This is a genomic window from Bradyrhizobium sp. UFLA05-108 (assembly GCF_059803455.1).
On record NZ_JBANAZ010000017.1, the window covers coordinates 1 to 115,343 of the forward strand.

General features: G+C 63.1%; 97 protein-coding genes, 2 tRNA genes and 2 pseudogenes (1 of these 101 running past the window's edge). 66 read left to right on the forward strand and 35 right to left on the reverse strand.

The features are described from left to right. Positions 1-167: 167 nt before the first annotated feature. Genes SO140_RS14720 through glgC form a run of 3 tightly spaced genes read right to left on the reverse strand, consistent with a single transcriptional unit; the run spans position 168 to position 3,197 of the window. Positions 168-428 carry a SemiSWEET transporter gene (locus SO140_RS14720; RefSeq protein WP_449384641.1) on the reverse strand — a complete coding sequence of 87 codons (261 nt, stop codon included), beginning with the start codon at positions 426-428 and terminating at the stop codon, positions 168-170. A gap of 55 nt (positions 429-483) precedes the next feature. Beyond that, positions 484-1,938: a glycogen synthase GlgA gene (gene glgA / locus SO140_RS14725; protein ID WP_449384642.1), complete on the reverse strand. Its 1,455-nt coding sequence runs from the start codon at positions 1,936-1,938 to the stop codon at positions 484-486. Then, positions 1,929-3,197 (reverse strand): glucose-1-phosphate adenylyltransferase, encoded by a 1,269-nt coding sequence (glgC, locus tag SO140_RS14730; RefSeq protein ID WP_449384643.1) that lies wholly within the window; start codon positions 3,195-3,197, stop codon positions 1,929-1,931. The genes glgA and glgC overlap by 10 nt, the downstream gene beginning before the upstream one ends. 245 nt (positions 3,198-3,442) lie before the next feature. Here glgC and SO140_RS14735 point away from each other — a divergent pair, with 245 nt between their 5' ends. Further along, positions 3,443-3,889, forward strand: coding sequence for a hypothetical protein (locus tag SO140_RS14735; protein WP_449384644.1), 447 nt, complete (start codon positions 3,443-3,445; stop codon positions 3,887-3,889). A gap of 228 nt (positions 3,890-4,117) precedes the next feature. Then, positions 4,118-4,573 (forward strand): hypothetical protein, encoded by a 456-nt coding sequence (locus SO140_RS14740; protein ID WP_498540807.1) that lies wholly within the window; start codon positions 4,118-4,120, stop codon positions 4,571-4,573. 95 nt (positions 4,574-4,668) lie between these two features. Here the strand turns inward: SO140_RS14740 and SO140_RS14745 are convergent, their stop codons facing one another. After that, the gene (locus SO140_RS14745) at positions 4,669-4,830 is read right to left on the reverse strand and encodes a hypothetical protein (protein ID WP_449379004.1); all 162 of its coding nucleotides are present in this window, start codon (positions 4,828-4,830) and stop codon (positions 4,669-4,671) included. Between the two features lie 193 nt (positions 4,831-5,023). Between SO140_RS14745 and SO140_RS14750 the strand changes: the two genes are divergently transcribed. Then, the gene (locus tag SO140_RS14750) at positions 5,024-8,107 is read left to right on the forward strand and encodes an ATP-binding protein (protein WP_474799165.1); all 3,084 of its coding nucleotides are present in this window, start codon (positions 5,024-5,026) and stop codon (positions 8,105-8,107) included. Here the strand turns inward: SO140_RS14750 and SO140_RS14755 are convergent. The 3 genes from SO140_RS14755 to SO140_RS14765 form a co-directional block, all read right to left on the reverse strand. After that, positions 8,088-9,179: a catalase family protein gene (locus SO140_RS14755; RefSeq protein ID WP_449379002.1), complete on the reverse strand. Its 1,092-nt coding sequence runs from the start codon at positions 9,177-9,179 to the stop codon at positions 8,088-8,090. The genes SO140_RS14750 and SO140_RS14755 overlap by 20 nt on opposite strands. 154 nt (positions 9,180-9,333) lie before the next feature. Next, positions 9,334-9,720 carry a hypothetical protein gene (locus SO140_RS14760; RefSeq protein WP_449379001.1) on the reverse strand — a complete coding sequence of 129 codons (387 nt, stop codon included), beginning with the start codon at positions 9,718-9,720 and terminating at the stop codon, positions 9,334-9,336. A gap of 264 nt (positions 9,721-9,984) precedes the next feature. Then, positions 9,985-10,971, reverse strand: a complete 987-nt coding sequence (locus SO140_RS14765) for an ABC transporter substrate-binding protein (RefSeq protein WP_449379000.1) — start codon at positions 10,969-10,971, stop codon at positions 9,985-9,987. Positions 10,972-11,459: 488 nt separating this feature from the next. Between SO140_RS14765 and SO140_RS14770 the strand changes: the two genes are divergently transcribed. The 9 genes from SO140_RS14770 (at position 11,460) to SO140_RS14810 (ending at position 20,385) form a co-directional block, all read left to right on the forward strand. After that, positions 11,460-12,563, forward strand: coding sequence for an ABC transporter substrate-binding protein (locus SO140_RS14770; RefSeq protein ID WP_449378999.1), 1,104 nt, complete (start codon positions 11,460-11,462; stop codon positions 12,561-12,563). Continuing rightward, positions 12,541-13,554, forward strand: coding sequence for an ABC transporter permease (locus SO140_RS14775; RefSeq protein ID WP_449378998.1), 1,014 nt, complete (start codon positions 12,541-12,543; stop codon positions 13,552-13,554). Before SO140_RS14770 ends, SO140_RS14775 begins: the two co-directional genes overlap by 23 nt. Next, positions 13,548-14,339: an ABC transporter ATP-binding protein gene (locus SO140_RS14780; RefSeq protein WP_449378997.1), complete on the forward strand. Its 792-nt coding sequence runs from the start codon at positions 13,548-13,550 to the stop codon at positions 14,337-14,339. Before SO140_RS14775 ends, SO140_RS14780 begins: the two co-directional genes overlap by 7 nt. After that, the gene (locus SO140_RS14785; RefSeq protein ID WP_449378996.1) at positions 14,333-15,517 is read left to right on the forward strand and encodes an acyl-CoA dehydrogenase family protein; all 1,185 of its coding nucleotides are present in this window, start codon (positions 14,333-14,335) and stop codon (positions 15,515-15,517) included. The genes SO140_RS14780 and SO140_RS14785 overlap by 7 nt, the downstream gene beginning before the upstream one ends. Before the next feature lie 23 nt (positions 15,518-15,540). Continuing rightward, the gene (locus tag SO140_RS14790; RefSeq protein ID WP_449378995.1) at positions 15,541-16,641 is read left to right on the forward strand and encodes an LLM class flavin-dependent oxidoreductase; all 1,101 of its coding nucleotides are present in this window, start codon (positions 15,541-15,543) and stop codon (positions 16,639-16,641) included. After that, the gene (locus SO140_RS14795; protein WP_449378994.1) at positions 16,638-17,576 is read left to right on the forward strand and encodes an ABC transporter substrate-binding protein; all 939 of its coding nucleotides are present in this window, start codon (positions 16,638-16,640) and stop codon (positions 17,574-17,576) included. Before SO140_RS14790 ends, SO140_RS14795 begins: the two co-directional genes overlap by 4 nt. A gap of 327 nt (positions 17,577-17,903) precedes the next feature. Next, complete coding sequence (locus SO140_RS14800; protein ID WP_449378993.1) at positions 17,904-18,749, forward strand: CmcJ/NvfI family oxidoreductase; 846 nt, start codon at positions 17,904-17,906, stop codon at positions 18,747-18,749. A gap of 104 nt (positions 18,750-18,853) precedes the next feature. Continuing rightward, positions 18,854-19,153 (forward strand): septal ring lytic transglycosylase RlpA family protein, encoded by a 300-nt coding sequence (locus SO140_RS14805; RefSeq protein ID WP_449378992.1) that lies wholly within the window; start codon positions 18,854-18,856, stop codon positions 19,151-19,153. A 62-nt stretch (positions 19,154-19,215) separates the two neighbouring features. After that, entirely contained in the window at positions 19,216-20,385 is a 1,170-nt protein-coding gene (locus SO140_RS14810; RefSeq protein ID WP_449378991.1) for a Gfo/Idh/MocA family protein, read from the forward strand. Between the two features lie 175 nt (positions 20,386-20,560). On the opposite strand, the gene SO140_RS14815 is transcribed toward SO140_RS14810, so the two are convergent. Next, positions 20,561-21,874: an ABC transporter substrate-binding protein gene (locus SO140_RS14815; protein WP_449378990.1), complete on the reverse strand. Its 1,314-nt coding sequence runs from the start codon at positions 21,872-21,874 to the stop codon at positions 20,561-20,563. A gap of 167 nt (positions 21,875-22,041) precedes the next feature. On the opposite strand from SO140_RS14815, the gene SO140_RS14820 reads away from it, so the two are divergent. The 5 genes from SO140_RS14820 to SO140_RS14840 all read left to right on the forward strand — a co-directional run bounded on the left by SO140_RS14820 (position 22,042) and on the right by SO140_RS14840 (position 27,773). Further along, positions 22,042-22,626 carry a LysE family translocator gene (locus SO140_RS14820; protein WP_449378989.1) on the forward strand — a complete coding sequence of 195 codons (585 nt, stop codon included), beginning with the start codon at positions 22,042-22,044 and terminating at the stop codon, positions 22,624-22,626. Between the two features lie 342 nt (positions 22,627-22,968). Further along, positions 22,969-24,099 carry a sugar ABC transporter substrate-binding protein gene (locus tag SO140_RS14825; RefSeq protein ID WP_474799159.1) on the forward strand — a complete coding sequence of 377 codons (1,131 nt, stop codon included), beginning with the start codon at positions 22,969-22,971 and terminating at the stop codon, positions 24,097-24,099. A 65-nt stretch (positions 24,100-24,164) separates the two neighbouring features. Next, a complete protein-coding gene (locus tag SO140_RS14830; RefSeq protein WP_449378987.1) occupies positions 24,165-25,712 on the forward strand; it encodes a sugar ABC transporter ATP-binding protein in 1,548 nt (515 codons plus the stop codon). After that, positions 25,705-26,817: an ABC transporter permease gene (locus SO140_RS14835; protein WP_449378986.1), complete on the forward strand. Its 1,113-nt coding sequence runs from the start codon at positions 25,705-25,707 to the stop codon at positions 26,815-26,817. Before SO140_RS14830 ends, SO140_RS14835 begins: the two co-directional genes overlap by 8 nt. After that, positions 26,814-27,773: an ABC transporter permease gene (locus SO140_RS14840; RefSeq protein WP_449378985.1), complete on the forward strand. Its 960-nt coding sequence runs from the start codon at positions 26,814-26,816 to the stop codon at positions 27,771-27,773. The genes SO140_RS14835 and SO140_RS14840 overlap by 4 nt, the downstream gene beginning before the upstream one ends. Positions 27,774-27,780: 7 nt before the next feature. On the opposite strand, the gene SO140_RS14845 is transcribed toward SO140_RS14840, so the two are convergent. After that, a complete protein-coding gene (locus SO140_RS14845; RefSeq protein WP_449378984.1) occupies positions 27,781-29,172 on the reverse strand; it encodes an aminotransferase-like domain-containing protein in 1,392 nt (463 codons plus the stop codon). Positions 29,173-29,505: 333 nt separating this feature from the next. On the opposite strand from SO140_RS14845, the gene SO140_RS14850 reads away from it, so the two are divergent. Genes SO140_RS14850 through SO140_RS14885 form a run of 8 tightly spaced genes read left to right on the forward strand, consistent with a single transcriptional unit; the run spans position 29,506 to position 36,431 of the window. Continuing rightward, the gene (locus tag SO140_RS14850) at positions 29,506-29,988 is read left to right on the forward strand and encodes an MSMEG_0572/Sll0783 family nitrogen starvation response protein (RefSeq protein ID WP_449378983.1); all 483 of its coding nucleotides are present in this window, start codon (positions 29,506-29,508) and stop codon (positions 29,986-29,988) included. Positions 29,989-30,027: 39 nt separating this feature from the next. Further along, entirely contained in the window at positions 30,028-31,083 is a 1,056-nt protein-coding gene (locus SO140_RS14855) for a Nit6803 family nitrilase (RefSeq protein WP_449378982.1), read from the forward strand. After that, entirely contained in the window at positions 30,998-32,128 is a 1,131-nt protein-coding gene (locus SO140_RS14860) for an MSMEG_0568 family radical SAM protein (protein WP_449378981.1), read from the forward strand. The genes SO140_RS14855 and SO140_RS14860 overlap by 86 nt, the downstream gene beginning before the upstream one ends. Then, entirely contained in the window at positions 32,125-32,673 is a 549-nt protein-coding gene (locus SO140_RS14865) for an MSMEG_0567/Sll0786 family nitrogen starvation N-acetyltransferase (protein WP_474799153.1), read from the forward strand. Before SO140_RS14860 ends, SO140_RS14865 begins: the two co-directional genes overlap by 4 nt. Before the next feature lie 2 nt (positions 32,674-32,675). Then, complete coding sequence (locus SO140_RS14870; RefSeq protein WP_449378979.1) at positions 32,676-33,671, forward strand: sll0787 family AIR synthase-like protein; 996 nt, start codon at positions 32,676-32,678, stop codon at positions 33,669-33,671. Next, positions 33,668-34,834, forward strand: a complete 1,167-nt coding sequence (locus tag SO140_RS14875; protein ID WP_474799151.1) for an MSMEG_0565 family glycosyltransferase — start codon at positions 33,668-33,670, stop codon at positions 34,832-34,834. The genes SO140_RS14870 and SO140_RS14875 overlap by 4 nt, the downstream gene beginning before the upstream one ends. Next, a complete protein-coding gene (locus tag SO140_RS14880; RefSeq protein ID WP_449378977.1) occupies positions 34,827-35,114 on the forward strand; it encodes an MSMEG_0570 family nitrogen starvation response protein in 288 nt (95 codons plus the stop codon). The genes SO140_RS14875 and SO140_RS14880 overlap by 8 nt, the downstream gene beginning before the upstream one ends. Positions 35,115-35,126: 12 nt before the next feature. After that, positions 35,127-36,431, forward strand: coding sequence for an MSMEG_0569 family flavin-dependent oxidoreductase (locus SO140_RS14885; RefSeq protein ID WP_449378976.1), 1,305 nt, complete (start codon positions 35,127-35,129; stop codon positions 36,429-36,431). A gap of 250 nt (positions 36,432-36,681) precedes the next feature. On the opposite strand, the gene SO140_RS14890 is transcribed toward SO140_RS14885, so the two are convergent. The 6 genes from SO140_RS14890 to SO140_RS14915 form a co-directional block, all read right to left on the reverse strand. Continuing rightward, positions 36,682-37,584, reverse strand: coding sequence for an SMP-30/gluconolactonase/LRE family protein (locus tag SO140_RS14890; protein WP_449378975.1), 903 nt, complete (start codon positions 37,582-37,584; stop codon positions 36,682-36,684). 225 nt (positions 37,585-37,809) lie between these two features. Next, positions 37,810-39,051, reverse strand: coding sequence for an ABC transporter substrate-binding protein (locus SO140_RS14895; protein WP_449378974.1), 1,242 nt, complete (start codon positions 39,049-39,051; stop codon positions 37,810-37,812). 37 nt (positions 39,052-39,088) lie between these two features. Further along, a complete protein-coding gene (locus SO140_RS14900) occupies positions 39,089-40,570 on the reverse strand; it encodes an ATP-binding cassette domain-containing protein (protein WP_449378973.1) in 1,482 nt (493 codons plus the stop codon). Then, positions 40,570-41,496 (reverse strand): branched-chain amino acid ABC transporter permease, encoded by a 927-nt coding sequence (locus tag SO140_RS14905; RefSeq protein ID WP_449378972.1) that lies wholly within the window; start codon positions 41,494-41,496, stop codon positions 40,570-40,572. Before SO140_RS14905 ends, SO140_RS14900 begins: the two co-directional genes overlap by 1 nt. Before the next feature lies 1 nt (position 41,497). Continuing rightward, a complete protein-coding gene (locus tag SO140_RS14910; protein ID WP_449378971.1) occupies positions 41,498-42,373 on the reverse strand; it encodes a branched-chain amino acid ABC transporter permease in 876 nt (291 codons plus the stop codon). 112 nt (positions 42,374-42,485) lie between these two features. Next, entirely contained in the window at positions 42,486-43,670 is a 1,185-nt protein-coding gene (locus SO140_RS14915; protein WP_449379010.1) for an ABC transporter substrate-binding protein, read from the reverse strand. A gap of 360 nt (positions 43,671-44,030) precedes the next feature. Between SO140_RS14915 and SO140_RS14920 the strand changes: the two genes are divergently transcribed. Beyond that, positions 44,031-45,032, forward strand: coding sequence for a ribonuclease Z (locus SO140_RS14920; RefSeq protein WP_449378970.1), 1,002 nt, complete (start codon positions 44,031-44,033; stop codon positions 45,030-45,032). Between the two features lie 11 nt (positions 45,033-45,043). Here the strand turns inward: SO140_RS14920 and SO140_RS14925 are convergent, their stop codons facing one another. Then, entirely contained in the window at positions 45,044-46,144 is a 1,101-nt protein-coding gene (locus SO140_RS14925) for an NAD(P)/FAD-dependent oxidoreductase (RefSeq protein ID WP_449378969.1), read from the reverse strand. A gap of 104 nt (positions 46,145-46,248) precedes the next feature. Next, complete coding sequence (locus SO140_RS14930) at positions 46,249-47,484, reverse strand: SMP-30/gluconolactonase/LRE family protein (RefSeq protein ID WP_449378968.1); 1,236 nt, start codon at positions 47,482-47,484, stop codon at positions 46,249-46,251. Positions 47,485-47,911: 427 nt separating this feature from the next. On the opposite strand from SO140_RS14930, the gene SO140_RS14935 reads away from it, so the two are divergent. From SO140_RS14935 to SO140_RS14945, 3 genes are all read left to right on the forward strand, one after another. Beyond that, on the forward strand, positions 47,912-48,937 hold the full coding sequence (locus SO140_RS14935) for an ABC transporter substrate-binding protein (protein WP_474799144.1): 1,026 nt from the start codon (positions 47,912-47,914) through the stop codon (positions 48,935-48,937). A gap of 7 nt (positions 48,938-48,944) precedes the next feature. Then, entirely contained in the window at positions 48,945-50,750 is a 1,806-nt protein-coding gene (locus tag SO140_RS14940; RefSeq protein ID WP_449378966.1) for an adenylate/guanylate cyclase domain-containing protein, read from the forward strand. Positions 50,751-51,021: 271 nt separating this feature from the next. After that, on the forward strand, positions 51,022-52,047 hold the full coding sequence (locus tag SO140_RS14945) for an aldo/keto reductase (RefSeq protein ID WP_449378965.1): 1,026 nt from the start codon (positions 51,022-51,024) through the stop codon (positions 52,045-52,047). 15 nt (positions 52,048-52,062) lie between these two features. On the opposite strand, the gene SO140_RS14950 is transcribed toward SO140_RS14945, so the two are convergent. The 7 genes from SO140_RS14950 to SO140_RS14980 all read right to left on the reverse strand — a co-directional run bounded on the left by SO140_RS14950 (position 52,063) and on the right by SO140_RS14980 (position 60,808). After that, positions 52,063-52,923 (reverse strand): carbohydrate ABC transporter permease, encoded by an 861-nt coding sequence (locus tag SO140_RS14950; RefSeq protein ID WP_449379009.1) that lies wholly within the window; start codon positions 52,921-52,923, stop codon positions 52,063-52,065. Between the two features lie 186 nt (positions 52,924-53,109). Then, positions 53,110-54,225: a carbohydrate ABC transporter permease gene (locus SO140_RS14955; RefSeq protein ID WP_449379008.1), complete on the reverse strand. Its 1,116-nt coding sequence runs from the start codon at positions 54,223-54,225 to the stop codon at positions 53,110-53,112. A 98-nt stretch (positions 54,226-54,323) separates the two neighbouring features. After that, positions 54,324-55,982 (reverse strand): type 2 periplasmic-binding domain-containing protein, encoded by a 1,659-nt coding sequence (locus tag SO140_RS14960; protein ID WP_474799141.1) that lies wholly within the window; start codon positions 55,980-55,982, stop codon positions 54,324-54,326. A gap of 297 nt (positions 55,983-56,279) precedes the next feature. Beyond that, entirely contained in the window at positions 56,280-56,732 is a 453-nt protein-coding gene (locus tag SO140_RS14965; RefSeq protein ID WP_449378963.1) for an RbsD/FucU family protein, read from the reverse strand. Positions 56,733-56,878: 146 nt separating this feature from the next. Then, the gene (locus SO140_RS14970; RefSeq protein WP_449379007.1) at positions 56,879-57,802 is read right to left on the reverse strand and encodes a substrate-binding domain-containing protein; all 924 of its coding nucleotides are present in this window, start codon (positions 57,800-57,802) and stop codon (positions 56,879-56,881) included. 37 nt (positions 57,803-57,839) lie between these two features. Next, positions 57,840-59,177 (reverse strand): ABC transporter permease, encoded by a 1,338-nt coding sequence (locus SO140_RS14975; protein WP_449378962.1) that lies wholly within the window; start codon positions 59,175-59,177, stop codon positions 57,840-57,842. Then, positions 59,174-60,808: a sugar ABC transporter ATP-binding protein gene (locus SO140_RS14980; RefSeq protein ID WP_449378961.1), complete on the reverse strand. Its 1,635-nt coding sequence runs from the start codon at positions 60,806-60,808 to the stop codon at positions 59,174-59,176. Before SO140_RS14980 ends, SO140_RS14975 begins: the two co-directional genes overlap by 4 nt. A gap of 172 nt (positions 60,809-60,980) precedes the next feature. On the opposite strand from SO140_RS14980, the gene SO140_RS14985 reads away from it, so the two are divergent. From SO140_RS14985 to SO140_RS15015, 7 genes are all read left to right on the forward strand, one after another. Next, a complete protein-coding gene (locus tag SO140_RS14985) occupies positions 60,981-61,697 on the forward strand; it encodes a GntR family transcriptional regulator (RefSeq protein WP_449378960.1) in 717 nt (238 codons plus the stop codon). Between the two features lie 38 nt (positions 61,698-61,735). Continuing rightward, entirely contained in the window at positions 61,736-63,181 is a 1,446-nt protein-coding gene (gene xylB, locus SO140_RS14990) for a xylulokinase (RefSeq protein ID WP_449378959.1), read from the forward strand. 140 nt (positions 63,182-63,321) lie between these two features. After that, the gene (locus SO140_RS14995) at positions 63,322-64,845 is read left to right on the forward strand and encodes a sugar ABC transporter ATP-binding protein (RefSeq protein ID WP_449378958.1); all 1,524 of its coding nucleotides are present in this window, start codon (positions 63,322-63,324) and stop codon (positions 64,843-64,845) included. Then, entirely contained in the window at positions 64,838-65,878 is a 1,041-nt protein-coding gene (locus SO140_RS15000) for an ABC transporter permease subunit (protein ID WP_449378957.1), read from the forward strand. Before SO140_RS14995 ends, SO140_RS15000 begins: the two co-directional genes overlap by 8 nt. A 98-nt stretch (positions 65,879-65,976) precedes the next feature. Then, positions 65,977-66,924, forward strand: coding sequence for an ABC transporter substrate-binding protein (locus tag SO140_RS15005; RefSeq protein ID WP_449378956.1), 948 nt, complete (start codon positions 65,977-65,979; stop codon positions 66,922-66,924). 118 nt (positions 66,925-67,042) lie between these two features. Then, the gene (locus SO140_RS15010; protein WP_449379006.1) at positions 67,043-67,879 is read left to right on the forward strand and encodes an SDR family oxidoreductase; all 837 of its coding nucleotides are present in this window, start codon (positions 67,043-67,045) and stop codon (positions 67,877-67,879) included. Between the two features lie 82 nt (positions 67,880-67,961). Further along, the gene (locus SO140_RS15015; RefSeq protein WP_449378955.1) at positions 67,962-69,275 is read left to right on the forward strand and encodes a solute carrier family 23 protein; all 1,314 of its coding nucleotides are present in this window, start codon (positions 67,962-67,964) and stop codon (positions 69,273-69,275) included. A 29-nt stretch (positions 69,276-69,304) separates the two neighbouring features. Here the strand turns inward: SO140_RS15015 and SO140_RS15020 are convergent, their stop codons facing one another. Next, positions 69,305-69,544, reverse strand: a complete 240-nt coding sequence (locus SO140_RS15020; RefSeq protein ID WP_449378954.1) for a hypothetical protein — start codon at positions 69,542-69,544, stop codon at positions 69,305-69,307. Positions 69,545-69,742: 198 nt separating this feature from the next. On the opposite strand from SO140_RS15020, the gene SO140_RS15025 reads away from it, so the two are divergent. The 5 genes from SO140_RS15025 to SO140_RS15045 all read left to right on the forward strand — a co-directional run bounded on the left by SO140_RS15025 (position 69,743) and on the right by SO140_RS15045 (position 75,114). Next, positions 69,743-70,834 carry a hypothetical protein gene (locus SO140_RS15025; protein WP_449378953.1) on the forward strand — a complete coding sequence of 364 codons (1,092 nt, stop codon included), beginning with the start codon at positions 69,743-69,745 and terminating at the stop codon, positions 70,832-70,834. A 445-nt stretch (positions 70,835-71,279) separates the two neighbouring features. Further along, a complete protein-coding gene (locus SO140_RS15030; RefSeq protein WP_449378952.1) occupies positions 71,280-72,842 on the forward strand; it encodes a 2-isopropylmalate synthase in 1,563 nt (520 codons plus the stop codon). A gap of 213 nt (positions 72,843-73,055) precedes the next feature. Next, a complete protein-coding gene (locus SO140_RS15035) occupies positions 73,056-74,057 on the forward strand; it encodes a TRAP transporter substrate-binding protein (RefSeq protein ID WP_449378951.1) in 1,002 nt (333 codons plus the stop codon). A gap of 233 nt (positions 74,058-74,290) precedes the next feature. After that, the gene (locus SO140_RS15040) at positions 74,291-74,872 is read left to right on the forward strand and encodes a Spy/CpxP family protein refolding chaperone (protein WP_449378950.1); all 582 of its coding nucleotides are present in this window, start codon (positions 74,291-74,293) and stop codon (positions 74,870-74,872) included. 166 nt (positions 74,873-75,038) lie between these two features. Then, a tRNA-Lys gene (locus tag SO140_RS15045) sits at positions 75,039-75,114 on the forward strand. A gap of 271 nt (positions 75,115-75,385) precedes the next feature. Here the strand turns inward: SO140_RS15045 and SO140_RS15050 are convergent. Then, positions 75,386-75,617: pseudogene (locus tag SO140_RS15050) on the reverse strand (IS5/IS1182 family transposase); the annotation flags it as partial. Between the two features lie 31 nt (positions 75,618-75,648). Continuing rightward, positions 75,649-76,458 carry a hypothetical protein gene (locus SO140_RS15055; RefSeq protein WP_474799136.1) on the reverse strand — a complete coding sequence of 270 codons (810 nt, stop codon included), beginning with the start codon at positions 76,456-76,458 and terminating at the stop codon, positions 75,649-75,651. Between the two features lie 198 nt (positions 76,459-76,656). Between SO140_RS15055 and SO140_RS15060 the strand changes: the two genes are divergently transcribed. Beyond that, a tRNA-Lys gene (locus tag SO140_RS15060) sits at positions 76,657-76,807 on the forward strand. 600 nt (positions 76,808-77,407) lie between these two features. Here the strand turns inward: SO140_RS15060 and SO140_RS15065 are convergent. Then, positions 77,408-78,286, reverse strand: a complete 879-nt coding sequence (locus SO140_RS15065; RefSeq protein ID WP_449378948.1) for a GNAT family N-acetyltransferase — start codon at positions 78,284-78,286, stop codon at positions 77,408-77,410. A 325-nt stretch (positions 78,287-78,611) separates the two neighbouring features. On the opposite strand from SO140_RS15065, the gene SO140_RS15070 reads away from it, so the two are divergent. The 3 genes from SO140_RS15070 to SO140_RS15080 all read left to right on the forward strand — a co-directional run bounded on the left by SO140_RS15070 (position 78,612) and on the right by SO140_RS15080 (position 81,569). Then, positions 78,612-79,535, forward strand: coding sequence for a 2-hydroxyacid dehydrogenase (locus SO140_RS15070; protein WP_474799134.1), 924 nt, complete (start codon positions 78,612-78,614; stop codon positions 79,533-79,535). Positions 79,536-79,547: 12 nt separating this feature from the next. Then, on the forward strand, positions 79,548-79,904 hold the full coding sequence (locus SO140_RS15075) for a cupin domain-containing protein (RefSeq protein ID WP_449378946.1): 357 nt from the start codon (positions 79,548-79,550) through the stop codon (positions 79,902-79,904). 207 nt (positions 79,905-80,111) lie between these two features. Then, complete coding sequence (locus tag SO140_RS15080; protein WP_449378945.1) at positions 80,112-81,569, forward strand: NAD-dependent succinate-semialdehyde dehydrogenase; 1,458 nt, start codon at positions 80,112-80,114, stop codon at positions 81,567-81,569. A gap of 132 nt (positions 81,570-81,701) precedes the next feature. Here the strand turns inward: SO140_RS15080 and SO140_RS15085 are convergent, their stop codons facing one another. Then, complete coding sequence (locus SO140_RS15085; protein ID WP_449378944.1) at positions 81,702-82,391, reverse strand: haloacid dehalogenase type II; 690 nt, start codon at positions 82,389-82,391, stop codon at positions 81,702-81,704. A 343-nt stretch (positions 82,392-82,734) separates the two neighbouring features. Between SO140_RS15085 and SO140_RS15090 the strand changes: the two genes are divergently transcribed. After that, a complete protein-coding gene (locus tag SO140_RS15090) occupies positions 82,735-84,111 on the forward strand; it encodes an aspartate aminotransferase family protein (RefSeq protein WP_449378943.1) in 1,377 nt (458 codons plus the stop codon). Positions 84,112-84,127: 16 nt separating this feature from the next. Here the strand turns inward: SO140_RS15090 and SO140_RS15095 are convergent, their stop codons facing one another. Next, positions 84,128-84,604 carry an Lrp/AsnC family transcriptional regulator gene (locus SO140_RS15095; protein WP_449378942.1) on the reverse strand — a complete coding sequence of 159 codons (477 nt, stop codon included), beginning with the start codon at positions 84,602-84,604 and terminating at the stop codon, positions 84,128-84,130. Positions 84,605-84,718: 114 nt separating this feature from the next. Next, positions 84,719-86,044, reverse strand: a complete 1,326-nt coding sequence (locus tag SO140_RS15100) for an NAD(P)/FAD-dependent oxidoreductase (protein WP_449378941.1) — start codon at positions 86,042-86,044, stop codon at positions 84,719-84,721. 646 nt (positions 86,045-86,690) lie between these two features. Here SO140_RS15100 and SO140_RS15105 point away from each other — a divergent pair. The 9 genes from SO140_RS15105 (at position 86,691) to SO140_RS15145 (ending at position 98,646) form a co-directional block, all read left to right on the forward strand. Continuing rightward, complete coding sequence (locus tag SO140_RS15105; protein ID WP_449378940.1) at positions 86,691-88,382, forward strand: ABC transporter ATP-binding protein; 1,692 nt, start codon at positions 86,691-86,693, stop codon at positions 88,380-88,382. After that, complete coding sequence (locus tag SO140_RS15110; RefSeq protein WP_449378939.1) at positions 88,379-90,049, forward strand: peptide ABC transporter substrate-binding protein; 1,671 nt, start codon at positions 88,379-88,381, stop codon at positions 90,047-90,049. The genes SO140_RS15105 and SO140_RS15110 overlap by 4 nt, the downstream gene beginning before the upstream one ends. A gap of 73 nt (positions 90,050-90,122) precedes the next feature. Then, on the forward strand, positions 90,123-91,073 hold the full coding sequence (locus SO140_RS15115) for an ABC transporter permease (RefSeq protein WP_220001813.1): 951 nt from the start codon (positions 90,123-90,125) through the stop codon (positions 91,071-91,073). 38 nt (positions 91,074-91,111) lie between these two features. Beyond that, positions 91,112-91,990, forward strand: coding sequence for an ABC transporter permease (locus SO140_RS15120; protein ID WP_449378938.1), 879 nt, complete (start codon positions 91,112-91,114; stop codon positions 91,988-91,990). A gap of 44 nt (positions 91,991-92,034) precedes the next feature. Further along, on the forward strand, positions 92,035-93,345 hold the full coding sequence (locus SO140_RS15125) for an NAD(P)/FAD-dependent oxidoreductase (protein ID WP_449378937.1): 1,311 nt from the start codon (positions 92,035-92,037) through the stop codon (positions 93,343-93,345). A 170-nt stretch (positions 93,346-93,515) separates the two neighbouring features. Beyond that, entirely contained in the window at positions 93,516-94,388 is an 873-nt protein-coding gene (locus SO140_RS15130) for a GNAT family N-acetyltransferase (RefSeq protein ID WP_449378936.1), read from the forward strand. A gap of 26 nt (positions 94,389-94,414) precedes the next feature. After that, complete coding sequence (locus SO140_RS15135) at positions 94,415-95,593, forward strand: alanine racemase (RefSeq protein ID WP_449378935.1); 1,179 nt, start codon at positions 94,415-94,417, stop codon at positions 95,591-95,593. 77 nt (positions 95,594-95,670) lie between these two features. Then, positions 95,671-97,134, forward strand: a complete 1,464-nt coding sequence (locus SO140_RS15140; protein WP_449378934.1) for an aldehyde dehydrogenase family protein — start codon at positions 95,671-95,673, stop codon at positions 97,132-97,134. Positions 97,135-97,323: 189 nt separating this feature from the next. After that, entirely contained in the window at positions 97,324-98,646 is a 1,323-nt protein-coding gene (locus SO140_RS15145) for an NAD(P)/FAD-dependent oxidoreductase (protein ID WP_449378933.1), read from the forward strand. 95 nt (positions 98,647-98,741) lie between these two features. Here the strand turns inward: SO140_RS15145 and SO140_RS15150 are convergent, their stop codons facing one another. Beyond that, the gene (locus SO140_RS15150) at positions 98,742-100,181 is read right to left on the reverse strand and encodes an FAD-binding oxidoreductase (protein ID WP_449378932.1); all 1,440 of its coding nucleotides are present in this window, start codon (positions 100,179-100,181) and stop codon (positions 98,742-98,744) included. Positions 100,182-100,732: 551 nt separating this feature from the next. Here SO140_RS15150 and SO140_RS15155 point away from each other — a divergent pair. The 11 genes from SO140_RS15155 to SO140_RS15205 all read left to right on the forward strand — a co-directional run bounded on the left by SO140_RS15155 (position 100,733) and on the right by SO140_RS15205 (position 113,147). Beyond that, the gene (locus tag SO140_RS15155) at positions 100,733-101,917 is read left to right on the forward strand and encodes an ABC transporter substrate-binding protein (RefSeq protein ID WP_449378931.1); all 1,185 of its coding nucleotides are present in this window, start codon (positions 100,733-100,735) and stop codon (positions 101,915-101,917) included. A 23-nt stretch (positions 101,918-101,940) separates the two neighbouring features. After that, positions 101,941-102,813 (forward strand): branched-chain amino acid ABC transporter permease, encoded by an 873-nt coding sequence (locus tag SO140_RS15160; RefSeq protein WP_449378930.1) that lies wholly within the window; start codon positions 101,941-101,943, stop codon positions 102,811-102,813. Between the two features lie 42 nt (positions 102,814-102,855). Then, positions 102,856-103,842, forward strand: a complete 987-nt coding sequence (locus tag SO140_RS15165) for a branched-chain amino acid ABC transporter permease (protein ID WP_474799126.1) — start codon at positions 102,856-102,858, stop codon at positions 103,840-103,842. Beyond that, a complete protein-coding gene (locus tag SO140_RS15170; RefSeq protein ID WP_449378928.1) occupies positions 103,839-104,609 on the forward strand; it encodes an ABC transporter ATP-binding protein in 771 nt (256 codons plus the stop codon). The genes SO140_RS15165 and SO140_RS15170 overlap by 4 nt, the downstream gene beginning before the upstream one ends. Next, positions 104,602-105,342 (forward strand): branched-chain amino acid ABC transporter ATP-binding protein, encoded by a 741-nt coding sequence (locus SO140_RS15175; RefSeq protein ID WP_449378927.1) that lies wholly within the window; start codon positions 104,602-104,604, stop codon positions 105,340-105,342. The genes SO140_RS15170 and SO140_RS15175 overlap by 8 nt, the downstream gene beginning before the upstream one ends. Positions 105,343-105,371: 29 nt before the next feature. After that, positions 105,372-106,580: an aspartate transaminase gene (locus SO140_RS15180; protein WP_449378926.1), complete on the forward strand. Its 1,209-nt coding sequence runs from the start codon at positions 105,372-105,374 to the stop codon at positions 106,578-106,580. Positions 106,581-106,675: 95 nt separating this feature from the next. Next, positions 106,676-107,614, forward strand: a complete 939-nt coding sequence (nac, locus tag SO140_RS15185) for a nitrogen assimilation transcriptional regulator NAC (protein WP_449378925.1) — start codon at positions 106,676-106,678, stop codon at positions 107,612-107,614. A 244-nt stretch (positions 107,615-107,858) separates the two neighbouring features. Next, positions 107,859-109,925, forward strand: a complete 2,067-nt coding sequence (locus tag SO140_RS15190) for a hydantoinase/oxoprolinase family protein (protein WP_449378924.1) — start codon at positions 107,859-107,861, stop codon at positions 109,923-109,925. Between the two features lie 12 nt (positions 109,926-109,937). Next, positions 109,938-111,620 carry a hydantoinase B/oxoprolinase family protein gene (locus tag SO140_RS15195; RefSeq protein WP_449378923.1) on the forward strand — a complete coding sequence of 561 codons (1,683 nt, stop codon included), beginning with the start codon at positions 109,938-109,940 and terminating at the stop codon, positions 111,618-111,620. Between the two features lie 9 nt (positions 111,621-111,629). Next, a complete protein-coding gene (locus SO140_RS15200) occupies positions 111,630-112,433 on the forward strand; it encodes an SDR family NAD(P)-dependent oxidoreductase (RefSeq protein ID WP_449378922.1) in 804 nt (267 codons plus the stop codon). 12 nt (positions 112,434-112,445) lie between these two features. Further along, positions 112,446-113,147, forward strand: a complete 702-nt coding sequence (locus tag SO140_RS15205; protein ID WP_449378921.1) for an HpcH/HpaI aldolase family protein — start codon at positions 112,446-112,448, stop codon at positions 113,145-113,147. 137 nt (positions 113,148-113,284) lie between these two features. On the opposite strand, the gene SO140_RS15210 is transcribed toward SO140_RS15205, so the two are convergent. The 3 genes and pseudogenes from SO140_RS15210 to SO140_RS15220 form a co-directional block, all read right to left on the reverse strand. Further along, positions 113,285-113,785 (reverse strand): hypothetical protein, encoded by a 501-nt coding sequence (locus SO140_RS15210; RefSeq protein WP_449378920.1) that lies wholly within the window; start codon positions 113,783-113,785, stop codon positions 113,285-113,287. A 26-nt stretch (positions 113,786-113,811) separates the two neighbouring features. Further along, positions 113,812-114,423 carry a LutC/YkgG family protein gene (locus SO140_RS15215; protein WP_449378919.1) on the reverse strand — a complete coding sequence of 204 codons (612 nt, stop codon included), beginning with the start codon at positions 114,421-114,423 and terminating at the stop codon, positions 113,812-113,814. Next, positions 114,420-115,343, reverse strand: a pseudogene (locus SO140_RS15220) (lactate utilization protein B); it runs 590 nt beyond the window's last position. The gene SO140_RS15215 and the pseudogene SO140_RS15220 overlap by 4 nt, the downstream one beginning before the upstream one ends.

A 115,343-nucleotide genomic window follows, 5' to 3' on the forward strand; every position in this document is an offset into this window, starting at 1 on the left:
CTGCGACGATGTCCGTGCTGTACTGCTCTCATCCAAAGACGTACCGTGCGGATGATTTTATGACACAGTAAGATTAGGGCGGATTAGCTTAGCGTAATCCGCCATCAGGCCGCGACAAAGCTGGCGGGTTACGCTGCGCTAACTCGCCCTACGGATGCGCGTAACCTTCACCCATATTTCAGCTTCATGACGAGTATGCCGCCGGCGAGCACCATGGTGATCGCGTTGGCGGCGACCAGCGGCGCGTCGCCGGAGAGCAGGCCGTAGATCAGCCAGAGTGCAAGCCCGAGCAGCATCGCGAGGAACATGCCGAGCGAGATGTCCTCGGTCGAGCGGGTCTTCCAGACCTTGATGAATTGCGGTGTGTAGGCGAGGGTCGTGCAGGTTGCCGCAGCGAACCCGAGCAGCTTAACGATGAGCGGTTCCATGGTGGCCGCCCTATAGCACGGATTCGTTGATGGAAATGCGTCTGTTGACCCATCATTACCGGCGGGCTGCCATGATCGTGCGATAGAGCGCCGCATAGTCGCCCGCCCGGTTGCGCCAGGAGACGTCGGTCGTCATGCCGCTCAGTTGCAGCCTGCGCCAGGTCAAACGGTCATGGAAGGCGAGGTTCGCCTTGCGCAGCGCGGCGGCGAGCCCCTCCGCCGTCACCGGCCCGAACTTGAATCCGGTCGCGTCGTGGCCGCTGCTATCGGCCTCGCCGATGTCGACCACCGTGTCCGCAAGCCCGCCGACGCGCGAGACGACCGGCACGGCGCCATAACGAAGCGCACAGAGCTGGGTGAGACCGCACGGCTCGAACCGCGACGGCACGAGGAGCGCGTCGGAGCCCGCCTGGATGAGGTGGGCAAGGATCTCATCATAGCCGATCACGACGCCGATGCGCCCGGGATGGGCGCGTGCCGCGGCCAGATAGCGGTCCTGGAGGTCCGCATCGCCGCTGCCGAGCAGCGCGAGCTGCATGCCTTCGCCAAGAATCGTCGGAATGATTTCGAGCAGGAGATCGAGACCCTTCTGCCAGGACAGCCGGCTGATCACGCCGAGCAGAAGCGCATTCGCCGACGGCGTGAGATTGAACTGCTTCTGCAGCGCTGCCTTGTTGGCGGTCCGAACTTGCAGCTCCTTGGCGCCAAAGCGATGGGCGATGTGCGGGTCGGTCTCGGGATTCCAGACGTCGATATCGATGCCGTTCAAGATCCCGCTGAGCACGCCGGAGCGTTCGCGCAAGAGGCCGCCGAGTCCCATGCCGCCCTCGTCACCCTGAATCTCCCGTGCGTAGGTCGGCGACACCGTTGTGATGCGGTCAGCGAACTGCAAGCCGGCCTTCAGGAAGCTGATCCCGCCAAAATATTCGACGCCGCTGAGGCTGAAGGAGTCCGGCGGCAGGCCGAACGAAGCAAGCATCTCGTAGGCGAACTTGCCTTGATAGGCCATGTTGTGAATGGTCATCACGGTCCCCGGGCGGGGACCGCCGGCATAGTGCAGATAGGCTGGTAGCAATCCCGCCTGCCAGTCGTGCGCATGCACGACGTCAGGTACGAACGAAGGGACGAGGCCGAGGCCGATATCGGCGGCGACGCGCGACAGCGCCGCAAAGCGCACGCCGTTGTCGGGCCAGTCGGTCCCCTCCGCGGTGACGTAAGGGTTGCCCGGCCGCTCGTAGAGATGTGGTGCGTCGAGCACGAAGAGGTCGAGCTCGTCATGTGTACCCGCGAGCAGGCGCGCAGGCCCACCGAAATAATCCGGCCAGCGCCGGATTTCCTCCGTCTTCGGCAAGGCCCGCAAGACGGCCGGATAACCCGGCAGCAGCGTCCGCATCTCGACGTCATGGGCTTTCAATGCGACCGGCAGCGCGCCGGCGACATCGGCAAGGCCGCCGGTCTTGATGATCGGATAGATTTCCGATGCGACCGCGAGAACGCGCGTCAACGCCATGCGTTCAGCCTGTCGATCATCGGCTGGGTAATGAGCGAGACGCCCTGTTCGGTGGTGCGGAACCGTTTTTCGTCGAGCTCCGGATCCTCACCGACGATGAGTCCTTCCGGAATCTCGACGCCACGGTCGATCACGACGTTGCGCAGCTGCGCACCGCGGCCGACATTCACGTAAGGCATGATCACGGCATTCTCGACATTGGCATAGGAGTTGATGCGCACGCCCGTGAACAGCAGCGACCGCCGCAGCGAGGCGCCGGAGATGATGCATCCGCCCGATACGAGCGAGCTCACCGCCTGTCCGCGCCGGCTCTCCTCGTCGTGCACGAACTTGGCGGGAGGCGTGATCTCCGCATAGGACCAGATCGGCCATGAGCGGTCGAACAGATCGAGCTCCGGCACCACGTCGGTGAGATCGATGTTGGCGGCCCAGTAGGCGTCGACGGTGCCGACGTCTCGCCAATAGGCGCGCGGGTCGTCGCCGGACCGGACGCACGAGCTCGAGAACTGGTGCGCCACCGCGCGGCCGTTCTTGACGATATAGGGAATGATGTCCTTGCCGAAATCATGGTTCGAGTTCGGGTCGGCGGCGTCACGCTTCAGCTCCTCGTACAGGAACTTGGCGTCGAAGACGTAGATGCCCATGCTGGCGAGCGACATGTCGGGCTTGCCGGGCATCGGCGGCGGGTCTTTCGGCTTCTCGAGGAAGGACTGGATGATGCCGTTTTCGTCGATATGCATGATGCCGAAGCCGCTGGATTCCGCGCGTGGCATTTCGAGGCAGCCGACGGTGACGTCGGCGCGACTGTCGACGTGCTGCCGCAGCATCACCTCGTAATCCATCTTGTAGATGTGATCGCCGGCGAGCACCACGATGAAGCGTGCGCCGTGCGACTCGATGATGTCGATGTTCTGGTAGACGGCATCGGCCGTGCCGACATACCACATCGTCTCCGAGACGCGCTGGCTCGCCGGCAGGATGTCGAAGCTCTCGTTGCGCTCGGGCCGGAAGAAGTTCCAGCCCATCTGAAGATGCCGGATCAGGCTGTGGGCCTTGTATTGGGTGGCGACCGCGATGCGGCGGATGCCGGAGTTCACGGCGTTCGACAGCGCGAAGTCGATGATGCGGGATTTGCCGCCGAAATAGACCGCCGGCTTGGCACGCCGGTCGGTCAGTTCGAGAAGACGGCTTCCTCGTCCGCCGGCGAGAACGAAGGCCAGGGCCTGGCGCGCGAGTGGCTCATTTCCAACACGGTTCATTCTGTCCTCCCGGGGGCCCCGTTTTTATCGCCCCGAAATTTCCCTCGCGGGAAGCCGGTGGCGCCTGCATCGAAGCAGAATTCTAGCGGCACGGATAACAATTCGGAAAGTGCCCTGTTGGTTGCCATAGGTCGTGGCCGCCCTGCGGCTCGGCTTTTTCGCTTGCCAAGTCTTCCCGATCGACCCGAAAGGGTGGTAGGTTGCGGGGTATTTCAGATCGCTTTCATATTTTTTGGATTTATACGATGCCCTGCGCCAACGAGATGTTTGGCCTGCTGCGACTGCTTTCAGTTGGGCTGGCTTACCTGACCGGCACCCCGGATCACCCCGTACAGCAACGCGATCTCGCCGAGGCCTGGCAGGTCCTCTCGCCCTGCGCGGAGACCGCCTCCTTCGACGGGGCGTGGGCCCTGTCATTGAAGGAGAACGGCACCGCCATCGCCAGGAGCGATCGCCATGCGCAGCTGCTGCAGGGCCGCTGGGAGATCGTCGATGCGGGGACGCACAGCTATCGCATCGACGTGCTCGCCTTCGGCAATGATTTCGTCGTGGTCCCGACGGCGGCTGGCTGCCTGCTCGGCTCGGGCACGCTCAGAAACGTCGATCTGCACCAGAGCTGGTTTACGCATGGCAGCCGCGAGGCGGGCGATCTCGTGGCATCGGCGACCGATCCGGGCGTGAGGACGAAGTAGCCGCTTCGAGCGCGCTTGCCGGCGTTGGTCCTGCGGCATTTCAGCGCTCGATGCAGAGCTGGGACGATCCGTGCCGGCTTTCTGGGATTTGAGGCGGTCGGGATCGACGACGCGCCGGGATGCCTTGTGCGGTGCACGCAAACGGATGCTTTGATTCAGCGCAAAGATGCCGGATCATGCGGCGTGCGACCCTTTTGCCAAACGAAATGTCAGACAGGGAGCAAGGTGATGAGTATCTGGAAAACGGCAATAGCCTGTTCGCTCGCCGGTGCTGTCATGGCCGGCCAGGTGCAGCAGGCCACGGCAGCGCCAATGCCAACCAATGTGGCGACGATGAAGGCCATGGTCTCCGACGACGTCACGCAAGTGTACTGGCGCGGCGGATGGGGCTGGCGCGGCGGCGGCGGATGGGGTTGGGGCTTGGGAGGGCTTGCTGCCGGCGCAATCATCGGCGGCGCCATCGCAAGCAGCGCGCCTTACGGCTACTATGGCGATCCGTATTACGGCAGCCCCTATGGCTACGGCGGTGGCTACGCGCCAGCCTATTACGGTGGCTACGCCTATTCGCCCTACTATTCCTATCCCCGCTACTACCGCCCGTATCGACCGTATTACGGCAACAGCTATGGCTACTACCGGCCCTACCGCGCCTGGCACCGCCCCTACTATCGCGGATATTGGTGATCGCGAGAGGGCAGCTCCGACGGGGCGGCCCGACCGAGGCTCGGCGCTCGGGCTGTCTCGCGCGAGCGGGTAACGGCGGCGCTATCCGTCGCTGATCATGGCAGACGCGCGATGATCGCAAGGCCGGCGTCGATGACGATCGGCTCCGACGACGAGAAATAGACGGCGGCAAGCACGCAGACGATCGCGTAGACGAATACGAACCAGCCTTCGCAATTGCGGGTTGAAAAAATACCTCTGCGGTATGGAAGTGGCATGGTCAACTCCCTGCCAAAATATGGGCATCGACTGCCCTGATCGAAAAAGACAGCGTGATGAAATGCTTTCTGGTGATGTCCACGACATCGCCAGGCGCGACGCTAAGGCGAAGAACCGCCTGGAGTCCTTAAGCTGTCCTTACATTTGACTGAGCTTTCTCTTAAGCTCGGACAACATCCGGAGGTCGCGGCCGTGCGGACAGACGAGCTCGCCTTTGGTCAGTTTCGGCTCGACCGCGCCAATGCGCTGCTGTGGCGCGGACCGGAGCGCGTCGTGCTGGCGCCGAAGCCCTTCGAGGTCCTGTGCTGCCTCATCGACCGTCCGGGCGAGCTCGTCACGAAGGAAGAGCTGCTCGACGCGGTCTGGTCGGATCTGCATGTCAGCGAGTCGAGTCTCGCGGTCGCCATGAATGCGCTGCGTGCGGCTCTTGGTGACGACAGGCAGTCGCCCAGCTACATCGAGACGGTCACGCGACGCGGCTACCGCTTCATCGCCCCCGTCACCACCACGGCATCGTCGGCCGCCGAGCCGGAGGAGCCGTCCGAGGACGTCATCGACCGCAGGCGGCAATGGCGTGTCGGACGCACGACGGCGCTCGAGACACTCGACACCGCGCTACAGAAGGTTCGCGCCGGGCAGCGTCAGGTCGTATTCATCACCGGCGAAGCCGGAATAGGCAAGACGACGCTCGTTCAGATGGCTCTCGATCGCATGGCGGGCGAGAGACCCGGTGTGCTGCATTGCGGTTGCAACGAATTGTTCGGCACCCATGAGGCTTTCCTGCCGCTGATTGAAGCCCTCAACGAGCGATGCCGCGGCGAGGGAGACGCCGCAATGCTCGCCGCCATTCGCGAGCACGCGCCGACGTGGCTCGCCCAGATGCCGGGTTTCTTGGGTGAAGGCGATCGCGTCGCCTTCCAGCAGGAGGTTTTTGGCGCGACGCGGGAACGCATGCTGCGCGAGTTCGCCGATCTTTTGGAGAGCATCGCCGCGAAGCGGCCCTGGATCATCATCCTGGAAGACCTGCACTGGAGCGACTTTGCCACCGTGGATGTTCTGTCGCGCCTGGCGCGGCGGGACCGGAAGGCTGCGATCCTCGTTCTCGCCACCTACCGGCCAATGGAAGTCGCCGTCGGCGGACATCCGGTCAAGACCGTCCACCAGGATCTCCAGATCCACGGACATGCAACCGAGCTCGCGCTCGATCGGCTGTCGGGCAGCGACGTCGAGCGCTACCTCGCCCTGCGCTTCAACTCGGCCGAACTCGCCGGCGAGCTGGTTGAGCGCATCTTCGCGCGGACCGAGGGGCAGCCCTTGTTCGTGACATCGCTCCTCGATCATCTCGTTGCCCAGGGCGTGCTCGTCGAGAATAGCGACGGATGGCGACTGGAGCGTGAGGAGGCGGCCTCGCATGACAGCATGCCGCGCGATTTGCAGGGCATGATCGCGCGGCAGATCGACCATCTCACGGCCGAGGAGCGCAGCCTGCTCGAGGTCGCGAGCGCGGCAGGGGCCGAGTTCTCGGCGCTGCACATTGCGGGCGCGCTCGATCGAAGCGTGCTGGACGTGGAGCAGATGTGCGAAGAGCTGGCGCGTGCCGGCCGCATCATCCTCGTGGCCGGCTCGATTGAATGGCCGAGCGGAGAGGTCTCGGGCCGCTACGCGTTCCAGCACGCATTGTACCAGGAGATGCTGTACCAGCGGCTGGCGCCGGCCCGACGCGTGAATACCCACGTGCGGCTCGGTGTCAGTCTCGAGCGCGGCTATGGATCGCAAGTGGCGGAGGTCGCCTCGGTGCTCGCGCGTCACTTCGAGCTCGGGCGCGATTTTCCGAAGGCGACGCGCTATCTCGCCATGGCGGCCGAGGGTTCGGCGCGACGCTTCAGCACGCGCGAGGCTGCGAACTACCTCACGCGTGCCCTGGATCTCGTGCCGCATCTGCCGACGGACGTGCAGGTGCCGACGCGCCTGAAGCTGCTGCTGCAGCGCGCCTGGGCCTGGCGAGCCGGCGGCGACTTCCTGAACTCGCTGCAGGATCTCAGCGCGATCGTGGCCCATGCAGCTGAGAACGGCCTCGTTCGGGAGGAGGTGAACGCGCTAGTCGATCTCAGCAGGTTCTGCCTCTACATCGATCGGCGACGATGTCTGCCCTTCGCCGAGCAGGCACTGGCGAAGAGCCGGGCGATCGATGACGCTGCATTCGCTGCCCTGGTTAGGGGCAACGTCGCCAATCTGAAGTTGATGCTGAGCGGCTGGAGCCGCGAAGACGCCGAGTTCTCGGAGCAGGCGTCGGCACTGATCTCGGAAACGCAGGACCTCAGCATGCGGCTGCGGCGCTGCTCCATGGAAATGGTGCTCGAGTTCCTGAGGTCGAACTATCCGGCCTGCATTGATGCGACGAGCAGGGGCAAGCGGCTCGCGCGCATGCTCGGCGACGTCTACCTCTTCGTGCTCTATGAGTCCGTCGAAGCGTTCGCCTCGCTTTATATGGGCGAATGGGGGACGCTGCGGCAGAGCGTTCGCTCTGCGCTTGCCATCGCGGAGCGGAACGCGAATCCGCAGGCGCGCGCCTTGTGTCAGCTCACGATCGGGTGGCTCCACGCCGCGGCGCAGGACCATGAGACCGCGGCGCGGAATGCGGAGGAAGTCACCGGCCCGATGCTCGAGGCAAACCCGTTCACCTTCTTCCTGGGCAGGAATTTATTGGTGCGTGCCCATCTCGGGATGCGCAACCTCACCTTGGCGCGGCAGCATCTCGATGCCGTCGAGCGGCGGATGGCGGTCGACGGCGTGCCGATCGAGTCGCTGGTCATGCCGCAGTACCTGCTGAACTGCTGCGAGTACTGGATCGAGGCAGACGACCTCGACCAGGCAAGGGCGGCAGCCAGCCGGTTTCACGAGGTGACGAGCGCGGCGCCCGATCGGCCGTTCCTCGCGCTGTGTCAGGAGGTGATGGGGAGAATTGCCCTGCTGAGTGGCGATGCGGAGATCGCCAGACGGCACTTGTCCGAGGCCGTCTCGACCGTTCGCCATGCCGGGCTGCCCTACGCGGCTTGGCGAGTCTACGCCTCGCTCGCGGAGTTTTACGCAAGCCGTGGAGAGGCACGGAAGGCAGCGAACTGGAGAGGTCGCTCGACCAAGGTCGTGAATTCGCTTGCGTGCTCGCTCGCGCCAGACGATCCGCTGCGCTCGCTGTCATTCTTCGCCCGCGCCGAGATTGCCAGTACGGCGGACAGTTGCCGCCGCCAGGCTGACGTCAATCGGGAAACTCGCTGATATCTTGCGGTTCTCTGGGCGGCGGGATCGGTCCGTTCTGCTTATGCCGGCGCTCGCGAGACGCGCGATAGGCATCCCTGCGTAGCCGCATGATCGAGCCGAGCGGCTGATGATCGGCCAGGCAACGCCAGGGATCGAACGACAGGACGTCGTTGGCGTAGTCGCGGCGAGTAGCGCTGTTGGTGGCCTGCGAAGGGAGGGTGATCTTGCCCAGCGGTTGCGGTACCGCGACACCCTCTGGCCAGTCGATCGAAGAATCCTCGACCGGCGTGCGTGTCAGGTCGGTGCAGAGCTGCGCACGCAGCTCATATTCCGCGAAGTTCTCCCGAAAGAACTCCGTGACCGAGTCCCGCACGATTTCGTCGCCGTCATGGCAGGGCTGACCGGCGAGCTTGCGCACGGCATCCGAGACCGGCACCGCCCGGATCCTCGCGATATAGTCGCCGAAGCGGAGCGTGCCCTCGGTGTGAAAGGTTTCGCCGAGAATGTTGTTGCCGGGGTCGCCAAGCGCCTTCGCAAGCAGTGGAATCGAGACGCCAGTCGCGTTCGAAACCGTGATGGCGATGCGGGAGAAGAAACCCACGATCCTGAATCCGATGTCGGGAGTGTTCAGGTTGCGCTCGACGTTGCGCTGGGCTGCCAAATAAGCCTTGGCATCGGCCATGTAGCTCGGGTGATTGACGAGAAGGAAATCCTGGTTGGTCGAAGTGTCATCCACCAGCGCCTTGTCGCCGGACACGCCAAGCACCTTGATCGCCATGCCGCGGGGCGCGCGAACGCGATCGCTCTTGAGCCCGAAAGCGGTGGAGAGGCGTACGATGATCGGATAACGGGCGGGCTTTGCGAACAGGCCCTGGCGCAAATGCGCTGGCAGATTGTCGTACACGGTCAATTCGCCGCGCAGGAAGCCGACGCCTTTGGCATGCTGCTGGCGAATGCCGTGGTGAAATCGCTTGAAGGTGGCGTCGCTGGTCCGCTCGATCGAGGCGACGATGTCCCGGACGGCGTCGGCCTCTTCGGGACTCGGTTGCTCGACAGAGGGGTCGTAGCGAAGATATTGATCGGCTGCCATGGCGCTGATCTCCAGCCCGCGGGGTCTCCTGCCTCTTGCGAACGTGGCGACCGCCGGGCGAATTCCATTGTAAGCGCGTGCCTGCCGCGCGAGCAACCGGAACACGAATTCCGGTTGCTCTGACGCCCCCTTCCGTCGCGGCTTGCAGTCGCGGCTATTGCGCGACGCGCTGCGATGCGACGCGGTTCTCCTGGTGAACCTCGCTGCGGCGCTCAGGCGTCGTGCACACCTTGTCGCCGTAATACGCCTCGCGCCAGACATATCCCGACTGGCATGTGTCGCTGCCGGGTAGATGCCGGCTGGCGGCCCTTGCGTTCTCGCTTGCGACGACGCTCCTTGACTCCGGCGTGACGCAGACGAGGTCGCTCGGAACGGCGACCCGCCATACATAGCCCGAGGCGCATTCCATCGCCGCCATGGCAGGGCTGGTCGAGGAGATGCAGGTCGTCAGGAAAGCATAGAGGGCGGCGATCCGGTAGCGGTTCCAGACAGTGTTGTTGTCCGAATGCGAGGGAGAAGGTGTGGGTGATGAAATGGTCATGGATCAAATCCTCCTGAAATACGGCGCCACGCGGCCTCCGATTGATGCGGAGGAGGCATGGACGTCACCGGAGGTGATGCTAGGGCCGAGGCAGCCCGCGAGTCCTTAAGCGGGCCTTATCTTCTTCTCATCTTTTTCTTAAGCGTAGCCGCTCTCACAGTGAGAACCAGACCATCGCCGCCATGCAGGCGAGGTGCGCCAGCACGATCGCCGCGAGGTGAAGCGGTCCGGCCTTGAAGAACGGACCGCTCATCTCCGGGCTCCTCAGTTCGATCCTGCCGCGGCCGCCGTGAAGCTGCGGTCGACGGCCTGGCTGACGTCGAGCTTCTTCGGCAGGATGCCGTAACGGGTGGCGCGGTCGGAGGCCTCCTGCACCTCCTTGACCACGTTCTCGTCAATCACGATCGGGCTGGTGCGCTGCGCGGTGTAGGCGCTGAGCAGCACGTCCTCCGGCAATTTGGTCAGCTCGGCAGTGTTCTTCGCATACTCACTGATGTGATCGAGCGACCATAGTCGCGCCTTGCTGAGGCGCTGCAAGAAATCCTGCACGGCGGCGCGCTTGCTGGCGATGGCACTGTCGGAGGCGACGATGAAGGTGATGGTCGGTGTCAATCCTTCGCCGTCGGCGATCACGCGCGCCTTGTCCTTCAGTGTCGCGAACGAGATGTACGGCTCCCATACCGCCCACGCATCCACCGAGCCTGCGACGAGCGCGATCTTGGCGTCGACCGGGCCGAGCGGCGCAAAGGTCGCGTCGTCGAGCTTGATCTGCGCCTTCTCGAGCGTCGCATCGATCAGGAACTGGCCCCAGCCGCCGCGCGTGCCGGCGAGGCGCTTGCCTTTGAGGTCGGCGGCCGACCTGATCGGTGAATCCTGCCGCACGAGGATGGCCTGCGTCTTCGCGTCCGATTTGGTGCCGCCGATCGCCTTGATCGGCGCGCCCGCGGCATAGACCGAGAGAAAGGAGAGATCGCCGGTGTAGCCGACGTCGAGCGCGCCGGCGTTGAGCGCTTCGAGAATTGGTGCCGCCGCGGGAAATTCCGACCATTCGATTCTGTAGGGCAGATCCTTGGCGTAGCCGGAGATGTCGAGCAGCGAGCGATTGCCGCCCTTCTGATCGCCGACACGCAGCACGACCGTGTCGGCCGCGAACGATGCGGCAGCCGTCGAGAGGGTAATGGCGGCGGCGATCAGCGATGCTGCAAGCCTGCGCGTGAGGGAGTGATCGCGGGAGTCGGAGTTGATGCTCATAAGATGCTTCTTGTTCTTCCTGGCTCACATGGCGTGAGCGACGATGCAGTGGGATGATCAAGTCTATGAGCGGAGAGGCCGCAGTCAATGAAACGGCCAACCGAATTGCACGCACTCGCCAGAAGGACCTTTCATTGAACGGGTGCTCACGAGAAGGCGATGTGCGCGACGGCAGATATGCGTGAAGATTGTGCAGGCGATGGGTAGCCAGAGCGGTGCGTGATTACAAGCAGATCGCACCGAACTCGAAGAAAACGTTTCGTCGTCGATGCGTGCGTCGGTGGAGAGAATGACTGTGCTGCTCGCAACATTCGAAATTCCATTTCATTGACGATGCGGCCAACTCGCCGCATCATTTGCGCATCGCAGTGAAGAGGCGAGGGATCGCCTCGAGAAATTTTTTCTCCTAACGCAGCTCCGCACGGAACATGCGCAACGTGATGCGTTGCGTGGGGACGGAGCTTTGGGGCAATGAGGGGCCGAAGCAAATGGATAGCAACGAGAACAAGCGCGGCGGATCGGGTCTTGATCGGCGCCATTTGCTCCAGGCGGGTTTCGCTGCGGCCTTCGCGGCGCCACTCGGGGCCATCGGTGCGCAGGCCTTTGCGCCGCGCGCGATCACGCCGGCGATCGATTTCAACGAGTTCCCGCTGTGCCAGACGTCCTCCGATGCACCGGCGCTCACCGGGGCGCCGCGCAAGCTCAAACTGTCGTGGAATGCGGGCGCCGTTTGCCTCGCGCCGGTCCCCGTGGCGATCGAGCACGGCTTCTTCCAGAAACAGAATCTCGACGTCGAGCTCGTCAACTATTCCGGCTCGACCGATCAGCTCCTGGAGGCGATCGCGACCGGCAAGAGCGACGCCGGTCTAGGCATGGCGCTGCGCTGGCTGAAGCCGCTGGAGCAGGGCTTTGACGTCAAGATCGCGGCCGGCACCCATGGCGGCTGCATGCGCGTGCTGTCGCGCGCGAATTCCGGCGTTGACAAGCTTGCGGATCTCAAGGGCAAGATCGTTGCCGTGGGTGATCTCGGCGGCCCCGACAAGAATTTCTTCTCGATCCAGCTCGCAAAGCTCGGTATCGATCCGACCAAGGACGTCGACTGGCGCGCCTATCCCGGTAACCTGCTGGATGTTGCGGTCCAGAAGGGTGAGGTGCAGGCTTTCCTGTCATCCGATCCGCTCGGCTATCTCTGGCTCAAGGACGGTCAGTACAAGGAAGTCGCCTCCAATCTCGACGGCGAATATCGCGACAAGAGCTGCTGCATCTTGGGCTTGCGTGGCAGCCTGGTGCGCGACGAGCCGCAGGTCGCTCGTGCAATCACGCAGGCGCTGTTGGATGCAGCGATGTTCTCGTCGCAGAATCCGGAAAGGGCCGCAAAGTCGTTCCAGCCGTATGCGCCGAAGGCTGCGACGCTCGCCGACATCGAAGGCATGGTGCGCTACCACACCCATCATCACCATCCCGTCGGCGAGGCGCTCAAGCGTGAGCTCAAGGCCTATGCGGACGACCTGAAGAGCGTGCAGGTCTTCAAGCAGAGCACCGACACCGCCAAATTCGCGGAGCGCATCTATGTCGACGTATTCGCTGTCTGACGGCGTTGCCTCCGGCGCGCCGCGCGGGGTCGCGCTTTCCGGCTGGTTGAAGGAAACCGGCCCCGGCGTCGCGGCGAGCCTCGCCTGGATCGCCTTCGGCCTGTCCTGCCTGTGGTGGGAGGATGTCGGCGACTGGTCGCGCACGCATTCGCTCGGCATCGCCGCCTTCATCATTGCCGCCTTCGCCCTGTTCGGAACGGTCGGCGTCGACTATCTCGGCCCGGCTGGAAGTGCCTTGCGCAAGCGTGCGCCGTGGCTGCTGGCATTGGGCCTGTTCCTGTCGGTGTGGGAGGTTGCCACTGCAAAATTCGCCTGGTTGCCGTTGCCGTTCTTCCCGCCGCCGCAGGCGATCATCGAGGTCTATACCGACGATCTGCCGAAGCTGCTCGACAGTGTCATCGCCTCGGTCAAGCTGCTGACCGGCGGCTATCTGATCGGCGCGACGATCGGCTTCCTGACCGGAGTCTCGATCGGCTGGTCCCGCTCGGTCGGTTATTGGGTGCATCCTGTGCTGCGGTTCATTGGTCCGGTACCGGCGACCGCGTGGTTGCCAATCGCCTTCTTCACCTTTCCGTCGAGCTGGAGCGCCTCGACCTTCTTGATCGCGCTTGCGACCGGCTTTCCCGTGACGGTCCTGACCTGGTCGGGCGTCGCAAGCGTCAGCAGCGCCTATTACGACGTCGCACGTACGTTAGGTGCCAAGCCGTCGTTCCTGGTGCTGAAGGTCGCAATCCCGGCGGCGCTGCCACACGTCTTCGTCGGCCTGTTCATGGGGCTCGGCGCATCGTTCGCCGTGGTGGTCACGGCCGAGATGATCGGCGTCAAGGCGGGGCTCGGCTGGTACCTGCAATGGGCGCAGGGCTGGGCCGCCTACGCCAACATGTATGCGGCGCTGATCGTGATGTCGCTGCTCTGCTCCGGCGCGATTACGCTATTGTTCGCGATCCGCGATCGCTTTCTGGTGTGGCAGAAGGGGACCGTGAAATGGTAGCGACGGCCGAAGTCATCACTTATCCCGCCGCCGGTGCCGCGCTCGACATAGAGCAGGTGAGCCACGCCTTTGACATCGACGGCACCGAGCTTCCGGTGCTCACGGATGTCAGCATCGCAGTCGAGCCAGGCGAGTTCGTCGCGCTGCTGGGTCCGTCCGGCTGCGGCAAGTCCACGTTGCTGCGGCTGGTCGCGGGCCTCGAGAAACCGCGGGCAGGCGCCTTGCGCGAGGATGAGACCCGCATTACGCACCCGCATCCCTCGCGCGTGGTCGTGTTCCAGGATCCGACACTGTTTCCCTGGCGCACGGTCTGGGACAACGTTGCGCTCGGCCTCGAAGCGCAGGGCATTCTGAAGAGCCAGCGTTCGCGCGTCGATGCCGCACTCGATCTCGTCGGGCTGTCGGAGTTTCGCAACGCCTATCCGCATCAGCTCTCCGGCGGCATGGCGCAGCGCGTAGCGCTCGCGCGTGCGCTCGTCAACGATCCAAAAATCCTGATCCTCGACGAGCCGCTCGGCAAGCTCGACTCGCTCACCCGCATCACCATGCAGGCCGAGCTCGTCTCCCTGTGGCAGCGCAAGGGCTTTACGACGCTCCTTGTGACGCACGATGCGGAAGAGGCGCTGTTCCTCGCCAACCGCGTCATCGTGTTCAGCGAGCGTCCGGCGCGCGTCAAGGCCGACATCCGCGTCGACCGGCCCTATCCGCGCCACCGCGGCGATCCCTATCTCGCGGAGCTGCGCCGCCAGATCCTCGGCCTGCTGGGGCTCGACGCCACATGGTGACACCGCAGGGCAACTCGGCCGCAAAAGGCCGCGCGGCGCAAGGCGAGCCGGACTGCATCGAGCGTGCGCAGGGCCTCGCCGCGGTCTTCGCCGGTCGTGCCGCCGAGCACGACCGCGCGGCCAGCTTTCCCTTCGAGAATTTCAAGGAGTTGTCAGAAGCCGGCCTGTTGTCACTGACGGTGCCTGCCGCGCTCGGCGGTGCCGGTGCAGGCGTGCGCTTTGCGACGCGGATCGTCGGCATCATCGCCCAGGCAGATCCGTCCACCGCGCTGGTGCTCTCGATGCACAGCATCAACCATCTGGTGATGGCGCGCAGCCCGACCTGGCCAGGCCGCCTGTCGCGCAAGCTCGCCCGCGAGACGGTGGAGGGCGTAGCGCTGGTCAACGCGCTGCGCGTCGAGCCGGAGCTCGGCTCGCCCGCGCGCGGCGGCCTGCCTGCCACGATCGCGCGACGGACCGAGACCGGCTGGCGCCTGTCCGGACACAAGATCTATTCGACCGGCGCGCCGATCCTGAAATGGTACCTGGTCTGGGCGAGGACCGACGAGGCGGAGCCGCGCGTCGGGCAATTCCTGGTGCCGGCAGGCCTGCCGGGCACGCGCATCGTCGAGACCTGGGACCATCACGGGCTACGCGCCAGCGGCAGCCACGACGTCATCTTCGACGACGTCGTATTCCCGCTCGATTACGAGGTTGATGTCCGCAGACCTGCGGACTGGCGTGGGCTCGATGCCACGCAGGCCACCACCCATACCGTCTTCATTGCCGCGATCTATGACGGCGTCGCGCGCGCCGCGCGCGACTGGCTGATCGACTTTCTGAAGACGCGTGTGCCCTCCAGCCTCGGTGCGCCGCTTGCGACGCTGGCGCGCGCCCAGGAGGTCCTCGGCGCCATCGAAGCCCGGCTCGCCGTCAATGCCCGGCTGATCAATTCGTTCGCCGGCGACTTCGATGACGGTGTCGAGCTGTCGGCATCGGAGTCCAACGCGATCAAGCTCACCGTGACCAACAATGCGGTCGCGGTGGTCGAGGATGCGCTCTCACTCACCGGCAATCACGGGCTTAGCCGCACCAACCCGCTGGAGCGGCACTATCGCGACGTGCTGTGCGGCCGCGTGCACACGCCGCAGGACGATTCGACGCGCATTGGCCTTGGCCGTGCCGCGCTGGGACTTTGAAAATCACACAGGAGACGAGATCAATGTCGATCGAGTTCATCGGCTTCATCAGCAACAACAATTCGTCCGAGACCGTCGTCCGCGAGGGGCCGGTCCTGAACCCCACCCATATCGAGGCGGTTGCCAAGGCGCACGAAAATGCCGGTTTCGATCGCGCGTTGCTCGCGTTCAATTCGACGAGCCCGGACGCCCTTCAGGTGGCCCAGCACGTGCTGAACGTCACCAATCGCCTCAATGTACTGATCGCGCAGCGTCCCGGCTTCACCGCGCCGACGCTGCTGGCGCGCCAGTTCGCGGTGCTCGATCAGCTCTCGCGCGGCCGCGTCGCGCTGCACGTCATCACCGGCGGCAATGCCACCGAGCTGCGGCAGGACGGCAACACGCTCGACGACAAGGACGAGCGTTACGCCCGCACCAGCGAATTCCTGGACATCGTGAGGCTGGAATGGACCAGTGACAAGCCCTTCACCTACAAGGGCAGGCACTACCAGGTCGAAAACGGATTTGCGCAGGTGAAGCCGTACAATCCGGGCGGAATTCGCATCTATTTCGGCGGCGCTTCCGATGCCGCCGTCGACGTCGCGGGCAAGCACGCCGACACCTTCGCGCTGTGGGGCGAATCCTATGCGCAGGTGCGTGACGTCACCTCACGCGTCCACAACGCGGCGGTAAGGCACGGCCGGCCGACGCCGCGCTTCAGCCTCTCCGTCCGGCCGATCATCGCCCTGACCGAAAAGCAGGCTTGGGAAAAGGCGGAAGCGATTCTGGCGCGTGCGAGCGAGCTTCAGGACAAGACCGGTTACCGCAAGCCGGCCGACGGTCATGCTACCGCCGGTGCACGGCGCCTGCTCGCGCTCGCCGACCAGGGCAGCCGCATCGACAAGCGTCTGTGGACCGAGATCGCAAAGCTGACGGGCGCCAACAGCAACACCACAGCGCTGGTCGGTACGCCCGAGCAGGTCGCCGAAGCCTTCGGCGACTACTACGACCTCGGCATTTCGCACTTCCTGATCCGCGGCTTCGATCCGCTGATCGATGCCATCGAATACGGCCGCGAACTGATCCCGCTTACGCGTGAGCTCATCGCCAAGCGTCAGGTCGCCCGCGGCGAGGCGGCGGAATGATCAGGCTGATGCTCGCCGGCGCGCTGCTGTTCGGTTCGTTCGACCTCGCAGCAGCGCAAACAACCTTGCGCGTCGGTGACCAGAAGGGCAATGCGCGGGCCGTGATGGAAGCGGCAGGCCAGCTCAACGATGTCCCGTACAAGATCGAGTGGAAGGAGTTTCCGGCGGCGGCGCCGCTGCTCGAGGCGCTGAGCGCCGGCGCGATCGAGACCGGGCTTGTCGGCGATGCGCCCTTCACCTTCGCGGCAGCCTCCGGCGCGCCGGTGAAGGCGATCGCGGCGAACCGGCAGACCGGCGAGAGCCTTGCAATCCTCGTGCCCGAGAACTCGCCGATCAAGAGCTTTGACGATCTGCGTGGCAAGAAGATCGCAACCGGCCGTGGCTCGATCGGCCATCAGCTCATCCTGGCGGCGTTGGAGAAGCGCGGCTGGAGCGCAACCGACGTGCAGATCACGTTCCTCGCGCCGTCGGATGCGAAGATCGCCTACACGCAAGGCTCAGTCGATGCATGGTCGACCTGGGAGCCCTATATCAGCCAGGAGGAGGTGCTGTTCAAGTCGCGTCATGTCATCACTTCCGAAGGCCTGACGCCAGGCCTCAGCTTCCAGGTCGCGCGGCCCGAGGCAATCCGCGACAAGCGGGCCGAGCTGACGGATTTCATCCGTCGACTCACCGCCGCGCGCGCCTGGTCGATCAACAACGTGAACAGCTATGCCGAGACCTGGGGCAAACTGATGAACATCCCGACCGCGGTGCCGCTCAACTGGCTCTCGCGCGCAAAAATCCGCGTCACGCCGATCGACGACAGCATGGTCACGGATGAGCAGGGCACGATCGATCTCTATTTCCGCTGGGGCCTGATCAAGCAGAAGCTCGACGCGGCGGAGATCGTCGATCGCAGCTTCTCGGACGCGATCGCGAAAGCGGGATTGTAGGCTGTTTCTCGTGTCCCGGACGCGGTGCAGCGCGCAGCGCTGCGCCGCAGAGCCGGGACCCACGCCGCACGGAGCGCTCTCGGCAACATGGGCCCCGGCTGAGCAGCGCGCCACTGCGTGATGCGCTGCATCCGGGGTACGAGACGTCACAAATACTCAAGCATTCGTGAGGTGAGAACGAGGTTTCCGTCTCGGCTGCCATTGTCGAAATATTCCTTCTGCGTTCTGCATTCCCGGTAACAGCTGCATTGCTATTTGCTCCGTGCCCCTTGCCGCACGATAGCTCCCATCAAAAATCAACCAGACGACCACATCGGGAGACCGGCCATGGGCCTGCAAGAAACAAAAATCGAATCGCTTCCCTTCGTCACAGCCGAGCTCAACTATCTCGCGCCCACATCCGGCAAACCCCGCACCTACGCGTTTGATCCGCCTCCTGGCGAGCCTAAAACCACCTCACTGCCTGAGCCGCATCAGGTTCCGATCTTCGACGGGCGTCTGATCGCGGACAACTTCTCGCTCGACCGCGAAGGCTTTGCGCTGGTGCGGCATCCGACGCGCGTGAAGGATTTTTACAACGACGAAGAGGTGAGGACGATCTACTATCCCGCCGTCGAAGCTTTTCTCCGCGCGACGCTGAAGGCCGATCGCGTCGTCATCTTCGATCACACCGTGCGCAAGCGTATCGATGGCGCCGCCGATATCCGCGGTGCAGGTCCGCGCCAGCCCGCAACGCGCGTCCATGTCGACCAGACCATCACCTCGGGCGCCAACCGTGTGCGCGAGCATCTGCCGGAAGAGGCCGAGGAGCTTCTCAAGGGCCGCGTGCAGGTCATCAATCTCTGGCGGCCGATCCGTGGTCCCTTGCGCGATTCTCCGCTCGCAATGGCCGACGGCACGACCGTTGCGCCCGACGATCTCGTCGCCTCCGACCTGATCTATCCCAACCGCCGCGGTGAAACCTATTCGGTGAAGTACAATCCGAACCATCGCTGGTTCTATTTCCCGGAGATGACGCCAGACGAAGCGCTGCTCTTGAAGTGCTATGATTCCGAGACCAACGGCCGAACCCGCTTCGGGCCGCACACCGCCTTCGTCGATCCGACCACGCCGGCCGATGCGCCCCCGCGCGAAAGCATCGAGCTGCGCACGCTGGTTTTTCACAAAATGTAACAATGTGTGATGACACTGTCGGTCTTGCACCGGCAGTAGTCCTGGAACTTCAGGGAACAGATTCACGTTTGCAGCGCCGGGCAGGGCCAACCCGGAGGGGTGCCGTGCGAGCGCTGACGATTTTATTGTTCTGTCTTGCTACCTTTTCTCTAGCGCATGCCGAAAACGGACTTGCCTCATATTACGGATACGGAAAAGCCGCCAGGAACGGCGAGTTGACCTGTGCCCACCGGACGCGGCCGTTCGGCAGCATGCTCACGGTGTCCTATGGCGCGCGCTCTATCCAATGCCGCGTCAACGATCGCGGTCCGTTCATCCGTGGCCGCATCGTCGATCTCTCCGTCCCTGCCGCTCGCGCGCTCGGTATGATGAGCGCAGGTGTGGTGCGGGTCTCAGTGCAATAGGCATACGTCTGCCCACAAGCTCGCTATAATGCCGCCCAAACACATGCCGAGGGGGGGGCGCAATGGCGAAGATCAGGGTGGGGCTCGTAGGCTGCGGCTTCGTGTCGGAGCTGCACATGTATGCGTTGCGGCGCGTCTATGGCGTGGATGTCGAGGTTGTGGCTGTTGCCGCGCGCGGTGACCACGTCGTCGAATTCGCCCGCCGTCACCAGATTCCGCGCAGCTATCGCCGCTTCTCCGACCTGATTGCAGATGCCGATATCGACGTCGTCGACATCTGCACGCCGCCCAATCTGCACGCGACGATGATCGTTGCGGCCATGCAAGCCGGCAAGCATGTGATCTGCGAAAAACCCTTTGCCGGCTATTTCGGCCGCGAGGGCGACAGGCCGCCGATCGGGAAGCACGTGCCGAAGGCATTGATGTACGAGCGCGTGCTGGAGGAGATGGAGGCCACGCGCGACGCGATACAGCAAACCGGCAAGCTCTTCATGTATGCCGAGGACTGGGTCTACGCGCCGGCGGTGACCAAGATCGCGGAGATCATCAGGGCGACGAAGGACAAGATCCTGTTCATGAAAGGCGAGGAGAGCCATTCCGGCTCGCATGCCGCGCACGCCGCGCAATGGGCGATGACCGGCGGCGGCTCGCTGATCCGCATGGGCTGCCATCCGCTTTCCGCTGTGCTGTACCTGAAGCAGGTCGAGGCAAAGGCGCGTGGCGAGACGATACGTGTCGCGAGCGTCACCTGCGACGTCGGTAACGTCACCGCCGGTCTCAGGTCGGAGGAGCGCACCTACCTCAAGGCCAATCCGGTCGATGTCGAGGACTGGGGCACGCTCACCATCACCTTCTCCGACGGCACCAAGGCGACGGTGTTTTCCGGCGACATGATCATGGGCGGCGTGCGCAACCTGATCGAGACCTACACCAGCGGCGGCTCGCTGTTCGCCAACATCACGCCGAACACGCATCTGATGAGCTACCAGACCAGCGAGGAGAAGCTCGCCTCCGTCTACATCACCGAAAAGGTCGACCGCAAGACCGGCTGGCAATATGTCTGCCTCGAAGAGGAATGGACGCGCGGCTATTTGCAGGAGATCCAGGACTTCATGGAGTGCGTGGCGACCGGTCGCCAGCCGCTGTCGGATCTCGCGCTCGCCTATGAGACGATCAAGGTGAACTACGCCGGCTACTGGGCGGCGGAGGAGGGCAGGCGGGTGGTGTTGTGATGCTCTGGCGGCGCCGCAATGTCACCTCACCCGGCTTGCGGGGAGCGGTTTGGATCGCATCGAAAGATGCGATCCGGGTGAGGGGGACTCTCCGCGAATCCAACTGTCACCGTCCCCGTGGAGACTCCCCAATCCTCTCCGCAAGCGAGCGAGCGAGTGCAGCGTTGCGGTCAATTCACGATGCCGCGTAGGTCGAACCCTTCGGCAGCGGGAAGACCGGGTCCTGCGTTCTGATGCTCGTCGGCCACACCACCGAGATGTGCTCGCCGGCATTTTGCATCACGACCGGTGTCGAACGCTCGTTCTGGCCGGAGAGCGGCGTGCCCGGCGGAAAGAATTTCACGCCATAGCCCTGGATGGTGCCGCCCGCGGGGATGTCGACGTCGAGCGCGGCCTTGCGGATCGCATCGGGCTCGAAGCTGCCGTATTTTTCCTTCGCCACCGGCAGCACGTTGTTGAGCAGCACCCAGGTCTGGTTGAAACCCATCGAGCAGTGCGGCGGCACGTCGGTCGCGCCGGTCTTCGCCTGATAGCGCGAAACCATGGTCTTGATGAGATCGCCCATGCCGGGGGCGAGCTTCGACGGATCGAGCAACTGCGCGGGCACCGGGTCGATGTTGCAAAAATTGTCGATGTCCGCACCAAACGTCGTGCGCAACTTGTCGAGCTGGCTGTAGCCGGCTCCGGCGCCGAACAGCATCTTGAAGCGCAGCCCGCTCTCGCGCGCCTGGCGCAGGAACAGCGTGATGTCGGGATTGTATCCGGCATGCGAGATCACGTCGGCCTTGGCGCGCTTGATCTTCGTCACGAGCACCGAGAGGTCCGGCGCCGAGGCCGAATAGCCCTCGCGCAGCACCACCGACATCCCGGCTTCCTTGGCATAGGTCTCGTCGGCGGCGGCCACGCCCACTCCATAGGGGCCGTCCTCGTGGATCAGCGCGACCTTGACGTCCTTCGGATCCATGCCGAGCTTGCCTTTTGCATGCTCGGCGAGGAAACCCGCGAAGGCCTGGCCATACTGGTCGGAGTGAATCTGCGCGCGGAAAACGTATTGCAGGTTCTTGTCCTTGAACACGGCGGTCGAGACCGCGGTCGTGATCCAGAGGATCTTCTTCTGCTGCTCGACCTTTGCGGCGAGCGGCACCGCGTGTGCACTTGCATAGACTCCGATGAGGATGTCGACCTTCTCCTGGTCGATCAGGCGTGTGGCCTCGTTGATCGCGACGTCGGGCTTGCTCTGGGAGTCCGCGGCCACAGGGACGATCTTGGTCTTGCCGCCGATCCCGCCCTTCTCGTTGACGAGGTCGATCGCGATCTGTGCCCCGATCGAGGACGCAACCGAGCCGCCCGCCGCAAACGGGCCAGTCAGATCGTAGATCACACCGATGCGCAAAGTTTCAGCTTGTGCTTGGGCGCGTCTCCAATCGAGGCTGAGTGCGGCGGCGGCAGCCGCCGAGGTCTTCAGCAGCGTCCTGCGTGAAGTCGGCATCCTATCCTCCCTTCGAACCGTCGTTTGAGCGGCTTTATGCTTGTTTTTGCCGAGTATTTGGAGGGGATGGTGGAAAGTCAACATGCGCCGCACTAGGCAATTCGGACCTGCCGGCGGTCATGATCGAGATCAAGGTGCCCATTCGCCAGCCCAATTAACAAGGCGCCATGGATGTCGTCCCCTTCGTTGCTGCCACAGTCTCGCTGCTGGCAATTCCTGGCCCGACCAACACGCTGCTCGCCACCTCCGGTGCGTCGGTTGGCTGGTCGCGCTCGCTTCATCTGTTGGTGGCCGAACTCGCGGGTTACCTGCTGGCGATCCTGGCACTGCGCGCGCTGCTGGGCCCGCTGATGATCGCGGTGCCGATGCTCGGCACCATGTTGCGCATCGTGGTCGCGCTCTATCTGATTCATCTTGCCGTGCTGCTGTGGCGTCACGGCACCGATGACAGCGGCGGCCGTGCGCCGGTGACGTTTCAGCGCGTGCTGATCACGACCCTGCTCAATCCCAAGGCGATCATCTTTGCGTCCACCCTGCTGCCGCTCGAGCTCGGCGCTTTTGATCTCATGCCATGGCTCGTCTTGCTGGCGGCCCAGATCGTCACGATCGGCGCGGCCTGGATTGCGCTCGGCGTCTCGCTCGGCCGCGGGTGTGACGGAATCGGGCGTCCTGCTCTCGTCTACAAGCTCAGCGCGATTGTGCAGGTCGTACTCGCCGGGATGATCGGCACGCAATCGCTCGGGTTCGCTTAAGGCCGTCAAGCAGCCCCGCCTGACCAGATCGAGGCGGGTGGACATGGCCGATCAGCAGGCCGACGGCGCCACGTGCATTTTCCCCTGAGTATCATTCTTTTTTGCGCCGCTATCGGTGCGTCCTCACGCGCGCTGCACGAGGCCGCATTGCCTCCCGTTTTTGTGATGGATTTTTGCTGGCTTGTTCGGCGCGAGCCGAGGGCGACGATGGGCCTTCGGCTTGTGCGCATCGCAGATTGCATGCCATCCTAGCCGGGCAAATTGCATGGGAAGCCCAATTCCCAGCATGGCCCGTCGGCCACTTTAAGGGTTGGAAACGCAAAACGCTCAAGGAGAAGGGACATGGAATGGACGCATCGTCTTGCAGGGCTGGCTTGCGCCGGTCTCCTGCTATCCCCGGTCAGTGCTTTGGCAGGTCCCAAGGTCGTGTCCGGTCCGGGCGCCGATCCAGGATGTTTCAAGCCTTGGTCCAGCCAGACCAAGTTCTTCCAGTGGGATAAGAAGCCGGGGCCCTACAAGATCGCCCTCGTCAACGGCTTCGTCGGCAACACCTGGCGCATCCAGATGGTGAAGACGGCGAAGGCTTTTGCCGAACAGCCCGGCATCAAGGAGAACATCAAGGAATTCAAGGTGGTCTCGACCGGCACCGATGTTGCAGCGCAACTCGGCGCGATGGAGGACTTCATCAATCAGGGCTTTGACGGCATCGTCACCATCGCGGTGGCGCCCGACGGCTTCGACCGCATCATCCGTCTCGCCGACAAGAACAACGTGGTGGTCGTCCCCTTCGACAACATTCTCGACACCGACAAGGTGATGATGGTCAACGAGGACCAGAAGGAAATGGGCCGTATGTCGGCGAAATGGATCATGGATGAAAGCGGCAAGAAGTCCGGCGACATCCTGGAGGTCCGTGGCCTGCCCGGCAATTCGGTCGACCGTGACCGCCATATTGGCTTCCGCGAGGTGATGGAAGCGCCCGGCAACAGCTTCAAGATCACCGAAGTGGTCGGCAATTGGGATACCGGCACCTCGCAGAAGGTGACGGCGGACGCGCTTGCAGTGCACGGCCATTTCGACGGCGTGTTCACGCAAGGCGGCTCCGACGGTACTGTGCAGGCGATGATGTCGGCCAAGCATCCCTTCGTGCCGATGTCGGGCGAGGGCGAGAACGAGTTTCGCAAGCAGATCGCCGACCACGCCAAGGATGGCCTCAAGGGCATGTCCTATGGTCAGTCGCCGGCGCTGGTCGCCATCGCCATGAAGGCGGCGATCTCGGCACTTCAGGGCAATCCCATGCCGCAACTGATCTCGATCCCGATTCCGGTCGCGACCTACAAGGATCTCAAGCCCGGCACCAACTACTGGCCCGAGCTCAACGCGAACTTCTTCGCGCCGAACCAGTTCACGCCCTGCGGCGTGAATTTCACCGCGCCGGAGATCATGTCGCAAAGCGAAAAGAACACCCAGTGACCGAGTTGGAGATGCCTTGCTTGCGGCCCGGCCTCGGCCGGGCCGCGGCTGTGTGAGCACGCGCCATGTCGGATGCGGTCCCGTCGCAAGCGGCCTTTCTCGAACTGTCCGGCATTTCCAAACGCTACGCCGGCGTGCGGGCGCTGGAGGGCGTCGACTTCGCCTGTGAACGCGGTAAGATCCACGCCGTGCTGGGTGAGAACGGCGCCGGCAAATCGACGCTGATCAAGATCATCGCCGGTGTGGTGCAGCCTGACAGCGGCCGCATGCGCCTCGCCGGACATGACGTGAGCTTCGCGACGCCGTCGGCTGCCAATGCCGCCGGTGTGGTCTGCATCTTCCAGGAACTGTCGCTGATGCCCGACCTCTCGGTCGCGGACAACATCTCGATCGCCTCGCCGCCGCGCCGGTTCGGCCTGATCGACGCGCGGGCGCAGCGCCGCCGCGCCGAGGAGCTGCTGGCCGAGATCGGGTGCGAGGACGTCAACCCCTTGATGCGCGTCCGTGACCTGCCGCTGTCGCGCCGTCAGATCGTCGAGATCGCCAAGGCACTCGGCAAGAAGCCGCAGCTTTTGATCCTGGACGAGGCGACCTCGGCTCTCACCAGCGCCGACGTCGAGAAGGTCTATGCGATGCTGGCGCGGCTCAAGTCCGAGGGCGTTGCCATTCTCTACATCTCGCATCGCATGCACGAGGTCGAGGCGCTCGCCGACCGTGCCTCGGTGTTTCGCAACGGACGCCATATCGAAACCTTCGACAAGGGCAGGCGCTCGACCGCTGAGATCGTTCAGCTCATGATCGGTCGCGACATCGCGACTCAATATCCTGCCAAGCCGGCCCGTACCTCGGTGAAGCCGATGCTGGCGCTCGACAACCTGTCCTGGGAAGGTCGTCTCGATCGCATCTCGCTGCGCGTCGGCGCCGGCGAGATCGTCGGTCTCGGCGGCCTCGACGGCCAGGGCCAGAAATCCCTGCTGCTCGCATTGTTCGGCGTGCTGCGCGGCATTTCCGGGCGCATCACGGTCGAAGACCGCGAGGTGCGGCCGGGCTCACCCGCGGCTGCGAAGTCGGTCGGCATCGCGCTGGTGCCCGAGGATCGCAAGACCGAAGGCCTGATGCTGCCGATGTCGATATCAGACAATCTGGTGGTCGCCTCGCTCGACGCAATCTCGACCGGGCCTCTGGTCGACCGTGCCAAGGAGAACGAAGCTGTCAAGCGCGCCATCGCGCGGCTCCAGATCAAGATCGGCGCGCCCGGCGATGCGGTCTCGACGCTTTCTGGCGGAAACCAGCAGAAGGTGGTGCTCGCCAAGTGGCTGATGACCGAGCCGCGCATCATCCTGCTCAACGATCCCACCCGCGGCATCGACGTCGGCACCAAGCAGGAGCTCTACCGGTTGATGCGCGAGCTCGCCGACCAGGGCGCCGCCATCCTGTTCTACTCGACCGACTATGACGAGCTGATCGGCTGTTGCGACAGGGTGGCGATCATGTATGACGGCCGTATCGTGCGCGAGCTCGAGGGCAGCGAGCTCACCGAGACGAATATCATAGCGAGCGCGTTGAACATCGACGCCGCAGCGCCGGCTGGCACTGGGGCCGTCCATGCTTGACGATGTTGCCATCCGCGCCCGTCAGAACGTCGGCATCGTCACCGCTGTCCTGTTGTTCTGCGTCCTCTATGTCCTCTACAACCTTGCGCACCCCAAGGGCTTCTCCTCGGCCGTGCTGGTGCAGAACGGCGACGAGATCTTTGCGCTCGCCATGCTGGCCATGGCCCAGACCGTCCCCGTGCTGGCGTCGGGGCTCGATCTCTCGGTCGGCGCCGTCATGACCATGGTGGGATGCTTCGCGAGCTATCTGCTCACGGGCACGGCGGGAGGCACGCCGCTGCATCTGGATATCTTCGGCCTGCATCTCTTCCTCGGCACATTTCCCGGAGGCATCAGCGGCATCCTGCTCGGGATCGTCGTGTGCCTCGCCATCGGCGCGCTGGCCGGTTTCGTCAACGGCTGCGTCGTCGTTTATGGACGCATCCAGCCGATCATCGCCACGCTCGCGACCGGTGCGGTCTATATCGGCATCGCGCTGTTCCTGCGGCCGACGCCGGGCGGCAAGATCGACGAGGATCTCAACTGGGCGCTGACCAATTCGCTCGGCGATTTCGCCGCGACCGTGCATATCTTCGACGATGGTGCCGCAAGCTGGTTTGCGCCGGTGGCGTGGATTCCGGTGCCGTTCGTGCTGCTCGTCCTGATCGCGCTCCTCGTCTGGGTGCCGTTCCGCCGCTCCGTTCTCGGCCGCGCCGTTTATGCGGTCGGCTCGGCCGAAGGCGCAGCCTACATGTCAGGACTGCCGATCGACCGCGCCAAGATCGCGGCCTTCACGCTCGCCGGCTTCTTCGCCGGCTGCGGCGGTCTTTTCCTGGCGATCCAGACCTCCTCGGGCAATGCCGACATCCCGCAGGCCGGCGCCTATACGCTCAACTCCATCGCCTCCGTCGTGATCGGCGGCACCTCGCTACTCGGCGGCACCGGCAGCGCGATCGGCTCGATCTTCGGGGCGATGATCCTGCGCGTGATCTCCTTCTTGTTTCGCATCTTCGACATCGCGCCCCTGCTGCAACCGCTGTTCGAGGGCCTGATCCTGCTGGCGGCGGTGAGCATCGGCGCGCTCGGCGTCTTGCGCGTCAGGAACACGCTGGAGCTCTTTCGATGACGTCGGCCTCTCTCAGCCTCTCGCGCGACGACCGCCCGATCCTGATTGCGGCGCTGTTCATCCTCGTCATCCTCGTGGCGGGGACCGTCTATACGTTTGCCCGTTTCGGCAGCGCGCCGCTGCTGTCGCCGACCTATCTGTTGCAGCAGCTCCAGATCGGTGCCTTCCTCGGCATCGTGGCGGCCGGCATGATGATCGTGATCCTGATCGCCCAGATCGACCTGTCGGTGCCATGGACGCTGGCAGCCGCCGCCATGATGGCGACGTCGATCGGCGGACCGCTCGCCATTCCCGTCGGGCTCGGGATCGGGCTTCTGGTCGGGCTCGTCAACGGCATCGGCGTTGCTTACTTGCGCGTGCCCTCGATGATCTTCACGCTCGGTGTCAATGCGGTGATGCGCGGCCTGATGGTTGCCCATACCGGCGGCTACGCGCCGCAGACGGCCGCCACCGATTTGATGCGGTCGCTCGCCGCCGACCGCACGCTCGGGATTCCCAACGCCCTGTTCGTTTGGGCCGCGGTTTCCGTGCTGGTCGCAATCATGCTCCAGCGCACCGCGCTCGGCCGCTACATCTATGCCATCGGCAACAAGGAAGCGGCCGCATACCTGGCCGGCGTCGACACGCGCCGCGTCACCGTGATCTGCTTCGTCATCTGCGGCGGTGCGGCTGCGCTCGCCGGTGTGCTGCTCGCTGGCTATTCCACGAAAGCCTATCAGGGCATGGGCGATGCCTATCTATTGCCGGCGATCGCGGCGGTGGTGATCGGCGGCACCAACATTTTGGGCGGCCGCGGCCGCTATCTCGGCACGCTGATCGGCGTCGTGCTGATCGTGCTGCTCAACAGCGTGCTTTCGATCATGGACATGCCCGAGGCCGGCCGGCAGGTGATCTATGGCCTCGTCATCATCTTCATGCTGCTGGTCTATGGGCGCGGCGAACGGGTTACGAGCTAGTCTCGGATCAGAGAAACGACGACGCCAGAGCCGGCGTTTCGACGAGCGCATGAGCGGTGTACTCGAGTGCGACCCTGATCTGGGCCCGGGTCGCGGGACCGCCGATGCATATTCTCACGGCCTCGGGAGGCGGATCGCTCACGATGAAGGCATCGCTTGCGACGACACCGATGCCGGTCTGCCGCATATGCTCCACGAAAGCCGACCGATTCCATGGTTCGGGCAGCGCAACCCACAGGTTGAAGCTTAGGGGATCGCCACGATAGGACCCCTTGGGCAGGATTTCGGCGGCGAGCTTCTGTCGCGCCGAGGTCTCGGCGCGGATGAAGCGCAACATCGTGTCCGCGGTGCCGTCCTCGATCCACCGCGTGGCGATCGCCACGGTCAGCGGCGATGCCATCACGGTCGCCGATCTCAGCGCAGAGGCAAACGGCCAGGCCGAGCGCGTATCGGGCACGACGACGTAGGCGGCTCGCAAGCCCGCTCCGATGCATTTCGCCAGTCCCGCGACGTGCCAGGTCAGATCGGGCGCGATCGCGGCAAAAGGCGCGTGGCCGTGGCCGTGCTCGGGAATGAAGCCATAGGCATCATCCTCGATGATCGGCAGCTTGAATCGCCGCGCGATCGCCACGATCTCGCGCCGCCGCGGATCAGGAATCGTCAGGGTCGTAGGATTCTGCAGCGTCGGATTGAGGTAGATGGCCTTGGGCTTCAGTTTCTTGCACGCGTTAGTCAGCACCTCCGGATCGATGCCGTCAGCGTCCATCGGCAGGCCGACGAGGGTGATGCCGAGCTGCGCGGCGATGGACCTGATGCCGGGATAGGTGATGGCCTCGCACAGCACCACCTCGCCCGCTTTCGCAAGGATCGAGAGGATGCCGAGCAGCGCCGGATGCGCCCCCGGCGAGACGAAGATGCGGCTCTGTGCCGGCACTAGCGCACGGCGGCCGAGCCAGCTCGATGCGGCATCCTTGTCGGCCTGCGTGCCGCCAAAACCCTGATAGCGTAGGAGCGGTACGATGTCGCGCAGCACATATTCGGCGCCGGCCTGCATGCGCTCGATCAATTCGGGATCATCGGGCTCGGGGGGCAGGTTCATCGACAGGTCGACCGGACGGGGCGGGAAGCTCGTCGCCGCAGAGCGCCGCGGTCGCGGCTTGTCGCGAACGAAGGTTCCCTGTCCGACCTTCGATTCGATCAGCCCGCGCTTCTGGGCTTCGACATAGCCGCGCGCAACGGTGGTGAAATCAACATCGAGGCGCTTCGCCAATTTTCGTTGCGGCGGCAAACGGTCACCGATCACAAGCCGTCCGGCGGCAATATCATCGGCGATTGCGTCTGCGATTGCGAGATAGCGAGGCTTGTCGCTGTTCGATAGATCGGGTCGCCAATCGGCCATTGCGTTCAGTCCCAGGAGATTACGTCAGTAGAATTGACTGTATATTGTTGCAAGTTTCAACGCAATTGCGTCGCACCTCCGCATCGCCTGAGGTCTCCGCTCCGCGGAATGGATTGCACAACGATCAAGCGCGCTGCACAGCATTTTTCAGGCAGTTTTTTCACGCGCAGTGGAGGCATATCCAAATCCAGTCAGGTCTCCAGTCAACCATGACTGCATAATTGGATGCAAATTGTATGTTGTGATGATTTGTAATGCAGAACGTCGCTTGGCACATTGATTGCAAAAACCTGATCTCGATCCGGGAGGCCCGGACGTGAACAGGAGGTGTCTATGCCAGCAGTGAACATGCCCGCGCGACAGAAGGGCGACTTTCTTGTCGATTACGAAGAGAAGGTTTTCGAGGACATCAAAGCAAAGCCGGGTGAGAAGGCGCTGGTCACCTTCCACACCGTCGCGTTCGAGGGCTCCATCGGTCTCGTCAACATTCTCCAGGCGCTGCGCCTGAAGCGGAAGGGCTTCGAGACCTCGGTTCTGCTTTATGGTCCCGGCGTCACGCTCGGCATTCAGCGTGGCTTCCCGAAGATCGGTGACGAAGCGTTTCCCGGCGCGCAGAACTTCAACAATCAGCTTGCAAAGTTCATGGATGAAGGCGGCAAGGTCTATGCCTGCCGGTTCGCGCTGCAAGCGCTTTACGGCCATGGCGAGCCGTCGCTCATTCCCGGCATCCGTCCGATCAATCCGCTCGATGTGCTCGATCTCATCCTGCTTCATCGCAGGGACGACGCGTTCATGATCCACACCTGGACCGTCTGACCTCGGTTGGCCCACACGACGGACGAGGGAGGAAGCACAGTGACAGCGAAACGTACGGTCCGAGCTGGCGCGATTCAGATCGCGCCGGATCTGGACACGCCGACCGGAACGGTTGACCGGATTCTGGCCGCCATCGCAGAGGCCGCCGGCAAAGGAGTCGAGTTCGCCGTTTTTCCGGAGACGTTCGTTCCCTGGTACCCGTATTTCTCCTTCGTTCGTCCGCCGGTCCTGAGCGGCGCCGAGCATATCCAGCTCTACGACAACGCCGTCGTCGTGCCCGGTCCCGTCACGGATGCGGTGGGACAGGCGGCCAGGCGTCACGGCATGGTGGTGGTGCTCGGCGTCAACGAGCGCGATCACGGTTCGCTCTACAACACCCAGCTCGTGTTCGATGCGAACGGCGCCCTGCTGCTCAAGCGCCGCAAGATCACCCCGACGTTCCACGAGCGCATGATCTGGGGGCAGGGCGATGGCGCGGGGTTGAAGGTGATCGAGACTGCGGTTGGCCGTGTCGGCGCGCTGGCCTGCTGGGAGCACTATAATCCGCTGGCCCGCTACGCGCTGATGGCCCAGCATGAAGAAATCCACGCCGCGCAGTTTCCGGGATCGCTGGTCGGTCAGGTCTTTGCCGACCAGATCGAGGTGACAATCCGGCATCACGCGCTGGAAAGCGGATGCTTCGTCGTCAACGCCACCGGATGGCTGACCGAGGAGCAGATTGCGAAAATCTCGCCCGAGGAAGGCCTGCGCAAAGGCCTCCGCGGCGGCTGCATGACCGCGATCGTATCGCCGGAAGGCAATCATCTGGTGCCGCCGCTAACCAGCGGCGAGGGGATCCTCGTCGCCGATCTCGATCTCGCGCTGATCACCAAGCGCAAACGGATGATGGACTCGGTCGGGCACTACGCCCGGCCGGAGCTTTTGTCGCTGGTGCTGAACGACCGCCCCGCGCGCCCCATGCACGGCCTTCACCCGAACCGCCTCATGCCCATTCCGGGAGACCAATCAGATGAGACCGCAGATGCCGCAACCCAAGGCGATCCCGACCGAGCAGCTGATCAACGAATTGCAGTCCTTCGGAGTCCGGCTCGCTGATCCCAAGACCGGGGCCACCGGCCGCCGCGGCGGTGCCGGGCCGTCGGACCATACGCCGTTCACGATCGACGGCGCGACCGTGATGATTCCGGTCCACAATGCGCCGGCCTTCGAGAGTCCCTATCTCGTCGAGCGGCCGGACGAGGCCGGGCGCAGCCGCATCTCGCGCGACGGCGTGGCGCTCGCAGACGTCTCGTTTCCGCTGCGGCCAAAATTCTACGACCGCGTGACCGAGGACGGCATTCCCTTCTGGAAGATCGCGACGCTGCACGGGCGCGACGTGCTCGCCACGACCGTGCTGCAAACCTGCATTCGTTACCAGAGTCGCACCAAGACCTGCCAGTTCTGCGCCATCGGCCAGTCGCTCGCGGCGGGACGCACGGTCGAGCGCAAGACACCGGCGCAGCTTGCAGAAGTCGCAAAGGTGGCTGTCGAGCTCGACGGTGTTCGCCACATGGTCATGACGACGGGTACGCCACATACGTCCGACCGCGGCGCCGGCATCCTTGCGGAAAGTGCGCAGGCCATAAAAGCCGCCGTTGACCTGCCGATCCAGGCGCAATGCGAGCCGCCGGATGATATCGCCTGGTTCCAGCGCATGAAGGATGCAGGCGTCGACGCGCTCGGCATGCATCTGGAAGTCATCGGGCCTGACGTGCGCCAGAGGATCATGCCGGGCAAGGCGCAGGTGTCGATCGAGGCCTATATGGACGCTTTCGCTGCTGCCGTCCCGGTCTTCGGGCGCGGCCAGGTCTCGACCTACATCCTCGCCGGGCTTGGCGATGAGCCTTCTGAAATTCTCGCGCTATCGCGCCGGCTCATCGATATCGGCGTCTATCCCTTCGTCGTCCCGTTCGTGCCGATCGCCGGCACGCCGCTGGAGAGCCATCCGACGCCGTCTCCGGCGTTCATGCACGAGATCCTGCGCCCGCTCGCCGAAATGCTGCGCGTGGGCGGTTTGCGCGCAATCGACATCAAGGCAGGCTGCGGCAAATGCGGAGCCTGCTCGGCACTATCAACCTATGAGCGCGGAGCAAGCGCATGATATTCGAGCCGTTCAAACCGTTCATCGCACCCGAATTCCAGGTCAAGTTCGTAACCGAAACCTGGGAGCTCGCTGCCGCTACCGCTTTGCGGCGCAAGGTCTTCTGCGAAGAGCAGCACGTCTTTTCAGGCGATGATCGCGACCCGGTCGACGACGTCGCCATTCCGCTCGTCGCCGTGTCACTGCTTGGTGTGGTCGAGGATGATGTCGTCGGCACCGTGCGCATTCACGCCGACGAACACGAAGCGGATGTCTGGTGGGGCTCCCGGCTTGCCGTCGAAAAGAACTATCGCCGGCTCAGTGCCGTCGGGGCTGGCCTGATCCAGCTCGCCGTCTCCTCTGCGCACGCGCGTGGCTGCCGGCGCTTCCTTGCGAATGTGCAGAGCCAGAACGCGCTTTTGTTCCAGCACATGCACTGGCATTCGCTGGGCGAATTCGAGCTCCATGGCCGGCCGCACCATCGGATGGAAGCCGACCTCGATCACTATCCGCCGTTCCGGACGCCCGAGACCGGCTTCCTGTCGCTTGCAAGACTGGCGGCCTGATCATGCTGACGGATGCCGCACTCAAAAGTCTTGCCGAAAGGCTCCGCCGAAGTCGCGGCATCGCGGCGAAGGCCGACATTGCGGCCGTCGCGGCCGCGCTCGATCTGTCGGGCAGCGACGCCATCGCGGTGGGTGATGACTGTGCGGCCATCCCGGATGGCGACGGCTACACTCTGTTCGCCATCGAAGGCTTCATGAACGAATTCGTTGCCGCCGATCCCTGGTTCGCCGGCTGGTGCGGCGCCATGGTCAACATTTCCGACGTCGCCGCGATGGGCGGACGGCCGACCGCGATCGTCAACGCGATCTGGTCCAATGGTGCGGACAAGGCAGCGCCCATTCTCGAAGGATTGAAGGCCGCCGCAAAAACCTTTGGCGTACCCGTCATCGGCGGGCACACCAATGTGCGCAGCAGCCAAAGTCAGTTTGCCGTCGCAATTCTCGGCCGTGCCAAAAGGGTTCTCACCAGCTTCGACGCTCGGGCCGGTGACAAGCTCATCGCGGCGATCGATCTGCGCGGCCGTTATCGCGAGCCATTCGCGAATTGGGAAGCTGCGACCGACGCGCCCGCGGAGCGGCTCCGCGGCGATCTGGAAATCCTTCCGTCCATCGCCGAGTCCGGGCTCGCGCTCGCCGCCAAGGACATCAGCCAGGGCGGTATCGTCGGGACCGCGGCGATGCTCGCCGAGTGCTCGCAGGTCGCCATCACGCTGGATGTTGATGCGATTCCGATTCCCGCCGGTGCACCGCTCGAACGCTGGCTGCTGACGTTCCCCAGCTTCGGCTATCTCCTGTCGGTGAAGCCCGAATACGTCGATGAGACGATCTCGCGCTTTCAGCGACGCGGCATCGCGGCAGCGGACATCGGGGAGGTTGCTGCTGGAGCGACCGTCGACATTCACACGGCTTCCGGCCGCGCAACGGTCTGGGATTTTTCGGAGCAGCCGCTGATCGGCTGTGCGCCTCGCCAGAGCAGCCCGCAACGGAGCGTGGCATGAGTGGCGGTTCGTCCCAGCTTCGCATCGCGATCCTCACGCACTCGATCAATCCACGGGGTGGCGTGGTCCACGCGCTCGCGCTTGCGGACGCTCTGGCGCAGCTCGGCCATAGGCCGGTCGTGCACGCACCCGACCCCACAGGCAGAGGCTTCTTCCGCCGCACCGTCGCCTCGACGTGCTCAGTGCCTGCATCGCCCGTCTCGGGCGACGTCGTTGCGATGGTCGAAACGCGCATTGCGGACCATGTCAGGCATTTCGAGGATTTGGCGCATCGGCAGTATGACGTCTTCCACGCCCAGGACGGCATCTCCGGCAATGCGCTCGCGACGCTGAAGCAGCGCGGCCTGATCCGGCGCTATGTGCGTACGGTCCATCACATCGATGCGTTCGGGGACGAACGGCTCTGCGAGCTCGACCGTCGCTCGATCGTCCGCGCCGACGGCCTGTTCGTCGTCAGCCGATTTTGGCAGGAGCAACTGAAGACAGAGATGTCCCGTACGGCGACGCTGGTCGGCAACGGTGTCGACACGGTGTGCTATTCGGCCGCGTCGGCATCCGCCGACGAGGTGCTGCGCGCCCGGCTCGGCCTTCGCGGAGCCCCGATCCTGCTCTCGATCGGCGGCGTCGAGCAGCGCAAGAATACGCTCGGCATTCTCGATGCCTTCCGGCAGGTGCACGCCGTGCACCGGTCCGCGCAGGTCGTCATCGCGGGCGGCGCTTCGCTTCTCGACCATGGCCTCTACCGGCAACAGTTCAAGTCACGGCTGCGGGATGCCGGATTGCCGGCGGACGCCGTGATCGAGACCGGCCCCTTGATGGATGCCGAAATGCCGTCGCTCTATCGCCTTGCCGATGCGTTGGTGTTTCCGTCCTTGCGCGAAGGCTTTGGCCTGGCGGTGCTGGAAGCGATGGCCAGCGGCGTGCCGGCGGTGGTGTCGCACATTGAGCCATTCACGGAATATCTTGGCCCCGACGACGTCGCCTGGTGCGATCCGCATCACGCGGGCTCGATCGCGGACGCTGTCCTCAGTGCGCTCACGGACCCCCTTCGCTCGCGTCTGATCGCGAACGGCACCAGACTCGTCCGGCGTCATGACTGGAGCCGTACCGCCAAGGCTCACGTGCCGACCTATCAGGACATGTGCGAGGTGCACTATGCCTGAGATGCACTTCAACGTGCGTTGGCCCGATGCGCGAATTGAGGCCTGCTATTCGCCCTCGCTCGTCATCAAGGATCATTTCGTCCCGGGCGCGACCTATACGCTCGCCGAATTCCGCGAGCGCAGCCGCACCGCGCTGACCATCGCGGCTGAGCGCGTCCGCGAGAGGTACGGCTTTCTCTGCTCGCGCGCGCTCGGGCAGCTGGCCCACATCGAAGCAATGGCAACCCGGTTCGAGGCCACGCCCGGAGCGTCCGTCACCATCGTCTCGTTCGAAGAATAGCAGGAGCTGATCATGTCTGACCTTCATACTCACTATCCGGTCGTCGTGATCGGCGGCGGCCAGGCCGGCCTTGCGATGAGCGCGCAGCTCAAGAAGCACGGCATCGGGCATGTCGTGTTGGAGAAGAACACCATCGCCCATTCCTGGAAGACGCAGCGCTGGGACGCGTTCTGCCTCGTGACGCCGAACTGGCAGTGCCAGCTTCCCGGCTTTCCTTACACCGGCAAGGATCCGCACGGTTTCATGCTGCGCGACGAGATCGTCTCCTATATCGAGGATTTTGCGAAACACATCGGTGCGCCGATCCGCGAAGGTGTCGCCGTCACGCGGCTGAGGCAGGCAGGTCGCGGATTCAGGCTCGAGACGAACGCCGGCGAGATCGCCGCTGACCATGTCGTGCTGGCCGTCAGCGGCTATCACATCCCGAAAGTGCCGCCGTTTGCGCAGCGCCTCGATCCAGCTATCACGCAGATCCATTCATCGGCCTACCGCAAACCGGTTCAGTTGCCACCGGGCGAGATCCTCGTGGTGGGAAGCGGGCAATCGGGCTGTCAGATCGCCGAAGACCTGCATCTGGGCGGCCGCAAGGTGCATCTGGCCGTCGGCAGCGCGCCGCGATGCCCGCGCTTCTATCGCGGCCGCGATGCGGTCGACTGGCTTGACGATCTCGGCCAGTATAACCTGCCGGTCGATCAGCATTCGCTCAAAGACGGGGTTCGCAAGAACGCCAACCACTATTTGACCGGACGGGACGGGGGCCGCGACATCGACCTGCGCAAATTCGCCCTCGAGGGTATGAAGCTCTACGGTCGTCTCGGGGACGGCCACGGGACATCCTTGCAGCTTGGCGATGATCTTCAGGCCAATCTCGACAATGCCGATCGGGTGTACAATGGCATCTGCCGACTGATCGACGAACACATCGCCAAGAATAAAATCGCGGCGCCTGTGACGCCTCACTATGAACCCGTGTGGTCTCCCATTGCGGCGCCGACGGAGCTCGATCTCGCAGAGAGCGGCATCACCAGCATCATCTGGACGACCGGCTTCCGGTCCGATTGGTCGTGGGTCGACCTGCCGATGTTCGATGGCACCGGTTATCCAACCCACAAGCGAGGCATCACGTCGGTCGACGGCGCCTATGTCATCGGATTGCCATGGCTCCACACCTGGGGCTCGGGCCGGTTTGTCGGCGTCGGACGAGATGCAGAGTTTGTTGCGGACCACATCAAAGAGCGCGCGAGCGCTCCGCACGCCGACGCGCATCAAGCCGGCAGACACGATGCCTCGCACTATGCAGCGCGAGTAGCCGTGTAACACCGCTCGCGCGAATGGCGGCCACAAGCCGTCGCGGACAGCCTGAACAGCGAGGAGAACAGCCTTCTCCCTGCAACCCCAAGCTACGTCTGATCCCACGGCCCGATGATGGCATCATGCCCCTGATTTGCCCGACGTGTCAAATGATTTCGCAAAATCGTAAATCATCACGCCGTTCGCCACCGGCTACTTTGCATGGGGTTGTTTTCGATATTTTTTTGTGTGGTTGCGCCGAGCTTCGCGGCACTCCCTAAACTGCCGCGCGCGTGTTGAGATAGATCGAGTAGAGCGAAGTCTGGCCGCAGATGTAGAGCCGGTTGCGGCGCGGGCCGCCGAAGCACACGTTGGCGACGATTTCACCGACCGGAACCGTGCCGATATGCGTGCCATCAGGCGCGTAACAGAACACGCTGCGGCCTGCCGACGTCCAGATATTGCCGTGGATGTCGCAGCGGAAGCCGTCGTAGAGACCCTCCTGACAGGTGGCGAACAGTGTGGCGTCTCCGGACGTCTGCTGTCCCTCCACCTTGTAGGACCAGATCGTCGCGGGCAGCCCGGGGACATGCGTGGCGCCGGTGTCGGCGACGTAGAGCCGCGTCTCGTCGGGCGAGAAGGCCAGTCCGTTGGGTTGCACCCGGTCGGACACGACGCGCGTGATGGCGCCGGTGCTGCCGTCGATCCGGTAGACGTTGCTGGCGCCGATCTCGGACGGGCTCTGCTGCCCCTCGTAGTCGCTGTCGATGCCGTAGGTCGGATCGGAGAACCAGATCGAGTCGTCGGACTTGACCACGACGTCGTTGGGCGAGTTGAGCCGGCGGCCATCGAACTGGTCGGCCAGCACGGTGACCGAGCCGTCGTGCTCGGTGCGGGTGACGCGCCTCATGAAATGCTCGCAGCTGACCAGCCGTCCCTGGCGATCGGTCGTATTGCCGTTGGAGTTGAAGCTGGGCGAGCGGAACACCGACACCGATGCATCGGTCTCGTCAAACCGCATCATCCGGTTGTTGGGAATGTCGGACCAGACGAGGTAGCGACCGGCCGGGAAATAGGCTGGGCCTTCGGCCCAGCGGCAGCCAGTGAAAAGCTTTTCGATATTGACATGACCGATGACGAGCCGCTCGAACCGCGGGTCGTGGGTGACATAGGGGAGCATGGGTCCTCCGCGATGATAACTTGGGACGCGCCTAGTCGTCGGGCGCGTCCCCTAGCCATAGCGCACTGCGCGCCGCAGGTTCTGAGACGCCTGCGTGCTGTTGACGGTCACTCTGATCGACCCTGCGAAATTTGCAAGTGGCGCTTCATCGGAGCAACGTGCTGAGAAAAGAATGCAAATGCCCGGGACGAGCCCGGGCATGACGTGTTTGAGTGGGTACAGCCGTTACTGCGACAGTTTCACGAAGTTGGGAAACTTGAGCTTCCCTTCCGCGATCTTCTGCGGCCAGACCGTGATCTGCTTGCCGTCCTGCCACTGGAAGACCAGGCCGGTCACCGCACCGGGGCCCGACTTGATGCCGTGGGTGAACTCGTCGCTCTTGCCATAGAACTGGATGCGACCGATCGTGCCCTCGAAGTCGGTCTTCTCCAGCTCGGCAACCATCTTGTCCGGATCGGTCGAGCCGGCGCGCTTGATTGCATCCGTGATGATGTAGACCTCGTCATAGGCGGTATAGCCGGTATAGGCCGGCGGCGTGCCGAACTTGGCCTTGAAGGCCGCCGCGAACGGTTTCGTCCTCGGCGTCACCGCGACGTCGGGCGTTGCGACCGCCAGCGATGGCACGCCGTCGGCCGCGCCGTTGGTGTCATTCCAGAAGGTCGGGCTCAAGGCCTGCGCGCTGATGCCGAACATCGGGATCGGCACCTGCTGGTTCTTCCACTGCACCGTCGGCTGCACGCCGACATGCGAGATGCCGGTCACGATCACGTCCGGCTTCTTGCTCTCCATGTTGTTGAAGATCGGCGTGAAGTCGGTGGTGTCAGGCGAGAAGCGTACATGCTCGACGACCTTCAGGCCGGCCTTGGGCAGACAGGCTTCGTAACCGACGTCGAGCGGCTTGGTCCAGGCAGCATCCTCGCTCATGATCGCGACCGTCTTGAACTTGAGCTGGTCGACGAGCAGATCCTTTGCGGCATCACAGACGAGCTGCGCCTGCGCGGCAGAGGTCAGGTAGCCGTGGAATGTATATTTGTTCTTGTCGTAGTCATTATGGATCGCCTTGGTGATCTCGTTCGACGCAGCGCCCGGCGTGATCAACGGCATCTTCAGCCGTGCCGCCCACGGCTCGAGCGCCAGCACGACCTCGCTGATATAGCTTGCGATCACCGCGGAAACCTTGTCCTCGCTCACCGCACGCTGGAACGCGCGGACGGAATCGGCCGAAGAGCTCTTGTTGTCGTAGGTGACGATCTCGATCTTGCGGCCGAGCACACCGCCCTTGGCATTTATCTCGTCAGCGGCGATCTGCGCGCCGCCCGGCGTCGCCGCACCCGCGATCGACTGTACCTCGGCGATGACGCCGATCTTGATGGGATCATTGGACTGCGCATAAGCGGGCGCTGCGAGGCACAGCGCCAGCGCAGAAGCGAGAAGGAGGGCATTGCTCGGACACGTCGGTAGTCGCATGGTCGTCTCCCTTTGCTTGTTACCGTTATGGCAATCGTCACAGATATCCGGCGCCGGCTTCCGCCGCGAACCGTCCAGGATCTCCTTCCCAGACAATCCGCGCATGCTCGAGCACATAGACGCGGTCGGCGTGGGGAAGGGCGAAGGTCACGTTCTGCTCGCCGAGCAGCACGGTGATCGACGTGGTCTGCCGCAGCTTCTCCAGTGCCTTGGACAATTGCTCGAGGATGACGGGCGCGAGCCCCAGGGTCGGCTCGTCCAGGATCAGGATTTGCGGCTGCATCATCAGCGCGCGGCCGATCGCGAGCATCTGCTGCTCGCCGCCGGAGAGCGTCTGCGCCAACTGGCCCTGGCGTTCTTTCAGAATCGGGAACAGCTCGAAAAGCCACGCAAGCTGCGCCGCGCGAGCCTCGTCGGTGAGATGCTGGCCGCCGAGATCGAGGTTTTCCCGCACCGTCATCTCGCCGAATAGCTCGCGCGATTCCGGGCACTGCACGAGCCCGCTGCGCGCGATTTTTGCCGCGCTCGTGCCACGCAGCTTTTCCCCGCTGCGCAGGATCTCGCCGTCATAGGGCAGGAAGCCGGAGATTGTGTTGAACAGCGTGGTCTTGCCGGCGCCGTTCAGGCCGACGATGGAGACGAACTCGCCCTCGTGGACGTGGATCGAGACGTTCTCCAGCGCCTGCGCCTTGCCATAATGAACGCTGACGTTTTCCACCTGCAGCAGCGGCACCTTGTCCTTGAAGGTGGTCTCGGGCCGCGCATGGGTCTCGATGGCGCCGCCGAGATAGACCCGCCGCACGGTCTCGTTCTTCATCACCTCGTCGGCCTTGCCGGTGACGATCTCCTCGCCGAGATACATCGCGAGCACGCGGTCGACGAGCGCGGCGACGCCCTTGACGTTGTGATCCACCAGCATCACCGCGCGGCCTTCAGCGCGAAAGCTGCGGATCAGGTTGGAGAAGACGTCGACCTCGGCCCGCGTCAGCCCGGCGAAGGGCTCGTCGACCAGCACCACCTTCGGGTCGCGGGCGATCGCCTTGGCAAGCTCGAGCCGGCGCAGATCGGCAAAAGGCAGCGTCGGCGGCCGGCGATTCATCACGGCGCCAAGTCCGACGCGGTCGGCGATCCATTTGGCCCGCTCAACCAGCGCCTTGTCCGGAAACAGCATGAACAGGCTGTCCGGCAACAACGCGACCATGATGTTCTCCAGCACGGTCTGCCGGTTCAGCGGCCGCGAGTGCTGGAACACCATGCCAAAGCCCTTGCGCGCGATCTTGTGCGCGGGAAGGCCGGCGACGTTCGCGCCTTCGAAGATCACTTCGCCCGCGCTCGGGCGCTCGATGCCCATCACGCTCTTCATCGCGGTGGACTTGCCCGAACCGTTTGGCCCGATCAGGCCAAAAATCTCGCCGCCACGCAGGTCGAAGCTGAGATTCTTCACGGCCGTCAGACCGCCGAACCGCTTGGTCAGGCCACGAACGGCGAGAACGGATGTGGTGGTGACGGTCTGATCCATTATGAACGCGCCTCGCGTGACAGGGCCGCTCCGAGGAAACCGCCGGGGAAGAAAAGCACCACAAGCAGCGCGACTGCCGAGACGATGAAGGTCGCGAGCTCGCCAGTCGGCCTCAAGAACTCGCCCGCGACGATCAGGAAGATCGCGCCTAATGCCGCGCCGAGCACGGTGCGCCGGCCGCCGAGCACGGCCGAGACGATGACATTGACGCCGACCGCGACGTCGACCACGGTGCCGACCGAGGCCGTGCCGAAATAGAACACCAGCAGCGCGCCTGACAGTCCCGAGAAAAACGCGCTGACGACGAACGCGGCCAGCTTGTGCTTGACGATGTTGAAGCCGAGGGCGCCGGCCTGCACCGGGTCCTGGCCACTTGCCTGCAGCACGAGCCCGATCGGCGATTGCGACAGCCCGTAGAGGATCGCCGCCGAGATCGTCATGAAGCCGAGCGCGATCCAGTAATTGGCGCCCGCGTCGATGGTGATGACATCGGGAATGGTCAGCCCGATCTCGCCGCCGGTGAGATCGGCGAATACCACGATGAAGTTCTGGAGCATGAGCACCGCAACCAGCGTCGTCAGGCCGAAATACGGACCCCGCACCCTGAGGGCCGGCAGCGCCAGTACGAGGCCGGCGATGACGGAGGCGAGCGCGCCGAGCACGATGCAGAGATAGACCGACCAGCCGAACTGGTTGTTGAGAATGCCGGCGGTGTAGGCGCCGACGCCGATTAGGAACGTCGGTCCGAAGTTGACCTCGCCAGCGAAGCCGAACAACAGGTCCCAGGCCATCGCGAAGACGCCGAAATAGAACGCGACGGTGAGTAGCCCGAGCACATAGCCGGAGACGTAGAGCGGCAGCGTTGCTGCGATCAGGACGAGCGCGAGCGAAACGAAGAACAGGCGTGAGGTGAAAAATCCGGACATCTCAGCGCCTCCCCAGAAGGCCCTGGGGCCGGATGTACATGACGACCACCAAAAGCAGAAGGGCCGGAATGGTGCGATAGGCGGGCGAGACCAGATAGGCCGTGATGGTTTCGAGATAGCCGACCACGAATGCCGCGATCAGCGACCCGGAGACGCTGCCGAGGCCGCCGAGCACGACGATCGAGAACGCGCTCGCCGTCAGCGGCCCGACGCTGTAGGAACTGACTCCCAAGAACATCCCGAGCAGCACGCCGGCGATCCCGGCGAGGATGCCGTAGATCGCCCACACGACGATGTAGATGTTGGTGAGCTCGAGGCCGAGCAGGGTGACGCCGCGCGGATTCATCGATGCGGCCAGCACCGCCTTGCCGGTGCGGGTGCGGTTCACCAGCAGCCACAGGAGCGCGATGACGAGGCAGCACACCACCGCGGTGAAGATCTCGTTGCGCGGCGTGCGCACACCGAGAATGTCGACGACGCCCTCGACGATCGGCAGCACGGTCTTGGCGTTGTTGGTGAAGAAATAGGCGATCAGCTCCTGGATCATGATGCCCCAGAGCAGCGTGCCGGTGAGTACGAAGATCTCCTTTTCCTCATTGGGGATGCGGCGGGAATCCTGGATTGGCTTCACCACTGCGAAGTAGGTGGCGAAGGCGGTGACGAGAGCGACGGCCACGCCGATCAGGGCGCCGAAATAGGTGTCGACATGCAGGATGCTGGCGGCGGCCCAGGCCGCCACTGCTGCGGCCACCATGATGGCCCCGTGGGAGAGGTTGAGCACGCCGGAGACGCCGAAGATCAGCGTGAATCCGGTGGCTCCGAGAGCGTAGAGGGCGCTGATGGCGAAGCCATCGATCAGAATCTGGAATGCTCGCATCTATGACTGGCAATCTGATCTACGAGAGGCAGTCTCACTGCCTCTTTGGAGAGAAGGTGCTGCGTACGCCGCATGTGAAAGCTCCCGGGAGGTGGCCCGGGAGCAGTTCCGACTAGTTGGTCGTGAGCTTGATGAAACTCGGGAACTTGACGTCGGTCTTGGCGACGTCCTTCGGCCAGACCGCAATCTGCTTGCCGTCCTGCCATTGCAGCATCAGGCCGGTGATCAGGCCCTTGCCATATTTGATGGAGTGGGTGAACGGATCGTCCTTGCCATAGAACTGGACGCGGCCGATGGTGCCTTCCCAATCGGTCTTCTCCAGCGCGTCGACCAGCTTGTCGGCATCGGTCGAGCCCGCCCGTTTCACGGCGTCGGCGATGTAGTAGACCTCGTCATAGGCGGTGTAGCCGGCATAGGACGGATAGTTGCCGTACTTCTTCCGGAAACCGTCCGCGAACGGCACCGACTTCGGTGTCACCGCCACGCCGGGGCCGGAGACGCCCTGGTAGAGCACGCCCTCGGCGGCCTGGTTGGTGTCCTTGCCGAATGTCTCGTTGGTCGCCTGCGAGGAGATGCCGAACATTGGAATCGGCACCTGCTGGTTCTTCCACTGCACCGTCGGCTGTACGCCGACATGCGAGATGCCGGTGATGATCACGTCGGGCTTGGCGCTCTCGATCTTGTTGAAGATCGGCGTGAAGTCCGTGGTATCGGGCGAGAAGCGGATGTGGTCGAGCACCTTCAGCCCGATCTTGGGCAGGCACTCTTCGTAGCCGACGTCGAGCGGCTTGGTCCAGGCGGCGTCCTCGCTCATGATGACCGCCGACTTCATGTGCATCTTGTCGACCAACAGGTCCTTGGCGGCGTCGCAGACCGAGAGCGCCAGGGCAGCCGAGGTCAGATAGCCGTGGAAGGTGTACTTGTTCTTCTCGTAGTCGGCGTGAACGCTCTTGCTGATCTCGTTGGAGGCGGCACCCGGCGTGACGAACGGCGTCTTCAGGCGCGAAGCCCAGGGCTCCAGCGCCAGCACCACTTCGCTGATATAGCTTGCGATGACGGCGTTGACCTTGTCCTCGTTGACCGCGCGCTGGAATGCGCGCACCGAGTCCGCGGATGAGGAGTGGTTGTCGTAGGAGATGATCTCGATCTTGCGGCCGTCGACGCCACCCTTGGCATTGATCTCGTCGGCGGCAAGCTGCGCAGCCTGCGGGATCGACGCGCCGGCGATCGCCTGCGCTTCCGCGATCACACCGATCTTGATGGGATCTGCTGCAAGTGCCGCGCCTGATCCGGTCATCAGCACGCCGAATGCTGCCGCACCGAGGAATATCCGCAATGCACCAGGGAGTATGTTATTCATTCTGTTTCTCTCCTCTTAAACAAGCCTCTTTTGAGCTATTGGGCGCGACTATAACGGCGACGACAATCTCGGCAAGTGAAACTGCATTCAGGATTGTGAGAGCCGGACTAAAGTCTAGCGCTGCGCAAATAGAGTGCACCACGATCGTTGCAGTCATGCAGAATCCGCTGGCGGGCATGCGTTCGCGTCCGCCATGCGCCGGTGTGCCCGCGACGCGACAACGAGCGATCGACGCGAAGGCGGTCGCCTGGCTGACATCGTCGGGATAACGTCGCGCTGCGCAGGAAGGTCCTATTGATGGCTCAACTCGTTCAATGCCGCCTCGTCAACGAGCCATTCGCCGATCCCGGAGTGCTGGTCGATTTCAGGTTCGGGCGGCGCGCCATGTTGTTCGACCTTGGCGATCTATCTTCCCTGGCCAATCGGGAATTGCTGCGCATCAGCAACGTCTTCGTCAGCCATCGTCACATGGATCACTTTGCCGGCTTCGATCAGTTGCTGCGGGTCAGGCATCATCAGCCGGGCCGTTTGCGCGTGATCGGGCCGCCTGGTCTCGTCGCGGGCATCGCCGGCAAGCTGGCGTCGTATAGCTGGAATCTGCTGAACGAGGAGTCGCCGGATTTCGAGGTCGCCGCGGCCGAATTCTGCGACGGCCGGCTCGGCGACTGGGTAGGCTTCTCTGCGAGGCGGCAGTTTCGTAGCGCGCCGATTGAAGCGCCATCCGTTGCGCCGGGTCTGGTGTTTGCGGACGGCGATCTACGGATCGAGGCGACAACCCTCGATCACGGGATTCCCTGCCTTGGGTTTGCGTTGCAGGAAACCCTGCGCGTCAATGTCTGGACAGCCGGCCTCGCCGAACTCGGCCTTCAGGTCGGTCCGTGGCTCAATGCGGCCAAGAGCGCGGTGCGGATGGGCGCGCAGCCGGACACGTTGATCGTGGTCGATAGCGGCCAGACGATCCGGCTCGGCGAGCTGACCCGGCACGCGCTCAAGCTCGCGCCCGGGCAGCGCGTCGCCTACGTGACCGACGCCGCCTTCACTCCGGCCAACGCGGAGAAGATCGTCGCGCTCGCGCGCGGCGCCGATCACCTGTTCATCGAGGCAGCCTTCGCCGGCGACGACGCGCAACTCGCATCTGTGCGCCGTCACCTGACGGCGGCGCAGGCCGGCTACCTCGCACGCGAGGCGGGCGTGAAGCGGATGACCACGTTTCATTATTCTCCGCGCTATCTGGAGACGCCGGACCGGCTGCGAGATGAGGCGGAGGCCGCTTTCTCCGGCCAATCTGTGCCGGCCTGAGCATCTAGCGATCAACGTGCTTGCAGCAGCGAGGGATCGAGCGGTCGAAGCCGGGCGGGATCGAACGCCATCAGATCGACGCTGCGCGTTGCGCCCTCAGTCATCAATTCTGCCATCGCTTCGCCGGTTGCGGGCGCATTGAGGATGCCCCAGACATTATGTCCGGTCGCAACGTAGAGTCCCTCGCTGTTCGGCACGCCACCGATCAGCGGCAGGCCGTCCTGCGTGACCGGACGGAAGCAGGCCTGCCGGGTAATGATCCTCTCACTGCGAAACAGCGGTGACAACCGTTCAGCGATCGCTTGCAGGCGATCGATCGCATCCTGATCCGGCGTTACGGCCGCGGGGTCAACCGGTAGCGGCGCGACGTCAGAGAACGCTGTGATCAGGGTGCTGCCGTCCGCGCGCGGAAAAACCTCGATCGATATTGTGCTGCCGTTTTGCTCATACTCCAGGAATAATGCATCGGCCGGAACGTCCGTGCCGGTGTCGTACACGATGCTTGGACTTCGCTGCCCGTACACGGCGGGCAGTCGCATCCATTGGGTCGCCAGCAGCGACCATGGTCCCATGGCGATGACAACGGCATCCGCCTCGACGACGCCGCCATCGATCTCGACGCCCTTCACGGTCGTTCCGCCCGCATCGCGCGCGACGCCGTTGACACGTCCCCGGCGCAGCTCGGCGCCTTGCGCGAGCGCCGCGTTCATCATCGCCGAGGTGAATTTGCGCGGATGAACGATGGCCGTCGTATCCGTCGTGCCGAGCCGGTGCGCGATGACGACGCCGTTGGACAGCCAGCCGAGCGCGGATGGTGCGTCACGCTGCGCGTCATCGCTGGCAACGAAGCCGCCATAGGCGGTCATGCGGCGGTAGGCCCAATCGCCTGTGATCTCGTGCGGTAGTTGCGCGTGGAGCGCAAAGCTGCGCCGCACCAGCGCATCGAGCGGCGTTCCGGCGCACCAGTCGAGCGCGAGGAATCCCCCGGCCTTGCCGGATGCCGCGGCGGCTACTTCGGTCCGCTCGACGACGACGACTTCGGCGCCGCGGCGGCTGAGGAAATAGGCGGCGCAGGCGCCGATCACGCCGCCGCCGCAGATGACAACGCGCATGGTGTCTTTCCCTGGCAATCCCGTCACGCACCAAGGCGACTATCAAAACAATTCGGCGCCGGCGGGGCACGCCGGCGCCTCGTCGTGATCCGGCTCGCGCTGTCTCAGCCCGGCCCGGCGCCTTGCGTCGCTGTGTACACGGCGTAGAGCGACTGGCTCGCGGCCATGAACAGGCGGTTGCGCTTGGGGCCGCCAAAGCACACGTTGCCGCACACCTCCGGCAGGCGGATGCGGCCGAGCAGTTTGCCTTCCGGCGACCACACCGTCACGCCGCTATAGCCGACGGCGCGGCCGGCGTTGCTGGAGGCCCAGACATTGCCATTGACGTCACAGCGCACGCCGTCCGGCCCGCACTTCACGCCGTCGATCGTGAAGTCGCTGAACAGCTTTTGATTGGAGAGCTTGTTGTCGCTGCCGACGTCGAAGACGTGCACGTCGCCCTTGCCACCGGCGCCCGTATCGCCTGGACCCTTGCCGGTCGAGACGACGTAGAGCTTCTTGAAGTCGGGCGAGAAGCAGAGACCGTTGGGATCGGGCACCTGGTCCTCGCTGACCACGAGGTCGATGCGGCCACTGGGGTCGATGCGATAGCAATTGGTCGGCAGCTCGCGCTTGCCCGGCGCGAAGCCGGCCGGCTGGCCGATCCGCGGATTGAGCTTGCCGGCGGCGTTGCTCGGACCGCCCGGACCATCCGGCTCGCCCTCATAGAGCTGGCCGCCATAGGGGGGGTCGGTGAACCAGTAGCTGCCGTCGGGATGCGCGACGATGTCGTTCGGCGAGTTCAGCTTCTTGCCCTGATAGGAGTCGGCGAGCACCGTGGCGGTACCGTCATGCTCGTAGCGGGTGACGCGACGGGTCAGATGCTCGCAGGAGAGCTGGCGGCCCTGGAAGTCGAAGGAGTTGCCGTTGCTGTAGTTGGACGGCGTGCGGAATACGCTGACATGACCATCATCCTCGCTCCAGCGCATCTGCCGGTTGTTGGGAATGTCGCTCCACAGGAGGTAGCGGCCTTGCGAGTTCCACGCCGGCCCTTCGGCCCAGAGCAGTCCGGTATGAAGCCGCTTGATCGCCGTGTTCGGTTGCGCGAGGTCGTTGAAGGACGGATCGACCGCGATGATGTCGGGGTCCCAGAAATAGGTGGTCGGCGCGCCACGCGAGCTGAAGTCACGGGGCGGATTTGTGATCGTCGTCGGCGGTGCCGCCGGCGCGTTCTGCGCCAGTGCGGCGCCGGCACCCGTCATCGTTGCGCCTGCAGCGATCGCAAGGCCTTGGACGAGTGATCGTCGTGAAAGCGTGGTGTCTGGATCGCGCTGCTCGGAATCGCACAGTTGGCGTGTCATCGCTTCCTCCGGGTGGGGGTTCCGCCGGCCGGTTGATTCCGGCCGAGCGGCCGCAGGTTAGTCCGACCGGCCTCGAGTTACGAGTGCGGCCGTTCTCCTTCATGATCAACGGGCGTGAAATGCAGCATGACATTGATGCGAACGATTTTCGTCGGTGAATTCGCACCGTCGGCGAGACATTTGTGCACCGGTAGGCACGCGAGAGAGCGAGTAAGCCTTATTGACGTGTTGGTTCCGGGAAATACCGACCTCAAGAAAAAATCAAGCGCTTCTAAAGCCAAAAATACATGAACGGCCAGTCTCTTGGGACGGTTCTATCGACTAACGACAGAGATCGCTCCTTTGGCAGTTCAGCATCCAGGGCGCGAGAGAACTGGGATCAATACCCCTGTCGGTCCCCTAGCCACGGCGGACCTTGGAAGTCCAAGTGCAAATTAAGACCACTGGATGGCCTGTTCCGTACAGCTTGGTCGTAGCGGTGGTCGCCATGAAACGAAGGGACTTTATTCGGCTTGTCGCCGGCGCAGTAGCTTGTCCTGCGATTGCGCGCGCGCAAGAGGCACGGAAGGTCTATCGCATCCTCTGGATCTCCACGGGCTCCGAACCGGATCCGTTCCTGGACGGTTTTCGCGAGGGGCTGGGCGCCCTGGGTTATGTCGAAGGCAAGAACGTCACCCTCGAGAAGCACTATGGAACTCCTTCGGCTCTGCGCCAGATCATTTCGCAACTGAGACGCGGTGAGGTCGACCTTGCGGTTTCCAGTGGCCCGGCAACGCGTGCCATGGCTACCGTCAAGGACATCCCCATCCTGTTTGCTCTCAGCGGCGACCCGGTGGCTTTGGGGGTGGTCAAAAGCCTGGCGCAACCTGGCACCAATTTCACCGGCAGCACGTTCCTCTCGCTTGAGCTAGCGGGAAAGCGCGTTGAGCTGCTCAAGGATATCTATCCCAGAATTCGCAGGCTCGCCGTTCTCTCGAACACGGACCATCCGGGGGAACCCTCGGAGTGGCGCGCGACCCAACAGACATGCGCAGGGCTGGACATCCTGCCGGTCTATATTCCCTTCTCCGGCGCGCGCGAGCTTAACAATGCGCTCGAGGTTGCGGCTGGCTCGGAAGCCGACGCCATCCTCGTGTTTCCCGATGTTGTGACAATGGTTGATCGGACGACACTCGCGGAGTTCGCGCTGGCGCAGCGGCTCCCTTCGATGTTCGGCTGGTCCGAGTATTGCGAGGCCGGCGGACTTTTGAGTTACGGCGCCAACCAGCGCGCGACCTATCGGTGGCTTGCAAATTACGCCGACCGGATCCTGCGCGGCGAAGATCCTGCCGTTCTTCCCGTCATCCGGCCCGAAAAGTTCGAACTGGTGATCAATCTGAAGACGGCTCGGCACCTTGGCGTAGAGCTGGATACATCTTCAATCCTGTTTCGCGCCAACAAGGTGATTGCCTGAGATCGCTATGTCAAAATTCGTTGCACAATCTTCGTTGACTGTCCGTGGCGACGCGAAGCGGCCGCACCGCTCTCTGTTTTGCAAGTACTTCGCGACCCTGTTCGTGGCAGCCGTCGTGCCTCTCATCCTTGGGGCGGTGATCGAAGCATCGTTCGGCTATCGCGACCAGCGCCGCCATATCAGCGAGGTTCTGCAGGCCGAGGCTCGTGGTGCGGCGGGCAGGATAGAGGCCTTCACGGATGAAATAAGCGATCAATTGGGCTGGGTCGTGCAATTTCCGTGGGCACAGGGAGACGATGACCGGCACAGGATCGACGCGTTGCGTCTGTTGCAGCAGGTGCCGGCAATCGTCTCCGTCTCGCTGCTCGACGAGAGCGGGACCGAGCGCGTTTTTGTGTCCAGGCTGCGTTTAAACAAGACCGGCCGAGGGATCGACCTATCCGCGGATCCCGCAGTGATCGGCGCGCGCGCCAACAAGCTCTGGTACGGTCCCATCCAGTATCAGCACGAGTCCGAGCCATATATGAGGATCGCGGTCGCCGGAAACCTTCCGGCCGCTGGGGTTGCCATCGCCGAGGTCAACCTGAAGCTGATCTGGGACGTTATTGCCGCGATAAGGATCGGTCAGACCGGCTATGCCATGATCGTCGACGATTCCGGGCAGCTGATCGCCCATCCAGACATCAGCCTGGTCCTGCGCGGCCGTGCCGGTTCCGTTGATTTCGGCCGGATCAAGCAGCTCGTTGGCACCACGAGTAGTGGTGCCGTCATCTCGGGAGACAAAGGTAATCCCGTCGTCGCACTCTCGGTGCATGCACCCGATATCGGCTGGACGGTGATTGCGATGCAGCCGGTCCTGGAGGCATTCGCACCGATCCGCGCGGCATTGTGGCGCTCGTCGCTTCTGATTGCGTTCGGTGTGCTGATCGCGCTCGCGCTGGCCTACTGGCGGGCCCACCGGATGTCCGGTCCGATCAAGCAATTGGAGGAGGGCGTCGAGCGGATCGGTACCGGACATTTCGACCACCGCATTGGGATTTCCAGTCGTGACGAATTGGAGCAATTGGCGGTCCGTTTCAACGAGATGGCGTCGGAGCTGGCGATCTCGCAGCAGAAATCCGTCCGCATAGACCGGCTGAAGCAATTTCTTGCGCCCCAAGTTGCCGAACTCGTCGAACATTCCGCCGAACTGCTCGAAGGACAGCGGCGTGAAGTCGTCGTGGTTTTCGGTGACTTGCGTGGCTTCACGGCATTCGCCGCGCGCGCCGAACCGGACGTCATCATGGCCGTCCTGCGCGAATACTATGCGGCAGTGGGAGCTGTCACGACTCGCCACGAGGCCACGTTGATCCGCTTCGCCGGAGACGGTGTGATGCTTCTCGTCAACGCGCCGGTTGCCTGCGACAAGCCCGCAAACCACGCTGTTCAGCTCGCGATCGATCTGCAGGTCGCGGTGCAGTCGATTGCCGGAAAATGGTGCGCCGCCGGTCACGCGATTGGCTTCGGCGTCGGTATCGCAATGGGAACGGCGACGGTCGGAACCGTCGGCTATGAGGGACGGCTCGACTACACGGCCCTCGGCAATGTCGTCAACCTGGCGTCTCGGCTATGCGGGCTGGCAAAAGATACGCAAATCCTGACCGACACAGCCGTCGCAGAAAAAGTCAGGGATGCCATCACCCTTGTCTCGATCGGCAAGCAAACTATCAAGGGCTACGATCAGCCCATGGAGATGTTTGCCGTTGCCCAGGGCAATATGCCCTTGGCGCGTCCGGATTCCAGGCCGCGCCCACTTGAAATCGAAGCCTTGTGAGACCGGCGTCTTCGACACAGCGAGGCCGCGCAGGCGGTCGGAGTGAGCGATGTGTTGTTGCATCGTCGCTCTCGCCGCTCCGTCCCACTTTCCCACGCCCGTCGTCGATCCGCTGACGACAGAGCGTTCGCAGGAAACGCCGACGAATTCGGAGTTGAATTCTCGCGTGACGTGCGCTCGTGCGCGTTGACACACGGCGACAAAGTCATACGCTGCACGCGACCGAACATGAGACCGGCGCAAAGCCGCGCAGAAAAGAGCAACATCCACCATGGGTTCACAATCAGTACTACCGCGCCGCACCCTTGGCCGGGCTGGGCTTGACGTGTCAGTCCTCGGCTTCGGGACCGCGCCGCTGGGCGACCTTTTCCTCAGGCTTGACGACCAGACGGCGATCGCCGCCGCGGAGCGGGCGTTCGAGCTTGGCGTCAATCTGCTCGACACTTCCCCGCTCTATGGCTACGGGCTGTCGGAGCACCGCTGCGGCACCGCGCTGCGGCGCGTGGCCCGCGAGGACGTCATCCTCTGCACCAAGGTCGGTCGCTGGATGGACCCGTTTCGCCAGCCGGAAAATCGGGCGGGCTTTGTTGGCGGGCAGCCGCACCGCCCCGTGGTCGACTATTCCTATGACGGCACGATGCGGTCGGTTGAGCAGTCGCTGCTGCGGCTCGGCACCGACCGGATCGACCTGCTGCTGATCCACGACGTCGACGTCTGGACGCACGGTGCTGCCGCGATCGAGGACCGGTTTCGCGAGGCGATGTCCGGCGCTTATGTTGCGCTGGACAAGCTCCGCGCGGAGGGTGTGGTCGCGGGCATAGGGATCGGCGTGAACGAAGCCGACATGTGTGTGCGCTTTGCCAAAGCCGGCACGTTCGACGTGATGCTGCTGGCCGGGCGTTATTCGCTGCTCGAGCAGCCGGCGCTGAAGGAATTCTTGCCGCTGGCGCTTGACCAGGGAATTGCCGTGCTGCTCGGCGGCGTCTTCAATTCGGGCATTCTCGCCACCGGTGCGGTCAAGGGCGCCAAGTACAACTATCAGGATGCGCCGCCGGAGATCATGGCGAAGGTCGCCGAGATCCAGCGCGTTTGCGAGACCCATGGCGTCGCGCTGCCGACGGCCGCCGTGCAATTCGCGCTCGGCCATCCGGCGGTAGCGAGCGTGGTGCTGGGGGCGCATAGTCCAGAGGAAGTCGAGCGCAACGTGGCAGCGCTTACGACCAAGGTGCCGAGCGCGCTCTGGGCCGATCTGAAGTCTGCGCGCCTGCTCGACGCGGATGCGCCGGTGCCCGCGTGAGCGCGTTGATAGCCGCTATTTTCCAGCGCCCGTCGTCAGGCCGCTGACGATGTAGCGTTCGAGGAAGATGCCGACCACGACGAGCGGCGCGATCGCCGCCGTCGACAGTGCCGCCATCGACCACCAGTTGATGCCCTGCGAGCCGGTCTGGCTCGCCACCATCACCGGCAGCGTCTTCGCGTCGGTGCTGGTGAGTAGAGCGGCAAAGAAATATTCGTTCCAGCACAGCACCAGCGAGAGGATGAACGCGGCGACCATGCCGGGCACCGCGAGCGGCAAGATGATGCGCAGGAACGCGCCCCAGGTCGACAAGCCGTCCACGAAGGCGGCCTCATCGAGCTCGATCGGAATCGCGTTGAACTGGTCACGCATGATCCAGATGACGATCGGCAGCACAGTCAGCGTGTAGAGCAGGATCAGGCCAAACGTCGTGTCGAGCAGCGCCAGGGCCTTGTAGAGCACGAGGAACGGCAGCGCGAGCACCACCGGCGGCAGGATCAGCTGCGACATGAAGAAGAACAGGATGTCGTCATTGCGCATCCAGGCGAACTTGTAGCGAAAGCGGCTCAAACCGTAAGCGGCGAGCGATCCGAGCACGAGCGCCAGCAGCGATGCGCCGACCGAAGTGAGGATGCTGTTGACGAAACGGTTCATGAATTCGGAGCGCGCGGTCGAGGTCCCGAACAGCGTATCGGGCGACAGACCGAGCGAGCGCCAGCCTTTCCAGTCCGGCTGGAAATCGACCCAGGGAATCAGGTGCGCCTGCGTCACATCGACCGCCGATTTGAACGAGGTCGTGACGGTCCAGTAGATCGGAAAAAGGCAGATGAAGGTCCAGAGCAGCAATGCGGCGTAGATCAGCGTGCGGCCGAGCATGCGCTTGGCACGTGGCCCAGCGGGATGTCTTGGAACGGGTTTCGATGTCGCGATCGACATGGACAAGCGTGTAACTCCGTTTCGAACCTAAAGCATGATCCGGAAAAGTGTGCAGCGGTTTTCCGAAAAGATCATGCCAAAACAACAACCTGAAGCGCGATGATGATTCTTCTTAATCTCATCGCTTTAGACCACCTTCTGCGTCCAGCGCCTCGAAAGGCGCAACATCAGCGTCAGCAGCACGATGATCAGCAGCAGATAGACCATGGCGAGCGCCGTGCCGTATCCGACGTTCGAGCGGTCGCGGTAGACGCGGTAGATGAAGCTCGACACCGTGTCGGTCGCGCCGCCGGGGCCGCCGGCTGTCACGTTGATCACGATGTCGGCGAGCTTCAGCTTGAAGATGATACGGATGATCAGGACCGTGATGCTGACCGGCAGCATGATCGGGAAGGTGACGTGCCAGAACGACTGCCAGCCATTTGCGCCGTCGACCTTGGCCGCTTCCTGCACCTCCTTCGGCATCGCTTGCAGGCCTGCGAGCAGGATGATCATGATGAAGGGGATCGAGACCCAGGCGTCCATCGCCTGGATGCTGAAGCGCGCCATCCAGGGCGAAGCGAAGAATGCCGGGTTGTCCCAGCCGAGATAGCGCGCCAGCGTCGCCGCCGGGCCGAAGCGATATTCCAGCAGCGATTTGCCGATCATCCAGCTCACTGCGACGGGGCTGAGCATCATCGGCAACAGGAAGACCACGCGGAAGAATTTTCTCGCGCGGATCTCGGCACTGAGCAAGAGCGCCAGGCCGAACGCGATCGCGTACTCGCCGAGCACCGCGACGGTATAAAAGACCATGTTGCCGAGCGCATTCCAGTAGTAGGTGTCGTTCAGCATTCCCTTCAGATTGTCGAAGCCGGAAAAGCGCGGGCCCTCGATCGAGCTGAGATTCCAGTCGAGTGAGGCGATGTAGATCCCGAAGATCGTCGGGAAGATCACGACGGCGACGGTGAAGAACACCGCCGGCAGCAGGAACAGCGCGCGCTGGCCACGCTCGCCACGGGTCAAAATTTGTCCGACGCCAAAAGCGACGGCCCAGACGAGATAAGCGATGAGGATCGGCCGCCAATCGGAAAATCCGGCCGTAATTGTGCCGGTCGTGTGCAAGACCTGAATGAGGACGACGAGCAGGAAGCCGAGCGAGGCCAGCAGAACCAGCGCGCGGCCGGCGGCTTTCCTGCTGCCGGGAGCGCGCTTCGTCGCCGGCTGGTGGTGCGCATCGCTAACGGGTACGGAATTCTGCATCGAGATCAGTCGCATTCAGTGCCGGTTCCGGCGCCGGGCAAGTTTTCGGCTGGCGCCGTGGGGCGCCAGCCGAGGGTAGATGATCTTGCGTGGGCGCGCTACACGCCGAGCGAGGCCTTATAGAGCCCGATCTGCCGTTCGCGCCCGATCTGGTCGGTCAGCTTCTCCCAGGCCGCCGCGATGTTGTTCGCCCCGGTCTGCGCGTCGACCTTGCCAGCGAAGATCTTCGTCAGCTCGTCTTCCGCAATGCTGTAGTACTGGAAGATGCCGGGAATGCGCGGCTCCACGGCGCGGTTCGGGTGGTTGTAGGAGCCGAGCTGCGAGTTCAGGTAGGACGTGATGTACTTGCGATCGTAGCCCGCGGCCACCCACTCATCGTATTGGAAGTGGCTGGTCCGGTGGGCCTGGAAGCCCGACGGGTACAGCACCATCCAGAACGAGAGGTCCTTGCCGCCGAGATGCGCGGCTGCGCTCCAGGCGGCCTTGTGCTTCTTCTCGTCACCATTGACACGCGCCATCACATAGATGCCCCAGCCGAGATAGGCGCAGTTCGGGGCATGGTTCGGACCGCTCGCAAGCTTGTCCCACTGGCCGGTCTTGGCGTTGTAGACATCGTCCGAGCCGGGCAGGATGTCGAAGCCGACGACGTCGCCGATCACCGAGGTGTCGCTCGCCTTCGCCACCTGGCCGATGTCGCCCCACCAGGGGATCATCGAGCCGATGCCGGCCAGGAATTGCTGGAAGCCGGTGGTGTTCGGGTCGGCATTCAGCTGATCGGCCGGCTCGGATGGCAGCGCGTCGATCACGTCCTGGATGGCGCGCACCCAGGCCGGATTGTTGATGCGCGGCTTCATCGTGTCGATGTCGAACAGCCAGGCCTTGTCGTCGGGATGCTTGGCATAGGCCGAGGCGCGGCTGCCGAGGAAATAGAAGCCGAACCCGCCCCAGGGTTTTGGTGCATCGAGATAGCCGTAGACGTTCTGGTTCTTGAACTTCTTTCCCTTGAGGAATTTCGTCACCGCCTGGACTTGCTGCCAGGTTTTTGGCACGCCCCATTCGCCGGTGTTGCCGGCTTCCTTCCAGGCCTTGGCGAGCGCTGCGTCCGAGAACACATCGGTGCGATAGTTGAAGTTGTGGCAGTCGCCGTCGATCGTGACGCGATAGGTCTTGCCGTTCCATGTGCCGACCGGCGGCTTCAGATAGTCGACATAATCATCGATATCGATCTGCTTCTTGACCCAGTCCGGCATCTCTGACGCCAGGCCCTTGCCGCAGACATCGCCTTCGAACGGCGCGCCCATCTCCAGGATGTCGAAATCGACTGTGCCGGTCGCGATCGCCTGCTGGAGTCGCGGGTTGTAGTCGGCCTGAGCGAGATCGATCCAGGAGATTTTTGCGCCCGTATAGGCCTCCCACGGCTTGAGAAAGCCGCGGAACAGGAGGTTATGCAGGTTCTGATTATTCAGTCCCATGAAGGAGAGCTCGACGCCCTTGAACTCGCCTTCCTTGATGCTCGCCTTGGTCGGGCCGAGGCAGAGCTCGCCGACCTTCTGCCAGTCGGCGTCGGTTGGCGAGCCCTTGCCCACGCCTGGAATTTGCCCAATCTGCGCGCGAAGATTGTTTTGTGCTAGCGCAATCTCCGAGAACGTGCCGAGCGCTCCGCTCGTGCCCAATGCTGCGGCGCTTGCCGCACCCTTCAGCACCGTACGCCGGTTCGGACGGAGTGCGGAAAGCCAATCATAGTCTTGCTGTTTCATCGCGATACCCTCCCTTGTTGACTTTCTTGATGTGAAGTCTGAGTAGCCGAAGCACACCGAGGACGTGAGGCTCGTGGACTTCAGTGTCGTCGTGATGGGTGACTGATGCCGCGTTCGAGTATGCAGCGGCGCCCATCAATGTCAACGAAAGCACGCGGAGTTGAAGCCGCCTGCCACCAATCAGAAATGACGAAGAGAATTCTCGCGATGCCGCGCTGCAAGATGGATGCTCGCGCGCGACATCATCTCGATGTCATATTCATGCCGAACGTGCCGCGCAGCCCTTTCCTCGTTAGCTCAAGCATCGGGCGGGATGACGCCCTTCTTGAAGATGAAGCAGCCATAGAAGCGCCGCTCCCCGGTCTGGATCACGCAATAGGATTTTTTTGCGAGCTCGTAGAAGGCGAAGCGCTCGATCGAGCCCATAGGGGAGGATTTCCCCTCCGCCGCGTCGATTTCGGCCTGCACCTCGCGCTGCACGGGCGGAATCTCGTTGGGCTGGCCGACGATCTCCATGCGCGATGCCGGTTTGTCGACAAAGCTGTCGAGCGGCAGCACCGACAGGATCGCGCGCGCGGCGCGTGCAGTGGTGACATTGTCGATGCGAATGAGCTTGCCCAGCACGGTCTGGCGCGCCACCGCATCGGCCGGAAAATTGGTGTCGCAGAGCACGAGGTCGTCGCCGTGTCCCATGGACCGCAGCGCGTAAAGAACATCGGCATTTAGAAACGGGTCGATCGATTTCAGCATGCAACGCCTCCCGGGACATAGGTCAGTTTCTTAGGCTGACGACTATCCAACGTCACGGCGCTGCCGTCCATATCGACGTAAAGTCCACAGTCCGGTTCAAGTCGGCTTGAACCGGACTCCGTTGGTGCGCTCAAAGCCCCAGCCGGTCAGAGCAGCCCGTTCTTCTTCAGGATCTCCGGGGCATTCTCCTTGGTGATCAGCATCGTCGGCAACGTGATGACCGGCTCCAGCTTTTCGCCCTTGAGCAGCTTGACCGCCTGCCGCAGGCCTTCGGCACCGGGCGTCGCATAGAGGAACGTCGCGGTCAGCTGACCCTTGGAGACCCAGGTGACGCCTTCGTCCGGCAGCCCGTCGATGCCGATGATGAACTTGATGTCCTTGTCGCGGCCGGCGTCCTTGGCGGCGAGATAGGCACCATAGGCCATCGGATCATTGTGACCGTAGACCAGGTCGATCTTCTCGTTGTTGCGCAACGCGGTCGTCATGATGTTGTAGGCCTTGTCCTGCTTCCAGTCGCCGGACTGGTTGTTGAGCAGATACTTGATGCCCGACTCCTTGTCGGTGTGGGCATGGAAGCCGTCGTGCCGGTCATGCGCGGGCTGGGTGCCCATGCCGCCCCAGATCTCGACGACGTTGCCGGTTGCCTTGCCTGGCCCGCCGAGCAGCTTCACCGCGTGCTCGCCGGCGGCTTTGCCGATCGCGACATTGTCGCCGCCGATGAACTGGGTGATGCGCTTGGTGTCGACGTTGCGGTCGAGCACGATGACCGGAATCTTGGCGTCGATCGCCTTCTCGACGACGCCGGTCAGTCCCGCGGACTCCTTGGGCGAGATCAAGAGTACGTTGACCTGCTGCACGATGAGGTTTTCGCAGTCGGCGACCTGCTTCTCGGTCTTGTCCTGGCCGTCGGTGATGACGAGGTCGACGTCCGGCTGGTTCTTCGCTTCGGCCTGGATGTCCTTGTTGAACTGCACGCGCCATGGTTCGAGCGTTGTGCATTGGCTGAAGCCGACCTTCCACTTGCCCGCGGCTTTGGCAGGACTCCAGCCGGCCGGCAGATAGACGGTCATGGCCGCACCGGCCATGGTGGTCGACAGTTTCAAGAATTCACGACGCTTCATCGAGATCCTCCCTTGCTTTTGCTTGCGCCTTTGCGGCGTTTGGCAGCCGATAGGCTTCGGCTGTTTTCGGATCGGCATGGACGTCCCGCGACCGGTTGAACCGCCATCGCGAGATGAGCTGGCCGAGATTCTGTTCCTGCACCAGCACGGTGCAGACGATGATCAGGCCCTTCATCAGGAGCTGGACGTTGGAGTCGATATTCTGAAGCTGAAGAATGTCCGACAGGAGCCCGAAGATCAGGACGCCGACGAAGGTGCCGGCGAGGCCGCCACGACCGCCCATCAGGCTGGTGCCGCCGATCACCACCGCAGCGATCGCGTCGAGCTCGAGGCCTGCGCCGGCATCGGGCTTGCCTTGCCTGTATTGTGCGACGAACAGCACGCCGGCGATTCCGGCGAGCAGTCCGGACAGAAGATAGGCCGTAAGCTGGACCTGGGCGACCTTGATGCCCGAGAGCTTGGCAGCCTCGACGTTCCCGCCGATCGCATACGCATAGCGGCCGAACGTCGTGAAACGCAGGATCGCGCCGAACAGGACGATCGCCGCCAGGAAGAAGACGCTCGGCACCGGCAGCACGCCCCAGAGCATCGAGCGCAGCAGCTCGAAGGCCTCGGTGGCGTTCGTGCCGGTGTAGACCGGCACAACGGCATTGTCCGATCCGGCGGTCAATCGTGCGATGCCGAGTGCGCTGACCATCATCGCGAGCGTCACGATGAAGGGCTGCATCCGGCCGGCGACGATCAGGAGCCCGTTGAGGGCTCCGAGTAGCAATGCGAGGCAAGGCGCCACCAGGAGCACGCCGAGCACGCCGAACTTGCCGGCCACCTGGCTCGCGGTCCACCACGCGATCGCGATCGCGACGATCAGGCCGAGCAGCGTGGGAATGCCGACGCTGTGCCAGCGCGACAGCGCGATGTCGCGGCGCCGCCCGGCGCCGACATCGCGGCCGCGGGCAAGGCCTGCGAATATGAAGCGCGCAGCCAGCGCGGCGGCCGCGCCGCAGACGAGCACGGCCGCCGGCACGCCCAGCGCCGAGGCCGCCGTCCAGCCCGGCTTGGTGAGCAGCATTGCGCATATCACCGTCGAAAAACCCATGACGGAGCCGACTGACAGATCGATGCCACCGAGCAGGATGACCATGGTCATGCCGGTTGCGACCAGTCCGGTGATCGAGACCTGACGGAGCACGTCGGTGAGATTGCCGTAGGACAGGAAGATGTTGTTGCCGGACGAGGTGTGCGGCGAGGTGAGGGCGCCGATCAGGCAGATCAATAGCAACCCCCAATAGAGCTTGGTTTGCGAGAGGAGTTTGAGTGCCTTCATGATGCTTCTTCCTGCGACCACGCCGCCATGCCCGGTGCGGCAAGGCGCATCACCGCCTCCTGCGTCGCATTCTCGCGCGTCAGGAGGCCGGTCTGCCGTCCCTCGCACATCACGAGGATGCGGTCGGACAACAAGAGAAGTTCGGGCATTTCCGAGGTCACCACGATGATGCCGAGGCCCTGTGCGGCGAGATCGAAGATCAGGCGATAGATTTCCTGCTTCGCGCCGATGTCGATGCCGCGGGTTGGCTCGTCGAGCAGCAGAATGCGCGGCTCGGTGGCGAGCCACTTGCCGATCACGACCTTCTGCTGGTTGCCGCCCGACAGCGTTGCGGCCGCCTGTCCAATGCCGGTGCAGCGGACCGACAACCGGCCGACCATCTCGCGAGCCAATGCACGTTCGCGTGCGAAGGAGCGCAGGCCGAATTGCGACAATACCCCGATCGACGGCAGCGCGATGTTGTCGCAGATCGAGGCGGCAAGGTGCAGGCCGCGCTCCTTGCGATCCTCGCTGACGAGCGCAAGGCCGAGGCGATAGGCATCCGCCGGCGCGTTGATGTCGGCGGTCTCATCGTCGATCGTGATGGTGCCGCCGCACCAGCCGCGCGCGACGCCGAAGATGGATTCCAGAATCTCGGTCCGTCCGGAGCCGAGCAGGCCGCCGATACCCAAAATCTCGCCGCGCCTGAGCTCGAAGCTGACGCCGTGCAGCATCCGGCGCCATCCGCGCGGACTGAGCGTGTCGAGCGTCAAGTCCTTGACCGACAGGATGACCGCGCCATCCGCCGCCGCCGCACCGCGGTCGCTTGCGGCCATGTCGCGGCCGACCATCGCCGAGATGATCGCGCCGCGCGACAATTCGCCGATTGGGGCCGTGACCACCCGCCTGCCGTCGCGCAGCACGGTGACGCGGTCGGCGAGCTCGAGCACCTCCTCGATGCGGTGCGAGGTGTAGATGACCGCGACGCCCTCGGCTGCGAGCTGTTGCACGATCTTGAACAGCGTCTCGCATTCCGACGACGACAGCGCCGAGGTCGGCTCGTCCATGATGAGGATACGGGCATCGAGCGACAGCGCCTTGGCGATTTCCACCAGCTGCTGCTCGCCGACACGCAAGTCGGCAACGCGACTCTCCGCGTCGAGCCTCACGCCCAGCCGGGCCAGCAGGCGCTCGGCCGCCTCGACCATGCGGCGGCGATCGATCAGCAGGCCCGCGATCAGTGGCTCGCGACCAAGAAAGATGTTGTCGGCCACGCTCAGCTCGGGGACGAGATTGAGCTCCTGGTGGATGATCGCGACGCCGGCTTCCTCGGCGTCGCGCACGCCGGCGAACGACATCGCCTGGCCCTCGACCTGAATGGTGCCGTCATAGCTCGTGTGCACGCCGGCGAGGATCTTCATCAGAGTGCTCTTGCCGGCGCCGTTCTCGCCCATCAGTGCGTGCACTTCGCCGGGGCGCAGATCGAAGTCGACATTGTGGAGAGCCTTCACTCCAGCGAAGGACTTGGAGACCTGTTCGGCGGAGAGAGCGACGTGACCGCTCGGCGCGCCGGCGCGAGCGCCAAGCTCGATCACGCGGGAGGACGCGCGTGATTCATCCTGCGCTCCGAGAGCACCGACGCGTGCTTCCATTGCTGCTCCTCCCAGCCCCGACTCTTCAGTCTTTGACCAACATTGAGCCGCAGGGGGTGATGGTTGTTGTTTTGCTGATATGCTAGTTATATCAGTCGTCGTTCGTCAAGCCTTCGTCCGCGCAATTGGACTTCGCCAACCGAAAAAGTGAAAATCAGCCTGGGATCAAAGCATGCATTCAATCGGCGGGTTCAGGGGCGGCGGAACTGTTGCAGCGCGAGGGCGCAGGGCAGGCGGGTCGAAAGTCGATCAGGCGTACCTCGCGTTGAAGCGCGCGATCGTATCGGGACAACTCGCGCCCGAAACACCAATCGACAAGAATGAGTGGTGCGCGACCTTCGACGTGTCGCGGCTGTCGATCACGACTGCGATCAACCGGCTTGCCTTCGAAGGCCTCGTCGTGGTCGAGCCGCAGCGCGGCTCCTATGTCGCGCGGATTCACCTTGAGGATGTGCGGCAATGGATGCTGATGCGTCGCGCGCTGGAGGTGGAGGTCGTCGAGGTCTGTGCCGCCGACATGTCGGACGAGGCGATCGCGGCGCTTGGTCAGAATCTCGCCTATCAGAAAGCCGCCATCGCCAGCGGTGATCTTGGAGGCTTTCATGAACTCGACACCAGGTTTCATCGCCAGATGACCGAAACCTTGAATCTTGCGCGGGTTGGCGAGGTGCTTGATCCGATCCGCACTCATCTTGAGCGCGTACGCAGGACTCTGCTTCCCGAGCCCGGGCGGCCCGAGGGGACGTTCCGCGAGCACGAAGCGATCTATCGCGCGATTGCCGCCCACAAGCCGGATCAGGCCAGGCGTGAGATGGCGGATCATCTTGACCGCGTCTCGCGCGAGCTGCAATCCTTTGTCGCCAAGCATCCCGGCTTTTTCGACGAGTAGAGGTCTAACCGGCCGTCATCGCGTCAGGCGAAAGCATCATGTATCTCGGAATCGATCTCGGCACCTCCGCGGTCAAGACGGTCCTCGTCGACGACACCCAGCACGTGATCGCAAGCGCGAGCCGGTCGCTCGCGACGGCCTCGCCGCGACCCGGTTATTCCGAGCAGGATCCGCGGAAATGGATCGAGGCGGCGTTTGCGACGTTGGATGAGCTGAAGGCGGATCATCCGCGCGAGCTGGCCGCGGTCGAGGGCATCGGCCTGTCCGGCCAGATGCATGGCGCCACGCTGCTCGACGCGAATCTCGAGCCGCTCCGCCCCTGCATTCTCTGGAATGATGGCCGCTCTGCAGCCGAGTGCCGTCAACTTGAAGAGCGCTGGCCGACCTTGCGCGCCACGACCGGCAACAAGGCGATGCCCGGCTTCACCGCGCCGAAGCTTTTGTGGATCGCGGCGAACGAGCCCGAGATCTTTGCGGCGACAAAACTCGTGCTGCTGCCGAAGGCCTATCTGCGCCTGGTGCTGACGGGCGAGGCGATCGAGGACGTTTCTGACGCCTCGGGATCGCTGTGGCTCGACGTCGCGCGGCGCGCCTGGTCGGATGAGGGCCTTGCCGCAACGGGCCTGTCACGCGCGCACATGCCGCGGCTGGTCGAAGGCTGTGCGCCATCGGTGCGCCTGACGCGCGAGCTCAGCGAACGCTGGGGCATGGTGAAACGGCCGATGATCGCAGGGGGTGCCGGCGACAACCCGGCCGGTGCGGTCGGCATCGGCGCGATCCGTCCGGGAACCGCGTTCATCTCGCTGGGCACATCCGGCGCGCTGTTGACGCCGACCGACAGGATTGCCGCGAACCCGGATCGCGTGGTGCATACCTTCGCGCATGCGATCCCCGCGATGTGGATTCAGGCCGGCGCGATCCTGTCGGCCGCGTCCTGCCTTGCCTGGATGGCGCGGCTACTCGGCGCCCCGGAGGCCGAGCTGCTGGCGCCGCTCGGTGCATGCCCGCAGGCACCGTCGCCGATAAGTTTCCTGCCTTACCTTGCCGGTGAGCGGACGCCGCATGACGACCCCAATGTGCGCGGCATGCTCGATGGTCTGAGCCACGGCACCGATCGCGCTGATATCGTGCAGGCGGTTCTTGAAGGCGTCGCGTTTGCGCTGGCCGATTGCCGCGATGCGCTCGCGGCTGCCGGCCTCGTAGTTTCGGAGGCCGATGTGATTGGCGGCGGCTCGCGGTCCGCTTTCTGGCTCGCCGTGCTGGCGAACGTGCTGAATATTCCGATCCACCGCTTTGCAGCAGGCGAGACCGGCGCCGCGTTCGGTGCGGCGAGATTGGGGCGCCTTGCTGTCACCGGCGAGGCGATCGCAGCCGTCTGCACGTCGCCGCGGCGCGTCGAGACTTTTGAACCCGAGCGGGCGCTCGCCGATGCCTACGCCGAACGTCTGCCCGCATGGCGCGAGCTGTACCGGCCGCACCATTAGCGTCGTGCGTTCCGCATGTGCACCTCTTCGATATTGTCGGTTCGGTATTGCCCTGCGCCGCCGCCTTTTGTTTAATGGTCGAACCGCGCTAACAACGAAAGAGACGCGGGTGGGAAACGCATTGTGCGCCGGGAGGCACGATGAACGATCCGATCCTCGAGATGCGCGGGGTCTCCAAATCCTTCTTCGGTATCAAGGCGCTGCGCGCCGTTGACCTTACCGTCTATGCGGGCGAGGTCCACGCCCTGATGGGCGAGAACGGTGCCGGAAAATCAACCCTGATGAAAATTTTATCGGGTGCCTACCGGCCCGATCCCGGCGGCGAGATCCGCATCGAGGGCAAGCCGGTACGGATCGAAGGCCCGCTCGGCGGCCGCGCTGCCGGCATCTCGATCATCTATCAGGAACTGTCCTTGGCCCCCAACTTGACCGTCGCGGAGAATATTTATCTCGGCCGCGAGGTCTCACGTTCTGGATTGCTCGCGCGCAGCGACATGCGCGTCGGTGTCGGCCCGATCCTGGAGCGGCTGGGCGCCGACTTCACCCCGTCGACGCTGGTGGCACATCTTTCCATGGGCCAGCGCCAGCTGGTCGAGATCGCGCGTGCGCTGCACGCGCGTTCCAAAATCCTGATCATGGATGAGCCGACGACCGCGCTGTCGGCCGGCGAGAGCGAGCGGCTGTTCGCGCTGGTCCGGCAACTGCGCGCCGAAGGGCTTGCCATCATCTATATCTCGCATCGTATGGACGAGGTCTATGCGCTCGGCGATCGCGTCACGGTGCTCCGTGACGGACGTCTGGTCGGCTCGCTCGACAAGTCTGACATCCGCGCCGACAGCATCGTCCGCATGATGGTCGGGCGCGACGTCTCGTCTTTCTACAAGAAGGACCACGATCCCGAGGCTGGAAAGGGGCATCCGGTACTCACCGCGACCGATATGTCCGACGGGCAGCGCGTCAAGGGCTGTTCGCTGACCGTGCATGCGGGCGAGGTCGTGGGACTGGCCGGCCTGATCGGCGCAGGCCGCACCGAACTTGCACATCTGATCATCGGCGCCGCGCCGAAGATTTCCGGCCGTGTCGAACTCGAAGGCCAGCCAATCGACATCCGCACACCCGGCGAGGCGCTCGAGGCCGGCATCGCCTACCTCACCGAGGACCGCAAGGCGCTCGGCCTGTTCCTGGACATGTCGTGCCAGGATAACATTAACCTTGCCGTGCTTGGGCGCGATGCGAAGCTCGGCTGGTTCCTCGATCGCGACAAGGCGCGTGAGCGCGCCGACAGGGCTTTCGCGGGCTTAAGCATCCGCGCCGCCAACGCCGGCGTCCCCGCGGGCGGACTGTCCGGCGGAAATCAGCAGAAGGTGCTGCTCTCGCGGCTGCTTGCAATCGGCCCCAAAGTCCTGATCCTCGATGAGCCGACGCGCGGCGTCGACGTCGGGGCCAAGTCCGAAATCTATTCGATCATCGACAATCTCGCCAAGGCTGGCACGGCGATCCTCATCATCTCGTCCGATCTGCCCGAGATTATCGGCATCTGCGACCGCGTCATCGTGATGCGACTGGGGCACGTCGAAGGCGAGATCAGGCGAACCGCGACACAGCCGCTGACCGAGGAGGATATCATGGCACTTGCGACGGGGATGGAGCACCTCGATGCCTGATCAGGGATCTTCACCAACAAAGGCGGCCACGGCAAACGGACTTGCCGCTGCCCAGGAGACGAAACGCCAGCGGGTCAGGCTCCTGATCCAGGCGGCCGGCATGCTGCCGGTGCTGCTGCTGCTGTGCGCCGGCTTTCATTACCTGTCGGACGGCCGTTTCTTCACTGGCCAAAATCTCGGCATCGTGCTGCAGCAGGCCGCGGTCAACACCGTGCTGGCGGCGGGCATGACCTTCGTCATCCTCACCGGCGGCATCGACCTGTCGGTCGGCTCGATCCTGGCGGCCTCCGCGATGGCCGGGCTGACCCTGTCAAAACTGCCCGAGCTCGGGGCGCTGTGGCTGCCGGCCGCCGTTCTCACCGGGCTCGGCTTCGGCGTCGTCAATGGCGCGCTGATCGCGCTGCTGCGACTGCCACCCTTCATCGTTACGCTCGGCTCGCTCACCGCCGTGCGCGGTCTGGCGCGCCTGCTCGGCGCCGACACCACCGTGTTCAACCCTTCCATTCCCTATGCCTTCATCGGCAACGGCTCGCTTACTCTCATTCCCGGCGTGATCTCGATTCCCTGGCTATCGGTGATTGCGCTGCTCGTGATCCTCGTTTCCTGGCTGGTGTTGCGCCGAACCGTGCTCGGCGTGCATATCTACGCGGTCGGCGGCAATGAAAGCGCGGCGCGGCTTGCCGGCATCAAGGTCTGGGCGGTGCTGATCTTCGTCTACGGGGTATCGGGACTGTTTGCCGGCCTTGGCGGTGCGATGCAGGCGGCGCGGCTCTATGCAGCCAACGGCTTGCAGCTCGGACAAAGCTACGAGCTCGATGCGATCACGGCCGTGATCCTCGGCGGCACCTCCTTCGTCGGCGGCATCGGCTCGATCTGGGGAACGCTGGTCGGCGCGCTGATCATCGCCGTGCTGTCGAACGGCCTGATCCTGGTCGGCGTATCCGACATCTGGCAATACGTCATCAAGGGACTGGTGATCATCGGCGCCGTCGCGCTCGATCGTTACCGCCTTCAAGGCTCGGCGCGCACCTGACGATCGGTGCGCGAAGGCACGGCCACTCGCGCTGTGGAACTCCGTTGCGGCAACTGGTCAGCCGCGCGGGACATCAAATCAGACCAGGGAGGAAGCCAATGTTGAAGACGATCTCGCTTACCAGCGCCGCCGTGGCGCTTGCCCTGAGCTCCACGCCGCTGCAGGCGAAGGAGCTCAAATCCATCGGCGTCTCGCTCGGTTCACTCGGCAACCCGTTTTTCGTCGCGCTGTCGAAGGGCGCCGAGTTCGAAGCCAAGAAAACCAATCCCAACGTCAAGGTCACGACCGTCGGCTTCGAATACGATCTCGGCAAGCAGGTGACCCAGATCGACAACTTCATCGCCGCCGGCGTCGATCTGATCCTGTTGAACCCCGGCGATCCCAAGGCGATCGGCCCGGCAATCAAGAAAGCGCAGGCCGCCGGCATCATCGTCGTCGCGGTCGATACCGCGGCAGAAGGCGCCGACGCCACGGTGACCACGAACAACGTCCAGGCCGGCGAGATCTCCTGCCAGTACATCGTCGACAAGCTCGGCGGCAAAGGCGACGTGATCATCGAGAACGGGCCGCAGGTCTCCGCGGTGATCGACCGCGTCAACGGTTGCAAGACCGTGTTCGGCAAGAACCCCGGCATCAAGGTTCTGTCCAGCGACCAGGACGGCAAGGGCTCGCGCGAAGGTGGCCTCACAGTGGCGCAAGGCTACCTGACCCGCTTCCCGAAGATCGATGCCATCTTCGCGATCAACGATCCGCAGGCGATCGGCACTGATCTGGCCGCGCGCCAGCAGAGCCGCTCCGGCATCATCATCACCGCCGTCGACGGCGCCCCCGACATCGAGGCCGCGCTGAAAGATCCGCAGTCGCCGCAGATCCAGGCTTCGGCCTCGCAGGATCCGTTCTTCATGGCACGCCGTGCCGTGCAGGTCGGCGTCGGCATCCTGGGCGGGCAGAAGCCCGCCTCGACCGTCGAACTGCTGCCGTCGAAGCTCGTGACGCGCGACAACGTCGCCGACTACAAGGGCTGGACCTCGGATCGCACGCAGTAAGCGGCATCGCCTTTGCCGGCGCCGCCCCTTGCGGGCGGCGCTGGAACGCTGCAAGACGGGAGGCGTTTGTGATCGGCGGCATGTGCCGTTCGACAGAACCCCCATGAGTGCGTCGCCTATGCAGCAATCCGATTCATCGACCTCGTTCGCATCCCGCCTCGTTGGACGATATGCACTTATAACCGGCGCGTCCCAAGGGATCGGGCGTGCGATCGCCGTTCGCTTCGCGCAGGAAGGGGCGACCGTTGCCATCAACTATCTGGAACACCGTACGGATGCGGAGAACACGCTTGCGCTTGCACAGGCGGCCTCGCGCGAGCGCGGCCATGGCGACCGGGATCATGTCGTCATTCAGGCCAATGTCGCTGTCGAGGCGGACATCACGCGGATGTTTGAAACGGTGCTGTCGCGCTGGCGGCGGCTCGATTGCCTCGTCAACAATGCCGGCTTCCAGAAGGAATCGCCGAGCGAGGCGCTCGACATCGAGGCCTATCGGCGCATCATCGACGTCAATCTCAACGGCGCCGTGCTCTGCGCGCAGAAGGCGCTGGCGCATTTCGTGAGCCGGGGAGGCGGCGGTACCATCGTCAACTGCTCGAGCGTGCATCAGATCGTTCCAAAGCCCGGCTATCTCGCCTATTCGATCAGCAAGGGCGGCATGGCGAATCTGACCCGCACGCTCGCGCTCGAATTTGCCGGCCGCGGCATTCGCGTCAACGCCGTCGGGCCGGGCGCGATCGACACGCCGATCAACGCAGCCTGGACCGGGGATACGAAAAAGCGCGCGGACGTCGAGAGTCACATCCCGCTCGGCCGGGTTGGAACGGCCGACGAGATCGCCGCGGTGTTCGCCTTCCTCGCCTCGGACGAGTCGAGCTACATCACCGGTCAGACCATCTACGCCTGCGGGGGTATTACGCTGTTTGGGGAATTCCGCGAGAACTGGGCGAGCTAGAACTCCCGACGTCTGCTACACTCCGCGTCAACCCGAAGGGCGCGCCAGCGCGTGACACAAGCGGCAATCGGGGAGGGGGATCATGTCGACGGCCACGGGCTCTAACGAGCAAGGTAGCGGCTACTTTCCACGCTGGAAGCTGAAGACCTCGGGCGTGATCCTGCCCGAGGAACGGCTGCCCTGGGGCCAGACGATCATCGCCAGCCTCCAGCACGGCGTCGCGATGTCGGGAGCCACGATCATCGCGCCGTTGCTGATGGGGTTCGACCCAAATCTCGCACTGTTCTTTTCCGGCGTCGGCACGCTGATCTTCTTCGTGGTCGTAGCCGGACGTGTGCCGAGCTATCTCGGCTCCAGCTTCGCCTTCATCGCCGTCGTCATCGCTGCGACCGGCTATTCCGGGCAGGGACCGAATCCCAATATCGACGTTGCGCTCGGCGGCATCGTCGGCGCTGGCGCGCTCTATGGCATCATCGCGCTGATCGTGATGTGGGCCGGCGTCGGCTGGGTCGAGCGTCTGATGCCGCCGGTCGTCACTGGTGCGGTGGTCGCCGCGATTGGTCTCAATCTCGCGCCTGTGGCTGTGAAGGCCGTGAGCGCAGGCGCGTTCGACACCTGGGTCGGACTATTGACCGTCCTGATCATCGGCCTGACCGCGGTCGCAGCCCCGGGATTGTGGCGGCGGCTGCCGATCATCGTTGGTGCCGTTGGCGGCTATCTCCTTTATCTCTTGCTTGCCAATGGCCTGGGTCTCGGCAAACCGGTCGACTTCACTCAACTCGCCGCTGCGCCCTGGATAGGCCTGCCCAAATTCACGACGCCGACCTTCCATGCCGACGCGATCTTCCTGATCGCGCCCGTCGCGATCATCCTGGTTGCCGAGAATCTCGGCCACATCAAAGCCATTGGCGTGATGACCGGCCGAAGCCTGGATGGCTATCTCGGCCGCGCGTTCCTCGGCGACAGCCTTGCCACGATCGTCTCCGCCTGCGGCGGGGGCACCGGCGTCACCACCTATGCCGAAAACATCGGCGTCATGGCGGCGACGAAGGTCTATTCGACGATGCTTTTCGCGGTGACCTCGATAGTATCGATCCTGCTCGGCTTCTCGCCGAAATTCGGCGCGCTGATTCTGTCGATCCCGGGTCCCGTGATCGGCGGCCTGTCGATCGTCCTGTTCGGTCTGATCGCGGCGATGGCCGGGCGAATCTGGGTCGAGAACAAGGTCGACTTCTCCAACCCGCGCAACCTGATCACGGTCGCCGTTGCGCTCACTGCCGGTGCCGGCGATCTCACGCTGAAGTTTGGCGCATTCACGATGGGCGGCATCGGCACTGCGACCTTCGGCGCGATCATCCTCTACCAGATTTTGGCCACAAAGGACGCGGGCAACTGATCAGCGGAAGCCGTGATGTGCGGATTTCATCAGGCCACAGGTAGCTCGAGCGCGATGACGCCGTCGCCGCTATCCGTGGATCTGATGCTGTCGCGCGCCACCGATTCGATGGCGGGCCACCGCTCGCGGAACAGCGCTGATGCGTCGTGGAAGTTCGGGGCGTCGACCCTGACACAGCAGGCCCGCCGCTTGCCGCCATCCGCTATCTGAAATGAGAAGGTGAAGCCGACCCGCTCCGCATCGCCGTCGATCGCCCGCAGTTTTTGCATCAGTGTCCCCTGATGTTGCATTCACCGGCGTACCTTGCGTTTTCGATTTGGAAATTCCTGCGGCGCGATTGTGGCGCCGATCAAATAGGTTTGCAGTGTTGCAAACATCTGACACTTGTCGTGAGGTGGCGCTTCAAGGCCTTGTTCCCAATGACTACGATTAAGCCAACAGGCTGAGCGCGTGAGCTGAAGACGGACATGGAAGCGAGACGCCATATCATCGCAAGCGTGGCGCTTGCCGTTGCAATCGCCTTGAGTGGGGTCGTGAATGTCGGCTCATCGGCGCACGCGCAGCCAGCCGCGCTTACCGCGAAGCAGTCAGGAGCGCTCGAGGCCTACAATCGGGCGTTGAGTGACTTCAAGGCGATCCTCAGCCAGCGACGCCGCCAGATCGACGCGCACGAGCCGCTTCCGAACCTGCCGGGACAAGCCCTTTACCTGGCGCGCGTCGACGTCATGAGCACTTACAAGGATCTCACCGATGTACTTCCGTCGCGGATCGGACGGCCCAACAAATACGAGGTTCCAGCGGCGTATTTCGACGCTGATATCGAACCGCTGATCGACGAGTACAGAAATCTTTTCGACGTCATGGAGGCGCCGCCCGCGAATGCGCAGGCCTCACCGACGCCATTCAAGGACGTCGTCGATCTCGGTACTGCGATCGCGCGCGCGAAAGGATTGGATACGAAGGGGGCGGACGCGGCCGGCCGTATCAGCCTGGGGCTGTTCTTCGCCGAGACCAACGGCAAGCAGAATGTCGGCAATGGGCGCTCCAACACCTATATCGGCAGCTTTCAGACCGGCCCGTCCGAAGACCGCAATGGCCGGAAGCGATGGCAAGCGATCAGGCCGTCCATCGCCTCACTTGATCCGAAACTGATCGCGCGCGACGACAAGGAGGAGGCGCGCGTCAGCCTCGACCATCGGCTCAACCACTGGACCGCGGTGCGTGACGGCCTCATGAACGCCCACGCGGATCTCTTCGCGGCGATCCCCGATATCGCCAAGACGCTGCCGGACCCGATCGACCAGATGAAATTCTTCGAACTCATCCAGATCATCCCGACGGCGACGCGAGCCGCGCTGAAGTCGGGCAACTTACTTCGGAGCCGAGTCTCTGACCCGACGGTCATGAAATACTTACGCAACAACAGCATCTTTGCCTATGGACGCGCAGACAGGGCAAGAACGTCAGCGAGCTTCCGTGAAATCCTCGATGCGATGTGGCTGTTCAATCAGAAGTTCGCGCGGGCGCAGGCGGAGTTCGAACGCGTGCGGGCGCGGTGAGGGCATCCACCGCATCTTCTCCGCCAGCTCGCTCCATTCGCCTGCGGAGCCGGCGAGGGCAAGGTCAGGCTCCAATCAGGTCAGTTATCCTGACCATCTTTTGGCGTTGCAGTTTCAGCCATTTCTCGTCTAGAAACGCCTCAACGGGCCTCCCGGCAATGAACCGTCAACGGTTTTGGCCGAGGATTTGTGGCTCAAAGGGTCTGGCAATGCTGATTCGCGGCCAAAAAAATGGGATCTCGGGGGAGGCGGCTCTGGCCGTCGGCACCGCCGCGTCCCGGTCCGCGATCCTGCCCACCCTCCTTCTTGGCGAGCTCCTTCTTACCTGCCCCTGAGGGCCGGCTGGGCGAAACGCGCCTGGGCACTCAGGGGTTGTACGAGATCACCGGACACCTCAAGCGCTCGAGCCAATCGAAGGGCGCACCACCTTAAAGGAAATTTCGAAATGGCCCCCGTGAACAAGTCCGAGAAGGACCGCGTCATTATTTTCGACACCACGCTGCGCGACGGCGAGCAGTGCCCCGGCGCGACCATGACGTTCGAGGAGAAGCTCGAAGTTGCGGAGCTGCTCGACGATATGGGCGTCGACGTGATCGAAGCCGGCTTCCCCATCACCTCCGAAGGCGACTTCCAGGCGGTCAGCGAGATCGCCCGCCGCTCCAAGAATGCCGTCATCGCCGGGTTGTCGCGCGCGCATCCGGCCGACATCGATCGTTGCGCCGAAGCAGTGAAATTTGCAAAGCGCGGCCGCGTCCACACCGTGATCGCGACCTCGCCGCTGCATATGCGGGTGAAGTTGAATAAGACGCCGGAGCAGGTGATCGAGACGTCGGTCGCCATGGTCGCACGCGCCCGCAATCTGATCGACGACGTCGAATGGTCGGCTGAGGACGGCACCCGCAGCGAGATGGACTTTCTCTGCCGCATCGTCGAGGCCGTCATCAAGGCCGGCGCCACCACGGTGAACATCCCCGACACCGTTGGCTACACCACGCCCGATGAGTACACCCACTTCATGAAGACGCTCATCGAGCGCGTGCCGAACTCGGACAAGGCGGTGTTCTCAGTGCACTGCCACAACGACCTCGGCATGGCCGTTGCGAATTCGCTGGCCGGCGTCGTCGGCGGCGCGCGTCAGGTCGAGTGCACCATCAACGGCATCGGCGAGCGCGCTGGCAACGCCGCACTCGAGGAGATCGTGATGGCGATCAACGTGCGCAACGACAAATTCCCGTACTGGAACAAGATCGACACCACGCAGCTCACCCGCGCCTCGAAGGTGGTGTCTGCGGCGACCTCGTTCCCGGTGCAGTACAACAAGGCGATCGTCGGCCGGAACGCGTTCGCGCATGAGAGCGGCATCCATCAGGACGGCGTGCTGAAGGATGCCTCGACCTACGAAATCATGCGGCCGGAGATGGTCGGCCTGAAGCAGTCCTCGCTGGTTCTCGGCAAGCATTCCGGCCGCCACGCCTTCGTGCACAAGCTGGAGGAGATGGGCTACAAGCTCGGCCCGAACCAGCTGGAAGATGCATTTGCGCGGATGAAGGCGCTGGCCGACCGCAAGAAGGACATCTACGACGAGGACATCGAGGCGCTGGTCGACGAGGAAATGGCGGCCTCCCACGACCGCATCAAGCTGACCTCGCTGACCGTGATCGCGGGCACCCATGGTCCGCAGCGCGCGACCATGAAGCTCGATGTCGACGGCCAGACCAGGATCGAGGAAGCCGAGGGCAACGGTCCGGTCGATGCCGTCTTCAACTGCATCAAGGCGCTGGTGCCGCACGAGGCCAAGCTCGAATTGTACCAGGTTCACGCAGTCACCGAAGGCACCGACGCGCAGGCCGAAGTATCGGTCCGTCTGTCCCATGACGGCCGATCAATGACGGCACGCGCGGCGGATCCGGACACGCTGGTGGCCTCCGCCAAGGCCTATCTCGGCGCGCTCAATAAGATCGTCATGAAGCGCCAGCGCGATACGGTGCAGACGGCAGCGGCGAGCTGACGAACGTTGGCTTGTCATTCCGGGGCGTGCGAAGCACGAACCCGGAATCCCGAGATTCCGGGTTCGGCTCTTCGAACTGCCCCGGAATGACGCCGAATACCTGCCCTGCTAACGGCCAATAGCGCCGGTGTGCGCCGGCCTGTATTGATGCAGCCAGCACAAGGATGGGCCGCCCGCGCACCGGGCGGCCCAAACAATAACAAGGGAGACATCATGCGCACCTTCGCGATCGCGGCATCCGTCGCGGCTTTGGTTCTGGGGCTTGCCGGTTCGGCAGCCGCCGACCCGATCGTCATCAAGTTCAGCCACGTCGTCGCGACCGATACGCCGAAGGGCAAGGCGGCCGAGAAGTTCAAGGAGCTTGCCGAGAAATATACCGGCGGCAAGGTGAAGGTCGAGGTCTATCCGAACTCGACGCTCTACAAGGACAAGGAAGAGCTCGAGGCGCTCCAGCTCGGCAGCGTGCAGATGCTGGCGCCGTCGAACTCCAAGTTCGGCCCGCTCGGCATCCGCGAGTTCGAGGTGTTCGATCTGCCCTACATCCTCCCTGACCTGAAGACGCTGCGGAAAGTGACGGAGGGTCCGCTCGGCGCAAAACTGCTCAAGCTGCTGGACGCCAAGGGCATCACCGGCCTTGCCTATTGGGATAACGGCTTCAAGCAGATGAGTGCCAACAAGAAGCTGATCACGCCGGCCGACTATCAGGGCGTGAAATTTCGTATCCAGTCCTCGCGCGTGCTCCAGGCTCAGTTCAAGGCGCTGGGATCGCTGCCGCAGGTGATGGCGTTCTCCGAGGTCTATCAAGCACTCCAGACCGGCGTCGTCGACGGGCAGGAGAATACCTGGTCCAACATCTACACCCAGAAAATGCACGAGGTGCAGAAGTTCATCACCCAGACCAATCACGGCTACATCGGCTACGTCGTGATCGTGAACAAGAAGTTCTGGGACGACCTGCCAACCGATGTCCGCGACCAGCTTGCCAAGGCGATGAAGGAAGCGACCGATTTCAACAACGCGCAGTCGCAGAAGGAGAATGACGATGCGCTCGCCGAGATCAAGAAGAGCGGCAAGAACGAGATCATTGCGCTGACGCCGGAACAGGACGAGGCGATGCGCAAGGCGATGGAGCCGGTCTACAAGGATGCCGCGAGCCGCGTCGGCCAGCCGCTCATCGACGAATTCCAGAAGGAAGCGAAGAGCGCGACGAACTGAGATAGCCTGCGATTATAGAAGGGCTTCCGCGTGCGCCGCGGAAGCCCTTCATTCGTTTGGCGACCATTGTTGCGAATGATTTCAAACTGCGACAATGGAAGCGGTGTTTGCAATGCGGTGTTTGGATATGTCTTGATTACATCTTGGTAAGACTGGCCTCTCTATCGAAGTTGTAAGTTGAACACGGTGCAAATGGCGCCCATCTTCAGGGAACCTTGGAAGAGGAGGTTCGTATGAGGAAGTTCGCCATCGCCGCTATCGCGGTGCTCAGCATCGCCGGCTCCGGCGCTGTCTACGCGCAATATCATCGCTTCTCCGACCACATGCGTCACATGCGCATGAATCCGGAAGACCGTGCCGCCTTGGTCGATGCGCGCATCGCGGCGGTGCATGCCGGCTTGAAGCTGAATGCCGACCAGGAGAAGCTGTGGCCGCCTGTCGAGGCCGCCGTGCGCGACTTCGCCAAGCTACGCATCGATCGCGCCAATGCGCGAATGAACGCTGGCCCGGGCGATGCCGACAGGACGGATGATCCGGTCGCCCGCCTGCGCCAGCGCGCTGACGACATGGGCGCGACGTCCGCGGCGCTGAAGAAGATCGCCGATGCCGCCGATCCCCTCTACAAGACCCTGGATGAGGGTCAGAAGCGGCGTCTGGCCGTCCTGACCCGCCACCAGGGCCCGTTCGGCGGCGAAGGCGGCTGGCACCACCGCTTCATGGAGCGCGGCATGGATCGCATGATGGACCGCGGCATGGACCGCTTCCACGGCGGCGACCGGGATGGCGGGCCGGATCGGGACGGCGGACGCCTGTAAGAGGACCGGGATTCCCCGGATAAATGCGCACGAAGCCGCTGGAATCCGGCGGCTTTTTGCTTTTCCCGGAAATCGGACGAAGCCTTGGAAAACCTCGTCCACATCGCTTGCCTTCCCAGGATCGCTTTGCTAAACGACCGGCCTCGCAAGGCGTTAGCCGCCTTTCGGGCGCATAGCTCAGTTGGTAGAGCAGCTGACTCTTAATCAGCGGGTCCCAGGTTCGAGCCCTGGTGCGCCCACCAAACAAAAACCCCTCTTTTTCAGTAAATTACGAGAGTGGTCGCCGAGAACAAAACGGGTCTCGTGCGACGGTTTTTGTAGTCGGACGTCGCGGGCCGGATTGCGGTGCGACTTATCCTTCCTTGTTTCTGTATCTTCATCCCATTTGATACAGCGCGCGGATCCAATGGCACAGGTCGATTACGTGCTCGTCGTAGAATAGGATGCTAGGGCGAGCAAAACGGACAATCCCCGGAGGTACGTCTTGCTGCAGAACCAGAATTGGGTCGTCCGTTAAGAAGACGGATTGACCTGCGCAGGACTTGTGAGCGTTCGCGATAGCAATCCCAGGAACAGGCCCACCCAGGAACAGGCCCAAAAGTTCTCAGCGAGGCGAGAAGGCGGAAGTTGTGGCCGACGGCTGAGAGGAGGCGTTGGCGGCGTCACCAGTGCGGCCTTTGAGGTAGCGGCGGCCGAGATGACCTTCGGCCTTCATGCGTCGGATGACGGGTGGCAACTCGCCTCTCGGTGGCGCGTGATGATTGCCACGAGACTCATTACTGATCTGATCTATCAGGCGCCGCGAAGGTGTACACAGTTCTGCCGCCCATCTCCGGATTCTCGTCAAGCTCGCTGGTTTCGTGCAAAGAGATGCGCGGCAAACGGTTCTTGATCCGGCGGCGTATTTCGGTCTCTGGGTAAGTCAATCTCTGAAAGAAACTCAACGTCTTGCCACTCTTGTCCGCGAGATCGTGGCAGGCCTTGACCCACTCACCTTTGACCCGCCTCCGCTCGAGCTTGATCGCTAGGTCAAGATCACCGAGGTCGTCAGTGTCGGTGAGATAGGAGCCGAATACACGAACTTCAGTGACGTAGTGGAGCAGCTCAGGGTCATTGTTGATCTTAGCGATGCGCTCAAGCGTCTTCTGAAGTAGGGCCTCGGCAGTGGAGCGGGTCATCCGGGGAGCAAGAGTTTTCATCCCGGTCGCGTGGCCCTTGTCCGTAATGCGATAGACGATGCGGCCGTCGCTTTTCCGATCGTCTTCGCGAATCAGATCGCGAGCCAGAAGTGCTTCAATCAAATTGCGCGTCTGAGCCGGGAGATCTGGCGCATTGGGCAAACGCACTCCGAAAATCTTTTCGCGATCCCGTGCCATGGTCCAATTGCGTAGAGCCTGGCCGCGATTTTGACGATCGATCTTGCCTTCCTCAATCAACGTGTCGATGGTCGAGCGCCACCATGCCTTCAATATGTGCTCATCGACTAAATCGGAATGAAAGCCATCGGAGTTAGTGGCATCGGCCAGGAGGTCGCGCACTAGCTTGGCAGGTTGGCCTCCAACCGTGGCATCTCGGTCAATTTTCATGCGCTGCCTTCATGCTGCCGCATTGAACTTATTCAGCTGGTGCTGCGATTCTCGCACTGCGTCACGCTCGTGCGTGAGGTGCGCATCCTCAAGCGCGACCCAGCTCGACCCTAGGGATTCCGCAAAATGGTTCACCCAAGTCCATTGAAAACGATAACCTCGGGTAGAACCGTTTGCAGGCGCCAAAAGGCCAATTGCGGGCCGCATTGCGATTTACAATTCTGCTGTAAGCAATTGATTTGTATCGGCCTGCTAATGCCAAGTTTTACATTTAAGTCATTGAAATATCTATCTAAATGACTGACTCTTAATCAGCGGGTCCCAGGTTCGAGCCCTGGTGCGCCCACCAAGCTTTTCAATAGCTTAGGTAGCTTGCGAGGCGGCCATTCCGACAAGTGGTCAGCGGCTATCGAGCTGATCTTTCAGTCTCGATCCTATTCAAAGCCGAGGGTGGTCTTTGCGCCTTTCTTCTGGGCAAGATGCATGCGTCGGTGACCTGAGTACAGAAAGAAAATCCGCACATCGTAGAATAGGATATTGAGGCGAACTATTGGGCCAGGTGCCGGAGAGCTCGCCGCAGGACACAAATCCGTCCGGTCATGGATTGGAGCAGACTTCAAGACTTACAACCGGAAGACGGCGTGTGCCCAACGTGTGCACGGATCAAGAAAAATCCATCGAGGGCGAGCTTCGGCCGTCGTTGCGTGCGCTCCGAACCTAACGGCGGGTGGCTAGTTGGCTGAAATTCAGCACCACAATCTGAATCGTGTGTTTGACTCCCACTCTCTCCGCCATTTGTGCGATTTGGCACGCCAAACTACGATTTTGCGCGCTTAAATTCGTCGATTGGGCCGAATGCACGCCAAGGCTGGCAGCGATAGAATCCTCATGGGACCTGGAAACAGTTTGCCTGTCGCTTGAGCCCTTCTCCGTCCGATGCTTCAGAGCTTCAGCTCAAGGCGTGACCGGCCAATCCGTAGACCCACGGCTCGTTTTCCTTTCGGTTCAGGAATCGCCGTCCCTTGGACATGGTCGTGACTGTGTCGTTCATCCCGAGGCGGCTCTGTTGAAGAAAGTCGGCAAACAGACCCGTCTGCTCCCGCGTATCCACGCGGGCGAACCTTCCGGCGAGATCCTTGAGATGCATGGCCGTGAGATGGATCGCGTCACAATCATTGCTGGCGACGATGGGCCCGATCACGTGGCCGCGCCCGAATTCGCGCTTCATGGAGTACCCGACGGTCGCTCCGCCGCGGCGCAAGACGCAGATTGACGCGCTTTCGGAAAGCAATGCAAGCAGTCTCTGGCGGTTGGTTCCGAACGCGCGTTCATCCAGTGCTGCGATCTCTTTGAAATTCTCGGCAGACGGCGAGCTCAATTCGCCGTCGAGAGTCGGCACCGGTGGCGGTGGTGACACGACCTCTCCTTGCCACTGAAACACGGTGGCTTCCTTCGTGAAGCCCAGGGAAAGATAGAGGTGGTACGCCGCGTCGGTCGAATTGAGAGTCAAATTCCGGTCGTCACACCGCTCGAACACCTGCTCCATGAGCCAGCGGCCGGTGCCCTGAGCCTGGGTTCGGGGCGATGTGATCACCAAGCCAATGGTCGCGAAATCGCGGCCATGTGGAAACCACATCGCGCTGCCGAAGACCCGTCCGATGCCATCAACGGCTACGATCCCATGACCTGCGCGGCGCAAGAAATCCCAATCCTTGGGCCGATGGGGCCAGCCAACCCCGGTCGAGAGGGCGTGGAGCAGCGTCACATCAACGTCGTTGATGTCTTTCGCAGCCAGTTCGAAGGACTTCACGCGTACCGTTCGTCCCATCTCGACCCGTCCGTTCCTTCGCGGGATGCCAGTCTCTCGCGCATCGCGCCTTTTCTCTCCCGCCACAATAGGGCAGCGGGAGTATTTCGCCGCACTATCGCACGGAAACTCGGCAGGTTTCCCCTGTTTGGGCCTTCTTTTCGAAATCTTCGGCTTGTCTCGCCGCGCAATTCGGCAGGGAAAGCTCCGGCTCGCAGCTACCCTCGCGATATCAGGCAAACTGCGCAGGCAGAGTGAGTCGCTGTGGATGCTCAAGGACGTGTTGCGAGGCTAGTCGCTTTTCCCGGCGTCGTCGACACGCCAGGCAAGGCAGAGGCGTGTAGCGATGGCATTTTTGTTTAATTCCGATGCTGCGAGGGCGGCAGTCTTCCGCGAGGTCTTTGCGCGCGAGCTCCCCGATCTGGAATTCCATCATTGCAGCGAGAGTTTCGACCCGGGAAAGGTGCGGTACCTGCTGACCTGGAACGTGCCCGACGATCTCTCGCGTTTTTGTAATCTGGAAGTGCTCTTTTCCATCGGCGCCGGTGTCGATCAGTTCAGGCCGGAGGCCATACCCGGCCACGTGAAGGTCGTGCGCATGGTGGAGGATGGCATCGTTCGCATGATGCAGGAATACGTCGTCCTCGGCGTGCTGACGCTGCATCGCGAGATGCTCGCGTATCGGGAGCAGCAGAGACGGGGCGTTTGGCAGGCGCTAGCATCGTCCCAGGCGACTGATCGGCGTGTTGGCTTTCTGGGGCTTGGCATGCTGGCGCAAGCTGTAATCGACCGCTTGAGGCCTTTTCAATTTCCGCTTGCCGCATGGAGCCGCAGCAAAAAGGCGTTCGAAGGGGTTACCTGCTTTCATGGCGACGATCAGCTTGGCTACTTCCTGCGAGGAACGGATATCCTGGTCTGTCTTCTGCCGCTGACGGAGCAAACAAGCGGCATCCTGAACGCAAGGCTCTTCTCGCTTCTGCCGGCGGGAGCGAAGCTGCTGCACGTCGGCCGTGGTCCGCAGCTTGACCAGAGCGCACTCATCGAGGCGCTCGACAGCGGGCGTCTGACAGCAGCCATGCTTGACGTGACCGATCCCGAGCCGCTGCCGGAAAGCCATCCGCTCTGGTCCCATCCGAAGGTGATCGTCACGCCGCATATCGCGTCCGTGACTCAACCGCATACGGCAGCACAATCCGTCATAGAAAACATTCGGCGCCACCGCGCCGGACGAAACCCGATCGGCCTCGTCGATCGAACACTCGGCTACTAGCAGGAAAATGCCATGTCACTTCTGGTCACCATCGACACCAATCCGGACTTCGCACCGAAGAACGCCTTACCTGCGCCGGAACGGCTCATCTCTGGCGATCCATCCTTCAAGACTTGGGCCCAGGACGCCTCGAAAGGCGAGAAGGTGCTGACCGGCGTCTGGGAAGCAACACCGGGCGAGACCCATTCCATCAAGGGCACCACCTTCGAGTTCTGCCACATCCTCTCGGGCCTCATCGAAATCGAGGAGAAGGGTGGCGAGACGAAGACCTACCGTGCCGGCGACAGTTTTGTGATGAAGCCCGGCTTCGTCGGGGTCTGGCGCACGATCGAGACCGTGCGGAAAATCTACGTCTGCCATTATGACTGAGACGACGCTGAGGGCAGCACGATCAAGCGGCCCCTCAGAATATTCGACCTCCGCGGCCGCGCCTGACCAGATTCAACGCGGCCAGACGCTTCATTCTCGATGAAAAATGCGGCGTCCGGTCCTGTACTGCTTGCATGAGACGGCTTCATCTCGCCGATCGCAGATCCAGGCAGATGGCGGGATGGCCCGAAGGCAAGGAGCAAGCCCATGATTGCGTTGAAGGACACGGATCTGTTTCGCCAGCAAGCCCTGATCGGCGGCGCCTGGCGGGATGCGAGCACGAAAGCCACCGTTGACGTCGTCGATCCCGCCAGCCAGAAAGTGCTCGGCACCATCCCCGACATGGGCCGAGACGAGACCAGGGCAGCGATCGACGTCGCGGCCGCAGCGTTCAAGCATTGGAAGACCAAGTCTCATGCAGAGCGCGCCGCGCTGCTGGAGCGCTGGTATGAGCTGATGCGTCGGCATGAGCAGGATCTGGCTCTCCTGCTGACGCTGGAACAGGGCAAGCCGCTTGCCGAAGCGCTCGGCGAGATCCGTTACGGGGCATCCTTCGTCAAATGGTTTGCGGAAGAAGCCCGCCGCATCAACGGATCGACAATCCCGGCGCCCACCGTCGATCGCCGCATTCTGGTTCTGAAAGAGCCGGTCGGCGTCTGCGGGATCATCACGCCCTGGAATTTTCCCAACGCGATGATCACGCGCAAGGTCGCACCCGCGCTTGCTGCGGGCTGCACTGTTGTTATCAAACCGTCTGAATTCACGCCTTTTTCGGCTCTGGCCATCGCTGTTCTGGCTGAGCGGGCCGGAATTCCGGCGGGCGTGATCAACATCGTGACGGGCATGCCGGCGGAAATTGGCGCGGAGCTGATGGCCAACGAAATCGTCCGCAAGATCTCGTTCACCGGATCGACCCGCGTCGGCGGGTTGTTGATGAAGGGCGCCGCCGACAACATCAAGCGGCTTAGCCTCGAGCTCGGCGGCAATGCGCCGTTCATCGTCTTTGACGATGCGGATCTCGACCGGGCCGTCGAGGGCGCGATTGCGTCAAAATTCCGCAATGGCGGGCAGACCTGCGTTTGCTGCAATCGCATTCTCGTGCAATCAGGCATTTACGATGCCTTTGCACAGAAGCTCGCCAGCCAGGTCGCGAAAATGAAGGTCGGCGTTGGCACGGAAGAGGGAGTCGCAATCGGACCGATGATCAACGGCGCGGCGATCGAGAAGATCAAGCGGCACGTGGTGGACGCCCTTGATAAGGGCGCGAAGATCATCTCGCAGAGTGAAATGGTGCCGGAAGGACGGCAATATGCCCGGCCTCTCGTGCTCGGTGGTGCGACGACTGAGATGCTGCTCGCTTCGGAGGAGACCTTCGGGCCGGTCGCTCCGCTTTTCCGGTTCGAGACCGAGGACGAGGCAATTGCGATCGCCAACGGTACGCCATTCGGCCTTGCCGCCTATTTCTACACCGAAAACCTCAAGCGCTCATGGCGTGTTGCCGAGGCGCTGGAGTTCGGCATGGTCGGTTTGAACACCGGCCTGATCTCGACCGAGGTTGCGCCGTTCGGCGGCGTCAAGCAGTCGGGCCTCGGACGCGAGGGATCCCAGCTCGGGATTGAAGAATATCTCGAGACCAAGGCGCTCCATGTCGGCGGACTGGACTGAGCGGCCATCGGGTCTACAGCTGAAACAAGGAAAGGGGGCGGCTGAACCGCCCCCTTTTTCCTTTACTGCGCAGCTCTCTATTGAAGTTTTCCAAGAACTGAAGTGTTGCGAGAGATCCCGAAAAGACTGCGCTCAGGCGCTTTTGCGCAAGGGCTCGAGGCCGACTGCTGTAGCAAGCCCTCCGATGTCAGCAACCTCGGTGTATTCGTAGAAGGGATTGGCGGGCTCGTGACCGCGGTTCACCCAGACCTTGCTCTTGATGCCGAGATCGTAGGCGGTCATCAGGTCGTAGCGGAAAGAGGATGAGACGTGGGTGATGTCGTCCGGCCCGCAGCCCAGCTTGTCCAGCATATATTCGAAGCCCTTCATGTGGGGCTTGTATGCGCCGGTTTCCTCCGCCGTGATGACCATGTGGAAGGGAGCGCCGAGCTTTTCGACGTTCGACATGATCAGATTCTTCATCGAATTCGACAGGATGACCAGCGGAATCTCTCTGGCAACTTTGGCCAGACCCGCTGGGACGTCGGCGTGCGGACCCCATGTATGGACCTCTTCATTGATGCGCTGGGCATGCTCCGGCCGAAACACGATGCCGTTGCGCTTGCACGCGCGCTCCAGCGCATTGTGCACGACCTCGAAGTACGGCTTCCAGGCGCCGAGAACCTCGTCCAGGCGATAGGCCGAAAAATCCTTGATCAGCTTTGTCATGGCTGGCGACGAGAGCTCGGAGCCATAGACTCTGGTGGCCGCGCCGGCCATGTCGAAATTGGTCAGCGTGCCGTAGCAGTCGAAGGTGATGTATTTCGGTCTGAATGTTGCCATGGCTCGTTCCTTTTCGGTCCTCGCGCACCGTGGTCCGGTACGACAGGGATCATAGCGGGCGGGCGACCGGATAAAGCACCGCTGTCGCGGTGACCGGGAGCAGATTGTGTCGTATCGGATCGCAGCTGTGGCAGAGAGTTGTGCGAAGAGGCGCCTTCGAGTTGAGTGCCAGCGCCGGGCGCAGGCCGATGCCGGCATAAGATGCGGCGCCGATCGTCAATGACAGCCAAAATGCCCTTCCTCGATGTCCAGCCTGGGAGCAACTGCTGTCCTGGTTGTCCTACGTTGAGTGCGAAAACATCGGGGTAGCCGCACAGTTGTTGCGGTTGATCTGGAGGACGACATGTTGAGCAACTCGCTGATTGAGCTCGATCGCGCGCATCTGATTCATCCGGTCTCATCGTATCGTAGCCACGAGGCGACTGGCGTCCGCGTGCTGAAGTCAGGCAGGGGCGCGACGCTGACCGATGTCTCGGGCCGTCAATTGCTGGACGGCTTTGCCGGGCTGTGGTGTGTCAATGCGGGCTACGGACAGGACAGCATCGTTGAAGCGGCTTTGAGGCAGCTGCGCGAACTGCCTTATGCGACGGGCTATTTCGGGTTGGGTTCCGACCCGGCCATCCGGCTCGCCGCAAGGCTGGCTGAATTGGCGCCTGGCGATCTGAACCATGTCTATTTCACCCTGGGCGGCTCCGATGCCGTCGACAGCACGATCCGGTTCATTCGGTACTATTATCATGCCAAGCGTATGCCACAGAAGGATCAGTTCATTTCCGTCGAGTCTGGCTATCATGGATCGTCGACGGCTGGGGCCGGCTTGACCGCGCTGCCGGCCTTTCATGCGGGCTTCGGAGTACCATACAATTGGCAGCACAAAATCCCGTCGCACTACGCCTATCGCAATCCTGTCGGCTCCCATCCCCAGGCCATCATAGCGGCGTCGGTCGCCGCTCTGCGGGCCAAGATCGCCGAGCTCGGTGCCGAACGCGTCGCCGCCTTCTATGTCGAGCCGATACAGGGATCAGGGGGCGTCCTCGTTCCACCGCCGTCTTGGCTGAAGGCCATGCATGGTGTTTGCCGGGAGCACGACATCCTGTTCGTCGCGGATGAGGTCATCACCGGCTTTGGCCGAGTCGGTCCGCTCTTCGCCTGCGAAGAGGATGACGTCGTGCCAGATCTCATGACCACGGCAAAGGGACTGACCTCGGGTTATGTGCCGATGGGGGCCGTGCTGATGTCGGACCGCATCTACAACACCATTGCCGATGGTGCCGGCAAGGCGGCCGTGGGCCACGGTTATACCTATTCCGCCCATCCGGTCAGCGCGGCCGTCGGGCTTGCGTGCCTTGATCTTTATGAAAACGGCTTGCTGGAAAACGGCCGGAAGGCCGGGCATCGGCTCATGGAGGGTCTTCGCGCGCTGGCCGATCATCCACTCGTCGGCGATATCAGGGGGCGCGGCATGCTGGCTGCGATCGAGCTCGTGACTGACAAGGAGCGCAAGACGCCTCTGCCGGCGGAAGCCGACGCGGCGCGTCGCATTTTTGACCGCGCTTGGGACAACGGTCTCGTCATCCGCGCCTTCGCGCAAGGCGTGTTGGGCTATGCGCCGCCGCTGTGCTGCACGGATGCGGACATCGACGGTATCATCGAGCGGACCAGGAAGACGCTCGACCAGACGCTCGAAGACAAGGACGTTCGCGCGGCCATGATGGGATAAGGACCGAGCCCGTCCTCTAGCCGTTGAATATGCTTTCGAGTGGCAGATGAGATTTCACGATCGGCGACTTCAGCACGACGAAGCTGAAGTATTTGTCGATGCCGATATCCATCTCGACCAGGCGCTCCATGACCGCCTGGTACTCGCTGATGCCTGCCGTGATGAATTTCACGAGATAGTCGTACCCGCCCGAAACCAGATGGCATTCGACCACCGAGTCGATCTTTTCGATGGTCGTGAGGAAGCGCGCGAAATCGATCCGCCGGTGATTCTTGAGGGTGATTTCGGCGAAGACAGTCAGGGTTTGTCCGAGCTTGGAAACATCGATCTGGGCGGAATAGCCGGTGATGAAGCCTTCCGTCTGGAGCCTTTTGACGCGCATCAGGCAAGGGCTCGGGGACAGGTTGATCAGCTCCGCGAGCTCGACGTTGGAAATCCGCCCGTTCTTCTGCAGTTCGCATAAAATCCTGATGTCGATCTTATCGAGCTTCATAGCAATGCCATGAGATAGGGCCGACAACGGTGTGGAGGCTTTGAGGCTTCAGGGTCATACGCCTTGTCATAGCATCAACCAGCATCTTTTCCCACCGGCGGCACAAACCGCGTCTTAGAACTCGCTGACCTTGCCCCAGGCGCTCATTTTCAGCCGCTCCGGCCTGTAGGGACGCGGATCGACGATTGGCGCGCTGCCCGTAATGACGTCCGCGATCATATGCCCCGCGCCTGGGCCAATTCCGAAGCCGTGGCCGCTGAACCCCGCTGCAAGAATGAACCCCGGAATCGATTCAACTTCACCGATCGCGGGGATGCCGTCTGGCGTGCTGTCGATGTAGCCGGCCCAGACATTGGAAATTTCGACGTGCTCAAGTTCCGGCACGAGCTTGCAAGCTCGTCGATGCGTCGCGCGAATCTGCTTCATGTCGGGGCGAGGATCGAGCGTCCGGTTCAGCTCCATTGGGGTGACCTCATCCAGCCGCCATTTGCCCAGGGATTCATGGCGCTGCCGCAGGCCCTCGAAAGCCCCAGGGCTAAGGCTTCGCCACCGGCGGGCGAACATGGGTAGGAATTCACGGCTGAACCTGAACTGCTGCGGCGTCGGATCGACGCGCGCGCGCCCGCTGATGGCGAGGGTGTATCCACCATTGCCGCGCCGGGTGATTGAGGCGAGGCCGGTGTGGAGGGCATCAGGCAGGCCGGTGGCGCCCGGAGCCACGGCGAGAATGGACTGGCGGACAGACGCCTGTGGGAAGCGAATTCCCAACTGGTTGCAGAACGAGGACGCCCACGCGCCTCCTGCCATGACCACCGTTTTCGTCCGGATCGTGCCGGCTTCGGTCACCACGCCGCTGACCCGGCCGCCACTCAGCTCCACGCCGCGCGCCGCACATTGCTGGTGCACCGTCCCACCTGCGGCCATGATCGCACGCGCGGCGATGGGCACCGCCTTTGAGGTATCTGCCGTTCCGTCCGTTGGAGAGAAGACGCCACCCTTCCACTTGCGGCCCGTCGCCTTGCCTCGCTCGTCCGCTTCTTCCGCACTCAACATGTGCGTCGTGACGCCCACCGTCCTGGCGAAGTCTCGCCACTTGGCCCAGCCCGCCAGCTCGCTTTCGTCGTTCGACAAATACAACAGGCCGCAGCGGCGGAAGCCGATATCTTCACCGGTCTCATGGGCAACCTTCTCCCAGAGATCGAGGCTCTTGGTTGCGATCGGCAACTCGCGCGCATCGCGGTTCTGCTGGCGGCACCATCCCCAGTTGCGGCTGGATTGCTCGGCGGCGACGCGGCCCTTTTCGAGCAAGGCGACCTTGAGGCCGCGGCGGGCGAGGTAGTAGCTGGTGAACACGCCCACCACGCCGCCGCCGATGACGACGACGTCCGCCTCACGAGGCAGGGATGGACTGGATTCGATATGCAGGAGCGGCGCGCTCATCGGACTGGGATCCTCGGTGGTTGCGTAGCGTAACCGAGGAATTGCGGCAGGCCCCGCGGACTTTCATCATGAGACCGAATATCCTGCGGTTTACTGGCTTTGACACAGGCTATTATTGCAAAAATCCTTTGCTTGCGTTGCAGCTTGCAGGCGGTGAGACCGATGCACGTGCTCCTGCAATCCATCGGGCGCTTCCCGGCGTGCGCCATGGCAGGGCCGGCGCCGCAGACTGAAATGCCAAATCGGACTTCGTTTTCAGAAGTTCCTGCTGCTTCGATGCCGTTTTCGGCGACTCCGGGCTGACTCAAATCGCCAAGATCGGCAGAACCAAGCGATCGATCGGCCAAAGTCCACGGAGGCAATTTGCATGAGCCGTGCCCAGGAGCAGGCCTTCGCAGAAGCGATGACGTGGATGTCAGCTGAGCTTCGCTTTGATCGATATGGCCGATCGGGTCGGCGCTGCGCTCTGAGCAACAGCTCTTGCTTCTTGCGCGAAGAGGCCTGAATCATGTCGCAGCCTCCAACGAAGGAATGGCAAGTTGAGCGGCGAATTATCGACCTGTCCAGGGAGCGTGGAGGCGCAAGGAGCCGAAGGCGCCGGCTGCAGCAAGATGGCGGCATTGGCTTGAAACGGGAGGATGCTCTTATGGCCTCTGGCATCCAGGTGACAATCCCCGCTGATGTCGCGCTGTCGGTGCGCGAGCTGATCGTGAGTCTGCCTGAAGGAATGGAGCGGGCCCACGCCGTCGAGAACATCTCGTTCGATCTGAACCGCGGACAGATTCTCTGTATCATCGGGGAATCAGGCTCGGGCAAGTCGGTCACCGCCAACGCGATCATGGGGCTTCTGCCAAAGGTGATCCGGGTCTCCTCGGGTGCGATCCACCTGGATGGGATGAACATTGTCGGCCTCCCGCCCGACAAGCTCCGCAGCCTGCGCGGACGGGTCGTTTCGATGATCTTTCAAGACCCTCTCTCGGCGCTCAACCCGCTGATGACCGTGGGCGCGCAGATCGAGGAGGTGATGGCCGCGCACGATGTCGGCACGCCGGCCTCCCGTCGCAGCCGGGCCATTGAGCTGTTGATTGAAGTGGGTCTGCCCGATCCGCAGCTCATGTATCACCAATATCCATTCCGCCTTTCGGGCGGACAGCGGCAGCGCGTGATGATCGCCATGGCTCTGGCTCTTGAGCCTGCGATCCTGATCGCGGACGAGCCGACCACGGCATTGGACGTGACGACCCAGGCGCAGATCCTTCAATTGATCCGCGACATTCAGCGCCGCAAGGGGATGAGCGTCATGTTCATCACGCACGACTTCGGCGTCGTGGCCGAGATTGCCGACTATGTTGTGGTGATGGAGAAAGGCCATTGCGTGGAGCAGGGCAGTGCCGAGCAGGTCCTGAACTCGCCCAGCCACCTCTACACGCGACGCCTGATCGCGGCCGTGCCGCACTTGACCGGCAAGGACCGTGTTCCCTTGGACGCAGCTGACAGGGCCCCCATCCTGAAGGTTGAATGCCTCGTAAAGACCTATCGCAGCGGCAGTGCACTTTTCCGTACACAGCGCATCGTGCCCGCGGTCAATGGCGTCACCTTCGATCTCACGTCGGGACGCACGTTGGGCGTCGTCGGCGAAAGCGGCTCGGGGAAATCGTCGCTCGGCCGATTGCTGATCAAGCTTATGGACAGCGACGGCGGCTCGATTCTGTTCGAGGGCCGCGACCTTGCTCAGCTTTCCGAAGCCGAGTTTCGGCCGCTGCGGCCAAAGATCCAGATGATCTTCCAGGATCCTTTTGCCTCGCTCAACCCGCGATCGACGGTCGGGCAAATCCTGACAGTCGGTCCGGTCGCGCATGGGATGCGTTACAGCGAAGCTTGCGATCGGGCGCGGGAGCTTCTGTCCCATGTCGGCCTGGATTCAGGAGCCTTCGACCGCTATCCGCACGAGTTCTCCGGCGGGCAGCGCCAACGCATCGGCATCGCCCGGGCGCTGATGTTCAAGCCAAAGCTGCTGATTGCCGACGAAGCGGTCTCTGCGCTCGACGTATCGATCCAGGCCCAGATCCTGAAGCTGCTGGACCAGATTCAGCGCGAGACGGGCGTCTCAATGATCTTCATCACCCATGATCTGCGCGTTGCCAGCCAGATCTGCGATGAAATCGCGGTCATGCATCGAGGACAAATCGTGGAACGTGGACCGCCGTCTCAGATCTTCCTCGACCCGAAATCCAGCTACACGCGTGAACTGGTGGCAGCGATCCCCGGCGAGCAGGCCGGGGGCATGTCCCAAGATGAAAGCGGCGTCGGACACCACAGGCAAGGAGAGACGTTATGACGAGCCGTTCTGCGACCACATCGAACTACTCGCGGCGCGATGCCCTGCGCATGGTGGCACTTGGCGGAGCGGCGGGCCTCTTCGCGCCCAATCTCCTGGGCAAGCCTGCTTTCGCACGAGCCTCTGCGGAAAAGCCGACCGGCCGTGTGATCGTCGGGCTCGGGCAAGAGCCGACCGTTTTCAATCCGCTGATGGTGCATATCGAAGTCGATGATGGCGTACATTTCTCGGTGTTCGATGCGCTCTTCCGCATCGATCCGCAGGGCGTCATTCAGCCCAACCTTGCGGCGGAAGTGCCGGACCTGAAGAATGGCGGAATTTCGGAGGACGGTCTCAAATGGCGCATCCGCCTGCGTGACGATGTTCGCTGGCACGACGGCACGCCGTTCAGCGCCGAGGACGTGAAGTTCACGCTTGAGCTGATTGTGAATCCCAACTTCCGCAGCTGGCGCACCGCCGGCCATGCCCTCGTGCGCGACGTCACGGTGATCTCGCCGACGGAGATCTCGTGGCGAATGGAAGAGGCCTTTGCGCCGTATCTGTCCTTCCTGACCGAAACCTTCATCGTTCCCAAGCACATCCTCGAGAAGGAGGCCAATCCGAACAACGCCGCCTTCAATCAGGCGCCGGTCGGCACCGGTGCATTCAAATGGGGCCAGCGGGTCGCCGGCGATCATCTCGAGCTCGTAGCCAACCCCGACTATTTCGGGGAAGGTCCTCACATCGAGAGGCTGGTCTTCAAATACATTCCCGATCTCACCGTCCTCTACACCCAATTCAAGAGCGGCGACGTTGATCTGGTCGGTCAGCCCTACATCACCCCTGACCACTATGGGGAAGCCAAGTCGCTGCCGAACCGCGTCGTGACCCTCGTCCCAAGGACCTCGTTCGAATCCTTCTACCTGAACCTCGAGCGCCCGCAGTTCAAGGAGCTTGCCGTTCGCGAGGCGCTTTACGCTGCGATCGACAAGGAGGCGATCATCCAGGGGCTCTATTATGGCGTGCCGACGCCAACAGAGACGTTCATGCCGCGGCAGTCATTCTTCTTCAATGCCAATCTGCCGCTGCACCAATTCGACGTGAATCGCGCGGGTAAGATTCTCGATCAGGCCGGCTGGGCAAAGGGCGCGGACGGCATTCGTGCCAAGAACGGCGTTCGCCTGTCCTTTACCAATTCGACCACGTCCGGCGATCCCCTGCGCGAACAGGTGCAGCAGTTCCTGCAGCAAACCTTCGCGCAGCTGGGCGTCGAGATGAAGATATCGAACCTACCCGCTGCCGTGATGTGGGGCGAGTTCTGGACGCAATCGCAATTCGATTCCGTGATCGTCGGCAGCTCGTATCTGATCGGCGCCGACCCTGATGTCACCAATCGCCTGCACTCGCGTTCGATCGCCGTGAAAGGCGGTCGCGGTTCGAACAATGCGCAGTACAACAATCCGGAGGTCGATGCCCTGCTCGACAAGGGCGCGCGAACCTTCGATCCTGAAGCCCGCCGCGCGATCTACTCTCGCGTCCAGGAGCTCGTCCGTCGCGATCTCCCCTTCCTGCCGCTGTACCAGAGCAATGCGGTCGAAGGCCTCAAGAAGGGGATCAACGGTTTCGTGCCCAATGGCAATACGCGCACGGAGTCCTGGAACGCGCTGGCCTGGTATTGGGCGAGTTGATGTGCTGCCGGCCGAGGCGGTGTGGCCGAAGCCGGCGCTGGGGTGATGCTGCAACGCCAACATGGTGACTCGAATGTCCGGGTTCCTGCTCAATCGTCTCTCGCAGAGCATCGTGCTGCTGGTGATCGTCTCGATCATCGGCTTCACGGTTCTCAACCTCATGCCGGGCGGTCCTCTCGCGCAGTTCGGGCTCGATCCGGGCATGACCCAGAAGGATGTGGAGCGGCTCGCAGCGCAGCTCGGGTTGAACCGGCCGCTATGGATACAGTATCTGGATTGGGCCTGGCGGCTGCTCCAGGGCGATTGGGGACACTCGTTCCGCGACGGCTCTTCGGTCCTGGCGGTCATCGGTCGACACTTGCTGGCGACGCTCCTGCTGATGGGGACGTCCACCGCATTTGCGATCGCGGTCGGTGCCTGGATCGGAATCCGCGGCGCCACCCACCGCTATTCCCTGTTCGACTATTGCGCGACGGTCGGCGCCATGGTCGCGCTGTCGGTCCCGACTTTCTGGTTCGGCCTCATCGGCATCTACATCTTCACGCTGAAGCTCGGTTGGGTTCCTGCAGGTAACATGTACACGATCGGCGACGGCTCGGTGCTGGATTATCTGCATCACCTGATCTTGCCGAGCCTGGTGCTGTCGCTGGTTCATGTCGCGATCTGGAGCCGCTACATGCGCACCGCGACACTCGATGCGCTAAGTCAGGATTTCGTCAAGACGGCTCGCGCCAAGGGCGTCAGCGAGCGCCGGATCTTGCTGAAGCACGTCGTCGGCAATGCGTTGCTGCCGATGATCACGCTGGCAGGGATGCAGCTGCCGAGCATCCTGACCGGCGCATTGGTCACGGAAACGGTCTTTACGTGGCCCGGAATGGGCCGGCTGTTTCTCGATAGTCTCGGTTACAGCGACTATCCCGTCGTGATGGGGCTGTTGATATTCTCGGCGATCCTGGTCGTGTTGGGCAACCTGATCGCAGACATCATCATCGCCACCGTCGACCCGCGCATTCGCCTGGGCTGAGCCCGCGGACTCATGCCTGATAACAGGAGGCAGCTGATATGACCGTCATCGCCGCGCACGCTACTCCAACTCACTGGTGGCACAGCCGTGCGGTGTACCGCTTCATGCGTCATCATCTGGCGCTCGTTGGGATCGCGATGATCACCCTGCTCGTGCTGGCATGCATCGTCGGGCCCTATGCCTTGCCTTACGACTCCCTCCACATCGATCTGCGGGCGCGCTTTGCTCCGCCTCTCAGCGGTCACCACTATCTCGGCACCGATCCTCTCGGACGTGACTTGGCCGCACGGCTTTTGGTGGCCGGCCGCATCTCTCTGCTGGTGGGGTTCTCCGCGATGTTGCTGTCAACGCTGATCGGCACGATGGTCGGCGTCACGGCGGGTTATCGCGGCGGCTGGATCGGGGCGGCGCTGATGCGCACCGTGGACGGCTTCCTGTCCTATCCCTCGATCTTCCTCGTCCTGGCGCTGGCCGCGACGCTGCGGCCGAGCCCCGTGATGATCACCGTCATCATTGCCGTCACAAGCTGGATGGAGACCGCCAGGATTGTCGAGGCCGAAGTGCGCTCGCTGCGCGAGCGCGAGTTTGTCCAGGCTGCACGCATGGTGGGGCTGAGCCGTCGGCACATCATGTTCCGCGAGATCCTGCCCAATGCCATGGGCCCGATCATCGTCGCCGCAAGCCTGGCGGTCGCCCGCGCGATTCTTCTGGAAGCCTATATCAGCTTCCTCGGCTACGGCATCCAGCCGCCGCTGCCGAGCTGGGGCAACATGCTCAACGGCGCCCAGCAATATCTGGCGAGCGCTCCATGGCTCGCCATCATTCCCGGAGCCGCAATCACCATCGCGGTGACGAGCTTCAACTTCATCGGCGATGGCTTGCGAGATGCTCTCGACGTTCGAAACGACCACATTTGACACTTCGAGCCGAGCCACGACTGGACAAATGAGAAGCAATCGCCATGCACGCGCCGAGAGTTGACGAGAAGGCGACGCCCTACTGGTGGGAAGCCGCACCGCTCAAGCCGCTGCCTCAACAGCCACTGCCCAGGAAGCTCGACGTGCTGATCGTGGGCGCCGGCTATGCCGGGCTTTCGGCCGGTCTGGTGCTGGCGCGCGAAGGACGCTCCGTTGCGGCGTTCGATGCGATGGATCCGGGAGAGGGAGCTTCTACGCGCAATGGCGGGATCACCAGCGGGACAATTCGGCCGGATTTCGCGACGCTCACCCGGCGGTTCGGGGAGGAGAGGGCGCTGGCAGTCGAGGCCGAAGGCAAGAGCGCACGCGAATTCCTGTACGATTTCATCAAGACCGAAGGGCTTGCCTGCGACTTCCAGCCGGTGGGACAGTTCAAGGGCGCCTTCGGCTATGAACAATACGAATCCATGGCGCGGACCGCGGCGAGGCTCGCTAAGAGGCTTGGGATCGAGGCTTACGCAGTTCCTTATGCCGAGCAGCGCAAGTACATCGGCACGGATGTCTATCGCGGCGGCACGGTTCGGATGGACATCGGCGGGCTGCATCCGGCGAAATTCCACGCCGAACTCCTGCGCGTCGCGCTCGATTCGGGGTTGGCAGTCCACGCCCGGACGCCCGTGATTTCAATCGAAAGAGATGGAGCCGGCTTCCGCGTCGTCACTTCGGCCGGGCCGGTGCAGGCACGTCAGGTGCTGGTCTGCACGAATGGTTACACCGATGGCGCCGTGCCCTTCCTGCGCCGCAGGCTGGTGCCGGTTCGCAGCCGGATTATTGCGACCGAGGAGCTCGCCCCCGAGGTCATGGCGCGGCTGATGCCGAGACGGATGATGATCACCGAGAATCGGGAGGTCGGCTTCTATTACCGGCCTTCGCCGGACGGCAAACGCCTTCTGCTCGGCGGCCGTGACAGCTCCCGGGTCGGCGATCCCATCGCCCCGAAGCTGCTTCTCCGCAAGGGCCTGATCAATCTGTTTCCGGAACTGGAGAGCGTTCGCCTCTCGCACAGCTGGTTCGGCAACGTGGCGATGAACCGCGACATGATTCCTCGCATCTTCGCGAAGGACGGCATCGTCTATGCCAGCGGCTTTTGCGGCTCGGGCGTGGTCTGGGCGCCGTGGGTCGGTATGCATGCAGCCCACAAGCTCCTGGGGCATGAGGAGCGGGCACGCACGGCCTTTGATTTCCGCCCTCCGGCCTTCATCCCGTTCTATCGCGGCAATCCCTGGTTCATGCCTGCCTTCATCCAGGGCTACCGGATGCGGGACCGGATCGCGCTGTGGCGCGCCAGCCGCTGACGGCAGATCGGTCGTTCTGCCGCATCATCAATGAAATACTATGCCGAACTTTGCGCGAGTCTGATTGCGTAATGCTGTCGTCCTCAAGATACGCTGCAGACCATGCGACGATCACGAGATCGCACGCGCACTGTGGCGAGTAGTCCCCGAGCAAGAGACGTCGACCGATCATGACAGCCGCCGCTTATCCAGTCGGGCATCTCGACAATGAGGATGTGGTCCTGCTTCCCTTCGCCAGATCACATCTGGAAGGCGCCCTGAAGCTCTCGCAAGAAATGTCCTGGCCCTACCGGATCGAGGATTGGGACGTCGCGCTGCAGCTGGGCCATGGCTTTGTTCTGGAGCGCGCCGGGACGGTGATCGGGACCGCGGCCTGGTGGCCGTACGGCGAGACTCATGCTTCCGCCGGCATGATCATTGTCGCGAAGGCTGCTCAGGGCCGCGGCTATGGGGCGCGGCTGATGGACGCGTTGCTGGCGTCCGCGCGCCCACGGACCATCGCGCTGAATTCGACGGCCGAGGGCATCACGCTGTATCGCCGCCGCGGCTTTGTACCGACCGGGATTATTCACCAGCATCAGGGAATTCCGCGTGCAATCCGCGAGACGCTGCAATCGGGTCTCCTCAGGCCGATGGCTGCATCGGAGTTCGAGGTGATCGCGCGGCTCGACCGCGCCGCTACAGGGCTGGAGCGACGACAGATGCTGAGTCGGCTGTTCGACAGCGGTGACGGCCATGTCCTGCTGCGTGACGGCGTACTTCGTGGCTTCGCCATCTCTCGCCTGTTCGGCCGCGGGCATGTCATCGGCCCCGTCGTGGCTGAAAGCCCGACCGATGCGCGCGCGCTGATTGAATTTACGATCGCGCGGCTCGGGCCTGTCTTCGTCCGGATCGACATTCCAGCCTCCTCGCAGCTCGGGGCATGGCTCGAAAGCATCGGCCTGCAACGCGTCAGCGACGCCACAACCATGGTGCTGGGAACGCCGGCTCGATGGACTGGACCAGCGCGCCTGTTTGGGGTCGCCAATCAGTCATTCGGCTAGGGGACATCGGGATGCTGCGGGTGGAGATGGACAGAACTGACATCCCGGACGCCGGCTCGGACCAGGCAGCTGCAACGCTCGGCGCGCTGGCAACACCGGCTCTCCTGCTCGACAGAGACCGACTGGATCGCAATCTCGCGCGCCTCTCTTCTCGTATGGCCGCGCAAGGCATCGTGCTGCGTCCCCATATGAAGACCGCGAAATCCATTGACGTCGCTCAACGCGCCCATCCATCGGAGCCGGGGCCAATCACTGTCTCAACCTTGGCGGAGGCCGGGTACTTCGCGCAGCATGGCTTCCGGGACATCACCTATGCCGTGGGACTTGCACCTCACACCGCCGCGAGGGCGATGCGCCTGGGGAAAGCAGGCATCGACATCAAGCTGCTGCTGGATTCGCCTGAGCAGGCCGCCGAGCTTGGCGCGGCCGGGCGCGCAGCCGGTGTGACACCGTCCGCCTTCATCGAGATCGACTGCGACGGTCATCGCGGCGGGCTGACCGGGACCGATCCCAAGCTCCTGACCGTCGCGACAGCCCTGGCCGAGGCCGGCGTCAAGCTTGCCGGCGTTCTCACCCATGCCGGCGAATCCTACAGCCTCAGCACGCCGGCGGCCCTTGCCGCGGCTGCGGAGAACGAGCGCGCCGTGGCCGTGGCCGCCGCAACGACATTGCGCGCGGCCGGGCATGAATGCCCTGCCGTCAGCGTCGGCTCGACGCCGACCGCCCATTTCGCCGAAGACCTGACCGGCGTCACAGAAATGCGTGCCGGTGTCTACATGTTCTTTGATCTGGTCATGCACGGTGTCGGTGTCTGCACGACCGATGACATCGCCATATCGGTGCTCGCCACCGTGATCGGCACGAAAGCCGAGAAGGGCTGGATTTTGGTCGATGCGGGGTGGATGGCGCTGTCGCGCGACCGCGGCACTGCGGCGCAGCGGGTCGACCAGGGATATGGTCTGGTCTGCGACGCGGCAGGCAAGATCTATCCCGACCTGATCGTCTCGCAAGCAAGCCAGGAGCACGGGATCCTCGCCATCAGGCCCGGGTCGGCGCACGCTTTGCCCGATCTTCCGATCGGCGCGAAGGTCAGGATTCTCCCCAATCACGCCTGTGCGACGGCGTCGCAACACGAGTTGTACAACGTCGTCTCCGCCGGCAGCGACGCGATTCACGCGCGATGGCCCCGGATGCGCGGCTGGTAGGGCGGGCCGGTCATTCCCGGCCAACCCTGGTTCCTGCCGCTGATCGGCGCCCATTACCGGATCAAGGATCGCCTCCAATGACCTCGCCCCTTCGACACCTGACGGAAGCCGGCTTCCTCGGAAAATGCTACATTGACGGAGAATGGCGGAAGCCGATCGGATCCGTCACGGCAGCAGCAACTGTCGTCAACCCGGCGACGGAGCAGCCGATCGCCGACGTCGCGCTCGGCGATGACGACGATGTGGACTGCGCAATCGCAGCCGCCAGACGAGCCTTCGCCGCCTGGTCCATGACACCGCCTGCCAAGAGAGCGGCGCTGCTCGACCGGGTTCATGGTTTGCTCCTCCAGCGGCTGGAGTTGTTCGCACAGGCTCTCACGTGCGAGATGGGAGCTGCGATCACCTACGCACGTCGCGCTCAGGTGCCGTTGGCCGCCGAACATATCCGCGTCGCCCGCGACAATCTCGCGAATTATCCGTTCATCGCCGCGCGCGGCAGCACCGCGATCATGCGCGAGGCCATCGGCGTCTGCGGGCTTATCACGCCATGGAACTGGCCTCTCTACCAGATCACAGCCAAGGTCGGACCCGCGCTCGCAGCGGGCTGCACCGTGGTGTTGAAGCCGAGCGAATTGTCGCCGCTGAGCGCCTTGCTGTTTGCCGAGCTGATGGACGATGCCGGTTGTCCGCCCGGCGTGTTCAATCTCGTCAATGGGACAGGACCGATCGTGGGCGCCGCTCTGGCGTCGCATCCAGAGGTCGACATGATCTCGATCACCGGTTCGACACGGGCCGGCGTTCTCGTCGCGCAAGCGGCGGCGCCCACCGTGAAGCGTGTTGCCCAGGAGCTTGGCGGCAAGTCGCCGAATATCATCTTGCCGAACGCCGATCTCAGCCGTGCTGTTCCGCTCGGCGTCGGCGCCGCCTTCCGCAATCTCGGTCAATCCTGCAGCGCACCAACGCGGATGCTCGTGTACCGTCCGCAGATGCATGAGGTCGAGAGCCTGGCGGCGGCGACCGCTTCGGAACTGGTGGTCGGCGATCCCCTTGCGGAAAGCACGACCCATGGCCCGATCGCCAACCGGCCGCAGTTCGAGCGCGTGCAGACCATGATCGGCGTCGGCCTGGAGGAAGGCGCCAAGCTCGTCATCGGCGGGCCGGGTCGGCCCGGCGACCTTCAGTTTGGCTTCTATGCGCGCCCGACCATCTTCTCGAACGTCCGTCGCGACATGAGGATCGCGCAGGAGGAGATCTTCGGCCCGGTGCTGTCGATCATCCCCTACGACACCGTAGACGACGCGATCGCGATCGCCAACGACACCGTCTACGGCCTCGGCGCCCATGTGCAGGGCACCGATATGGAGATGGTGCGGACCGTCGCCAGGCAGATCCAGTCGGGCCAAGTGCATCTCAACCATCCTGACTGGGACCCCAACGCACCCTTTGGCGGCTACAAGCGTTCCGGCAATGGCCGGGAATATGGCATCGAGGGCATGGAGGAATATCTCGAGACCAAGGCAGTTCTCGGGTTCTACCGGTAGCTCAATATCGGCTCCGAAAAGCACCCTGCTCGGTCGGGGCTTGAGCAGGTCGTGTCGCTCAAGCGCTCGAAAACCGAACAACTTGCGAAGTTCTGGATGATTTCAGCACTTTGTATCGTGCGCACGATGCGATGAAGAGCTGATCGGAATTTTGCTTCCGCACTCTTGGTTGCCGAGGTTCGTTGGAACATGTCGCCCCGCGTCGAGCGCATTCACAGCGATGAGCGTCTTCCGGCCGAGGCGGACGCCGTCGTCGTCGGCGGCGGCATTCTCGGCTCTACGGCCGCCTATTACCTGGCGAAGCGCGGCCTCTCTGTGGCGCTGCTCGAGAAAGGCCACGTCGCCTGTGAACAATCGAGCCGGAACTGGGGTTGGTGCCGCCAGCAGAACCGCGACCGGCGCGAACTGCCGCTCTCGGTGCTCTCCATGCGACTGTGGGACGAGCTCACGCGCGATATCAATCGGGACCTCGGATTTCGACGCTGCGGTCTCGTCTATGCGACCCACGACGAGGCTGTGCTCGCCGGCTGGGAAAAGTGGCGCGAGGTCGCCAGGGAGTACGACGTCGACACACGCGTGCTGAGCCGGGCGGAGGTGGCCGAGCGAGTCCCGGAAGCGCGCGATAAATGGGTTGGCGGGACCTATTCGGAGCGTGACGGCAAGGCCGAACCTGCGCTCGCTGCGCCGGCTATCGCCGAAGCGGCCAGAACCCTGGGCGCCACGATCCATCAGGGATGCGCCGCGCGGGCGCTCGACCTGGCCAATGGCAAGATTGCGGGCGTGCACACGGAGAGGGGCTACATCAGGACCAGCGCGGTGCTGTGCGCCGCCGGCGCCTGGTCCTCCCGCTTCCTTCGGCCGCTCGGGATCAGTTTCCCCCAGGCGAGCATCCGGCAGACTGCGCTGCGTTCCACCCCGACGATCAACATAGGTGAGGCGGTCTCCACACCCTACTGCACGATCACGCGCCGACTGGACGGCAGCTATACGCTTGCGATCAGCGGCAAGGCGAACCTCGAAATCACGCCCCAGGCGATCAGGTACAGCCGCGAATTCATGCCGCAGTTCTTGCGCCGCTTGAAGAATGTCAGGCTCGGCGTCGGCCGATCCTTCGTTTCGGGGCCGGATTCGATGCCGGCGCTTCTGACCAACGACGACCGGATATTCGAACAGAATCGCGTGCTGGATCCTCCGCCCTTGAAATGGCTGGTGAGCCAAGTGGTGGAGAGTGTCCGGAAAACCTTCCCCCAATTCGGCGAAATAAAGATCGATAGCGCCTGGGGCGGCTTCGTCGATTGCACGCCGGACGCAGTGCCTGTGGTGTCAAAGGTGGATGGGGTGGAAGGCCTCGTCCTTGCGGCGGGCTGCTCGGGTCACGGCTTCGGTCTGGGGCCGGGGCTCGGCCATCTGGCCGCAGAGCTTGTCGTCAACGACACGCCTTGCGTCGATCCCACACCGTTTCGGCTGTCGCGCCTGGTCGATGGCTCGAAGCTGGACATCTCCGCCATCTGAAGATCGAGCCGGAAGTCAGCAGTGCCGATGGAGCGTTTCCTCCCCAACTTGAGCCACTCCTTGGGAGTGGCTCTTTCTTTTTGCCGGCCGACGGTTCAAGAGGCAGACGTCACGTCCAGCGGACGAACGATCGCACCGGCGTTCATGATATCTGCCGGATCAAAGGCGGTCTTGATCCGGCGCATCGCAGCGATGCGGCCGACATCGCCATACCGCTCCAGAAGGTTCTTCTTGAAACGACCGACGCCGTGCTCTGCACTGAACGTGCCGCCGAGCGCCGCAGCCGTGTCGTAGAGTTGCAATGATAGGCTGCCTTCGATCCGCTTGGTGAACTCCAGCCGGTCGACATCGCGAGGAACGAGGACGTTGTAGTGCAGATTACCGTCGCCCACATGCCCGTAAACGGAGAGCTCAAGGTCGGCGTCATACGATCGCACCTGCGAGCCGGCCAGATCCAGGAAGCGCTGAATGGAGGAAAGCGGTACCGAGATATCGTGCTTGACCGATCCGTTCCGGCGCTTCTCGCCCTCGGGGATGGTCTCGCGGAGCCGCCACATCGCGGTCCGCTGCGATTCGCTCTGCGCCAGCAATGCATCTTCGATCCATCCGGACTCGATCGCCTCGGCCAGTACGGCTTCCATCAATTCGTCGAGATCGAGATGACGTGAGGAAGAGGCGAGCTCGACGAGGACGGCGCCTCCTGGGCCCGCTCCCAGGGATGGCGGGTCGGTCATTGCTTCGGTCGCGAGTGCGATCGATCGGGCCGCCATGAATTCGAAAGTGGTCAGCAGGTCCGCGGATTCGCGACGGACGAGGGCGAGAACCTCGGCGAGCGGCGCGACGCTCGCGAGCTTCAGCCATGCGGTTGCGCGGCGGGTCGGCAAGGGCGCAAGACGCAACACTGCGCCGGTGACGATGCCGAGAGTCCCCTCGCTTCCGACGAAGCACTGCTTGACGTCGTAGCCGGTATTGTTTTTCCGCAGCTTGCGCATGTCGGACACCACCGTGCCGTCCGCCAGCACCGCCTCGATCCCGAGCAGCAGATCGCGCGTCATCCCGTACCTGACCACCGACAGGCCGCCGGCGTTGGTGCCGATGTTGCCGCCGATTCGGCAACTGCCTTCCGCGCCGAGGCTGAGCGGGAACAGAAGTCCTGCCGCCGTCGCGGCGTCCTGTACGTTCTTCAGGATGACGCCGGCGTCGACAGAGATGCTCATGGAGACGGGATCGACTTCGCGAATCCTGTCCATCCGCTCAAGGCTCACGATGATTTGGCGTCCCGACGCGTCGGGCGTCGCACCGCCGCAGTAGCTGGTGTTGCCGCCCTGCGGAACGATTCCGATACCGTGATGCGCCGCCAGGCGCACTATGTCGGCGACCTGCTGCGTCGTCGCCGGCTTCAGCACGGCAAACGTTGTCCCCGTGAAGAGCCGGCGTTGGTCCGATGTGTAAGTGGCGATTCGCTCCGGGTCTTCAACGAAGCCTCCACTGCCCAGAAGGTCGCGAAAGGCTCGAACGTGTACTGACTGGGACATGCGCAGCTCCCGATTGGCATCGGGTCATTTTTGCGCATTTGTGCCGCATTGGTTGCCGTTGAGTGGTTCTTCCGAAGAAACCAATGCCAAATTATGGCGATTGTCGGCAGTTTACACCGCGCGCCGACCCACTTCATCGCGAGGCAAGTCCCGAACATCGCAAGGACTTGCAAGCAACCTCGCCGTTCGGGCTCGCGTCAATTGGTCGATGCCCGCAAGTGGCTTCGGCAGCCATGCCGAAGTGATGCTCGGTGCTCGCCTGTATTCTCGCGAGGACAACATGCTTCGCATCATCTCCGAGGTCGCGTCCCCGCCTGGCCGCTGCTCATGCCGATTAGACCGGGCGGCCGAGCTGTTCGGGATGATCCTCTCGCCGCGGTCGCATCCCGCCATAAAAATTCGCTATGGCGGCAGACCGCAGTCGTGCTTCCCCCGCGACCGGGCGTAAATCTATTTTTTACTGCCGGACGCAGCAAAAAATTCTAAGCGTCAGACCAAAAAGCCGGCGGACTTAGTGGGTGCACAAAAGTTGGCAGCAACGGAGCGGGGAAATGACGATTGATGTAAGCCGGCGGGGATTTTGCATCGGAACCGCCCTGATCGGACTTCAGGACATGTCCTCCCGTGCATTTGCTCGAACCGAGGACGGCACGGTCAAGCTCGGGCTCGTCGCGCCGATGAGCGGTCCGAATGCGCGGTACGGCGCGTTTTCGCTGCGCGGCGCCGAGATGGCGGCGAAAGAGATCAACGGCGCGGGCGGCGTGGGCGGGCGCAAGATCAAGGTCATGCCCGCGGACAGCCAGGGGACACCGGTCGAAGGTGTTTCGGCGACCCGGCGTCTGATCGATCAGGACCAGGTCGATTTCATCATTGGCGACGTTTCCAGCTCGGTTACGCTGGCCATGCAGCCGGTGGCCGAAGACGCTGGCGTCCTTCTCCTCAATGCGGCGTCGTCCAACCCGATGATCACCTACAAGGCGGGCGTCGGCGGCTTCAAATGGACCTATCGCAACTATCCGACGGACGAGAACCGGGCGCTGATCGTGCTCCAGTATGCCGCCGAGAAGAAGGGCTTCACCAAATACGCCGTTCTCTCGGTTGACACCGACTATGGGCGCGCGGCCATCGCCTTCACCAAGAAGTACCTGCCTCGCTTCAACAGCCAGATCCTGACTGAGGACTACTATAAGGAAGGTGAAGTCGACTTCCGCAGCGTGCTTTCCAAGATCCGCGATTCCGGCGCGCAGGCCATCATCATGTATGGCAACGCGGATTCGACTCCCATCGTAGGGCGCCAGATGATCGAAGTCGGGATCGCCGGCAAGATTCCGCTCGTCGGGAATGCCGAGTTCAATACGGCAAGCACCATCAAGGCGGCGCCGAAGGCGCTCGAAGGAGCCATCGAGGCTGCGGCCTGGCTTCCGGCGTTCGATTCCCCAAAGAGCAAGGCGTTCGTCGAGAAGTTCATCGCGGAGTACGGCGAGGCCCCCAACAATCACGCCTATGTGCATTGGGAGACGGTGCATCTGCTGGCCAAGGCGATCGAGCAAGCTCAAAGCATTGACCGTGAGAAGGTCCGGGCTGCACTCTCGGCAATTCACTATGACAGCGCGGTCGGCGAGGTGACCTTCGATGATCATAACCAGGCGCGCCTGCCCATGATCTTGCTGGAAGTCGAGAAGGGCAAGCCCGTGATCAAGGGCACCTTTGCAGGCGAGATCGACTATCCCAAATAGGCCCAAACGGAACGGTCAGGCGCATGTTCTACACGGTCGTCGAGCAGGTCATCAACGGAATCGTTTCCGGATCGGTCTATGCGATCGTTGCCGTCGGAATGACGATGATCTTCGGTGTGCTGCGGGCGATCAACTTCGCGCATGGCGAATACTACATGCTCGGCACCTTCGGGGCCTGGTTCGCCATCGACTATTTCGATCTGCCATATCCGGTCGCCGTCGTGATCGGCGTGGTCGCGACGGCGCTGATCGCTGTCGTCGTTGGCAATTTCGTGATGCAGCGGATCGTCGGAGCGCCGGCCGAAGCCGGGGTTCTTGCGACGCTCGGTGTCGCCTTGATCCTGCAAAATACGACCATTCTCGTCTTCGGCGGCAGCTACAAGTTCTTCTCGGGCGGCTATATCGAGCCGGTGAGCATCTTTGGATTCACACTGGCCGAGCAGCGGATCCTGATCCTGCTCGTCGGCCTGGTTGTGTTCGTCGGCCTCGAATTGATCGTCACCTATAGCCGCATGGGGAAGGCGATGCGCGCGGTGTCGCAGAACATCGAGTGCTGCGCCGTCGTCGGCATCGATGTTCGCCATATTGCGCTGTGGACCTTCATTCTCGGCGCCTCCCTTGCTGCTCTTTCGGGCGTTCTGACCGCGCCGGTGAACGTCAGTGTCTACGGCGGCATGGGCGAGCTCATCACGTTCAAGACGCTGCCCATTATCATCATGGGCGGGCTCGGTAACGTTCGCGGCACGTTCATCGCTGCGATGATCCTGGGTATCGCAGAAAGTCTGGTCGCGACCTATGTCGGCCTGCAGTTCCGGGACACCGTTGGGTTCGCCACCCTGATGCTCGTCTTGATGTGGCGTCCGCACGGGCTGTTCTCCGCCCAGGCGCGCTTCTAAGCGAGGTATCCAGAGTTGTCCGAGATCGCGCGAGGTCCGAACATGACACCAGCCGAGCTCCCATTGCCGACGACGGCGCGGGATCTTCGACTTCCGTTCGGTGTCGCGCTGATCGCGCTCGCCTGTATCGCACCGCTCTTTCTCGGAAACTATCCGCTGCACGCGCTGATCATCGCGCTGATCTTCCTGCTGCCCGCGCACGGCCTCAACCTGCTGCTCGGCTATACCGGGCTGCTCTCGCTCGCCCAGGCAGCATTCTTCGGCATCGGCGCCTATGCGTCCGCGCTGCTGGCGGTGCATTTCGGCACGCCGTTCTATGTGAACTTCCTGGCGGCCGGGATCGCCGCCGGCGCCATCGCGCTGCCGCTCGGCATTCCCGCACTTAGGCTGCGCGCCACATCCTTCGTGATGTGTACGCTGGGTTTCGTCATCATCGGTCAGGCCATTGCCAAGAACTGGATCAGCCTGACACGCGGCGACATGGGGCTCGCGGCCATTCCGAAACCTTATTTCGCGCTGGGGCCGGCCTCGTTCACGGTCTCTGGAACGGTGGGTTTCTATTATCTGGTCCTCGCCATCGCTGCGATTGCGACATTGGCTGTCTACCTCATCGTGCGGTCGCCGGCGGGCCGGAACATGATCGCCATTCGCGAGAACGAGACGCTGGCCGAGTCCGTCGGCATCCCGACTTGGCATTACAAGCTGCTGGTTTTCATGATCAGTGCCGCGTTTGCCGGCTTCGGTGGCAGCCTCTATGCGCATTACCTCACCGTGGTCAGCCCGCTCACCTTCCAGATGTACTATTCGACCACGATGCTGATCATCGTCCTCGGAGGAGGTGCCGGCACCATCTCAGGCGTCATCTTCGGCAGCCTGTTGTTCGTCGGCCTCACCGAAGCCCTTCGCGTTGCGCCCGAACTGCGCATGATCGCTTACGGCTTCTTCCTGCTCGGTCTCGTGTTCTGGTTCCCGAGTGGCTTCGCACCGCTGATCGGCCGCTTCTGGTCATTCCTGGAGAGGCGCAAATGACCGGCCTTCCCATCCTCGATATCTCCGGCCTCTGCAAATCCTACGGTGCCATCCGCGCGGTGGACGCCCTCGATCTCCATGTCGATCGCGGCGAGATCTGCGGGCTGATCGGTCCGAACGGCTCGGGCAAGTCGACCTTCTTCGATTGCGTGACCGGGCTTGCGAAACCCAACGGGGGAGCGGTGAAGCTCGATGGCCAGGACATCACGGGCTGGTCCTTGAACGACATCGCGCGCGAGGGCCGCATGCTGCGGTCTTTCCAGAAGACGGTCGTGTTCGGCGCGCTCGACATCGAGGAAAACCTCGTCATCGCGGGCCAGATGTTCACCTTTCCCGGCATCCTGTCGACGTTCGGGATCGGCGCGGCAGCCCGCAATCGCGTGGCGGCACTGCGGGAGCGGGCGCGGGAGCTGATTCAGATCGCGGGTCTGTGGGACGTGCGTTTCCAGCCCGCGGGCAAGCTGTCCGGCGGCCAGCAGAAGCTGATCCAGTTCGCCTCGATGCTCATGCCCGAGCCAAAGCTCATCCTGCTCGACGAGCCGATGGCCGGCATCAACCCCAAGCTCATCGAACGCGTCGTCGACAGCATCCGCCTTGCCAACACGTCTTTCGGCGTCAGCTTCCTGATCATCGAGCACAACATCGACGTGGTGACGAGCCTGTGTAGGCGCGTGGTCGTGCTCGACCAAGGGTGCAAGCTCGCGGAAGGCACGCCCGACGAGATTGTCCGGAACCAGGCGGTGCGGGAGGCCTATCTCGGTGGCTGAACCCTCTCTTTCGATCAAGGGACTGCGCGCGGGTTACGGCTTGCTCGACATCCTCAACGGCGTGGATCTCGACGTGCCCCAAGGCCAGTTCGTCGCCCTGATGGGACCGAACGGCGCCGGCAAGTCGACGCTGCTCAAGACGCTCTATGGCATGACGACGATCAAGGGCGGCAGCATCAACTGGCAGGGCAAGGACATCAGCGCCTACAAGTCCCGCGCGATTCTCGCCGAAGGCATCTCCTGGGTCCCGCAGGGACGCTGCAATTTCTCGCTCATGACGGTCGACGAGAATCTCCAGATGGCCGCCTACACTTTGCGCGATGCCAAAGTGAAGGCGGAGCGGGATTATGTCTACGACCTGTTTCCGATCCTGAAGACGCGCCGCAATACGCTGGCGGGAAACATGTCCGGTGGCGAGCAGCAATTGCTCGAGGTCGCGATGGCGGTGCTGCAGCGACCCAAGATCCTGCTGGTCGACGAGCCGTCGGTCGGGTTGTCGCCCACGGCCATCGGGAACGTCTTCGATGAGCTGCTGCGCATCAATGCTGCCGGCCAGACCATTCTGCTCGTCGAGCAGAACACCAAAAAGGCCATGGCGGTCGCCCAACGCGCCGTCATCCTCCGCCTCGGCAAGGTAATCTGGGACGGCCGGCCCGCGGATATCACGCACGACGAGTTGGGCGAATTGTTCCTGACCGGCCGCATGCGCGACGAAACCGACGTCGAACACTGACGTCATCTGCAACGCGAAGGACCACCAAAGTGACGATTTTCGTGCCCGCCGCGCGGGTCTCCCGCATCAAGATCTCACCGACCACCGCGGCGTCCGCGCGCGTTCGTGAACTGAAGGCAGCAGGTCGTGACATCATCGACATGGCGATCGGGGAGCCTGACTTCGACACCCCTGATAACGTCAAGGCCGCAGCGCACGATGCGATTGATCGCGGAGAGACGAAATATACCGCGGTGAACGGCACCGTCGCCCTGCGCAAGGCGATCATCGGCGATTACAAGCGGCGCCTTGGGCTCGACTATGCCGACAATGAGATTTGCGTCGGCGGCGGCGCCAAGCAGATTCTGTTCCTGGCGCTGATGGCAAGCGTGGAAGAGGGGACGGAGGTCATCATCCCGGCGCCGTACTGGGTGTCCTATCCCGACATGGTCATCGCCAACGACGGCAAGCCCGTCATCGTGCGCTGCTCCGAGAACCAGGGGTTCAAGCTGACGGCCGATGCGCTCGAGGCCGCCATTACGCCGCGGACGCGGTGGCTCATCCTCAATGCGCCGTCGAACCCGACGGGCGCGGCCTATTTGCGATCGGACCTGGAGGCGCTGGGCGCTGTTCTGCTGCGGCATCCCAACGTGCTCGTGCTATCCGACGATATCTACGACCAGATCTGGTATCGCGACGTACCCGCAACCACGCTGGCGGCCGCCGTGCCGGCATTGAAGGAGCGCATTCTCCTCACCAACGGCGTTTCCAAGACGTACGCGATGACCGGCTGGCGGATCGGCTATGCGGCGGGTCCTGCGCCGCTGGTTGCCGCAATCAACAAGCTGCAATCGCAGATGTCGTCATGTCCGTCGTCGATCAGTCAGGCCGCCGCAGCTCATGCGCTCACCAGCGATCAATCCTTCGTTCGCGAGAGCGTCAAGCTCTACAAGGAGCGGCGCGACTACGCCTGTGCGCGGCTGAACGCGATATCAGGCCTGTCGTGCCTCGTCCCGGATGGGGCTTTCTATCTTTACCCGGGCTGCGCCGGCGTGATCGGCAAGACGACGCCGGGCGGAAAGGTCATCGAGAACGATCTCGATTTCGTGCTGTACCTGCTCGATGACGTCGGTGTCGCTGCCGTGCAGGGTGCAGCCTACGGATTGTCACCCTATTTCCGCCTGTCGATCGCGACCTCGATGGAGGCGATCAAGGAAGCCTGCGACCGCATCGGGAAGGCCTGTAAGGCGCTACGCTGAACGCCTGGGGTCTTGCAAAGAATCTCATTGAAATCAACGACCTAGATAGAGGATATTGCCAACCCAGGTACATCGAGGGGCAGCGTTCCGCACACATGAGCGTCGATTTCAGGAAGCTGAAGAGCTTTGTCAAAGTCGTCGACGCCGGCAGCGTTTCGCGGGCGGCCGGTCTGTTGCGGACGGCGCAGCCCGCGCTCTCGCAGCAGATCGCCGCTCTCGAGAGTCATTTCAAGCACAAGCTGCTGCTGCGCAGCAATCAGGGCATCGTCCCGACCGAAGCCGGCCTCATTCTCTATCGTCATGCCCAACTTCTGCTGAAGCAGATCGAGCAGGCGCAGATCGACATCGATCAATCGACCAAGGCGCTGGCCGGACGCGTGTCGATCGGGCTTGCCACCTATTCGGCCTCCAGCACGCTGTCGCTGCCGCTGCTCAAGGAGATGTCCAGGCTCCATCCCCAGATCATCGTCCACATCAACGACAGTTTCGGCCACGTGCTGAGCGAGCTCATCATGACCGGCAAGATGGACATGGCCATGATCTACGGGTCCGGTCCGATCAAGGGCGTGAAACTCCAGCCGCTGTTCCGGGAGGAGCTGTATCTGGTGTCGCGCGCGGATCCGGCCGCGAAGAAATCCGTGGATGAGCCGCTCCAGCTTTCCGCGCTTGCCGACGTCAAGCTTCTGCTGCCGAGCCAGGGGCATTTTCTGCGCCGGCTGATCGATGAATCCCTGGCGCGGGCAAGGGTGACACCAAACGTCGTGTCTGAGATCGAGTCCGTCTCCGCGCTGGGCGCGGCGGTCACGGAGGGGCTCGGCTCCACCATCTTGCCGGCATCCGTCGCAGCGAGCGCATCGAGCTTTGCGGGTGTCGAAGTCCGGCGGCTCGTCCGCCCGGCGATTGAGGCCACCGTTTCGCTGTGCGTGTCCGATCATTTGCCGCTGTCGGAGCCGGCGCTTGCCACGCGAGCGGTGCTTCTGACCGTGGTCGAGAAGCTGATGCGAAACCATCCGCAGGGCATTCGGGCGGTCTAGCCTCAAATCCGGATCACTTCGAGGACGCGAGCACCACGTGCTTAAGGCGAATGTGCTTGCGTCCTTGAAGCCATAAACAAAACCTATGGCGGCAGACCGGAGTTGTGGTGGCCGGCCAAGGGCACATTTCCTACCCTCGAAATACGTGGAATCCGCAATCTCGACTCCATGCTTTGACCGTGCGTCGGCAGGGAAAATTCGACGGACCAGCGTCGTCTTGATGACGATCGCTTCGAGGAAAAAGATGGCTAAGCTTGGATTCGATACCGGTGGAACCTTCACCGATTTCGCGCTTCTCGACGACACCGGCGAATTGCATCTGCACAAGGTCCTGAGCACCCCGAACAACCCGGCCGAGGCCGTGGTTCGTGGTGTGTCCGAGCTGCTCGAGCAGTTCGGTGACGTTGTCGACCTCGACAAGCTCCAGGTGTTAGGCGCAACCACCGTCGTTACCAACGCAGTGCTCGAACGCAAGGGCGTCAAGACCGGCTTCATCTCGACATCCGGTTTTCAGGACATGCTGCGCATCCGCAATGAAGGACGTTACGATCTCTACGATCTGAACCTCAAATATCCGGATCCGCTGGTGACGCGCGCCGACAGTTATGGTGCGGTCGAGCGCATCTCGGCCGATGGCGACATCGTGACGGCGCTGAAGGAGGAAACGGTTCGCGAGATTGCCGGCCGGCTGCGCGACGACGGCATCAAGTCCGTCGCCGTCTGCCTGCTCCACGCCTACAAATATCCGACTCACGAGCAGCGCATCGCGGCGCTCTTGCGGGAAGAGAATCCCGACATCTTCGTCTCGCTGTCCTCCGAGGTGTGCCCGGAAGTTCGCGAGTTCGACCGCGCTTCGACCACGGTGGTCAACGCCTATACGCGCCCGCAGATGTCGGGCCACGTCGCGCATCTCGAGCGCGAATTCGCCGCCAAAGGCATTAATCGCCAGGTCCTGTGGATGACCTCGTCCGGTGGCCTCGTGCCGAGCCGCCGCGCCGCCGAGCTGCCCGTGCGCCTGATTGAATCGGGACCGGCGGCGGGCGCCGTCGCAGCGGCCGAGTTCGGCCGCATCGCGGGCGAGGGCAGCGTGCTGTCCTTCGACATGGGCGGCACCACTGCCAAGCTGTGCCTGATTCCAAATGGCGAGCCGACGGTCGGCACCGACCTCGAAGTCGCGCATTATCATCGTTTTCGCAAGGGCTCCGGCTTTCCACTAAAGATCCAGTCGATCCGCATGATCGAGATCGGTGCCGGCGGCGGCTCGATCGCCGCCAAGAACCCACTCGGCCTGCTCGATGTCGGACCGCGCTCGGCCGGCGCGCTTCCGGGCCCCGCTGCCTATCAGCGCGGCGGCACCGAGCCGACGGTGACCGACGCCGACATTCTGCTCGGCTATATGGGGACCGAATCCTTCGTCGGCGGCTCCTTCAAGGTGTCCAAGGATGCGGCCGAGGCGGCAATGGCCAAGCTCGCGGCTTCCCTCGACGTCAGCGTGCCGCGTTGCGCGTGGGGCATCCACGACCTCGTCAACGAGTCCATGAGCAAGGCGGCCGCGGTACATGCGACCGATCTCGGCGTCGATCCGCGCAGCCTGCCGATGGTGGCTTTCGGCGGTGCGGGTCCGGTGCACGCCTATGGCATCGCGCGCAAGCTTGGCATCAAGCGCGTGATCTGCCCGACCGGCGCCGGCGTCACATCGGCGATCGGGCTGCTCATCGCGCCGGTCGCGGTCGATCTGTCGGCAAGCTTTCCGATGAGGGTCGACAACTGGGATTTCGCCACCATGGATCGCCTGCTCGGCGACCTTGCGGCGCAGGGCGCAGAAGTCGTCATCGCAGCCGGTGTCGCACCGGAGACGATCACCAACACCTACACGGTCGACATGCGCCACGTCGGCCAGGGGCACGAGATCACGGTCGCCTTGCCGGATCGCAATCTTCCCGCAAAGCAATTCCTGGAGCAGCTGCTCGCCAATTTTTACAAGCTGTACCGCGAGCTGTTCGGCCGCACCGTTGCCGGTTCGTCGGTCGAGGTCATCACCTGGCGCCTGCGCTCCAGCGGCGAGAAGGATCAGGTCACGCGTCCGCACAGCAGGGAAGCTGCCCAGGCCAAGAACGGCTCGCGCCCGGTGTATTTCAACGAGCTCGGCGGGTACGCCGAGACGGCGGTCTACGACCACTACAAATTGCCTGTCGGCGAGGAAATCGAGGGACCGGCCATCGTCGAGCAGCGCGAGTCCACCGCGGTCGTCGGACCGAGCGGCAGGGCTCACGTCGATGCCCACGGCAATCTCGTCATCAACATCGCCTAGAGGAAGCCGCGCATGTCCGTGAATGCAGCCGATTTCAACGATCCGATCAACCTTCAAGTGATGTGGAATCGCCTGATCTTCATCGCCGACCAGGCCGACATCGTTCTCGGGCGCACGGCGTTCTCGCCGATCGTGCGCGAGAACCACGATTATGTGACCGTGCTGCTCGACAGCCGCGGCCGCGCGCTCGCCCAGTGCACCTGGTCTATCCCGGTGTTCATCACGTCGCTGCCGATGGCCGCGCAAAAATACTTTCTGCCGAAGTTTCCACCGGAAAGCCTGCAGGAGGGCGACGTCCTCGCCACCAACGATCCCGAGATCGGCACGGGTCATCTCCCCGACGTGACCATGATCACGCCGATATTCAGGAAGGGCAAGATCGTGGCCTATGCGGGCTCGATCGCCCATCTGCCCGATGTCGGCGGCCGCCCGTTGCACTCCGAGGCCAGCGACATCTTCGAGGAAGGCATTCGCTTTCCCATCGTGAAGCTGCACAAAGCAGGCGTTCTCAACAAGGACGTGCTGGATATCATCGCTGCGTCCGTTCGCCTCCCGACCGAAGTGATGGGCGACCTCGAATCCATGGTTGCTGCCAACAACGTCATGGGACGCGAGCTCGTGAAGTTCCTGGACGAGTATGATCTCGATGGCATCGACGAGCTCGCGGACGCCATCCATACGCGATCCGAAGCGCAGACGCGCAAGGCCATCAGGCAATGGCCGAACGGGACGTACTCAGCGGAAGTTCTGCTCGACGGGTACGACGCAGATGTGAAGCTCAAGGCGTCGGTTATCGTCCGCGACGACTCCATTCACGTCGACTATGCCGGCACCTCGGATCAGATCCTTCATTCGATCAATTGTCGCACCAACTATCGCTACGCCCATTCCGTCTATGCGCTGAAGTGCCTGCTCGACCCCGATACGCCCAACAACGAGGGCTGCATCACGCCGATCACCGATGAAGCCCCGCTCGGCTCCATCCTCAACCCGGAGCAGTGGACCGCCGGAAATTCGCGAAACCTGATCGGCCATGTGATTCCGTCGCTGATCTTCAAGGCGCTGGAGGGTGTCGTGCCTGGTCTCGTGATGGGCGATAGCGGCGGCGCGCCGATCTGGGCTGCGAACTGCGTCGGTCAGCGCGACGACGGCTCGCAATACAGCTCCGTCCAGAATTTTCACGGCGGACAGGGAGCTCGTGCCGCGTACGATGGTCTCGACACCCTGAGCTTTCCGTCCAACTGCAAGGTGACGGCGGTCGAAATGTTCGAAATTGCCGTGCCGGTGCTCACAGAATGCAAGGAGCTGATTCCGGATTCCGGCGGCGCGGGCAAGAGTCGTGGTGGCCTCGGCCAGCGCGTCGTGCTGCGCAACCGCGGACGTAATCCAATGAGCATTTATCTCGCTTCCGAGCGGGTGCGTCATCCCTGCTTCGGCGTCGTGGGCGGCCAATCCGGCAGCGCCGGCAAGGTGACCAGGAACGGCGAACCGCAGTTCCCCAAGGGCAAGGTCGTTCTCAGGACCGGCGATCGGCTGGAGGTCGAGACGCCCGGTGGCGGCGGATGGGGACAAACCAGTGAGCGTAGCCCTGCAGCGGTCGAACTCGATCTGGCCGAAGGGTTGATTACGCCAGCGGCAGCGAGGCAGACTTACGGCTATCGACGCTCAAGTCTGGCGGCGACCGCTGCCGAATAGAGGTACGGAATGGGCCTGCTCGACGGAAAGATCGCGCTCGTCACGGGCGCAGGGACGGGAATCGGCCGAGAGACCGCGATCCTCCTGGCCCAGGAGGGCGCGACGGTCGTCCTGACTGGCCGCCGGATCGCGCCGCTGGAGGAGGTTGTCGCGGCGATCGAGAAAGCAGGCGGCAAGGCCGTTGCCCGTGCGCTCGATGTCGCCTCACGGGAGGCGATCCTGGAGACGGTCGGCTGGGTCAAGAACAATCTCGGATCGGTCGACATCCTCGTGAACAACGCGGGCAGTGCCAGCAAGGTGCTGAACGCGCGCTTCATCAGCGAGGTCGAGTGGAACGCCACGGTGAACGTCAATCTCACCGCGGTGTTCAACCTGACCCAGGCCGTGCTGGAGGACATGATCGCCAGGAGGGAGGGTACGATCATCACCGTCTCCTCGTTGGCGGTCGTCAACCCGAACCTGCTTGGTGGTGCCGCTTACGGTGCGGCCAAGGCCGGCGTTAAGAACTTCATGACCTTCCTGCACAACACCTATCGCAACCAGGGCATTCGCGCGACGACGATCCTGCCGGGAGAGACCGACACGCCGATCATGAATAATCGCGCGCGACCGCCGGCGGATAGCGAACGTGCTGTGATGCTCAATCCGCACGACGTCGCGCGCGCGGTGCTGCTCTGCGCCAGCCTGCAAAAGGGCGCCGTGATCCCCGAACTGCACATCTGCCCGACCTTCATGCGCGATACCTCCGCAGACATCGAGACGGCCCGGTGGGTCGGTGCGCCGGAAGGCCTGAAAGACCAGCCGAAGCGTTAGAAAGGATCTCCCATGAACGGCGCCAAACTGCGCGAGCGTCTTGCCAAGGGCGAGGCGGTCACCATGCTCACGCCCCACCATGCTTCGTCGGGACTGGCGGTGCGCCTGGTCGAGCTTGGCGCAGATGCCATCTTCGTCGATTGCGAGCACGGTACCTGGAGCTTCGAGGATGTGCGCGCCGCCGCGCAGGCCATTCGCGGGGCGGGTGGAGCGGCCATCGTTCGCCCGCACTCCCACGAGCGGCCACTCCTGATCCGCTATCTCAACGCCGGCGCCGACGGTCTCATGGTTCCTATGGTGGATACCGCAGACCAGGCGCGCGCCATCGTCGACGCCGTCCGCTACGCCTGTCCCGCCGACCATGAGAAGCGATTGATCATCGCGATGATCGAGACGCCGAAAGCGATCGATGACATCGATGAGCTGCTCGCGGTGGATGGGATCGACGTGTTCTTCATCGGACCCGGCGATCTGTCCCAGAACATGGGATATCCGCCGGCGCCTCCGTTCGGCCAGTCCCGGCCCCAAGCTGTGATCGAGCGCGTGGGATTTGCCGTGAAGAAGATTCGCGCCGCAGGCAAGATCGCGGGCACGCTGGTGACCTCCGACGAGCTGCCGTCCTGGCTGGAGCAGGGCGTGCGGTATTTCTACATTCATTCCGATCCGTTCCTTCGCGTCGGCCTTGCCGGCGTGAAGAAGCTGCTCGGCCGATAGCCGCGTCCATCGCCGCGCTGAAGAAGGTCTCCCTTGCCATTTGAATTGTTCAACCTCGCCGGCAGGCGCGCGCTCGTCACGGGATCCTCGCAAGGCATCGGATCTTTTTCCGGCAATCGCGCAAGGCGTTGCGCGCCTTAAGCGACCGGCCTCTCCCAAACCTTCGTTCGTACGGCCCACGCCTTGAACTGTTGAGCGCGGAGCGCATCGAATTCAGCGCGGCATGCTTCGCCGAAGCTCCGGAGAACATCAGCAGAGCCGGTTTCAAACATCTCGCGAACGCTCTCGCTCGTCAGCGATATTCCGGGTTGGAGCAGGGTATCGATAATCCGCCTGAGGGCCTGTTCAGCAGCAGAAAGCACCGCCGGCGAGGAAATGATCCTCATTCGGCTCAGTTTCTCGTACAGGACCACTATCGACGCAATGTCGGGCTTGTCATGTTGGAGCGCATCCACGTAAGACTTGGACGCCGCCTCGACAAATTCCTTATAGAGATCTTGCCTTCGCAGTCTGTCCTGGACAAACCATTGAGCACGCAGCTGCTTCTGTTGTGCGACCCACGAGCCCAGGAAAGACATTGCTCCCCCGATCGCGGCTCCGCCAAGGCCGGCCGCTGCGGAAACCAAGGTCCCATCCATCGCTTCACCTCAAAGCCAAAATCGATCTACACACGGTGTTCAGCCGTGCGCCTTGCAAGTGGCACGACAGACAAGGATCGCACTCCTTGCGCGCCATGTATTAGGACGCCTTCGATATCGGCGGTTGCCGATGGTCCGGTATTGAATGACGCGTAATGTCCCGACCGGAACTCAGGGCGTCGATAGGCGTGATGGAGATTTGGAACGATGTCGGCGGGATCAAGCAGAACGATGATGTGCTGCGCGAGATATGCCAAGGCATTGACTTCCAGATCGCGCTCGCTCAGGAGAACCGAGCCGGTCTCAGCAACGGCAAAGGAAGCGCGCACGATTGCGAAATCGACATCCGCCAGGTCGACAGGCGAATAGACGTCCGCAAGGTCGCGATTGCCTGCAAGCTCCGGCACCACCGAGCAAACGACTTTCGCCGTGCCAATTTTGTCGCGCGCCGCCTGGAGCTCGTCCCCGCCGACTGGCGGATCGAGGAATATGCCGCCCATGCGCTCCAAACTTGTCTTGAATGTTGCCAGAAGGGCCACGGGCTCGGGCGGATCGAACAAGGGAACGACGGGTAGCGGCCGCTCGGCTTTAGGACGGTTGGTTCGAATGGCGGCAAGAATGTCTTCCCGGCTGCTCATTTTTTCTCTCCCCGGTTTATACGATACCAACTGTGGAACGTTTGCTTGGGCGCATGCGGGATTTCGCGGCCCTTGCCCCAGGCATTGAGACCATTGTAGATCACGAACCGTGGAAGATGGGGCAGCACCGCATCGGCTGCGGCAATCGCAGCGCGGTAGGCTGCCGGACGCGACAGCAACTCGCCCGCGGCTTTCATGGCGGCCTTCTTGACGAACGGCACCTCGTGCTGCTTCACGAGCTCTCGCCGCCAGGCGTAGATTTGCTCGTGGATGTTGATCTTCACGGGGCGGACGTTGGTACAACTACCGTTCAGCGTGGATGCGAACGGCAGGTTGCTGTATTTGCGCGCATTGAAGGTCGGGTCGATGATGAGCCCGATCGGCCCCGAATAGGTCGCGCCGTAGCTCAGGCCGCCACTGCGCCGGTAGACCGGGCAGGTGTTCATGCAGGCTCCGCAGCGGATGCACTTCAGTGAGGTCCAGAATTCCTCCAGTCCGAGGCGCGCGGACCGGCCATTGTCCACCAGGACCACGTGCATCTCGCCGCCCCGCCGCGGCCCTCGAAAGTGTGACGTATACTGGGTGATCGGCGACCCGAGCGCGCTGCGCGACAGCATCCGTACGAAAACGGCGAGATGCTCCAGCCGGGGTATCGTCTTCTCGATCCCGATCGAGGCGATGTGCAGTTTCGGCGCGTTGGCCGAGAGATCGGCGTTTCCCTCATTGGTGCAGACGACGACACTGCCGGTCTCTGCAACGGCAAAGTTGCAACCGGTCATGCCGGCGTCCGCCGCCAGGATCAAGGGCCGCGTCGCCTCGCGCTGCGCCTCGGCCAGATAATGCACGTCACTATTGTTCGGATCCGTCCCGATGGTCTTCGCAAACACGTCGGCCACGTCGCATCTTGTGGACCGCCGGAA

Coding starts and splice junctions, on each gene's coding strand:
- SO140_RS14720 (WP_449384641.1), bottom strand. CDS start 428: ATGGAACCGCTCATCGTTAAGCTGCTCGGGTTCGCTGCGGCAACCTGC.
- glgA (WP_449384642.1), bottom strand. CDS start 1,938: ATGGCGTTGACGCGCGTTCTCGCGGTCGCATCGGAAATCTATCCGATC.
- glgC (WP_449384643.1), bottom strand. CDS start 3,197: ATGAACCGTGTTGGAAATGAGCCACTCGCGCGCCAGGCCCTGGCCTTC.
- SO140_RS14735 (WP_449384644.1), top strand. CDS start 3,443: ATGCCCTGCGCCAACGAGATGTTTGGCCTGCTGCGACTGCTTTCAGTT.
- SO140_RS14740 (WP_498540807.1), top strand. CDS start 4,118: ATGAGTATCTGGAAAACGGCAATAGCCTGTTCGCTCGCCGGTGCTGTC.
- SO140_RS14745 (WP_449379004.1), bottom strand. CDS start 4,830: ATGCCACTTCCATACCGCAGAGGTATTTTTTCAACCCGCAATTGCGAA.
- SO140_RS14755 (WP_449379002.1), bottom strand. CDS start 9,179: ATGGCAGCCGATCAATATCTTCGCTACGACCCCTCTGTCGAGCAACCG.
- SO140_RS14760 (WP_449379001.1), bottom strand. CDS start 9,720: ATGACCATTTCATCACCCACACCTTCTCCCTCGCATTCGGACAACAAC.
- SO140_RS14765 (WP_449379000.1), bottom strand. CDS start 10,971: ATGAGCATCAACTCCGACTCCCGCGATCACTCCCTCACGCGCAGGCTT.
- SO140_RS14770 (WP_449378999.1), top strand. CDS start 11,460: ATGGATAGCAACGAGAACAAGCGCGGCGGATCGGGTCTTGATCGGCGC.
- SO140_RS14775 (WP_449378998.1), top strand. CDS start 12,541: ATGTCGACGTATTCGCTGTCTGACGGCGTTGCCTCCGGCGCGCCGCGC.
- SO140_RS14780 (WP_449378997.1), top strand. CDS start 13,548: ATGGTAGCGACGGCCGAAGTCATCACTTATCCCGCCGCCGGTGCCGCG.
- SO140_RS14785 (WP_449378996.1), top strand. CDS start 14,333: ATGGTGACACCGCAGGGCAACTCGGCCGCAAAAGGCCGCGCGGCGCAA.
- SO140_RS14790 (WP_449378995.1), top strand. CDS start 15,541: ATGTCGATCGAGTTCATCGGCTTCATCAGCAACAACAATTCGTCCGAG.
- SO140_RS14795 (WP_449378994.1), top strand. CDS start 16,638: ATGATCAGGCTGATGCTCGCCGGCGCGCTGCTGTTCGGTTCGTTCGAC.
- SO140_RS14800 (WP_449378993.1), top strand. CDS start 17,904: ATGGGCCTGCAAGAAACAAAAATCGAATCGCTTCCCTTCGTCACAGCC.
- SO140_RS14810 (WP_449378991.1), top strand. CDS start 19,216: ATGGCGAAGATCAGGGTGGGGCTCGTAGGCTGCGGCTTCGTGTCGGAG.
- SO140_RS14815 (WP_449378990.1), bottom strand. CDS start 21,874: ATGCCGACTTCACGCAGGACGCTGCTGAAGACCTCGGCGGCTGCCGCC.
- SO140_RS14820 (WP_449378989.1), top strand. CDS start 22,042: ATGGATGTCGTCCCCTTCGTTGCTGCCACAGTCTCGCTGCTGGCAATT.
- SO140_RS14825 (WP_474799159.1), top strand. CDS start 22,969: ATGGAATGGACGCATCGTCTTGCAGGGCTGGCTTGCGCCGGTCTCCTG.
- SO140_RS14830 (WP_449378987.1), top strand. CDS start 24,165: ATGTCGGATGCGGTCCCGTCGCAAGCGGCCTTTCTCGAACTGTCCGGC.
- SO140_RS14835 (WP_449378986.1), top strand. CDS start 25,705: ATGCTTGACGATGTTGCCATCCGCGCCCGTCAGAACGTCGGCATCGTC.
- SO140_RS14840 (WP_449378985.1), top strand. CDS start 26,814: ATGACGTCGGCCTCTCTCAGCCTCTCGCGCGACGACCGCCCGATCCTG.
- SO140_RS14845 (WP_449378984.1), bottom strand. CDS start 29,172: ATGGCCGATTGGCGACCCGATCTATCGAACAGCGACAAGCCTCGCTAT.
- SO140_RS14850 (WP_449378983.1), top strand. CDS start 29,506: ATGCCAGCAGTGAACATGCCCGCGCGACAGAAGGGCGACTTTCTTGTC.
- SO140_RS14860 (WP_449378981.1), top strand. CDS start 30,998: ATGAGACCGCAGATGCCGCAACCCAAGGCGATCCCGACCGAGCAGCTG.
- SO140_RS14865 (WP_474799153.1), top strand. CDS start 32,125: ATGATATTCGAGCCGTTCAAACCGTTCATCGCACCCGAATTCCAGGTC.
- SO140_RS14870 (WP_449378979.1), top strand. CDS start 32,676: ATGCTGACGGATGCCGCACTCAAAAGTCTTGCCGAAAGGCTCCGCCGA.
- SO140_RS14875 (WP_474799151.1), top strand. CDS start 33,668: ATGAGTGGCGGTTCGTCCCAGCTTCGCATCGCGATCCTCACGCACTCG.
- SO140_RS14880 (WP_449378977.1), top strand. CDS start 34,827: ATGCCTGAGATGCACTTCAACGTGCGTTGGCCCGATGCGCGAATTGAG.
- SO140_RS14885 (WP_449378976.1), top strand. CDS start 35,127: ATGTCTGACCTTCATACTCACTATCCGGTCGTCGTGATCGGCGGCGGC.
- SO140_RS14890 (WP_449378975.1), bottom strand. CDS start 37,584: ATGCTCCCCTATGTCACCCACGACCCGCGGTTCGAGCGGCTCGTCATC.
- SO140_RS14895 (WP_449378974.1), bottom strand. CDS start 39,051: ATGCGACTACCGACGTGTCCGAGCAATGCCCTCCTTCTCGCTTCTGCG.
- SO140_RS14900 (WP_449378973.1), bottom strand. CDS start 40,570: ATGGATCAGACCGTCACCACCACATCCGTTCTCGCCGTTCGTGGCCTG.
- SO140_RS14905 (WP_449378972.1), bottom strand. CDS start 41,496: ATGTCCGGATTTTTCACCTCACGCCTGTTCTTCGTTTCGCTCGCGCTC.
- SO140_RS14910 (WP_449378971.1), bottom strand. CDS start 42,373: ATGCGAGCATTCCAGATTCTGATCGATGGCTTCGCCATCAGCGCCCTC.
- SO140_RS14915 (WP_449379010.1), bottom strand. CDS start 43,670: ATGACCGGATCAGGCGCGGCACTTGCAGCAGATCCCATCAAGATCGGT.
- SO140_RS14920 (WP_449378970.1), top strand. CDS start 44,031: ATGGCTCAACTCGTTCAATGCCGCCTCGTCAACGAGCCATTCGCCGAT.
- SO140_RS14925 (WP_449378969.1), bottom strand. CDS start 46,144: ATGCGCGTTGTCATCTGCGGCGGCGGCGTGATCGGCGCCTGCGCCGCC.
- SO140_RS14930 (WP_449378968.1), bottom strand. CDS start 47,484: ATGACACGCCAACTGTGCGATTCCGAGCAGCGCGATCCAGACACCACG.
- SO140_RS14940 (WP_449378966.1), top strand. CDS start 48,945: ATGTCAAAATTCGTTGCACAATCTTCGTTGACTGTCCGTGGCGACGCG.
- SO140_RS14945 (WP_449378965.1), top strand. CDS start 51,022: ATGGGTTCACAATCAGTACTACCGCGCCGCACCCTTGGCCGGGCTGGG.
- SO140_RS14950 (WP_449379009.1), bottom strand. CDS start 52,923: ATGCTCGGCCGCACGCTGATCTACGCCGCATTGCTGCTCTGGACCTTC.
- SO140_RS14955 (WP_449379008.1), bottom strand. CDS start 54,225: ATGCAGAATTCCGTACCCGTTAGCGATGCGCACCACCAGCCGGCGACG.
- SO140_RS14960 (WP_474799141.1), bottom strand. CDS start 55,982: ATGAAACAGCAAGACTATGATTGGCTTTCCGCACTCCGTCCGAACCGG.
- SO140_RS14965 (WP_449378963.1), bottom strand. CDS start 56,732: ATGCTGAAATCGATCGACCCGTTTCTAAATGCCGATGTTCTTTACGCG.
- SO140_RS14970 (WP_449379007.1), bottom strand. CDS start 57,802: ATGACCGTCTATCTGCCGGCCGGCTGGAGTCCTGCCAAAGCCGCGGGC.
- SO140_RS14975 (WP_449378962.1), bottom strand. CDS start 59,177: ATGAAGGCACTCAAACTCCTCTCGCAAACCAAGCTCTATTGGGGGTTG.
- SO140_RS14980 (WP_449378961.1), bottom strand. CDS start 60,808: ATGGAAGCACGCGTCGGTGCTCTCGGAGCGCAGGATGAATCACGCGCG.
- SO140_RS14985 (WP_449378960.1), top strand. CDS start 60,981: ATGCATTCAATCGGCGGGTTCAGGGGCGGCGGAACTGTTGCAGCGCGA.
- xylB (WP_449378959.1), top strand. CDS start 61,736: ATGTATCTCGGAATCGATCTCGGCACCTCCGCGGTCAAGACGGTCCTC.
- SO140_RS14995 (WP_449378958.1), top strand. CDS start 63,322: ATGAACGATCCGATCCTCGAGATGCGCGGGGTCTCCAAATCCTTCTTC.
- SO140_RS15000 (WP_449378957.1), top strand. CDS start 64,838: ATGCCTGATCAGGGATCTTCACCAACAAAGGCGGCCACGGCAAACGGA.
- SO140_RS15005 (WP_449378956.1), top strand. CDS start 65,977: ATGTTGAAGACGATCTCGCTTACCAGCGCCGCCGTGGCGCTTGCCCTG.
- SO140_RS15010 (WP_449379006.1), top strand. CDS start 67,043: ATGCAGCAATCCGATTCATCGACCTCGTTCGCATCCCGCCTCGTTGGA.
- SO140_RS15015 (WP_449378955.1), top strand. CDS start 67,962: ATGTCGACGGCCACGGGCTCTAACGAGCAAGGTAGCGGCTACTTTCCA.
- SO140_RS15020 (WP_449378954.1), bottom strand. CDS start 69,544: ATGCAAAAACTGCGGGCGATCGACGGCGATGCGGAGCGGGTCGGCTTC.
- SO140_RS15025 (WP_449378953.1), top strand. CDS start 69,743: ATGGAAGCGAGACGCCATATCATCGCAAGCGTGGCGCTTGCCGTTGCA.
- SO140_RS15030 (WP_449378952.1), top strand. CDS start 71,280: ATGGCCCCCGTGAACAAGTCCGAGAAGGACCGCGTCATTATTTTCGAC.
- SO140_RS15035 (WP_449378951.1), top strand. CDS start 73,056: ATGCGCACCTTCGCGATCGCGGCATCCGTCGCGGCTTTGGTTCTGGGG.
- SO140_RS15040 (WP_449378950.1), top strand. CDS start 74,291: ATGAGGAAGTTCGCCATCGCCGCTATCGCGGTGCTCAGCATCGCCGGC.
- SO140_RS15055 (WP_474799136.1), bottom strand. CDS start 76,458: ATGAAAATTGACCGAGATGCCACGGTTGGAGGCCAACCTGCCAAGCTA.
- SO140_RS15065 (WP_449378948.1), bottom strand. CDS start 78,286: ATGGGACGAACGGTACGCGTGAAGTCCTTCGAACTGGCTGCGAAAGAC.
- SO140_RS15070 (WP_474799134.1), top strand. CDS start 78,612: ATGGCATTTTTGTTTAATTCCGATGCTGCGAGGGCGGCAGTCTTCCGC.
- SO140_RS15075 (WP_449378946.1), top strand. CDS start 79,548: ATGTCACTTCTGGTCACCATCGACACCAATCCGGACTTCGCACCGAAG.
- SO140_RS15080 (WP_449378945.1), top strand. CDS start 80,112: ATGATTGCGTTGAAGGACACGGATCTGTTTCGCCAGCAAGCCCTGATC.
- SO140_RS15085 (WP_449378944.1), bottom strand. CDS start 82,391: ATGGCAACATTCAGACCGAAATACATCACCTTCGACTGCTACGGCACG.
- SO140_RS15090 (WP_449378943.1), top strand. CDS start 82,735: ATGTTGAGCAACTCGCTGATTGAGCTCGATCGCGCGCATCTGATTCAT.
- SO140_RS15095 (WP_449378942.1), bottom strand. CDS start 84,604: ATGAAGCTCGATAAGATCGACATCAGGATTTTATGCGAACTGCAGAAG.
- SO140_RS15100 (WP_449378941.1), bottom strand. CDS start 86,044: ATGAGCGCGCCGCTCCTGCATATCGAATCCAGTCCATCCCTGCCTCGT.
- SO140_RS15105 (WP_449378940.1), top strand. CDS start 86,691: ATGGCCTCTGGCATCCAGGTGACAATCCCCGCTGATGTCGCGCTGTCG.
- SO140_RS15110 (WP_449378939.1), top strand. CDS start 88,379: ATGACGAGCCGTTCTGCGACCACATCGAACTACTCGCGGCGCGATGCC.
- SO140_RS15115 (WP_220001813.1), top strand. CDS start 90,123: ATGTCCGGGTTCCTGCTCAATCGTCTCTCGCAGAGCATCGTGCTGCTG.
- SO140_RS15120 (WP_449378938.1), top strand. CDS start 91,112: ATGACCGTCATCGCCGCGCACGCTACTCCAACTCACTGGTGGCACAGC.
- SO140_RS15125 (WP_449378937.1), top strand. CDS start 92,035: ATGCACGCGCCGAGAGTTGACGAGAAGGCGACGCCCTACTGGTGGGAA.
- SO140_RS15130 (WP_449378936.1), top strand. CDS start 93,516: ATGACAGCCGCCGCTTATCCAGTCGGGCATCTCGACAATGAGGATGTG.
- SO140_RS15135 (WP_449378935.1), top strand. CDS start 94,415: ATGGACAGAACTGACATCCCGGACGCCGGCTCGGACCAGGCAGCTGCA.
- SO140_RS15140 (WP_449378934.1), top strand. CDS start 95,671: ATGACCTCGCCCCTTCGACACCTGACGGAAGCCGGCTTCCTCGGAAAA.
- SO140_RS15145 (WP_449378933.1), top strand. CDS start 97,324: ATGTCGCCCCGCGTCGAGCGCATTCACAGCGATGAGCGTCTTCCGGCC.
- SO140_RS15150 (WP_449378932.1), bottom strand. CDS start 100,181: ATGTCCCAGTCAGTACACGTTCGAGCCTTTCGCGACCTTCTGGGCAGT.
- SO140_RS15155 (WP_449378931.1), top strand. CDS start 100,733: ATGACGATTGATGTAAGCCGGCGGGGATTTTGCATCGGAACCGCCCTG.
- SO140_RS15160 (WP_449378930.1), top strand. CDS start 101,941: ATGTTCTACACGGTCGTCGAGCAGGTCATCAACGGAATCGTTTCCGGA.
- SO140_RS15165 (WP_474799126.1), top strand. CDS start 102,856: ATGACACCAGCCGAGCTCCCATTGCCGACGACGGCGCGGGATCTTCGA.
- SO140_RS15170 (WP_449378928.1), top strand. CDS start 103,839: ATGACCGGCCTTCCCATCCTCGATATCTCCGGCCTCTGCAAATCCTAC.
- nac (WP_449378925.1), top strand. CDS start 106,676: ATGAGCGTCGATTTCAGGAAGCTGAAGAGCTTTGTCAAAGTCGTCGAC.
- SO140_RS15190 (WP_449378924.1), top strand. CDS start 107,859: ATGGCTAAGCTTGGATTCGATACCGGTGGAACCTTCACCGATTTCGCG.
- SO140_RS15195 (WP_449378923.1), top strand. CDS start 109,938: ATGTCCGTGAATGCAGCCGATTTCAACGATCCGATCAACCTTCAAGTG.
- SO140_RS15200 (WP_449378922.1), top strand. CDS start 111,630: ATGGGCCTGCTCGACGGAAAGATCGCGCTCGTCACGGGCGCAGGGACG.
- SO140_RS15205 (WP_449378921.1), top strand. CDS start 112,446: ATGAACGGCGCCAAACTGCGCGAGCGTCTTGCCAAGGGCGAGGCGGTC.
- SO140_RS15210 (WP_449378920.1), bottom strand. CDS start 113,785: ATGGATGGGACCTTGGTTTCCGCAGCGGCCGGCCTTGGCGGAGCCGCG.
- SO140_RS15215 (WP_449378919.1), bottom strand. CDS start 114,423: ATGAGCAGCCGGGAAGACATTCTTGCCGCCATTCGAACCAACCGTCCT.